At 69.1% G+C, this 114,752-nt stretch carries 106 protein-coding genes and 1 riboswitch (1 of these 107 only partly in view); of the genes, 43 read left to right on the top strand and 63 right to left on the bottom strand.

Going from position 1 to position 114,752, the window contains the following annotated elements; all coding sequences use genetic code 11:
- The 3 genes from AB0F43_RS24265 to AB0F43_RS24255 all read right to left on the bottom strand — a co-directional run.
- Window positions 1-109, bottom strand: the 5' end (the start) of a protein-coding gene (locus AB0F43_RS24265) for an SDR family oxidoreductase (RefSeq protein ID WP_360480948.1). It extends 635 nt beyond the left edge of the window; the window shows 109 of its 744 coding nt (coding positions 1-109); the start codon lies at window positions 107-109; the stop codon falls past the left edge of the window.
- Between the two features lie 29 nt (window positions 110-138).
- The gene (rsgA, locus tag AB0F43_RS24260; RefSeq protein WP_360480945.1) at window positions 139-1,206 is read right to left on the bottom strand and encodes a ribosome small subunit-dependent GTPase A; all 1,068 of its coding nucleotides are present in this window, start codon (window positions 1,204-1,206) and stop codon (window positions 139-141) included.
- A gap of 163 nt (window positions 1,207-1,369) precedes the next feature.
- The gene (locus tag AB0F43_RS24255) at window positions 1,370-2,611 is read right to left on the bottom strand and encodes a YhjD/YihY/BrkB family envelope integrity protein (RefSeq protein ID WP_360480943.1); all 1,242 of its coding nucleotides are present in this window, start codon (window positions 2,609-2,611) and stop codon (window positions 1,370-1,372) included.
- An 18-nt stretch (window positions 2,612-2,629) separates the two neighbouring features.
- On the opposite strand from AB0F43_RS24255, the gene AB0F43_RS24250 reads away from it, so the two are divergent.
- From AB0F43_RS24250 to AB0F43_RS24235, 4 genes are all read left to right on the top strand, one after another.
- Window positions 2,630-4,255: an acyl-CoA dehydrogenase family protein gene (locus AB0F43_RS24250; RefSeq protein WP_360480940.1), complete on the top strand. Its 1,626-nt coding sequence runs from the start codon at window positions 2,630-2,632 to the stop codon at window positions 4,253-4,255.
- A 16-nt stretch (window positions 4,256-4,271) separates the two neighbouring features.
- Window positions 4,272-4,353: riboswitch (ZMP/ZTP riboswitch) on the top strand.
- A 28-nt stretch (window positions 4,354-4,381) separates the two neighbouring features.
- Window positions 4,382-5,830: a glycine hydroxymethyltransferase gene (locus AB0F43_RS24245; RefSeq protein WP_360480937.1), complete on the top strand. Its 1,449-nt coding sequence runs from the start codon at window positions 4,382-4,384 to the stop codon at window positions 5,828-5,830.
- A 49-nt stretch (window positions 5,831-5,879) separates the two neighbouring features.
- A complete protein-coding gene (locus tag AB0F43_RS24240; protein WP_360480934.1) occupies window positions 5,880-6,350 on the top strand; it encodes a MarR family transcriptional regulator in 471 nt (156 codons plus the stop codon).
- Window positions 6,347-7,417 (top strand): hypothetical protein, encoded by a 1,071-nt coding sequence (locus tag AB0F43_RS24235; protein ID WP_360480931.1) that lies wholly within the window; start codon window positions 6,347-6,349, stop codon window positions 7,415-7,417. Before AB0F43_RS24240 ends, AB0F43_RS24235 begins: the two co-directional genes overlap by 4 nt.
- Window positions 7,418-7,419: 2 nt before the next feature.
- Here the strand turns inward: AB0F43_RS24235 and AB0F43_RS24230 are convergent, their stop codons facing one another.
- Window positions 7,420-8,013: a TetR family transcriptional regulator C-terminal domain-containing protein gene (locus AB0F43_RS24230; RefSeq protein WP_360480928.1), complete on the bottom strand. Its 594-nt coding sequence runs from the start codon at window positions 8,011-8,013 to the stop codon at window positions 7,420-7,422.
- Window positions 8,014-8,078: 65 nt separating this feature from the next.
- On the opposite strand from AB0F43_RS24230, the gene AB0F43_RS24225 reads away from it, so the two are divergent.
- The 7 genes from AB0F43_RS24225 (at window position 8,079) to AB0F43_RS24195 (ending at window position 15,606) form a co-directional block, all read left to right on the top strand.
- Window positions 8,079-9,104 carry a hypothetical protein gene (locus AB0F43_RS24225; RefSeq protein WP_360480925.1) on the top strand — a complete coding sequence of 342 codons (1,026 nt, stop codon included), beginning with the start codon at window positions 8,079-8,081 and terminating at the stop codon, window positions 9,102-9,104.
- The gene (locus AB0F43_RS24220) at window positions 9,101-9,493 is read left to right on the top strand and encodes a DUF1801 domain-containing protein (RefSeq protein ID WP_360480923.1); all 393 of its coding nucleotides are present in this window, start codon (window positions 9,101-9,103) and stop codon (window positions 9,491-9,493) included. The genes AB0F43_RS24225 and AB0F43_RS24220 overlap by 4 nt, the downstream gene beginning before the upstream one ends.
- A 497-nt stretch (window positions 9,494-9,990) precedes the next feature.
- Window positions 9,991-11,676 carry a nitrite/sulfite reductase gene (locus tag AB0F43_RS24215; RefSeq protein WP_360480920.1) on the top strand — a complete coding sequence of 562 codons (1,686 nt, stop codon included), beginning with the start codon at window positions 9,991-9,993 and terminating at the stop codon, window positions 11,674-11,676.
- A gap of 219 nt (window positions 11,677-11,895) precedes the next feature.
- Window positions 11,896-12,582, top strand: coding sequence for a phosphoadenylyl-sulfate reductase (locus AB0F43_RS24210; RefSeq protein ID WP_360480917.1), 687 nt, complete (start codon window positions 11,896-11,898; stop codon window positions 12,580-12,582).
- The gene (gene cysD / locus AB0F43_RS24205; RefSeq protein WP_360480914.1) at window positions 12,579-13,517 is read left to right on the top strand and encodes a sulfate adenylyltransferase subunit CysD; all 939 of its coding nucleotides are present in this window, start codon (window positions 12,579-12,581) and stop codon (window positions 13,515-13,517) included. Before AB0F43_RS24210 ends, cysD begins: the two co-directional genes overlap by 4 nt.
- Entirely contained in the window at window positions 13,517-14,815 is a 1,299-nt protein-coding gene (locus AB0F43_RS24200; protein WP_360480911.1) for a GTP-binding protein, read from the top strand. Before cysD ends, AB0F43_RS24200 begins: the two co-directional genes overlap by 1 nt.
- Complete coding sequence (locus tag AB0F43_RS24195; RefSeq protein ID WP_360480908.1) at window positions 14,812-15,606, top strand: sirohydrochlorin chelatase; 795 nt, start codon at window positions 14,812-14,814, stop codon at window positions 15,604-15,606. The genes AB0F43_RS24200 and AB0F43_RS24195 overlap by 4 nt, the downstream gene beginning before the upstream one ends.
- On the opposite strand, the gene solA is transcribed toward AB0F43_RS24195, so the two are convergent.
- Window positions 15,603-16,736: an N-methyl-L-tryptophan oxidase gene (gene solA / locus AB0F43_RS24190; protein ID WP_360480905.1), complete on the bottom strand. Its 1,134-nt coding sequence runs from the start codon at window positions 16,734-16,736 to the stop codon at window positions 15,603-15,605. The two genes, AB0F43_RS24195 and solA, sit on opposite strands and share 4 nt — an antisense overlap.
- Window positions 16,737-16,781: 45 nt before the next feature.
- Here solA and AB0F43_RS24185 point away from each other — a divergent pair, with 45 nt between their 5' ends.
- Both AB0F43_RS24185 and AB0F43_RS24180 read left to right on the top strand, forming a co-directional pair.
- Window positions 16,782-17,009, top strand: coding sequence for a ribbon-helix-helix protein, CopG family (locus AB0F43_RS24185; RefSeq protein ID WP_360480902.1), 228 nt, complete (start codon window positions 16,782-16,784; stop codon window positions 17,007-17,009).
- Window positions 17,009-18,100 carry a Clp protease N-terminal domain-containing protein gene (locus AB0F43_RS24180; RefSeq protein ID WP_360480899.1) on the top strand — a complete coding sequence of 364 codons (1,092 nt, stop codon included), beginning with the start codon at window positions 17,009-17,011 and terminating at the stop codon, window positions 18,098-18,100. The genes AB0F43_RS24185 and AB0F43_RS24180 overlap by 1 nt, the downstream gene beginning before the upstream one ends.
- 4 nt (window positions 18,101-18,104) lie before the next feature.
- Here the strand turns inward: AB0F43_RS24180 and AB0F43_RS24175 are convergent, their stop codons facing one another.
- Together AB0F43_RS24175 and zapE are read right to left on the bottom strand one after the other, a co-directional pair.
- Entirely contained in the window at window positions 18,105-18,959 is an 855-nt protein-coding gene (locus AB0F43_RS24175) for a polyphosphate kinase 2 family protein (protein ID WP_360480896.1), read from the bottom strand.
- Window positions 18,960-19,012: 53 nt separating this feature from the next.
- On the bottom strand, window positions 19,013-20,038 hold the full coding sequence (zapE, locus tag AB0F43_RS24170; RefSeq protein ID WP_360480893.1) for a cell division protein ZapE: 1,026 nt from the start codon (window positions 20,036-20,038) through the stop codon (window positions 19,013-19,015).
- 79 nt (window positions 20,039-20,117) lie between these two features.
- Between zapE and AB0F43_RS24165 the strand changes: the two genes are divergently transcribed.
- The 3 genes from AB0F43_RS24165 to AB0F43_RS24155 are packed head-to-tail and all read left to right on the top strand — an operon-like array spanning window position 20,118 to window position 23,429.
- A complete protein-coding gene (locus AB0F43_RS24165) occupies window positions 20,118-21,065 on the top strand; it encodes an aldo/keto reductase (protein WP_360480890.1) in 948 nt (315 codons plus the stop codon).
- The gene (locus tag AB0F43_RS24160; RefSeq protein WP_360480887.1) at window positions 21,062-22,414 is read left to right on the top strand and encodes a GH1 family beta-glucosidase; all 1,353 of its coding nucleotides are present in this window, start codon (window positions 21,062-21,064) and stop codon (window positions 22,412-22,414) included. Before AB0F43_RS24165 ends, AB0F43_RS24160 begins: the two co-directional genes overlap by 4 nt.
- A gap of 40 nt (window positions 22,415-22,454) precedes the next feature.
- Window positions 22,455-23,429 (top strand): zinc-binding dehydrogenase, encoded by a 975-nt coding sequence (locus AB0F43_RS24155; RefSeq protein WP_360480885.1) that lies wholly within the window; start codon window positions 22,455-22,457, stop codon window positions 23,427-23,429.
- 60 nt (window positions 23,430-23,489) lie between these two features.
- Here AB0F43_RS24155 and AB0F43_RS24150 read toward each other — a convergent pair whose 3' ends face one another.
- From AB0F43_RS24150 to AB0F43_RS24135, 4 genes are read right to left on the bottom strand one after another with little or no spacing between them, the layout of a single operon-like run.
- Window positions 23,490-23,822 (bottom strand): YnfA family protein, encoded by a 333-nt coding sequence (locus AB0F43_RS24150; protein ID WP_360480883.1) that lies wholly within the window; start codon window positions 23,820-23,822, stop codon window positions 23,490-23,492.
- Complete coding sequence (locus AB0F43_RS24145; protein WP_360480880.1) at window positions 23,819-24,244, bottom strand: MerR family transcriptional regulator; 426 nt, start codon at window positions 24,242-24,244, stop codon at window positions 23,819-23,821. Before AB0F43_RS24145 ends, AB0F43_RS24150 begins: the two co-directional genes overlap by 4 nt.
- Window positions 24,241-24,558, bottom strand: a complete 318-nt coding sequence (locus AB0F43_RS24140; RefSeq protein WP_360480877.1) for a hypothetical protein — start codon at window positions 24,556-24,558, stop codon at window positions 24,241-24,243. Before AB0F43_RS24140 ends, AB0F43_RS24145 begins: the two co-directional genes overlap by 4 nt.
- A gap of 38 nt (window positions 24,559-24,596) precedes the next feature.
- Window positions 24,597-25,133, bottom strand: coding sequence for a DUF1707 and FHA domain-containing protein (locus AB0F43_RS24135; RefSeq protein WP_360480874.1), 537 nt, complete (start codon window positions 25,131-25,133; stop codon window positions 24,597-24,599).
- A gap of 183 nt (window positions 25,134-25,316) precedes the next feature.
- Between AB0F43_RS24135 and AB0F43_RS24130 the strand changes: the two genes are divergently transcribed.
- From AB0F43_RS24130 to AB0F43_RS24120, 3 genes are all read left to right on the top strand, one after another.
- Complete coding sequence (locus AB0F43_RS24130; protein ID WP_360482042.1) at window positions 25,317-26,393, top strand: ATP-dependent DNA ligase; 1,077 nt, start codon at window positions 25,317-25,319, stop codon at window positions 26,391-26,393.
- Complete coding sequence (gene uppS, locus AB0F43_RS24125) at window positions 26,393-27,157, top strand: polyprenyl diphosphate synthase (RefSeq protein ID WP_360480872.1); 765 nt, start codon at window positions 26,393-26,395, stop codon at window positions 27,155-27,157. Before AB0F43_RS24130 ends, uppS begins: the two co-directional genes overlap by 1 nt.
- A gap of 93 nt (window positions 27,158-27,250) precedes the next feature.
- Window positions 27,251-27,754 carry a hypothetical protein gene (locus tag AB0F43_RS24120; protein WP_360480869.1) on the top strand — a complete coding sequence of 168 codons (504 nt, stop codon included), beginning with the start codon at window positions 27,251-27,253 and terminating at the stop codon, window positions 27,752-27,754.
- Here AB0F43_RS24120 and AB0F43_RS24115 read toward each other — a convergent pair.
- Together AB0F43_RS24115 and AB0F43_RS24110 are read right to left on the bottom strand one after the other, a co-directional pair.
- Entirely contained in the window at window positions 27,751-27,927 is a 177-nt protein-coding gene (locus tag AB0F43_RS24115) for a hypothetical protein (RefSeq protein WP_360480866.1), read from the bottom strand. The genes AB0F43_RS24120 and AB0F43_RS24115 overlap by 4 nt on opposite strands.
- Before the next feature lie 36 nt (window positions 27,928-27,963).
- Window positions 27,964-29,850, bottom strand: a complete 1,887-nt coding sequence (locus AB0F43_RS24110; protein WP_360480863.1) for an ABC transporter ATP-binding protein — start codon at window positions 29,848-29,850, stop codon at window positions 27,964-27,966.
- 151 nt (window positions 29,851-30,001) lie between these two features.
- On the opposite strand from AB0F43_RS24110, the gene AB0F43_RS24105 reads away from it, so the two are divergent.
- The 3 genes from AB0F43_RS24105 to AB0F43_RS24095 are packed head-to-tail and all read left to right on the top strand — an operon-like array spanning window position 30,002 to window position 31,238.
- Entirely contained in the window at window positions 30,002-30,439 is a 438-nt protein-coding gene (locus AB0F43_RS24105) for an SRPBCC domain-containing protein (protein ID WP_360480860.1), read from the top strand.
- Entirely contained in the window at window positions 30,436-30,780 is a 345-nt protein-coding gene (locus tag AB0F43_RS24100) for a metalloregulator ArsR/SmtB family transcription factor (RefSeq protein ID WP_360480857.1), read from the top strand. Before AB0F43_RS24105 ends, AB0F43_RS24100 begins: the two co-directional genes overlap by 4 nt.
- Window positions 30,781-30,791: 11 nt before the next feature.
- Window positions 30,792-31,238, top strand: coding sequence for an SRPBCC domain-containing protein (locus AB0F43_RS24095; RefSeq protein WP_360480854.1), 447 nt, complete (start codon window positions 30,792-30,794; stop codon window positions 31,236-31,238).
- 65 nt (window positions 31,239-31,303) lie between these two features.
- Here AB0F43_RS24095 and AB0F43_RS24090 read toward each other — a convergent pair whose 3' ends face one another.
- Window positions 31,304-32,074: an enoyl-CoA hydratase/isomerase family protein gene (locus AB0F43_RS24090; RefSeq protein ID WP_360480851.1), complete on the bottom strand. Its 771-nt coding sequence runs from the start codon at window positions 32,072-32,074 to the stop codon at window positions 31,304-31,306.
- Between the two features lie 114 nt (window positions 32,075-32,188).
- Window positions 32,189-33,787 (bottom strand): ABC-F family ATP-binding cassette domain-containing protein, encoded by a 1,599-nt coding sequence (locus AB0F43_RS24085; RefSeq protein ID WP_360480848.1) that lies wholly within the window; start codon window positions 33,785-33,787, stop codon window positions 32,189-32,191.
- A 106-nt stretch (window positions 33,788-33,893) separates the two neighbouring features.
- On the opposite strand from AB0F43_RS24085, the gene AB0F43_RS24080 reads away from it, so the two are divergent.
- On the top strand, window positions 33,894-34,787 hold the full coding sequence (locus AB0F43_RS24080; RefSeq protein ID WP_360480845.1) for a neutral zinc metallopeptidase: 894 nt from the start codon (window positions 33,894-33,896) through the stop codon (window positions 34,785-34,787).
- Window positions 34,788-34,966: 179 nt separating this feature from the next.
- On the opposite strand, the gene AB0F43_RS24075 is transcribed toward AB0F43_RS24080, so the two are convergent.
- The 13 genes from AB0F43_RS24075 to AB0F43_RS24015 form a co-directional block, all read right to left on the bottom strand.
- Entirely contained in the window at window positions 34,967-37,996 is a 3,030-nt protein-coding gene (locus AB0F43_RS24075) for a hypothetical protein (RefSeq protein WP_360480842.1), read from the bottom strand.
- A gap of 24 nt (window positions 37,997-38,020) precedes the next feature.
- Window positions 38,021-38,965 carry a hypothetical protein gene (locus tag AB0F43_RS24070; protein ID WP_360480839.1) on the bottom strand — a complete coding sequence of 315 codons (945 nt, stop codon included), beginning with the start codon at window positions 38,963-38,965 and terminating at the stop codon, window positions 38,021-38,023.
- A 108-nt stretch (window positions 38,966-39,073) separates the two neighbouring features.
- The gene (locus AB0F43_RS24065; protein ID WP_360480836.1) at window positions 39,074-39,733 is read right to left on the bottom strand and encodes a hypothetical protein; all 660 of its coding nucleotides are present in this window, start codon (window positions 39,731-39,733) and stop codon (window positions 39,074-39,076) included.
- Between the two features lie 12 nt (window positions 39,734-39,745).
- A complete protein-coding gene (locus tag AB0F43_RS24060; RefSeq protein WP_360480833.1) occupies window positions 39,746-40,540 on the bottom strand; it encodes a pilus assembly protein TadG-related protein in 795 nt (264 codons plus the stop codon).
- Window positions 40,530-40,925, bottom strand: coding sequence for a TadE/TadG family type IV pilus assembly protein (locus tag AB0F43_RS24055; protein WP_360480830.1), 396 nt, complete (start codon window positions 40,923-40,925; stop codon window positions 40,530-40,532). The genes AB0F43_RS24060 and AB0F43_RS24055 overlap by 11 nt, the downstream gene beginning before the upstream one ends.
- 146 nt (window positions 40,926-41,071) lie before the next feature.
- Window positions 41,072-41,566: a TadE/TadG family type IV pilus assembly protein gene (locus tag AB0F43_RS24050; RefSeq protein ID WP_360480827.1), complete on the bottom strand. Its 495-nt coding sequence runs from the start codon at window positions 41,564-41,566 to the stop codon at window positions 41,072-41,074.
- A gap of 6 nt (window positions 41,567-41,572) precedes the next feature.
- The gene (locus AB0F43_RS24045; protein WP_360480825.1) at window positions 41,573-41,791 is read right to left on the bottom strand and encodes a hypothetical protein; all 219 of its coding nucleotides are present in this window, start codon (window positions 41,789-41,791) and stop codon (window positions 41,573-41,575) included.
- Between the two features lie 84 nt (window positions 41,792-41,875).
- Window positions 41,876-42,796 carry a type II secretion system F family protein gene (locus tag AB0F43_RS24040; protein WP_360480822.1) on the bottom strand — a complete coding sequence of 307 codons (921 nt, stop codon included), beginning with the start codon at window positions 42,794-42,796 and terminating at the stop codon, window positions 41,876-41,878.
- Window positions 42,793-43,698, bottom strand: a complete 906-nt coding sequence (locus AB0F43_RS24035) for a type II secretion system F family protein (protein ID WP_360480819.1) — start codon at window positions 43,696-43,698, stop codon at window positions 42,793-42,795. Before AB0F43_RS24035 ends, AB0F43_RS24040 begins: the two co-directional genes overlap by 4 nt.
- Before the next feature lie 9 nt (window positions 43,699-43,707).
- On the bottom strand, window positions 43,708-45,018 hold the full coding sequence (locus AB0F43_RS24030; RefSeq protein ID WP_360480816.1) for an ATPase, T2SS/T4P/T4SS family: 1,311 nt from the start codon (window positions 45,016-45,018) through the stop codon (window positions 43,708-43,710).
- The gene (locus AB0F43_RS24025) at window positions 45,015-45,821 is read right to left on the bottom strand and encodes a hypothetical protein (RefSeq protein WP_360480813.1); all 807 of its coding nucleotides are present in this window, start codon (window positions 45,819-45,821) and stop codon (window positions 45,015-45,017) included. Before AB0F43_RS24025 ends, AB0F43_RS24030 begins: the two co-directional genes overlap by 4 nt.
- Entirely contained in the window at window positions 45,821-46,555 is a 735-nt protein-coding gene (locus AB0F43_RS24020; protein ID WP_360480810.1) for a hypothetical protein, read from the bottom strand. The genes AB0F43_RS24025 and AB0F43_RS24020 overlap by 1 nt, the downstream gene beginning before the upstream one ends.
- A gap of 53 nt (window positions 46,556-46,608) precedes the next feature.
- On the bottom strand, window positions 46,609-47,070 hold the full coding sequence (locus tag AB0F43_RS24015) for a hypothetical protein (protein ID WP_360480806.1): 462 nt from the start codon (window positions 47,068-47,070) through the stop codon (window positions 46,609-46,611).
- A gap of 146 nt (window positions 47,071-47,216) precedes the next feature.
- Here AB0F43_RS24015 and AB0F43_RS24010 point away from each other — a divergent pair, with 146 nt between their 5' ends.
- Genes AB0F43_RS24010 through AB0F43_RS24000 form a run of 3 tightly spaced genes read left to right on the top strand, consistent with a single transcriptional unit; the run spans window position 47,217 to window position 55,488 of the window.
- Window positions 47,217-54,377: a hypothetical protein gene (locus AB0F43_RS24010; protein WP_360480803.1), complete on the top strand. Its 7,161-nt coding sequence runs from the start codon at window positions 47,217-47,219 to the stop codon at window positions 54,375-54,377.
- 26 nt (window positions 54,378-54,403) lie between these two features.
- Window positions 54,404-54,928 (top strand): hypothetical protein, encoded by a 525-nt coding sequence (locus AB0F43_RS24005; RefSeq protein WP_360480800.1) that lies wholly within the window; start codon window positions 54,404-54,406, stop codon window positions 54,926-54,928.
- On the top strand, window positions 54,928-55,488 hold the full coding sequence (locus AB0F43_RS24000) for a hypothetical protein (RefSeq protein ID WP_360480798.1): 561 nt from the start codon (window positions 54,928-54,930) through the stop codon (window positions 55,486-55,488). Before AB0F43_RS24005 ends, AB0F43_RS24000 begins: the two co-directional genes overlap by 1 nt.
- On the opposite strand, the gene AB0F43_RS23995 is transcribed toward AB0F43_RS24000, so the two are convergent.
- From AB0F43_RS23995 to AB0F43_RS23955, 9 genes are read right to left on the bottom strand one after another with little or no spacing between them, the layout of a single operon-like run.
- Window positions 55,470-56,099, bottom strand: coding sequence for an acVLRF1 family peptidyl-tRNA hydrolase (locus tag AB0F43_RS23995; RefSeq protein WP_360480795.1), 630 nt, complete (start codon window positions 56,097-56,099; stop codon window positions 55,470-55,472). The two genes, AB0F43_RS24000 and AB0F43_RS23995, sit on opposite strands and share 19 nt — an antisense overlap.
- Window positions 56,096-56,449 (bottom strand): metal-sulfur cluster assembly factor, encoded by a 354-nt coding sequence (locus tag AB0F43_RS23990; RefSeq protein WP_360482039.1) that lies wholly within the window; start codon window positions 56,447-56,449, stop codon window positions 56,096-56,098. The genes AB0F43_RS23995 and AB0F43_RS23990 overlap by 4 nt, the downstream gene beginning before the upstream one ends.
- 22 nt (window positions 56,450-56,471) lie before the next feature.
- Window positions 56,472-56,930: a Fe-S cluster assembly sulfur transfer protein SufU gene (gene sufU, locus AB0F43_RS23985; protein WP_360480793.1), complete on the bottom strand. Its 459-nt coding sequence runs from the start codon at window positions 56,928-56,930 to the stop codon at window positions 56,472-56,474.
- A 6-nt stretch (window positions 56,931-56,936) separates the two neighbouring features.
- Complete coding sequence (locus AB0F43_RS23980; RefSeq protein WP_360480790.1) at window positions 56,937-58,193, bottom strand: cysteine desulfurase; 1,257 nt, start codon at window positions 58,191-58,193, stop codon at window positions 56,937-56,939.
- Window positions 58,190-58,951, bottom strand: a complete 762-nt coding sequence (sufC, locus tag AB0F43_RS23975; RefSeq protein WP_360480787.1) for a Fe-S cluster assembly ATPase SufC — start codon at window positions 58,949-58,951, stop codon at window positions 58,190-58,192. The genes AB0F43_RS23980 and sufC overlap by 4 nt, the downstream gene beginning before the upstream one ends.
- Window positions 58,952-58,975: 24 nt before the next feature.
- Window positions 58,976-59,314 (bottom strand): non-heme iron oxygenase ferredoxin subunit, encoded by a 339-nt coding sequence (locus AB0F43_RS23970; protein WP_360480784.1) that lies wholly within the window; start codon window positions 59,312-59,314, stop codon window positions 58,976-58,978.
- On the bottom strand, window positions 59,311-60,513 hold the full coding sequence (sufD, locus tag AB0F43_RS23965) for a Fe-S cluster assembly protein SufD (protein WP_360480781.1): 1,203 nt from the start codon (window positions 60,511-60,513) through the stop codon (window positions 59,311-59,313). The genes AB0F43_RS23970 and sufD overlap by 4 nt, the downstream gene beginning before the upstream one ends.
- Window positions 60,513-61,925, bottom strand: coding sequence for a Fe-S cluster assembly protein SufB (sufB, locus tag AB0F43_RS23960; protein WP_360480778.1), 1,413 nt, complete (start codon window positions 61,923-61,925; stop codon window positions 60,513-60,515). The genes sufD and sufB overlap by 1 nt, the downstream gene beginning before the upstream one ends.
- Entirely contained in the window at window positions 61,922-62,647 is a 726-nt protein-coding gene (locus AB0F43_RS23955; RefSeq protein ID WP_360482036.1) for a metalloregulator ArsR/SmtB family transcription factor, read from the bottom strand. The genes sufB and AB0F43_RS23955 overlap by 4 nt, the downstream gene beginning before the upstream one ends.
- A 164-nt stretch (window positions 62,648-62,811) precedes the next feature.
- On the opposite strand from AB0F43_RS23955, the gene AB0F43_RS23950 reads away from it, so the two are divergent.
- Genes AB0F43_RS23950 through AB0F43_RS23940 form a run of 3 tightly spaced genes read left to right on the top strand, consistent with a single transcriptional unit; the run spans window position 62,812 to window position 65,289 of the window.
- Entirely contained in the window at window positions 62,812-63,537 is a 726-nt protein-coding gene (locus AB0F43_RS23950; protein ID WP_360480775.1) for an ABC transporter ATP-binding protein, read from the top strand.
- On the top strand, window positions 63,534-64,334 hold the full coding sequence (locus AB0F43_RS23945; protein WP_360480772.1) for an ABC transporter permease: 801 nt from the start codon (window positions 63,534-63,536) through the stop codon (window positions 64,332-64,334). The genes AB0F43_RS23950 and AB0F43_RS23945 overlap by 4 nt, the downstream gene beginning before the upstream one ends.
- A gap of 28 nt (window positions 64,335-64,362) precedes the next feature.
- Window positions 64,363-65,289 (top strand): COX15/CtaA family protein, encoded by a 927-nt coding sequence (locus AB0F43_RS23940; RefSeq protein WP_360480770.1) that lies wholly within the window; start codon window positions 64,363-64,365, stop codon window positions 65,287-65,289.
- A gap of 55 nt (window positions 65,290-65,344) precedes the next feature.
- Here the strand turns inward: AB0F43_RS23940 and AB0F43_RS23935 are convergent, their stop codons facing one another.
- Both AB0F43_RS23935 and AB0F43_RS23930 read right to left on the bottom strand, forming a co-directional pair.
- The gene (locus AB0F43_RS23935) at window positions 65,345-66,454 is read right to left on the bottom strand and encodes a ScyD/ScyE family protein (RefSeq protein ID WP_360480767.1); all 1,110 of its coding nucleotides are present in this window, start codon (window positions 66,452-66,454) and stop codon (window positions 65,345-65,347) included.
- A gap of 245 nt (window positions 66,455-66,699) precedes the next feature.
- Entirely contained in the window at window positions 66,700-67,614 is a 915-nt protein-coding gene (locus AB0F43_RS23930; protein WP_360482033.1) for a heme o synthase, read from the bottom strand.
- Between the two features lie 346 nt (window positions 67,615-67,960).
- Between AB0F43_RS23930 and tkt the strand changes: the two genes are divergently transcribed.
- Genes tkt through AB0F43_RS23890 form a run of 8 tightly spaced genes read left to right on the top strand, consistent with a single transcriptional unit; the run spans window position 67,961 to window position 77,983 of the window.
- A complete protein-coding gene (gene tkt / locus AB0F43_RS23925; protein ID WP_360480764.1) occupies window positions 67,961-70,174 on the top strand; it encodes a transketolase in 2,214 nt (737 codons plus the stop codon).
- 34 nt (window positions 70,175-70,208) lie between these two features.
- Window positions 70,209-71,330, top strand: a complete 1,122-nt coding sequence (gene tal, locus AB0F43_RS23920; RefSeq protein WP_360480761.1) for a transaldolase — start codon at window positions 70,209-70,211, stop codon at window positions 71,328-71,330.
- Window positions 71,327-72,928 carry a glucose-6-phosphate isomerase gene (locus tag AB0F43_RS23915; protein ID WP_360480759.1) on the top strand — a complete coding sequence of 534 codons (1,602 nt, stop codon included), beginning with the start codon at window positions 71,327-71,329 and terminating at the stop codon, window positions 72,926-72,928. Before tal ends, AB0F43_RS23915 begins: the two co-directional genes overlap by 4 nt.
- A gap of 23 nt (window positions 72,929-72,951) precedes the next feature.
- Window positions 72,952-74,502, top strand: a complete 1,551-nt coding sequence (gene zwf, locus AB0F43_RS23910; RefSeq protein ID WP_360480756.1) for a glucose-6-phosphate dehydrogenase — start codon at window positions 72,952-72,954, stop codon at window positions 74,500-74,502.
- Window positions 74,503-74,546: 44 nt separating this feature from the next.
- Complete coding sequence (locus tag AB0F43_RS23905; RefSeq protein WP_360480753.1) at window positions 74,547-75,722, top strand: glucose-6-phosphate dehydrogenase assembly protein OpcA; 1,176 nt, start codon at window positions 74,547-74,549, stop codon at window positions 75,720-75,722.
- Entirely contained in the window at window positions 75,719-76,489 is a 771-nt protein-coding gene (pgl, locus tag AB0F43_RS23900) for a 6-phosphogluconolactonase (RefSeq protein WP_360480750.1), read from the top strand. The genes AB0F43_RS23905 and pgl overlap by 4 nt, the downstream gene beginning before the upstream one ends.
- A 42-nt stretch (window positions 76,490-76,531) precedes the next feature.
- Complete coding sequence (locus tag AB0F43_RS23895; protein WP_360480747.1) at window positions 76,532-77,332, top strand: isocitrate lyase/phosphoenolpyruvate mutase family protein; 801 nt, start codon at window positions 76,532-76,534, stop codon at window positions 77,330-77,332.
- Between the two features lie 54 nt (window positions 77,333-77,386).
- Window positions 77,387-77,983 (top strand): hypothetical protein, encoded by a 597-nt coding sequence (locus tag AB0F43_RS23890; RefSeq protein ID WP_360480744.1) that lies wholly within the window; start codon window positions 77,387-77,389, stop codon window positions 77,981-77,983.
- 9 nt (window positions 77,984-77,992) lie between these two features.
- Here the strand turns inward: AB0F43_RS23890 and AB0F43_RS23885 are convergent, their stop codons facing one another.
- The 6 genes from AB0F43_RS23885 to whiA form a co-directional block, all read right to left on the bottom strand.
- Window positions 77,993-78,352, bottom strand: coding sequence for an RNA polymerase-binding protein RbpA (locus AB0F43_RS23885; RefSeq protein ID WP_132210419.1), 360 nt, complete (start codon window positions 78,350-78,352; stop codon window positions 77,993-77,995).
- Between the two features lie 16 nt (window positions 78,353-78,368).
- Window positions 78,369-78,602, bottom strand: coding sequence for a preprotein translocase subunit SecG (secG, locus tag AB0F43_RS23880; RefSeq protein WP_132145086.1), 234 nt, complete (start codon window positions 78,600-78,602; stop codon window positions 78,369-78,371).
- On the bottom strand, window positions 78,599-79,423 hold the full coding sequence (gene tpiA / locus AB0F43_RS23875; RefSeq protein WP_360480740.1) for a triose-phosphate isomerase: 825 nt from the start codon (window positions 79,421-79,423) through the stop codon (window positions 78,599-78,601). The genes secG and tpiA overlap by 4 nt, the downstream gene beginning before the upstream one ends.
- A gap of 6 nt (window positions 79,424-79,429) precedes the next feature.
- Window positions 79,430-80,632: a phosphoglycerate kinase gene (locus AB0F43_RS23870; protein WP_360480737.1), complete on the bottom strand. Its 1,203-nt coding sequence runs from the start codon at window positions 80,630-80,632 to the stop codon at window positions 79,430-79,432.
- A 97-nt stretch (window positions 80,633-80,729) separates the two neighbouring features.
- Window positions 80,730-81,734, bottom strand: coding sequence for a type I glyceraldehyde-3-phosphate dehydrogenase (gap, locus tag AB0F43_RS23865; protein ID WP_132145092.1), 1,005 nt, complete (start codon window positions 81,732-81,734; stop codon window positions 80,730-80,732).
- 311 nt (window positions 81,735-82,045) lie between these two features.
- Complete coding sequence (gene whiA, locus AB0F43_RS23860) at window positions 82,046-83,029, bottom strand: DNA-binding protein WhiA (protein ID WP_328520667.1); 984 nt, start codon at window positions 83,027-83,029, stop codon at window positions 82,046-82,048.
- Between the two features lie 144 nt (window positions 83,030-83,173).
- On the opposite strand from whiA, the gene AB0F43_RS23855 reads away from it, so the two are divergent.
- Both AB0F43_RS23855 and AB0F43_RS23850 read left to right on the top strand, forming a co-directional pair.
- Window positions 83,174-83,680 carry a SigE family RNA polymerase sigma factor gene (locus AB0F43_RS23855; RefSeq protein WP_360480732.1) on the top strand — a complete coding sequence of 169 codons (507 nt, stop codon included), beginning with the start codon at window positions 83,174-83,176 and terminating at the stop codon, window positions 83,678-83,680.
- Window positions 83,677-84,456 carry a hypothetical protein gene (locus tag AB0F43_RS23850; protein ID WP_360480729.1) on the top strand — a complete coding sequence of 260 codons (780 nt, stop codon included), beginning with the start codon at window positions 83,677-83,679 and terminating at the stop codon, window positions 84,454-84,456. The genes AB0F43_RS23855 and AB0F43_RS23850 overlap by 4 nt, the downstream gene beginning before the upstream one ends.
- Here the strand turns inward: AB0F43_RS23850 and yvcK are convergent, their stop codons facing one another.
- Genes yvcK through uvrC form a run of 3 tightly spaced genes read right to left on the bottom strand, consistent with a single transcriptional unit; the run spans window position 84,457 to window position 88,393 of the window.
- Entirely contained in the window at window positions 84,457-85,425 is a 969-nt protein-coding gene (gene yvcK / locus AB0F43_RS23845) for a uridine diphosphate-N-acetylglucosamine-binding protein YvcK (protein WP_360480726.1), read from the bottom strand.
- Between the two features lie 56 nt (window positions 85,426-85,481).
- Window positions 85,482-86,345: an RNase adapter RapZ gene (gene rapZ, locus AB0F43_RS23840; protein ID WP_360480723.1), complete on the bottom strand. Its 864-nt coding sequence runs from the start codon at window positions 86,343-86,345 to the stop codon at window positions 85,482-85,484.
- Window positions 86,345-88,393, bottom strand: coding sequence for an excinuclease ABC subunit UvrC (uvrC, locus tag AB0F43_RS23835; RefSeq protein WP_360480720.1), 2,049 nt, complete (start codon window positions 88,391-88,393; stop codon window positions 86,345-86,347). Before uvrC ends, rapZ begins: the two co-directional genes overlap by 1 nt.
- Before the next feature lie 82 nt (window positions 88,394-88,475).
- Here uvrC and AB0F43_RS23830 point away from each other — a divergent pair, with 82 nt between their 5' ends.
- The gene (locus AB0F43_RS23830) at window positions 88,476-88,931 is read left to right on the top strand and encodes a DUF6194 family protein (RefSeq protein ID WP_360480717.1); all 456 of its coding nucleotides are present in this window, start codon (window positions 88,476-88,478) and stop codon (window positions 88,929-88,931) included.
- Between the two features lie 147 nt (window positions 88,932-89,078).
- A complete protein-coding gene (locus AB0F43_RS23825) occupies window positions 89,079-90,302 on the top strand; it encodes a S8 family peptidase (RefSeq protein WP_360480714.1) in 1,224 nt (407 codons plus the stop codon).
- Window positions 90,303-90,359: 57 nt separating this feature from the next.
- On the opposite strand, the gene AB0F43_RS23820 is transcribed toward AB0F43_RS23825, so the two are convergent.
- From AB0F43_RS23820 to eccCa, 6 genes are all read right to left on the bottom strand, one after another.
- Complete coding sequence (locus AB0F43_RS23820) at window positions 90,360-90,914, bottom strand: Rieske (2Fe-2S) protein (RefSeq protein ID WP_360480711.1); 555 nt, start codon at window positions 90,912-90,914, stop codon at window positions 90,360-90,362.
- A gap of 186 nt (window positions 90,915-91,100) precedes the next feature.
- Entirely contained in the window at window positions 91,101-92,684 is a 1,584-nt protein-coding gene (locus AB0F43_RS23815; RefSeq protein WP_360480708.1) for a hypothetical protein, read from the bottom strand.
- Between the two features lie 12 nt (window positions 92,685-92,696).
- Entirely contained in the window at window positions 92,697-94,019 is a 1,323-nt protein-coding gene (gene eccD, locus AB0F43_RS23810) for a type VII secretion integral membrane protein EccD (RefSeq protein WP_360480705.1), read from the bottom strand.
- 25 nt (window positions 94,020-94,044) lie between these two features.
- Entirely contained in the window at window positions 94,045-95,094 is a 1,050-nt protein-coding gene (locus AB0F43_RS23805; protein ID WP_360480703.1) for a DUF6177 family protein, read from the bottom strand.
- A gap of 1 nt (window position 95,095) precedes the next feature.
- Complete coding sequence (locus tag AB0F43_RS23800) at window positions 95,096-95,500, bottom strand: hypothetical protein (RefSeq protein WP_360480700.1); 405 nt, start codon at window positions 95,498-95,500, stop codon at window positions 95,096-95,098.
- Window positions 95,501-95,618: 118 nt separating this feature from the next.
- Window positions 95,619-99,638, bottom strand: coding sequence for a type VII secretion protein EccCa (gene eccCa, locus AB0F43_RS23795; RefSeq protein WP_360480697.1), 4,020 nt, complete (start codon window positions 99,636-99,638; stop codon window positions 95,619-95,621).
- A 101-nt stretch (window positions 99,639-99,739) separates the two neighbouring features.
- Here eccCa and AB0F43_RS23790 point away from each other — a divergent pair, with 101 nt between their 5' ends.
- Window positions 99,740-100,621 carry a hypothetical protein gene (locus tag AB0F43_RS23790; RefSeq protein ID WP_360480693.1) on the top strand — a complete coding sequence of 294 codons (882 nt, stop codon included), beginning with the start codon at window positions 99,740-99,742 and terminating at the stop codon, window positions 100,619-100,621.
- A gap of 99 nt (window positions 100,622-100,720) precedes the next feature.
- Here the strand turns inward: AB0F43_RS23790 and AB0F43_RS23785 are convergent, their stop codons facing one another.
- The 9 genes from AB0F43_RS23785 to AB0F43_RS23745 all read right to left on the bottom strand — a co-directional run bounded on the left by AB0F43_RS23785 (window position 100,721) and on the right by AB0F43_RS23745 (window position 114,378).
- Complete coding sequence (locus AB0F43_RS23785; RefSeq protein ID WP_360480690.1) at window positions 100,721-100,996, bottom strand: hypothetical protein; 276 nt, start codon at window positions 100,994-100,996, stop codon at window positions 100,721-100,723.
- A 6-nt stretch (window positions 100,997-101,002) separates the two neighbouring features.
- Complete coding sequence (locus tag AB0F43_RS23780) at window positions 101,003-101,530, bottom strand: hypothetical protein (protein ID WP_360480688.1); 528 nt, start codon at window positions 101,528-101,530, stop codon at window positions 101,003-101,005.
- Entirely contained in the window at window positions 101,524-108,108 is a 6,585-nt protein-coding gene (locus AB0F43_RS23775; protein WP_360480686.1) for a hypothetical protein, read from the bottom strand. Before AB0F43_RS23775 ends, AB0F43_RS23780 begins: the two co-directional genes overlap by 7 nt.
- A gap of 62 nt (window positions 108,109-108,170) precedes the next feature.
- Window positions 108,171-108,446, bottom strand: a complete 276-nt coding sequence (locus tag AB0F43_RS23770; RefSeq protein ID WP_360480683.1) for a hypothetical protein — start codon at window positions 108,444-108,446, stop codon at window positions 108,171-108,173.
- A complete protein-coding gene (locus tag AB0F43_RS23765; RefSeq protein WP_360480680.1) occupies window positions 108,443-108,817 on the bottom strand; it encodes a DUF6507 family protein in 375 nt (124 codons plus the stop codon). Before AB0F43_RS23765 ends, AB0F43_RS23770 begins: the two co-directional genes overlap by 4 nt.
- A gap of 94 nt (window positions 108,818-108,911) precedes the next feature.
- On the bottom strand, window positions 108,912-109,217 hold the full coding sequence (locus tag AB0F43_RS23760; protein WP_360480660.1) for a hypothetical protein: 306 nt from the start codon (window positions 109,215-109,217) through the stop codon (window positions 108,912-108,914).
- Between the two features lie 14 nt (window positions 109,218-109,231).
- Complete coding sequence (locus AB0F43_RS23755; RefSeq protein WP_360480677.1) at window positions 109,232-109,570, bottom strand: hypothetical protein; 339 nt, start codon at window positions 109,568-109,570, stop codon at window positions 109,232-109,234.
- Window positions 109,571-109,762: 192 nt separating this feature from the next.
- Window positions 109,763-110,290: a hypothetical protein gene (locus AB0F43_RS23750; RefSeq protein ID WP_360480674.1), complete on the bottom strand. Its 528-nt coding sequence runs from the start codon at window positions 110,288-110,290 to the stop codon at window positions 109,763-109,765.
- Complete coding sequence (locus tag AB0F43_RS23745) at window positions 110,284-114,378, bottom strand: toxin glutamine deamidase domain-containing protein (protein ID WP_360480671.1); 4,095 nt, start codon at window positions 114,376-114,378, stop codon at window positions 110,284-110,286. The genes AB0F43_RS23750 and AB0F43_RS23745 overlap by 7 nt, the downstream gene beginning before the upstream one ends.
- On the opposite strand from AB0F43_RS23745, the gene AB0F43_RS23740 reads away from it, so the two are divergent.
- A partial coding sequence (locus AB0F43_RS23740; RefSeq protein ID WP_360480668.1) for a hypothetical protein occupies window positions 114,377-114,752 on the top strand: 376 nt, incomplete at its 3' end. The two genes, AB0F43_RS23745 and AB0F43_RS23740, sit on opposite strands and share 2 nt — an antisense overlap.

Here is a 114,752-nt window from a genome sequence, read left to right as displayed (position 1 = left end):
CGGATGAGCTGTAGTGCACAGCCACCCGATCCCCCGCCGCCGCGAAAGCCCGCGCCGTCGCCGCTCCGATCCCCCGAGAAGCCCCTGTCACCAGCACAGCTCGATCCATGCCCCCGATCCTTTCACTACCGGCGGGAGCTACGGGCGGGGGTTGATGTCGCGCCTGTAGGACTTCGAGGCGCGGGCCCACTCCTTCTTGGCCTCGGCGCGGAGGCGGGCGTCGGAACGGCGGGCCATGAAGGCAGCTTCGCGCTGGAGCTTCGTCCAGCTTTCGTAGCGGCGGTGCGGCAGAGTGCCGTCCTCCAGCGCGGCCCGCACGGCGCAGCCGGGTTCAGTGAGGTGCGCACAGTCCTTGAACTTGCAGTGCTCGGCGAGGCCCGTGATGTCCGGGAAGGCGGCTGCCAGCCCCTCACCTGACTCCTGCAGCCCGATGCCCCGCAGCCCTGGGGTGTCGATGACGACCCCGCCGCCCGGTAGCACGATCAGCTCACGCCGGACCGACGTATGCCGCCCCTTGCCGTCGTCACGGATCGCCTGCACGTCCAGCAGTTCCACACCGGCCAGTGCGTTCACCAACGACGACTTGCCCGCACCACTCGACCCCATTAGCGCCACAGTCGCGTCACCCGCCAGCAGCGCCCGCACGGACGACATACCTTCACCGGTGGTCGCACTGCACACCAATACGTCCGCCCCGGGAGCAGCACGTGTTACGTCGTCCGCAACGGCCTCCGCATCACCGACAAGGTCCGACTTGGTCAGTACGACGACTGGCCGCGCACCGCTCTCCCACGCCAGTGCGAGGAAGCGCTCGATCCGCCCGATGTTCGGCTCGGGGTGCAACCCGACCACGATCGCGATCACGTCGACGTTGGCGGCCAGCACCTGGCCCTTCGACGTACCACTGGCTTCGGCCCGCACGATCGCCGTACGACGGGGGCCCAGCAGTTCGAGGGTGATCCGGTCGTCCGGCCAGTAGCGCATAACGGCCCAGTCCCCTGTACAGGGGCCGGCCTGCGGATCGGCGGCCATCGCGGCGAGGAGCGCACCGGACCACGTCGCGCGGACCGGACCGTCCTCGGTGAGAACCGTCGCAAGGCCTTTGTCGACGCGGGCGACGCGTCCCGGAAGCAGCCCGTCCGGGACGGACTGAAGGAAATCGGCCGTGGTGCTGTCGAGTCCCAGGGCCTGGAGTGTTGCTGACATGCGGCGAACCTTTCGGAGGGTCCGGCCGCGAGATCAGCTCAGCGGACGGACAGTACGGGAAGCGTCGGCCCGGCGGGCTCCCAGGGCAAACAACGCAGCGTGGCTCATGGTGGCCGCCTCCCCTCGAAGTCGCGTGGTCCTGATCAAGGACCGGCTGATGCCGTCAGCGTAGGTCGTCGGATTCACTTTGCGCACCGGATTTTCCGACCGGCTCCGGCTCGCGCTCGGCCACCTGTCCGTTCGCGTCGGCCCGCGGCGCCTCCTTCTGCGGGCTGTCGGCTTCGGCCCGCGGCGCTTCCTTCTGCGGGCTGTCGGCTTCGGCCCGCGGTGCCTCCTTGTCCGGGCCCTCCGGGGATACGACGGGAGCCGGCCGATCGACCGGGGTCAGCGGGTGGTCGTGGTGCGGCTCCGGCTCGGCCTTCATCACTGGCTCGATCTCATCCTCCGCGTCCTTGCGCGCGTGCACCTCGGTCGCCCCCGCTGAAGCGGGTTCCGTGCCCCACGACTTGTGCGGCCACAACCGGTCCACCACCGCGTTCAGCGCGGCACCGATGAGCACCGCGATCGCGGTCATGTAGAGCCACAGCAGGACCGCGATCGGCGCCGCCAGCGGGCCGTAGATCGACGTACCGCCGACCGTGCTCTGCAGGATCCAGCGCAGCAGGAAGCTGCCCAGGATCCAGATCGACAACGCCAGGAACGAGCCCGGCAGATCGGAGACCCACGGCGTCCGGACCGGCACCGACAAGTGGTAGAGGGTGTTCAGGAACCCCGCCGACAGGATCGTCACCACCGGCCAGTACAGCTGGTTCAGGAAGTCGAGCCGATGCGGAAGCAGCGCGGCCACCGCGTCGGGTCCGGCCAGCACCAGGGGGAGCACGATCACGCCGATCACGAGGGCGGCGCAGTACAGCGAGAAGGACAGCGCGCGGGTCCGGACGATGCCGCGCTTGCCGCCCATCCCGTACATGATCGTGATGGTGTCGACGAAGACGTTCAGCGCGCGGCTGCCGGACCACAGCGCGAGGACGAAACCGATCGAGATGACATCCGGCCGGCCGCCGCTGAGGACCTGGTCCAGCGTCGGCACGATCACGCTCTGGACCGAGTCGACGGTCAGCGCCTGGGCCGCGAGGGCGGCGATCTGCTGCTTGATGTCGTCGATCGTCTCGACCTCGAAGTACCGGCTCGCGATGTACCCGAGGCTGCCGGCCAGCCCGAAGATCAGCGGCGGCAGCGAGAGAATGGCGAAGAACGCCCCCTCCGCCGCCAGTCCGGTGACCCGGTAGCGCAGGCAGACCCCGACGGTCTGCGTCAGCAGCTTCCAGGTCGTCGCGGGGATCTTGCGGACCCATGCCAATGAGAGGGAGCTCCCACCCGTGGGTCCTGCCCCAGAACGTGCCATACCGCTTACCGTACTGACATGGCGGACCCTTTCGCGGTAACGAACCAGGCTCCCCCACTGCGGGGGGTGAACTTCTTCACTCGGGACACGGCCCTCGGTGACGCTCTGCGTCCGTACGCCGATCTCGCGGACGATCCCGGTCTGCACCGGATCGGCGAACTGGCCGGGTCCGAGGAGGCACTGTCCCAAGCACTCCCGGCGAACCAGAACCCGCCCGTTCTGCGCACCCATGACCGCTACGGGCACCGCATCGACGAGGTCGAGTTCCACTCGTCGTGGCACTGGCTGATGGAGCAGGCCGTCGGCTTCGGCCTCCAGGCGGCGCCGTGGACCAGCGACCGGCCGTCACCGCACCTGACCCGCGCGGCCGGCTTCTACCTCTGGTCCCAGGTCGAGTCCGGTCACGGCTGCCCGATCTCGATGACGTACGCCGCCGTACCCGCGCTCAAGGCCGACGAGCAGCTCGCCAAGGAGTGGATCCCGCACCTGGCTTCCACCCAGTACGACGTACGCCGGCTGCCCGCGGGTGAGAAGAACGGCGCTCTGGCCGGGATGGGGATGACCGAGAAGCAGGGCGGGTCCGACGTCCGGGCGAACCTCACCACCGCGACGCCTACCGGCAGCGACGGCGAGTACCAGCTGAACGGGCACAAGTGGTTCTGCTCGGCGCCGCAGGTCGACGTCTTCCTGGTGCTGGCTCAGGCGCCGGACGGGCTGAGCTGCTTCGTCGTACCGCGGGTGCTTGCCGATGGCAACCGGAACGCGTTCGCGCTGCAGCGGCTGAAGGACAAGCTCGGCAACCGGTCGAACGCGTCCAGCGAGGTCGAGTTCCACGGCACCGTCGGCTACCGGCTCGGCGACGAAGGCGCCGGTGTGCGCACGATCATCGAGATGGTCGCCGCGACCAGGCTCGACTGTGTTCTCGGGTCCGCTGCCCTGCAGCGTCGGGCGCTGGTGGAGGCCGTCTGGCATACCCGCCACCGGTCGGCCTTCGGCGGGCTGCTCGCCGACAAGCCGGCCATGCAGAACGTGCTGGCAGACCTCGCACTGGAGAGCGAGGCCGCCACGGCGCTGGCGATGCGCCTCGCGGCGGCGGTCGATGCCTCGGTCAGCGGTGACGAACAGGCCGCGGCATTCCGGCGGATCGCGCTTCCGCTCGCGAAGTTCTGGGTGTGCAAGCGGACGCCGTTCATGGTGGCGGAGGCGCTGGAATGTCTTGGCGGGAACGGGTTCGTCGAGGAGTCCGGGATGCCGTTGCTGTTCCGGGAGTCGCCGCTGAACTCGATCTGGGAAGGATCGGGCACCGTGAACGCGCTCGACGTGCTGCGGGCGCTCCGGCGGCCGGAGTCGTTGGAGGCTTGGCTGCTCGAGGTGGGCGCGACGCGGGGTGCGGACGGGCGGTTGGATGCCGCGGTCAACGACGTTCTGCAAGCGCTTGCTGATCTCGACGGCGCCGAGGCGGGGGCTCGCCGGCTGGCCGCCCGGATGGCCTTGTGCCTACAGGCGTCACTGCTGGTGCGGCACTCGACACCTGAGGTCGCCGATGCGTTTGTGGCGTCGCGTCTGGCGAACGACTGGGGCGGCGTCTTCGGCACCCTCCCACGTACGACGCCGTTCGCGTCGATCACCGATCGCAGCCTCTGACGCTGACGCGATAGGGTGAGCGCGTCGCGACTGGCGCGCTGAGGTGGAGAACCACCGGGGAGCGAAGACCGTCGGCACCGTGCGCCTGGGTGCCTTCGACCCACTGCAACCGCAGGAGAGACAACGATGACTCAACCCTTCGATGCCGCCGCCGCATCGGCCGCGTACCGCAACGCGCTCGAGGTGATCGGCGCGGTGGAACCCACCATCGCCGGCGCGATCAAGGCCGAGCTGGCCGACCAGCGCTCGTCGCTCAAGCTGATCGCGAGCGAGAACTACGCCTCCCCCGCCACCTTGCTGACGATGGGCAACTGGCTGTCCGACAAGTACGCCGAAGGCACCATCGGGCACCGCTTCTACGCCGGCTGCCAGAACGTCGACACGGTCGAGCAGGCGGCGGCCGACCACGCGAAGGCCCTGTTCAACGCGCCGCACGCCTACGTCCAGCCGCACTCCGGGATCGACGCGAACCTGGTCGCCTTCTGGGCGATCCTGGCCCAGCGGATCGAGTCCCCGGCGCTGGCCGAGGCCGGCGCCAAGCACGTCAACGACCTGACCGACGAGGACTGGACCAAGCTCCGCAAGGCGCTCGGCGACCAGAAGATGCTCGGCATGTCGCTGGACGCCGGCGGTCACCTGACCCACGGTTTCCGGCCGAACATCTCCGGCAAGATGTTCCACCAGAGCTCGTACGGCACCGACCCGGAGACCGGGCTGCTCGACTACGACAAGGTCGCCGCGACCGCTCGTGAGTTCAAGCCGCTGATCCTGATCGCGGGCTACTCGGCGTACCCGCGCAAGATCGACTTCGCCAAGATGCGGGAGATCGCCGACGAGGTCGGCGCGACCCTGATGGTGGACATGGCCCACTTCGCCGGCCTGGTCGCGGGCCGGGTCTTCACCGGCGACTTCGACCCGGTGCCGCACGCGCACGTGACCACGACCACCACGCACAAGTCGCTCCGCGGCCCGCGTGGCGGCATGGTGCTGTGCCAGCCGGAGTACGCCGACGCCGTCGACCGCGGTTGCCCGATGGTGCTCGGCGGCCCGCTCAGCCAGACCATGGCCGCGAAGGCGGTCGCGCTGGCCGAGGCCCGGCAGCCGTCGTTCCAGGAGTACGCGCAGGCGGTCGCGGACAACGCGGTCGCGCTGGCCGACGGCCTGATGAAGCGCGGCGTCAAGCTCGTCACCGACGGCACCGAGAACCACCTCGTGCTGCTGGACGTGTCGTCGTACGGGATCACCGGCCGGCAGGCCGAGTCGGCGCTGCTCGACTCGGGCATCGTGACCAACCGGAACGCCGTACCGCGGGACCCGAACGGCGCCTGGTACACCTCGGGTGTCCGGATCGGCACCCCGGCGCTGACCACGCGTGGTTTCGGGGCCGACGAGTTCGACCGGGTCGCCGAGCTGATCGTGGACGTGCTGTCCTCGACCACGCCGACCACGACGTCGGCGGGTGCGCCGTCGAAGGCGAAGTACGTGCTGGCCGACGGGGTCGCGGACAAGACCAAGGCCGCCTCGGCCGAGCTGCTCGACAAGCACCCGCTGTACCCGGGGCTCGAGCTCAGCTGACAACACGCGAACTATCAGAAAGTTGTGATAGTTCCGGTAGGGTGCGCTCATGCCGTCTGACCCGACCCCGGAAGAGACCAGTCAGTTCGTCGAGCGGTTCGCCGGGGTGCTGGCGAACAGCGGCGTACCGACCATGTCCGCCCGGGTGATCGGGCGGATGCTGGTCACTCCGACCGGCACCCTGACGTCCGCCGAGCTGGCTGAGTCACTGCGGATCAGCCAGCCGGCGGTGTCCGGCGCCGTCCGGCAACTGCTGCAGGTAGGCTTCATCTCGCGGGAGCGGATCCCGGGCTCGCGCAAGGACCACTACCGGATCCGGGACGACGTGTTCGCCGCGCTTCTCGAGCGCCGCAACAGCGCCCTCGCCGAGTGGGAGTCGACCAGCCGCTCCGGCGTCGAGCTGTTCGGCGCGGACACCCCGGTCGGCCGACGCCTGTCCGAGGCCGCCGACTTCTTCGCCTTCATCCACAACGACCTGGAACAACTGATCAAGTCCTGGCAGGTGAGCCACCCGCGATGAGGCGGCGCCACGCGAAGGCTCTGGTCGGATCGGACTGGCTGACCAGCGACGCGCGGATCGAGTGGGAGACCCGCATCATGCGGCGCCGGGTCCCGATCTACAAGGCCACGATCAAGGCTCTGCAACTGCTGAACAGGCTGTCCCGCGGGCCTCGGCCGTCGATGAGAGTCACGTACTGGGAGCGGGTGGGGCCCGGCGGCGGCACCTTCATGATGCCGAAGCTCGAAACAATGACCGGCCGGACCGACGACCCGGTCACCTCTGCCCGGGAGCTGCACGCCCGTACGTCGTTCGCGTCCCGGCTCGCGCGGACGATCTCGGCCGACGAGTGGCCGCAGATCATCGAGGAGTACGAGCGTCGCCGTCGCGGCGAGGCGCCCCGGTTCCACTACGTCGGCCACCGGCCGCTGAACCTGGCCTCGCACGCCTTGATGGACAAGGCCTGGGTCAACGGCGAACTCCCCACCGACGCCTACCGGATCTGGAACGGCGAGGTGAAATTCAAGGATCTCCCGGCCCTCTACAGCGAGTTCTACACGCACGGCGGATCGCGCTCCATTCCCGGTGGCGAGACCAACCCGGCCTACCGTCTCGCCCGCCTCCTGCACGACGTCAACTGGCGGGCCAAGGCGTCGATGGCGAACGAGCTCCGCGTTCTCCGCAAAGCCCGGGTCCTGCGTGCTCAGCAAGTCGTCAAGTTCGTCGCCGCAGAGGCGAAGTACGTCGTGACCGCAGGCAGGACCGGTCACCCGGCTGGCACGAAGGCGCCGGACGTCCACACTCCAGAGGTCGTTGCCGCCGTAGCCGACTTCGTCAAACCCCCGGAAGTCCGCGGCCCCACCGCCCGTGGTGAAACCGAACCGGACCGCATCCAGGCCAACGCCAATGACCTGGCGAATACCGTCGCCCGCAGCCTCCCGCCTCCGATCGTCAGACGTGGATCAGGGGCAGCTCGACCTGGCGACGCTTCGCGGCCGCGCCCGCAAGGTCATCAGCCCCAGGTGGGGAAACAACCTGGGCCCCGACCAGGCCATCCGCCGGCCCCACCGGGACGCTCACGAGTCTGACCTCAGCGGTGGCGCTTCTCGAGGGGGACGAGGGTGTCGAGATGCATCGCCAGTATTGCTTGAAGCCTGTCGGCGGTGGCGACCTCCGGCCGGGTCGCGGCGTGGATGGCGAGGCCGTCGAGCACGGCGTGGAGCCTGTCGGCCTCCCACTCGACGTCGACCTGGTCGCCGGCGATCTCGGTCACCCAGCGGCGGCAGCCGGCGCGCAGCGCGTCGTAGCTCCTCTCGGCGCACTCGCGCAGTTCCGGGTCGACCAGGGCGCGCGCGGTGAACGCCAGCCAGACGGCGTTCTCCTCCTGGCGTTCCTCGTCGATGGGCAGTAGCTCGACGAGGAACCGCTCCGCGGTCGTGCGGGGGTCGCCGGCCGGGTCGAGAGAGTCGAGACGGCGCTCGATGCGCTCGATCACCTGGTTCATCGCGAAGACCAGTAGTTCGGCCTGCGTCTTGAACATGTGGCGCAACGAGCCGTTGGACAACCCGGCTTCGCGTGCGACGTTGCGGACCGACGCGTGCTCGAGCCCGTCGCGAAGGATCACCCGCCAGGCCGCCTCCGCGAGGTGCTGACGTCGTTCAGCGGGATCGACGATCTTCGGCATGGCTTTTTATAGCACAGGTGTGCTACGTTATCGCCGCTAGTACAGCTGTACTAAAAAGGAGCGCCATGCCGACCACGACCGCCCCACCGCGCGCCTTGACCTCGCTTCGCCGTCTGGCACGCCAGCGAAGTGTCCGGATCACCGCCGCCGTCTGGCTTGCCGCCAACTTCGTTGTCCTGCTCGTCGCGGGTGAGGCGTTGCCGTTCGGCTGGCCGGGCGTGCCCGGTTCCACGGTCGACCACGTGGTGAACACCAATATCGGGATGCTGGGGATCTTCGGCTTGATGGCCGTCACCTGCCTGCTGACCAGGCACCGCGTCCGGCCCGACCTCGCCGCCAGAGCCCCGGACCTCGCGGCCACGCGTCGGGAAACCCTGCTGCTGCTCGCCTATGGCGCACTCGGCCTCGTTGTCGGGTTCTTCCTCGCCCGGCTGTTCGGCTGGCATCCCTTCGGGCTGCACCTGGCCGGCTCGATCTTCGGTACTCATGACCACGTCGCTCCGGTCGAGGCGATGACGTGGGCGGGCTACAACGTCGTGGTCTACGCAGTGATGCCGTTGGCGTACTTTCGCCGCAAGTACTCGGCGGAGCAGCTGAACCTCGTGTCCAGCGACCGGCGCGGTGACACCCGGGTGATTGTCGTCGTACTGCTCATCGAGTCGGCGATCCAGTTCGCCACACTGACGACGGCGTTCGGGCGACTCACCACCGGGCAGTACCTCGTCGGTCTGCCCCTCACGTTCGTGCTCTACCTTGCCGGGGCGGTACTGCCGGCGATGATCTTCGTCTACTGCATCCTGGTGCCTCGGTTCCTGAAGCTGACCGGTTCGACCGCGACGACGGTCATTCTCGGTGGCATCACCTACACGCTCCTGCACCTGTGGGACGCATGGACGGTTCTCACCTCGCCGGCCAATTGGCTCCTCTCGATCATCTTCCTGTTCTTCACCTATTTCGGCCCAGGAATGATGAAGACGGTGCTGACCGTGCGTACCGGCAACGCCTGGACGCACGTGTGGGCCTATCACGCCGTTGCACCGCACACCCTCATCGATGCGCCACATGTCGTGGAGATCTTCCGGGTCAGATGACGACACCTCACCGCATCAATCACCTTCAGAACCAGGAGAAGATCATGCACAACGACGTGACCAGCTACATCGACAAGGGACTTCCGTGGCAGGTGGAGGTCTGCAGAAAGCTCCGCGAGCTCGTGCACCAGACCATTCCCGACGTCGAGGAGAAGCTGGAGTACGGCAAGCCCCATTTCCTGAAGAACGATCAGCACGCTGCCGTTGTCCACGTGGCCAAGAACAAAGTCTCCTTCATGGTGTTCAACGCCGCACACGTCGAGCCCGTCAAAGGTGTGCTGAGATCCCTGGGCAACGGCGATCGCAAGTCCGTGGACATCAGTGAGAACCAAGCCGTCGACTACGGACTGATCGCCAGCATCCTCGCCAGGACCAGCAGCACTCTGTAGCTGTCGAAGCGTGCGTCGGCTGACTGGGCCGGCGGAACCCCGGCCCAACCGGCAGACATGACCCACCCGTCAATGTGAGCCATCTCTCGGTCGCGTACGCCGCTCGCCGCCAGGACGGGTCGCGAGAGTCCTTCTGAAACGTTCAAGTCGCCCGGAAACAATCAACACCAGCCTGCTAGAGATGACCACATCGTGAGACTTGGTCTCAAGATGCAGGATTGGGAGTTGATTTGTCAGGCGTTGGCGCTGACGCTTATCAGCATGCTCGCTGCCCGCTCCACTCATCTCGTAGGTCGGATTCATGTCGACCTCGGGCGGATGCGCAGCGCCATCTGTTGTCCTTCGATGTTCTGACAGCCACCCCGCCGGGCCAATGACGGCCCCCTGATCACCCCCGATCACCGCTGGGTGCGCACCGCGGAACGCATCGAACCGACGACGCTTCGATACCGCAGCCCGCGGACGCACCTGTCACGAGGACAAGGACACCCTCCCGGATGACTGGCGTCACGTCTGCTCCCCGCAAGCCCGCCCGCCCGCGCAAGGGCAAGGGCGAAGGTCAGTGGGCGCTCGGCTATCGCGAGCCGCTGAACAAGAACGAGGAGAACAAGAAGAACGACGACGGCCTCAACGTCCGGGCCCGGATCGAGAACATCTACGCGCACCGCGGCTTCGACTCGATCGACCCGGCCGACCTGCGCGGCCGGTTCCGCTGGTGGGGGCTCTACACCCAGCGCAAGCCGGGCATCGACGGCGGCAAGACCGCCACGCTGGAGCCGGAGGAGCTGGACGACAAGTACTTCATGCTCCGGGTCCGGATCGAGGGCGGCCAGCTCAGCACCGAGCAGCTGCGGGTGATCGCCGAGATCTCGAGCACGTACGCGCGCGACACCGCCGACATCACCGACCGGCAGAACATCCAGCTGCACTGGATCCGGGTCGAGGACGTGCCCGCGATCTGGCAGCGGCTCGAGGCCGTCGGGCTCTACACCACCGAGGCGTGCGGCGACGTACCCCGGGTTGTCATTTCCAGCCCGGTGGCCGGCATCGCCGCGGACGAGATCATCGACCCGACGCCGGCCATCAACGAGATCGTCGAGAAGTACATCGGCTCGACCGAGTTCTCCAACCTGCCGCGCAAGTTCAAGACCGCGCTGACCGGTCACCCGTCGCACGACGTCGTACCCGAGGTGAACGACATCGCCTTCGTCGGCGTGGTGCACCCAGAGCACGGCCCCGGGTTCGACCTGTGGGTCGGCGGCGGGCTGTCGACGAACCCGATGCTCGCCCAGCGGCTCGGCACCTGGATCCCGCTCGACGAGGTGCACGAGGCGTGGTGGGGCGTGACCAGCATCTTCCGCGACTACGGCTACCGGCGGCTGCGCACCCGCGCCCGGCTGAAGTTCCTGGTCGCCGACTGGGGTGTGGACAAGTTCCGCGAGGTGCTCGAGGACAAGTACCTGAAGCGCAAGCTGATCGACGGCCCCGCGCCGGAGGTGCCCGCCGTCCAGGGTGACCACGTCGGCGTGCACAAGCAGAAGGACGGCCGGTACTTCGTCGGCGTCGCGCCGGTCGTCGGCCGGGTCTCCGGTACGACGCTGGCCAAGGTCGCGGACGTGGTCGCGGCGCACGGGTCGGACCGGATCCGGACCACGGCCCAGCAGAAGCTGCTCGTGCTGGACGTCGAGGAGTCACAGGTCGACTCGCTGGTCGCCGAGCTGGACGCGCTCGGGTTCCAGGCCAAGCCGTCGGCCTGGCGGCGGAACACGATGGCCTGCACCGGGATCGAGTTCTGCAAGCTGGCGATCGTCGAGACCAAGGCCCGGGCCGCGCAGCTGATCGACGAGCTCGAGGAGCGGATCCCGGAGCTCGACGTACCGATCACCGTCAACGTGAACGGCTGCCCGAACTCCTGCGCCCGGATCCAAGTCGCCGACATCGGCCTGAAAGGTCAGCTGGTCCGCGATGAGGACGGCAACCAGGTCCCGGGGTACCAGGTCCACCTCGGCGGCGGCCTCGGCCTGGACGCCGGCTTCGGCCGCAAGCTGCGCGGCCACAAGGTCACCTCGGCCGGTCTGGCCGACTACGTCGAGCGCATCACGCAGAACTACCTGAAGGAGCGCAACGAGGGCGAGCGCTTCGCCCAGTGGGTCACCCGAGCAGACGAGGAGGCTTTGGCGTGAAGGAGCGCAGCGAGTTCACCATCAAGCAGAGCAGTGCATCACTCATCGTCGCCGCAGCGAAGCGAGGACGTCGATGAGTGAGCGAGCGGCACCGCTTTATTGCCCGTACTGCGGCGATGAGGACCTCCGGCCTTCGGAGGAAGGGCACGGCGCGTGGGAGTGCCGGCCGTGTGCACGGGTGTTCCAGCTGAAGATGATCGGACTGCGGGTGACGGTGGAATGAGTACGGACTTGAAGACGCTCGCCGAGGAGGCGAACGAACGACTAGCCGACGCCTCGGCGCAGGAAGTGCTGGCGTGGGCGCGGGAGACCTTCGGTGACGAACTGGTGGTGACCGCCTCGATGGCAGACGGGGCACTCCCCCGCCTCGCGGCCGAGGCGGCCCCAGGTGTCGACGTCCTGTTCATCGACACGGGCTACCACTTCGCCGAGACCATCGGCACCCGCGATGCGGTGGCGGCGACGCTGCCGATCAACCTGATCAACGCCACCCCGAAGCAGACGGTCGCGGAGCAGGACGCCGAGTACGGCGAGAAGCTCTACTCCCGCCGGCCCGACCAGTGCTGCGCGCTCCGCAAGGTCGAGCCGCTGAACCGCTACCTGTCCGGCTACAAAGCCTGGGTGACCGGCATCCGCCGCGAGGAGGCGCCGACCCGGGCGAACACCCCGGTGGTCGAGTACGACGCCAAGCGCGACATGGTCAAGCTCAACCCGATCGCCCCGTGGACGCAGGAAGACCTGGACGCCTACATCTCGGACAACGGCGTACTGGTGAACCTGCTCCAGTACGACGGCTATCCGTCCATCGGCTGCGAACCGTGCACCCAGCGCGTCGCACCCGGTGAAGACCCGCGCAGCGGCCGCTGGGCCGGCACCGGCAAGGTCGAATGCGGGCTCCACACATGACCACCACACTTGATGCCCCGGAGGCGATCCTGAGCACCACGCAGACGGTGACCGAACTGGACGCCCTCGAGAGTGAATCCATCTTCGTGTTCCGCGAGGTGGCGGCCGAGTTCGAGCGCCCGGTGATCCTGTTCTCCGGTGGCAAGGACTCGATCGTCATGCTGCACCTGGCCCGGAAGGCGTTCGCGCCGGCCGGGGTGCCGTTCGCGCTGCTGCACGTCGACACCGGGCACAACTTCCCGGAGGTCCTCGACTACCGCGACTCGGTCGTGAAGTCACTCGGTCTGCGGCTCGAGGTCGCGAGTGTCGAGGAGTACATCGCCGACGGCCGGCTGCGCGAGCGGTCGGACGGGACCCGCAACCCGCTGCAGACGATCCCGTTGCTCGACGCGATCAACGGGCACCGGTTCGACGCGGTGTTCGGCGGCGGCCGCCGCGACGAGGAGCGGGCCCGGGCGAAGGAGCGGATCTTCAGCCTGCGCGACGAGTTCGGCCAGTGGGACCCGCGCAACCAGCGGCCCGAGCTGTGGTCGCTCTACAACGGCAAGCACCGGCCGGGTGAGCACGTCCGGGTGTTCCCGCTGTCGAACTGGACCGAGCTGGACGTCTGGAACTACATCGAGCGCGAGCAGATCCCGCTGCCGGGCATCTACTACGCCCACGAGCGGGAGGTGTTCGAGCGCGACGGCATGTTGCTTGCCGTCGGCCCCTACTCGCAGCCGCGCGACGGCGAGAGCGTCTCGAAGCGGGTGGTGCGCTACCGCACCGTCGGCGACATGTCCTGCACCGGAGCCGTCGCCTCGACCGCGTCGTCCGCGGCCGAGGTGGTCGTGGAAGTCGCGGCCAGCGAACTCACCGAGCGCGGCGCCACCCGGGCCGACGACCGGGTCAGCGAGGCCGCGATGGAAGACCGCAAGCGAGAGGGGTACTTCTGATGGGCGCTGCTGAGCACACGCTTTTACGTCTCGCCACCGCCGGCTCCGTCGACGACGGGAAGTCCACCCTGGTCGGGCGCCTGCTGCACGACTGCAAGGCGATCCTGGCCGACCAGATCGCCCACGTGCAGACGGTCTCCGAAGCCCGTGGCGGTGACTTCGACTTCGCGCTGCTCACCGACGGTCTGCGGGCCGAGCGTGAGCAGGGCATCACGATCGACGTCGCCTACCGGTACTTCGCCACCGACAAGCGCTCGTTCATCCTGGCGGACTGCCCCGGGCACGTGCAGTACACCCGCAACACCGTGACCGGCGCGTCCACCGCGGATGTGGTGATCATCCTGGTCGACGCGCGGCACGGCGTCCTGGAGCAGACCCGCCGGCACCTGGCGGTCGCCGGTCTGCTCCGGGTGCCGCACGTCGTCCTCGCGGTGAACAAGATCGACCTCGTCGGGTACGACGAGGCCGTCTTCACCGGGATCGCCAAGGACGTCGCCCAGCTCGCCGACCAGCTCGGGATCGCCGACGTGCACGCCATTCCGGTGTCCGCACTGGTCGGCGACAACGTGGTCGAGCGGTCCGCCGAGACCGCCTGGTACGACGGCCCGACGCTGCTGGAGTACCTGGAGAACGCGACCGGCCGGATCGACAACTCGGACCAGCCGCTGCGGTTCCCGGTCCAGTACGTGATCCGCCCGCAGACCGACGACGAGTACCGCGACTACCGCGGCTACACCGGGACCGTTGCCTCCGGCACCGTTTCGGTCGGCGACGAGGTGATCGTGCTGCCGGCCGGGCGCCGTACGTCGGTCGCCGGGATCGACAAGCCCGTCGTCACCGCCACCACCACCGCGGTCGCGGAGCGGCCGTCCGCGGTGGCCGGCGAGGCCGTCACCGTTCGGCTGGCCGACGACATCGACGTGGCCCGCGGCTCGGTGATCGTCGCGGCGGAGGCCTCCCCCGGCACCCGCCGGGAACTGGCCGCCACGGTGTGCTGGCTGTCCGACCGCCCGCTGACCGTGGGCGCCCGGCTGCTGATCAAGCACACCACCACCACCGCCCAGGCCATCGTGACCAAGATCAACGGCGCGCTGGACCTGGACACGCTCGGAGTCATCGACGCCGCCGGGCTCGACCTGAACGACATCGGCAAGGTGCAGCTCAAGGTCGCCGCACCGCTGGCCGCCGACCCGTACTCCAGCAACGCCATCACCGGATCGTTCCTGCTGATCGACGCCCACGACGGGTGGACGCTCGCGGCCGGCATGATCGACGACGAAGAAGGGGAACTGCTGTGACTGCTCCAGCGCTCGTGATCCTCGCCCACGGCAGCCGTGACCCGCGCTCGGCCGCCACCGTCCACTCGCTCGTCAAGTGCCTGCGCGACCAGCGTGACGACCTGCGGATCGAAGCCTCCTTCCTCGACCACTGCCCGCCCACGCCGTACCAGGTGATCGGCAAGCTCGCCGCCGAGGGTGTGGAGGAAGTCGTCATCCTGCCGCTGCTGCTGTCGTCGGCGTACCACGCGCGGATCGACGTTCCGGCCGTCGTCGACGAGGCGCGCAGCCGGTTCCCGTCGCTGCGGATCATCGCTTCGGACGTGCTCGGGTACGACGAGTCGCTGCTCGACGTACTGGACCGCCGGATGCGGGCCGAGCTCAAGGACGGCCGGGTGCGGGAGCTGGACGCGCTGGTGCTGGCGTGCGCCGGTTCGAGCGACTCGCAGGCGAACGCGAGCGTCACACGGCTCGCACGGCTGTGGGGTCAGCGGCACAAGCTGCCGGTGACGGCCGCGTTCACCTGCGCCGCGTCGCCGTCTCCGGCCGAAGCCGTCCTGCAGTGGCGTCTCGAGGGCCGCCGTCACGTGGCTGTCGGTTCGCTCTTCCTCGCGCCGGGCGTGCTGCCGGACCGCGCGGAGTCGACGGCCCGTCGGGCTGGTGCTGTCGCGGTCTCGCGGCCCCTGGGTGTGAGCGCTGAGGTCGCCCGGCTCGTGCTGCTGCGGTACGGCGTCGCCGGCCTCGACCTCCTCACTCTGGCGCCGGCGCCGCGACCGACCGTCGTACGCGCGGAGCTTGTCCGCACGGCCTAGTAACGCATCGGGTCGACGAAGGAGGCGTCAGTGTATGGCGCCTCCTTCGTTGTGAGCTGTGCCAGCAGCTCACCGATGCCGGCACAGTGCTTGAAGCCGTGGCCGCTGTCGCCACCGGCGATCACGAGACGCTCGTCGCGTCGGCCGACCAGGAACTGACCGTCGGGTGAGTCGGTGACCATGCACGGGATCACCTTCACCGGCTCCGGATCGAGATCAGGAAACGAGCTCGCGATCGCGGCAGCCAGCTCGGCGATGTCCTCCCGCGGGTGGATGTAGCGGTCCAGCTCGTCGGGATCGAAGTCCCTGGACCGCTTGGCTCCGTCGAGGCCGACCTTGACCCCGAAGTCCTCGTCGGAACCGTGCCCCCACAGGCCGCGGCCGTCCGGGAACTCCCAGATGAACGACGGGAAGTTCTCCAACCGGAACGCGTCCGAGGCGAGGTCCTTGGGCTGGAACCAGAACAGCGGCGTACGACGCGGTGACAGCGGCAGACCGGGGACGAGCTTGCCCAGCCAGGCACCTGCGCACACGACGACCTGCTCGGCTTGGATGTCGATCGTCGGCGTCCGGACCGTCACGCTGCCGGAGCTGAGATCGATCGTGGTGACCATCGTGTGCGGGAAGACTGTGGCGCCTAGTCGCTGGGCCTCTGCGACGTGTGCGCGGACGGTCGGCTCGGCATAGCAGATGCCCGCTCCTGGGTCCCACACCGCAACGTCTTCGCCAGCCACGTGGTACTGCGGAAACCTGCTCGTCAGCTCATCGTGGCTCAGCTCCGCGGTCGAGGCGCCCGCCTCCGCCGCGGCTCGCCGTGCGCCGCTGACCGGGTGGCTGTCCGGCGCTCCGACGTTCAGCGAGCCGGTCTGCCGGACGTAGACCTCACCAGTCCGCTCCCCCAGCTCGGTCCACAACTGCAGCGACTTCTGGGCGATCGGCGTCAGCCCCGGATGCTCCATGCAGGCAACCCTGAACAACCGCGTACTGCCGTGTGACGACCCGAACGGATGCCCGATCCCCTGCCGCTCGATCCCCACCACGTCGACTCCGCGCGCCGCCAGCCGCCACAACGCAGCCGACCCGAACGCGCCCAACCCCACCACCACGACATCCGCTCGCAAGCTCTGCACTCAGTCACCTTATCGAGTAGTTGATAGCGTGATATCTTGTTAGCTATGGCGAAGGACGCGACCAAGAACATCCTGTTGCGGCTGGATCCGGAGCTGGCCGAGCGGTTGCAGACGGTGGCTTCGGTCGAGGGGCGGTCCGTGTCGGACGTGGCGCGGGAGGCGATCGCGGCGCTGGTGGACCAGCGGCGGCAGGACCGCCGGTTCAGCCGCCTGCTCGACGAGAACCTGGTCCGCCACGAGGAGTCCCTGCGCCGCCTCCGCGGAGATGACTGATGCAATTCCTCGACCAGTACGACGTGCTCGCGGTGGCGGCTCGGGTCCTGCGGTGCGACTCCGACGACGCGGTACGCCGTACCGACGTCGACGCGGTCGATCGGGTGCTGGCCGACGTACGACGTACCAGTGGGCTGCCCGGGGCGGCGGGGATGTTGCTGGCCGGGCTGATCCGGGCGCGAGCGTTCCACGGGGCGAACCGGGTGGTGACGCTCGCGGTCGTCCTGCAGTTCGTCGCCGTCAACCGGGCGGACCTGCGGCTGGAGCCGGTCGAGGAATGGGACGAGTTGCTGGACCGGATCACCGCAGACGAGGCCACTCCAGCCGAGGTCACCGAGTTCATCCAGGCTCGGCTGAAGCCGGAGCGGATCACCACCGAGGAACTGCAGGACCACCTCAGGATGGAACTGCGGCTCGAGGACGAGATCGCCTCCCTGAGCGACGCGATGTGGAGGGATGTTGGCATGTTCGAGAAGTTCAGCGACCGGGCGCGGCAGGTGATTGTGCTGGCGCAGGAGGAGGCACGCGGTCTGCAGCACAACTTCATCGGGACCGAGCATCTGCTCCTTGGCGCGATCGAAGAGCGGCACGGCCGCGGGGCGAAGATCTTGGCCGGGATGGGCATCTCGGCGCCGGCCGTTCGCGAGTTGGTGGTGGAGATCATCGGCCGCGGTGCCGGGCAGAGCAGTGCCGGCACGATCCCGTTCACCCCGCGCGCCAAGAGCACGCTGGAGCACGCGTACCAGGAAGCACGCCGGCTCGGCGTCGAGCACCTCGAGACCGAGCACCTGCTCCTCGGTCTGCTCCGCGACGGCGAAGGGGTCGCCGCCCAGATCCTGATGAAGCTCGGCGGTGACCTGGACGACATACGGCGCAAGGTCGAGCAGCGGATCGAGTACCGCCAGCGGGCCGAAGCAGCCGTCTCCGACTACCTCACCGACGAGGCTGCCGCCACGTGGCCGACCTTCGGCCGCCGTCACCACCTGATCGCCGAGCTCAACGCCGTACTCGAGGAGAACGAGCGCCTGCACGAGCAGGTGGCCGAACTGCGCGCCCTCCTGCGCCGCCACGACATCGACCCCGACAGCTGACACGTCAGGTGGCGGCGAGGCGACCCTTCTCCGTGGCCACGTCGAAGTCCGCGGTCGGCCACTGCGGGTCAAGGGTCTTCAGGGTCTCGAGGAGGATGGTGGTGACGGCCCAGTTGCGGTACCACTTGCGGTCGCTGGGGATCACCAGCCACGGGGCCTCGGGGCTGTTGCATCGCTCCAGCGCGGCCTCGTACGCCTCGGTGTAGGCCGGCCAGAGTTTGCGCTCATCGACGTCGCCCGGGTTGTACTTCCAGTGCTTGGTCGAGTCGTCCAGGCGCGCCTGCAACCGGAGCTTCTGCTCCTCCGGCGAGATGTGCAGGAAACACTTCAGCAGCATGACACCGTTCGCCGCGAGCTCGGACTCGAAGTCGTTGATCTGGCCGTAGCGCCGGTTCCACACCGGGGGCGCGACCAGGTCGCGCACCCGCGCGATCAGCACGTCCTCGTAGTGCGACCGGTCGAAGATCCCGATCATGCCGGGGCCTGGCAGCGCCTGCCGGATCCGCCACAGGAAGCCGCGTCGCTTCTCCGCCGGCGTCGGCGCCTTGAACGAGGTGATCTTCAGGCCCTGCGGATCCATCAGGCCCGCACCATGCCGGATCACACCGCCCTTGCCGGACGTGTCCATACCCTGCAGCACGAGCAGCACACTGCGATGCCCGTCCTTGAGGCCTTCGGCGTACAGACGCTCCTGCCAGTCGGACACCTCGGCGCCGAGGCTCTCCAGCGCGACCTTGCCCTCGTCCTTGGTACCGGTGAACCCGGGCGTCGCGCGCGTGTCGTACTTGCTCAGATCGACCGGCCCCGACGGCACCCGCAACTGCTCGAGCAGCCCCGGGCTCTTCTTCTCCTTCGCCATCCGCCCATCCTGCCTCATCCCTGCGGTTGGCGCTTTCGCCGTCGCGGCAACAACTATGTGGGTTGCATGCCGGTGTTCGCGAGTGCGATCAGGCGGGAGAGGGCTCTGAGGTACTTCTTGCGATAACCGCCCTTGAGCATGTCCGCGGAGAAGAGCTGGTCCAACGGAACGCCCCCGGCCAGCAAGGGCAGGTTGCGGTCGTACATCCGGTCGGCCAGCACGACCAGGCGGAGGGCTACGTTCTCGTCGGTCAGCGGGCGGATGTCGGTGATGGCGACAGTGTCGACGCCGTCGAGCAGGGCGCCGTATTTGCTGGGGTGCAACTCGGCGAGGTGGCGGTGCAGATCGACGAAGTGATCACACGAGGCGTTGGTGCGCTCGGCGGCCGTGGCGTCCACCTTGTCGTCCGGCCACGGGTCAGGCGCGACCGGCAGACCGCGGTGACGGTAGTCCGGCCCGTCGATACGGCGTACGTCGAAGTGCGCGGCCAGGGCCTGGATCTCGCGGAGGAAGTCGATCGCCTGGAAGCGGCCCTCCCCCAGTTTGTCGGGCAGCGTGTTCGACGTGGCCGCCAGATCGACCCCGGCCGCGACCAGCTGTGCCAGCAGCCGTGAGATCAGCATCGTGTCGCCCGGATCGTCCAGCTCGAACTCGTCGATGCAGATCAGCCGGTACGACGACAGGGCCTCGACGGCGGCGCGGAGACCGAGAGCACCGACGAGGTTGGTGAGCTCGACGAAGGTGCAGTACATCTTCGGCCCGGTCGCCTCGTGCCACAGTGACGCGAGCAGGTGCGTCTTGCCGACACCGAACCCGCCGTCGAGGTAGACGCCCGGCTTGCGGGTGGTCGGCGTACCGCGTCCGCGCAGGCGCGACCACAGACTGGGTTCCTGCCGCGGCTCGGCCAGCACTGTGGCTCGCTCCGTCAGCACCGCCAGCGCAGCCGCCTGTGAGGGCTCGTCCGGTGCCGGACGATAGGTGGAGAAACGCACGTCGGCGAAGCGCGGCGGTGGCACGCACTCGGACAGCAGCCGCTCCGAGCTAACGTCCGGCCACCGCTCACTCAACCGAATCACCATGCGCCCAACCCTAAGCGGCCCGTCCCAGCATTCACTCGGGCCCGGCGGGCCCACGGGCGTTCGCCGTAGGGTCTGAGGCATGAACAAGGACTGGCTACGGCCCCTCGGATCCACCGGCCTCACCGTCTCCGCCGTCTGCGCCGGCGGCAGCGGGATCGCAGGCATGCCCGCGATCTTCGGGTACGACGTGACACGGCGGGAAGCGGTCGACCTGGTGCTGCGCGTGTTCGACAGCCCACTGACGTGGATCGACACCTCCAACGGGTACGGCGACGGCGAGAGCGAGCTGCGGATCGGCCAGGCCATCAAGGAGTACGGCGGACTGCCCGACGGCTTCCTGGTCGCGACCAAGGTCGACGCCCGCGGCAAGGACTACTCCGGTGCGCGGGTCCGGGCGAGCGTCGCGGAGAGCAAGGAGCGACTCGGGCTGGACGACCTGCCGCTGGTGTATCTGCACGATCCGGAGTTCCACGACTTCGACATGATGCGTGATGCCGTCGACACCCTGATGCAACTGCGCGCGGACGGCGAGATCGGCCATGTCGGCCTGGCCGGCGGCAACACCCGCGAGCTCGCTCGCTACCTCGCCCTGGGTGGCTTCGAGGTGCTGCTGGTGCACAACCGCTGGAGCCTGGTCGACCACTCGGCGGGCGACCTGTTCCGCCGCGCGGTCGCCGACGGGCTCGGCGTGGTCAACGCCGCGATCTACGGCGGCGGGATCCTCGCGAACCCGCAGGGCTCCACGAAGTACGCGTACCGCGAGGCCCAGCCCGCCGTACTGGCCGCCGTGCAGGAGATGGACAAGGCCTGCCGCGAGTACGGCGTCGACCTCGCCACCGCCGCGCTCCGGCACTCCACCGACAACCCCGACATCGCCGGGACCATCGTCGGCATCAGCAAGCCGGCCCGGGTGGACGCACTGCTCACTGCCCTGGAAGTGGACCTGCCTGACGAGCTTCTTAACCGGTTAGGTAGCCTCCTGCCCGAACGGCGGTACTGGGTCGAGGGTCTGAAGGAGACATCGTGACGAACGGCTTCCCACCCGGATTCACCTGGGGTGCGGCGACAGCGTCGTACCAGGTGGAGGGAGCGGTCTCCGTGGACGGGCGCGGTCCGAGCATCTGGGACACCTTCGCGCACACTCCCGGCACGATCGCCGACGGCGCCACCGGGGACGTCGCCGACGACCACTACCACCGGTTCGCCGAGGACCTCCGGCTGCTCGCCGACCTCGGGCTGAAGGCATACCGGTTCTCGATCGCGTGGCCGCGGATCATCCCGTCGGGCTCGACTGTCACCAACCCGGCCGGCCTCGCGTTCTACCGGCGTCTCGCCGAGACCTGCCTGGAGTACGGCGTCACGCCGTACGCGACGCTCTACCACTGGGACCTGCCGCAACCGCTCGAGGACGCGGGCGGCTGGTTGGTGCGCGACACGGCCGAGCGGTTTCGCGACTACGCGGCCGTCACGCACGCGGCACTCTCCGACGTGGTCAAGAACTGGATGACGCTGAACGAGCCGTGGTGCTCGGCCTTCCTCGGCTACGGCAGCGGCGAGCACGCGCCGGGACGGACGGTCGGCGCCGACGCGCTGAAGGCAGCGCATCACCTGCTGCTCGGGCACGGGCTGGCGCTCGAAGCCATCCGCTGCCCCGAGGGCTCCTACGGCATCGCCCTCAACCCGGCGCCGATCCACGCCGCATCGGACTCGGCCGCGGACCGCGACGCCGCGCGGCGGGTCGATGGGTTGCGGAACAGGCTGTTCCTGGAGCCGTTGCTGGCCGGCAAGTATCCGGCCGACGTGCTCGAGGACACCGGGATGACCGACTGGTTCGCGCAGTTCGAGGCCGACCTGCCGGTGATCGGTGCGCCACTGGACTTCGTCGGCGTGAACTACTACTGCCCGACCACCGTCGCCGCGCCGGATGGGCCGATCTCGTCGCCGGGCGAGCCGACCACGCAGCCGGGCAGTGAGAACATCGTTGCCGTTGACACCGGTCTTCCGAAGACCCAGATGGGCTGGCCGGTCCAGGCGAGCGGCTTGCGCGACATCCTGGTCTCGATCAACAAACTCGCGCCCGACCTGCCGTTGTACGTGACGGAGAACGGTGCGGCGTACCCGGACGAACTGACCGCGGACGGGACCGTCGAGGACCACGATCGGCAGGCCTATCTGGAGCAGCACATCGCGGTGTGCCGCGAACTGGTGGCCGAAGGGCTACCGCTGAAGGGGTACTTCGCCTGGTCGCTGCTGGACAACTTCGAATGGGCGTTCGGATTCAGCCGCCGGTTCGGGATCGTGTACGTCGACTACGCGAGCCAGCAGCGGATCGTGAAGAAGAGCGGCCGCTGGCTGCAGGAGTTCCTCACCTCGTGACTTGACCTCAAGTGTCATTGAGGTTCTAGCGTTTCCGGCTGTGAAGACAATCAGACTGCACGAGTTCGGACCGGCCGAGAATCTGCGCTACGAGGAGGCTCCGGATCCGGTGCCCGGTGAGGAGCAGGTGCTGATCCGGGTGGAGGCGGCCGGAGTCCACCTGATCGACACGGCTCTGCGATCCGGCGCCGGCGGCGGCGGGCCGATCCCCGTGCCGGAGCTCCCGACCATCCCCGGCCGCGAGGTCGCCGGCCGGGTCGAAGCCGTAGGACCTCAGGTGGACGAGGCCTGGATCGGCAAGCGGGTGGTGGTGCACCTCGGCATGATGCCGGGCGGGTACGCCGAACTCGCGGTGGCCAAGGTGGAGTCGCTGTACGAACTTCCCGGCCATGTCGACGCGGCACAGGCGGTCGCCGCGATCGGGACCGGTCGCACGACCGCCGGGATCCTGTCGCAGGCGCAACTGTCGGCGGACGACGTCGTACTGATCACCGCGGCTGCCGGTGGGATCGGCAGCTACCTGGTCCAGGCGGCGCGCAACATCGGCGCGACGGTGATCGGTCTGGCCGGCGGCCCGGAGAAGGTTCGGCTGGTCCACGACCTTGGCGCGCAGTACGCCGTCGACTACCGGGACCCGGACTGGCCGACCCTGCTCAAGGCCGAGCTGGGCGATCGGGCCATCACGGTCCTGTTCGACGGTGTCGGCGGCGAGAACGGTCAGCGGGCCTTCGAACTGCTCGGCCTCGGTGGCCGGTTGCTGATGTTTGGCTGGTCCGGTGGCGGCCCGATCCAGCTGGCCACCGACGACCTGATGGCCCGCGGCCTGTCCGCGATCTGGGCGATCGGCCCGAAGATGATGCCGAGACTCCGCGCCCTGGAAGCGACCGCCTTGGAAGAGACTTTCTCCGGCCGCTGGAGGGCCCTGACCACCACCTTCCCACTGGCGGAGGCGGCTCAGGCGCACAGAGCCCTGGAGTCCCGGGCGACCACCGGCAAGGTCGTCCTGCTGCCCTGACCGAGACTGGCCCCGGATCGCCCATGTCGATCCGGGGCCCAGCCGGCCGTGGTCGATTGGTCAATCCCTCGGCGCGTACATGATCACGGCAACGCCGAACAAGCAGATGGCGGCGCCGAGGAGGTCCCAGCGGTCAGGGCGGAACCTGTCGACGAGCATGCCCCAGGCGAGCGATCCGGCCACGAAGACACCGCCGTACGCGGCCAGGATCCGGCCGAAGTGCGGGTCCGGCTGGAAGGTCGCCACGAAGCCGTAGGCGCCGAGCGCGATCACGCCGCCCGCGATCCACCAGATCCCGCGATGCTCCCGCCAGCCCTGCCAGACGAGCCAGGCACCGCCGATCTCCGCGAGTGCCGCCAGGACGAACAGCAGCACCGATCGCAGCACCGTCACGAGTGAGCGGCCAGGTCGGTGAACGGCAACGGGCAGTCCGGGTTGCCGGCGCAGGTTTCGAAGTCGTCGCAGCCGGCGGCGATGCCGGCGCGCAGGCTCTCGGCGATCACGGTCAGGTCGGCGATCTTGGCTTCCACGTCCGCCAGCTTCTCCCGAGCGTGCGCCTGAAGCCCGGCTCCCTCGCCGAGACGATGCCGATGCCTGGCGGCGTCCAGCAATCCCGCCACCTCGGTGAGGGTGAAGCCGAGTCGCTGAGCGGCCTTGATCACCCGCAAGGTGGTGACCGCTTCCTCCGGGTAGAGCCGATGCCCGCCGAGGCTGCGGACCGGCTCTTCGATCAGCCCGCGGCGTTCGTAGTACCGGAGTGTCTGCAGGTTCACGCCCGCCGCGGCCGCGACCTGCCCGGAGCGGAGGCTGGTCATCGCGGCAGCCGCGCGCTCAAAGCATCCAGTACGCCGACGTGCGCGGGCGGCACGCCGATGCGGAGGCGCAACCGGTCGTCGCCGAGCGGAGTGAGCTCGAAGCGGAAGAACGAGCAGCACTCGGTCTCACGGGCGGTCAGGTCGGCCGCGCTCGCGTGCGCCTCGGCCGCGAGAGACAGGTCGAGCGTGGTCGGATTGACGCGGGCGGCGCCTTTCAGGTGCTCGGCAAACAGCGCGTCGAACTCCGCGACGCGGAGCGGCTGATCGGCCGTCGGCAAGGTGCAGGCCTCCGTGGCCCAGTTCGTCGTACTCATGATTCGACGGTAAACCCGTACCTGGGTACAGGATGCAACTACTGATCGGCCCAGGTGAGCAGATAGGCGACGGCACCGAAGCGGACGTGGTCGCCGGCGCGGACGCGCACCGGGGTGGTGATGCGCAGGCCGTTCAGGAAGGTGCCATTCATGGAGCCCAGGTCGCGCAGCATCCAGCCGTCGCCGACGTGCCGGAGCTCGGCATGGAAGCGGGACACCGAGATGTCCGCCATTCGCAGCGTCGCGCCCGGACCGCGGCCGATCCGGACCGTCGCCGAGCCCGCGGGCGGGAGTGCGAGACCGGGAAGCCGCACCGGCGGGGGTACGACGGTGAGCCGCGGAACGCGAGCCAGCACGCCGCGGACCCACGCGACCACCCGTGGTTCGTCCCGGGGCAGGTCGCGGGTCGCGGCGGCAAGCTCACCGCGGCTCTGGGCTCGCAGAACGAAGGTCATCCGCCGGATGAAGGTGTCGTGCGACAGCCGCCCCGAACCGGCGCCGTCGCGCAGAATCGCCAGCGCCCGGTCGCGCTCCGCGTCCGACGGACGCGCCCCCTGCACCGGCACCGATGTCATCTCCGAATTGTCAGCGCCACCCAGGGCCACTGTCCACCACACTCTCCAGCCCTCTCCTTCGACCTTGAGAACCCACCAACCACCTGTCGGCCTCGAAAGTGGTCGGTGGGTTCTCAAGGTGCGGTCTTGGGCGCTCGGGTTGCGGTCCTGGAAGGAGGACTGCCGGTGGGTGAGAATGACGAGATGCGACTGCCGATCATGCCGCCGGTGAAACCGATGCTGGCGAAGCCCGTCAAGGAGATCCCCCGCGGCGACCTGAGCTACGAGCCGAAGTGGGACGGGTTCCGCTCGATCATCTTCCGGGACGGGGACGAGGTGGAGATCGGCAGCCGGAACGAGAAGCCGATGACCCGGTACTTCCCCGAACTGGTCGAGGCGGTGAAGGCGAACCTGCCCGAGCGGTGTGCGATCGACGGCGAGATCATCGTGATCGGCGAGTCCGGCGTCAGGCTCGACTTCGAGGCGCTGCAGCAGCGGATCCACCCGGCGGCGAGCCGGGTGAACATGCTGGCCGAGAAGACCCCGGCCCGGTTCGTCGCCTTCGACCTGCTGGCGCTCGGTGACGACGACTACACCGAGCGCCCGTTCAGCGAACGTCGTACCGCTCTCCTCGAAGCGCTCGCCGACGTCGAGGCGCCGATCCACCTCACCCCGGCGACGACCGACCACACCACCGCCGGGCAGTGGTTCGAGCAGTTCGAGGGGGCCGGCCTGGACGGGCTGATCGCGAAGCCGCTCGACGGCACCTACCAGCCGGACAAGCGGGTCATGTTCAAGGTGAAGCCGGAGCGCACCGCTGACTGCGTGGTCGCCGGATACCGCCTGCACAAGAGCGGGCCGGACCGGATCGGCTCGCTGCTGCTCGGCCTCTACAACGAGGACGGCACACTCGCCAGCGTCGGCGTGATCGGCGCCTTCCCGCTGGAACGGCGCAAGGAGCTCTTCGAGGAGATGCAGCCACTCGTCACCACGTTCGACGACCATCCGTGGGCGTGGGCCAAGCAGGAGGAAGGCGTCCGTACGCCGCGCAACGCGGAAGGCAGCCGGTGGCAGGCCGGCAAGGACCTGTCGTTCGTACCGCTGCGGCCGGAGTTGGTGGTCGAGGTTCGCTATGACCACATGGAAGGCATCCGCTTCCGGCACACCGCGCAGTTCGTTCGCTGGCGCCCGGACCGTACGCCGGAGTCCTGCACCTACGAGCAACTCGAGGAGCCGGTGAAGTTCGACCTGGCCGACGTACTGACCAGCGCAACGAGCTGATGGGGCCGCTCTACCGGCTCTACACCCGCGTGCTGCGGCGACAACTGGGCGGTCTGCCGATGCCGCGGCACGTCGCGATCGTGATGGACGGCAACCGGCGATGGGCACGACAGGCCGGGTACGACGACGTCCGGATGGGTCACCGGTTCGGCGCCGAGCACCTGGACCTGTTCCTGGGCTGGTGCGGCGAGGCCGGGATCCGCTGTGTCACCGCGTGGGTGGCGTCGGCGGACAACATCCGGCGGCGGGACTCGGCCGAGGTCGACTACCTCATGCGCCTCGTGGAGACGGTCATCGCCGACCAGGTACGCCGGGATCACCGGTGGCGACTGCATGTCGCGGGGCAGCTGGATCTATTGCCCTCGTCAACGGCCCTCGCCCTGAAGGAGGCGGTCGAGGCGACCCGGGATCGAGTCGATGCGGGCGATCTGACCATCGCGATCGGGTACAGCGGTCGTGGTGAGGTCGTCGACGCCGTACGCGGGATGCTGGACGAGGCCGCGGTGTCCGGGCAGTCGTTGACGGAGGTCGCGGCAGGACTGAGCGAGGACGACATCCGGCGGCATCTTTACCTTCCCGAGCTGGCCGATCCCGAGCTGGTGATCAGGACCAGCGGTGAGCTGCGGATGTCGGACTTCCTGCTCTGGCAGACGACCGGGTCGGAGATCGCGTTCTGCGATCTCTACTGGCCGGCGTTCCGCGAGATCGACCTGTTGCGAGCCCTCCGAACCTACGGACGACGGCGGCTGAATCGATACAGTTGAGGTCGCCGAAAGTGTTGGCCCCAGATGGCCGCCAAGAGGGTTCCGCGGGGGCATCATGGGGGTATACCGACTGGTACGAACCGGAGGTGCGCGATGTACGACGTCGTACTGCTCGTCGAACAGGAACTGACCGAGCCGGACGCGAAGCGCGTCGTCGAACTGCACCAGGACCTGCCCGAGCCGGTCAAATACCACGTGCTCGTGCCGTGTCACAACGCCGAGGCCGGGGTGGAGGCGTCCATCAGCGCTCTCGGCACCGCGGATCTCTACGGGCCCGGGCTGGCCACCCAGCGCCAGGATCTCGCCGAGGCGCAGAAGGCGATCGACACCGAGGCGAAGGGCTGCACCGGTCGCAGCGTGCAACGCCTGCGCGACCTGGACCAGCGCGCCGACGGCGGGATCTCGCACGATCGGCCGATCGACGCCCTGATCGCCACCGTGGACAAGGTGAACGCGCAGGAGGTCATCATCCTGACCCGGTCGCATGTGGTCGCCGAGTTCTTCCACCTGGACTGGACGAATTCGGCGCGGCGGCATCTCCGGGTACCGGTGCTGCACCTGCTGGAGCACGACCCGCAGAAGGCGTCGACGGCCTAGTTCGGCAGCAGGGCCGCGTACGTGACGCCGCCCGCGAGGGTGGCGATCAGCAGGGAGAGGCTGGTTCGCAGCCTGGTGTCGCCGACCTTGCCGTAGTGGCGGCCGTCTTCGGAGTGGTAGGCGAGTTTGAAGCCCGCGTAGCCGGCGGCGAGCACCAAGGCCAGCCTGATCATGGTTCCCTCCCCTGCCGCGTCGGCATCAAGGTACCCCTACACATTCGCCGCGGTACCCGATTCGGCGAACTGGGTGTGGTACAGGTCGGCGTACACGCCGTTCTGCGCCAGCAACTGCTCGTGCGTGCCGCGTTCCACGATGTTGCCGTGGTCAACGACCAGGATCAGGTCGGCGTTGCGCACCGTCGACAACCGGTGCGCGATCACCAGCGAGGTACGTCCCTCCAGCGCCGTGTCCAAGGCCCGCTGGACGGCGACCTCCGACTCGGAGTCGAGATGCGCGGTGGCTTCGTCCAGTACGACGATGCGCGGCGCCTTGAGCAGCAACCGGGCAATCGCCAGCCGCTGACGTTCACCGCCGGACAACCGGTGACCGCGATCCCCGACGACGGTGTCCAGGCCGTCGGGCAGGGACGACACCAGCTCCCAGATCTGCGCGGCCTTCAGCACCTCGATCATCTCGTCGTCGGTGGCGTCCGGCTTCGCGTACCCGAGGTTCGCCCGGATCGTGTCGTGGAACATGTGCGCGTCCTGCGTCACGTAGCCGATGGCGTCATGCAACGACCGCAACGTCACCTCGCGTACGTCGTGCCCACCGATCCGGACCGCGCCGCCCGAGACGTCGTACAACCGGGCGACCAGGTTGGTGATGGTGGTCTTGCCGGCGCCGGACGGCCCGACCAGCGCGACCATCTGACCCGGGCGGACGACGAAGCTGATGTCCTCGAGGACCTGTGCGGACACGCGTTTGTCCAGCACCGCCACCGACTCGAGGCTCGCAAGCGACACCTGCTCGGCGGTCGGGTAGGAGAACGCGACGTGATCGAACTCGACACTCGCGGCGTCGGCCGGCAACGGCTTGGCCTCGGGCGCGTCCTTGATCATCGGCTCCAGGTCGAGCACTTCGAAGACACGCTCGAAAGACACCAGCGCGGTCATCACATCGACGCGCACGTTCGACAGCGCGGTCAGCGGACCGTAGAGCCGGCCGAGCAGGGCGACCAGCGCCAGCAGCGTCCCCACGGTCAAGGTCTCGCGGACGGCCAGGTTGCCGCCGACGCCGTACACGAGAGCTGTCGCCAGCGCGGCGACCAGAGTCAGAGCGGTGAAGAACACCCGCCCGAGCATCGCGATCCGGATGCCCAGGTCGCGGACCCGGCCGGCCCGCTCGCCGAAGCCCCGGTTCTCCAGCTCGGGCTTGCCGAACAGCGTCACCAGCAGCGCTCCCCCGACGCTGAACCGCTCGGTCATCGCGGTCGACATGTCCGCGTTCAGCTGCATCTGCTCGCGCGTCATCGCGGCCAGCCGGCGGCCCAGGATCCGCGCCGGGACCAGGAACACCGGCAGCAGCAGGATCGCCACCAGGGTCAGCTGCCAGCTCAGCACCAGCATCGCGCCGACGACCAGGATCAGGCTGATGATGTTCGACACCACGCCGGACAGCGTCGAGGTGAACGCCTGCTGCGCGCCGATGACGTCGTTGTTCAGCCGGGACACCAGTGCGCCGGTCTGCGTCCGGGTGAAGAAGGCCACCGGCATCTGCTGGACGTGGGCGAACACCTTGGTCCGCAGGTCGAAGATCAGTCCTTCACCGATCCGGGCCGAGAACCACCGCTGAATCAGGCCGAGCACGGCCTCGACCACCGCAAGCAGAGCCACCACCAGGGCCAGCGCGGTCACCAGCCCGCCGTTCCCCTTGATGATCCCGTCGTCGACGATCTTCTTGAACAGCAGCGGCGAGGCGATCACCAGAAACGCCGACACGACCACCAGCAGCAGGAACACGGTGATGTGCCCCCGGTACGGCTTGGCGAACCCGGCGATCCGGCGCAACGTCCCCTTGGCCAGCTTCCGACCGGCCACCGACGCGTCCTGCCGCCGCCAGCCGTACGCGCCCATCCCCATCGGCCCCATGCCTGACATCGGCGTTCCTCCGCTACTCGTCCCGTCGACGGTGACAACACCGTACGTCGTTCCGAACTTCCCGGTGTCGAGCAACCAATGGTTGCATATGGCGGCGGAGTCGCCTACAGTCATGCGCAACCAAAGGTTGCGGGACGACAGGAGCAGTGGAATGGGACAGCGAGTGATCGAGCGAGAGATTCACATCGACGCCGGGCCCGAGGTGGTCTACGAAGTGATCAGTACGCCGAAGCACCTGCGTGAGTGGTGGCCGGACGACACAGACCTCGAGGCAGTGGCCGGCGCGACCGGCGTGGTCAAGTTCGGTGACACGAAGGTCGAGCCGGTCACGGTGGTCGAGGCTGACCCGCCGCGACGGTTCTGCTTCCGGTGGGGGTACGGCGACGGTGCGGTCGCGACCTCGGACAACTCGCTGCTGGTGACGTTCGACCTCGTGCCGTCGGGCGCCGGGACGCTGCTGCGGTTCTCTGAGACCGGGTACGAGGCGGTCGCCAATTCCGACGAGGTGTACCGCGACCACCTGACCGGCTGGGACTACTTCCTTCCCCGCCTGGCGCCGTACGTCGACCGGCTGGTGTCGACGCCATGAGTGTCGCCATCGACGATGACGTCTGGTCGGCGGTCGGGGACCCGACGCGACGGCGAATGCTCGACCTGTTGCTGACCGACGGCAGTGGTACGGCGACCACCTTGAGCGACAAGTTGCCGGTGACCCGACAGGCGGTGGCCAAGCATCTCGGCGTACTCGACCGGGTCGGTCTGGTCCGGGCCCGACCGTCCGGCCGTGAGCGCCTCTACACCGTGGACGAATCGCAACTCGCCCACGCGGTCGCCCAGCTGGCCGACGTCAGCGAGACCTGGGACCGGCGCCTGCAGCGCATCAAGCGGATCGCCGAGACCATCCAACGCACCCGCGAATCCAAGAATTGAGAGGAACCGACATGGTCGACATCCTGCACAGAATCGGCGTCACGGCATCCCCCGACGACGTCTTCACGGCCCTCACCACCATCCCCGGTCTGGCCGGGTGGTGGACCGAGGACACCACCGGCGACAGTGCCGTCGGCAGCGTGATCCAGTTTCGCTTCCCGGTCGCGGACGGCGGGTTCGACATGAAGGTGCTGGACGCGCAGCCCGGTGAAGTCGTGCGCTGGGAGGTCGTGGACGGCCCCGAGGAGTGGATCGGCACCCAGATCCGCTTCGACCTCAGCCAGGCCGGCGACTACACGATCGTCCTGTTCAAGCACGAGGGCTGGAAGGAACCCGGCGAGTTCATGCACCACTGCAGCACCAAGTGGGCCACCTTCCTGATGAGCCTCAAGAAGTACGTCGAAACCGGCACCGGCGACCCGGCCCCCCACGACGTACAGATCAGCAACTGGCACTAGTCCCTGCCTCTCATCCCCCGCGTGCTGCGCGGCGCCCGCGACCGCGGGGGACGAGGAGCACTGGCCTAGCCGACGGCGGCCAGGAGCTCCTGTAGGCGACGTTGCTGTGCCTCCCGCTCGGCTTTGAGCTGATCGTCGTACGAGCGATCCGCGGCACCGAGGAGAAGAGCCTTGGTCTCGCGGATCGCTCCGGGCAACGGACCGAGCAGCGCGTCGGTCAGGTCCTTCACGGTCGCGGCGAGCTCGTCGGCCGGTACGACGATGTTCGCCAGGCCGAGCTCCTTGGCTTCGTCGGCCTCGACCCAGCGAGACGTTGCGCAGATCTCGAGAGCCCGCGAGTAGCCGACCAGTTGGACGAGCGGTTGCGTGCCGCCCAGGTCCGGGACCAGGCCGAGGGCGGGTTCGCGCATGCTGAAGCGGGCGTCCGGCGTCACCACCCGCAGGTCGCACGCCAGGGCCAGCTGGAAACCGGCGCCCACCGCATGGCCCTGCACCGCGGCGATGCTCACGACCTCCGGCCGCCGCAACCACGAGAAACCCGCCTGGAAAGCAGCGATGGTCTCGTGCACCTCGGCAGCCGGTTTGGCGCCGAGCGCCAGCAACGGCGCCTCACCGTCGGCGTTCTCACCCATGATCAGCCGCCGGTCGAGCCCGGCCGAGAACGACGGCCCCTCCCCCGACACGACGACCACCCTGACCTCGGGTGGCAGCGTCGTACCGAAGTCGGCGAGGGCGCGCCACATCGCCGGGGTCTGTGCGTTGCGCACCTCCGGCCGGGCCAGCACGACCCGCGCCACCGGCCCGTCCACCGTCAACCGCAGTCCCAGTTCCTTCATGCCTAGGAACATACGCGATCCGACGAGCCGATCATGGGCACAGGAATCGGGCTTGCCTTCGCCGTGTCCGACCAGAACTCCCGACAAAGGCGGTACCGCGGTCGCTGAGCGGTCTCAGGCCAGCGAGACCAGGTCGGCGTACTCGTTCGTCCAGAGGTCCTCGACGCCGTCCGGGAGGAGCAGGACGCGCTCGGGCTCCAGCGCCTCGACGGCGCCCTCGTCGTGGGTGACCAGCACGATCGCACCGGCGTACGAGCGAATCGCGTTCAGCACCTCGGCCCGCGACGCCGGGTCCAGGTTGTTCGTCGGCTCGTCCAGCAGCAGGACGTTGGCCGCCGACACGACCAGCGTCGCGAGCGCGAGCCGGGTCTTCTCGCCACCGGACAGCACCCGGGCCGGCTTGTCCGCGTCGTCGCCGGTGAACAGGAACGAGCCGAGCACGCTCCGCGCCTGCGTCTCGTTCAGCTCCGGCGCCGCGCTCTTCATGTTCTCCAGCACGGTCCGGTTGACGTCGAGCGTCTCGTGCTCCTGCGCGTAGTACCCGAGCTTGAGCCCGTGCCCGTCGATCACCTCACCGGTGTCCGCCTTCTCGATCCCGCCCAGGATCCGCAGCAGCGTGGTCTTCCCGGCACCGTTCAGCCCGAGTACGACGACGCGCGAACCCCGGTCGATGGCGAGATCGACGTCGGTGAAGATCTCCAGCGAACCGTACGACTTGGACAGTTCGCGGGCCATCAGCGGCGTCTTGCCACACGGCGCCGGGGTCGGGAACGAGATCTTCGCGACCCGGTCGGCCTTCCGCTCGCCCTCGAGCTCGGACATCAGCCGCTCGGCCCGCCGCAGCATCTGCTGTGCCGCGGTCGCCTTGGTCGCCTTCGCGCGCATCTTGTTCGCCTGGTCGACCAGCTGGCTGGCCTTCTTCTCGGCGTTCGCGCGCTCCCGCTTCCGCCGCCGCTCGTCGGTCTCGCGCTGGGTCAGGTACGCCTTCCAGCCGACGTTGTACACGTCGATCTCGGCCCGGTTCGCGTCCAGGTGGAACACCCGGGTGACGGTCTCCTCGAGCAGGTTCACGTCGTGGCTGATCATGATCACGCCACCGGCGTACGACTTGAGGAAGTCGCGCAGCCAGATGATGGAGTCGGCGTCCAGGTGGTTGGTCGGCTCGTCCAGCAGCAGCGTCTCCGCCTGCGAGAACAGGATCCGGGCCAGCTCGACCCGGCGCCGCTGACCGCCGGACAGCGTGTTCAGTGGTTGCCCCAGCACCCGATCCGGCAGCCCGAGGTTCGCCGCGATCCGGGCCGCCTCCGCCTCGGCGGCGTACCCGCCGGCCGCATGCAGCTCCGCCTCGGCCCGCTCGTACCGCCGCATGCCCTTCGCACGGGTCTTGTCGTCCGCGCTGGCCATCGTCTTCTCGGCGCTGCGCATCCGGCGTACGACCTCGTCCAGACCGCGAGCGGACAGGATCCGGTCCCGCGCGAGGACCTCGAGATCGCCCGTCCGCGGGTCCTGCGGGAGGTAGCCGATCTCACCGGACGAGCTGACCGAGCCGCTGGCCGGCAGGCCCTCACCGGCCAGGATCTTGGTCAGCGTGGTCTTGCCGGCGCCGTTCCGGCCGACCAGACCCACCTTGTCGCCCGGGCCGACCCGGAACGAAGCGGGCGCGAGCAACTGACGGGCACCAACGCGGACCTCGAGATTGGAGACAGTGATCATCGCGGTGGCAGGTGTCCTCAGGGGTCGGGGATCGTTCTGTGGCGGGTCGAAAGCACTGCGTCACGACACGGCAAAATCCCCCGCACCGAGGTCTAGTCTATGTCCTGTGAAATTCAACCCGGACGCGGATCTCGACACCAGTGGTGTCGAGGACACCCGCGGTAGTGGCGGAGGCGGCGGGGTGCTGCCCGGCGGCGTGATCCCGGTCGGTGGCGGGATCGGCGGCATCATCCTGCTCGTGGTCGTCCTGCTGCTGAACGGCGGCCTGCCCGGCGGCAGCGACGAGCCGACCGCCCGCAACACCGCACCTGGGAACCTGGCGTCCTGCGAGACCGGCCGCGACATCCAGACGAACACCGACTGCCGGTTCGTCTTCTACCAGAACTCGGTCGAGCGGTTCTGGGCCGCTGAGCTGCCCCGGCGCGGCAAGAAGTACACCCGGGCGCCGATGCGCGTGTTCACCGGCTCGGTCAACACCGGCTGCGGGCCCGCGACGAGTGCGGTCGGACCGTTCTACTGCCCGCCCGACATGCGCGTCTACCTCGACCTCGGCTTCTTCGAGACGCTGCAGAGGGACCTGAACGCGCGCGGCGGTGAGTTCGCCGAGGCGTACGTCGTCGCGCACGAGTACGGCCACCACATCCAGAACCTCTACGGCATCCTCGGCCGGATCAAGTCCCGCAGCGGACCCACCTCGGACGCGGTCCGCTCCGAGCTCCAGGCCGACTGCCTGGCCGGGATCTGGACGAACCACGCCACCACCGTCGCGGGCCAGGACGGCAAACCGCTCATCACAGGGCTCACCGAGGACGACATCGCCCGCGGCCTCGACGCCGCCGCGGCCGTCGGCGACGACCGGATCCAGCGGCAGACCCAGGGCCGGGTCACCCCGGAGAACTTCAGCCACGGCACCGCCGAGCAACGCATGCGCTGGTTCAAGACCGGCATGGACTCCGGCGACATGACCGCCTGCGACACCTGGTCCACCGACTCCCTCTGACCACCCCCCACCCCCTGCCCTGAGGGGGTTGACCACCGAGATCGGGGGTTGCCCCCTCGGGTTTTCGGTGGGCAACCCCCAAAACGAGGGGTTGACCGGTGAGGTTGGGGGTTGCCCCCTCGGGTCTTCGGTGGGCAACCCCCGACACGAGGGGTTGCCCACTGAGGTTGGGGGTTGGGTCAGGCGACGGCGGCGGGGCGGTGGTAGCCGGGGAGGAGTTCGTCGACGAGGGCGTCGGTTTCGGCTTCGGGGCCGCGGGGGCCGCCGTGTTTGGTGAGGGTGGCGTACATCTGGGCGGCCACGTTGGTGACGTCGGCCGACGTGCCGAAGTGGGACGCCAGGCGGAGGGTGGCTCGCCAGAGTTCCTCCGAAGCAGGCGAGAAGCTGAGGCCGGTCTGCAGCGCGGTGCGGGCCAGGTTGCCGTCGTTGTGCTTGAGCGAGGCCTCAGCCAGCTTGAGCGCGGCGTCGACGACGGCCTCGGCCATCCGGCGCTCGATCCCGGACGCCGCCAGCCAGGAGTAGCGGCCTGCGGGCAGATCCGACCAGGCCGGGCCGTGGACCAGGCTGAGCGCGGTCGACAGCGGACCCCGTGGGTCGTCCATCATCGTCGCCTGCTTGGCCAGCGTGCGGAACACGTCCCAGTCGACCCGGACGACACTGCGGTTCAGCATCCAGCGGCCGGACTCGTCGGCGTACATGGCGTCCATGCCGACCCAGCGGCGGGTGTGCTCGAGCGCCGCGTCGCGCAGGTCCTCGCTGATACCGCGCGGCCAGATCGCGCCGGCCAGCACGTTCGGGTGGACGCCGTAGTCCTGGCTGGCCAGGAACGCGATGATCTCCGTCGACAGCTGGATCCGGCCCTCGTCGATCGCACCGCGGGCGTCCACCTCGACCGGTCCGAGCAGGTCCACCTCGACCGGCGCGGGCAGGCTGAGATCGGTGCTGGAGAACTCGTACGCCGGCATGTCCTGCTCGGCCCGGCGCTTGTCCAGCGAGTCGGACTCGGCCGCCTCGAACAACGCGACCAGATCGGCGAACTGGGCCGGATCGATGCTGTGGGCATCGACTTCGAGCCCGAGCAGCCGGCAGACGGCCTGGTTCTTCTCGTCCACCACGAACCGCCACGGCGAGCTGATCACGTCGCCGACCACGACCACCGCGATACTGCGCTTGTGGTCCGCTGCCAGCCGGTTCAGCTGATCCTGCTCCTCCGGTGACGGCGGCGCCGACACGAAGATGACCTCCGCACCCCACAACGCCGCGTCCGGGTAGGCCATCCGTGCCTCGGCCACCGAGCCCACGTCGCGTCGTGCACAGGCCTGCACCTGAGCCTCGGTACGACGGGTGACCTCGGCGATCGCGTCGTCGAGCCGGACCCAGTAGCTCAGCCGGCTCGGCGCCAGCGAGGACAGGTCGTCGCCGAACCCGACCATGCTGACGTGCGCACCCTCCGACCACAGGTTGGTCGCCAGCTCGGCCGCGAGCGAACCGACCACATCCCGGGACGGGTTGTTCAGCCCGCCGAAGCTGACGATCCCGTTCGCGGTGTCCAGGTCGACCAGCACGGTCGCGCCGTCCGCGTTCCGCCCGATGGTGACCAGGGTCGGGTACGGCGCCGGCGCGGTGATCTCACCGGTCGGCGCGTAGGCCCGGCGGAGCGTCCAACGGGCGCCGTCGGCAATGGCCTGCCAAGGCGCGGGCGGCGGGGTCTGGGCCTCGTACGGGTCGAGCACGAGCGTGAGCGCGCGATCTGTCACCAGCGCGGCGACGACCTTCGGCATCGGCCGGCTCGCCTTGGTCATGTCCGCACCCAGCTGGCGCAGGGCGTTGTCGACGAACCGGGCGCTCGGGATGTCGGCCGCAAGCCGCAGGCCGATCTCCGTCTGCCGATGCCCGGCCGCCTTCGGGCCGGGACCCAGCGCCCAGCCCCGGCGCCGCTTCAGCGCGAGCGCGAGACCGGCCGCGAGCAGGGTGGCGCCGAAACCGTAGATACCGGCCTCGGTCGCGTCGAAGCCGCCGTCCTCCACCGCGACCGGCGCCGGTTCGGGCACCTTCGTGCCACCGGCGGCCGGGTCGCCCGGCTGGGACTGCGTCGTGCCCGGCACGTGTGGGGCGACCGAGATGCCCGGCTCGCCTGGCTTGACGTTCTTCGCCCCCGGGTCGCGCGTCGCGCTGCCGATGGTGACCGACGAGCCCTTCTCAATGCCCTGCTCCTCGAACCAGCGGCTGCCCGGGCCCGCCTCGGTCTTCGTACCCTTGCCCGTGGTGGTCTTGGTCGCCGTCTTCGGGCCGGCCTCGGTCGTCGTCTTGGTGCTGGTCTTGGGACTGGTCTTCGTGCTTGGGCCGACCTTTGTGCCGACGCTGGTGGGGTCGATCTTCACCCGCACCGTGTGCACCCCCGCGCCCTTGGCGTCGGCGGGCAGGCGAACCTGCCAGCCCGGGAGGATCAGGTCCGGGTTGGTCAGCCGGCGGCCGTCGGGCTGCAGCTTGTTCTTGTTGAGCTCGTAGATCTCCTTGTAACGGCGCCCCTCCCCCAGGTACCGCTCGGCGATGTCCCACAGACAGTCGTAGTTCCGCCCCTGCGGCGGACGGACCTCGGTGTACTTGACCACCTGGCCCTTGTCGTCGCTGTTCGTCCGTACGCCGGTGTGCGTGGTGGTGGTCTTGTTGCCGCTGAGGACCGTGCTGCGGGCCTCGGTCTGGCGGAAGGTGTCGCGCGACTCCTGGTCGCCGCCCTGCGTCGCGGTCGCCACGTTGGGCGAGGCCGCGCTGGTGGTGGTCACCGCGTTCGCGACCGGCACGCTCACGCTGGCGGCGGCACCGATCAGTACGACGGTCGAGATCAGCCGGCGGGCCAGGCCTTGCGAGCCGCCGCCCAGTGGGATCCGGGGCGACAGGCCGTGGCCGCGAATCTCGGCCACCGCCTCCGCGATCAGGCAGACGACGAAGTGCAGCCAGGCGACCCAGATGAAGAACGCGATGATGCCGAGAACGGTCTCGATGCTCAGCTCGCTGAACAGCACGTCGCGGCTCGGCATCGTGTCCGGCCACGGCGTACCGAAGAACCGCAGCAGCACGTACGGGACACCGCCGACGATCGCCAGGATCGCGAGCAGCGCGACGAAACCCTTCAGCCGGTCCGCGCCCGGACTCGCCGACCGCCGCTGCGGCAACCGCGCCGCCCGCACCGGCTCATTCGTCTTCACCATCGTGGTCCCTCCAGATCCCCACCGCTACCCACCGATCGCCTGCACTTCCTGCACAGGCAACCGCTGCACCGCTTTGACGTTCGCCCGGCCGATCTCCTGCCAGCCGTCACCCTGTCCGACCCAGTACGAGACTGACCAGGTGATCGTCAGCTTCACCGTGTACATGCCGTCCGGCTGATTGGCACTGGACCGCTTGTAGATGTGCTTGCACGTGCTCATCTGGTTGTACGGGTCTTTGGTCTCGTCGTACCCGTCGGCGTCGTCGATCGGAGTCGCGCCCATCTTGCATTCGATGGGCTTCGACCCGTCGCCTGGATCGACCAGCATCTGCACGACCATCCCGCGCATCGTCAGGTTGTGCGTGGGGTCGTAGAAGCCGCTGTCCAGCTCCCCCTTCGCCGGGTCGTTCTGCAGCACGAGGGAACTCTCGGCAGTGAGCGAGAAGTAGGCGGGAACATTGACCCGCGGCGTGTACGTCGGCTTGACCTGCAGAGCCGGGTCCGGATACTGGCTCTCGAAGCGCCACCAGAACTGGTCCATGTAATCCGGGAACGGGCACTGGTTCCGCTCGGCCTCGTCCACCGGAATGTAGGCGCGCTCCAGATGCGCGGTTTCGCCGCCGTTGTAGGTGTCCAGGTTGTAGTCGGTGATCGTGATCCGCATGACCCAGGTCTTGCCCTCCGGCGCCTGGGGCAGGCGGATCCCCTTCGGGATGTCGAAGTCGCGGCACGGGATGAAAGGCCGGCCGTGGAGCTTCTGTCGCCAGGTCCTCGGCGGAGGGCCGTCTCCGGGGATGTAGTACTTGCCGGAACTGCAGTACGCGCCGAAGCCGATCGAGTTCACGTACATGCTGCAGACCCGGTTACCGCTGTGAATGGTGTCGGCGGCGGCCGTCGTGGCGGGGACAGCCATCAGCAGCGCGAGTACGGCACTCAGGACCACCAGTCCACGGCCCACTCGGTTGCGCATCCTCACTCCCCAGACTCGTCTGTCCGCAGATTATCTTCGACCAGGGGCATCATGCCCGTTGCTCTCTGCCTCGTCACCTTTTCGGAATGTGCGATTTCCTCTTCTGATCTAGGCCGGATAGTTCACTCGTGCGCAGTTGACACCCTTGGCGGGTGCCAGCCGGTACGGCAGCCAGCCCAGGCCGGTCTGGATCATGTCGATGACCTGCGGCGATCCCTTGGGCGCGACCACGGTCCACTGCTTCGCCTTCGGATCCCAGTACTGCGTGCTCTGCGAGCGGCAGGTCTTCACCCGGACCACGCCGTCCGGCTGGTTCTGCACTCCCAGCACAACCACGCTGCCGGGTGGGCGCATGATCCAGCCGTTGCGCTTGGCATCGACAATCGCCTGTGACGTGTCGGCGTAGAAGAACGAGGGGAACGACTTCCTCAGGATGCTGTCGTCGCGGGTGACCAGGGCCTGGAAGTACAGCGGGTAGCTCCGCACAAGGCCTTGGACGGCGGGGTTCGAGCTGTAGTTCCCGGGAACGACGTACACCTGGGTCTTGCGCCGGGGAACCGTGCTCGTTGCCACCGGCTGGGAAGGCGCCGCGGTCGGCGTGGTGGCAGTCGCGCTGGGCGTGCTCGAGGTGGCCGTGCTGGAGTCGCCGGGATCGCCTACAGGGACCGGGCGTCCGCCGTCGTTGGCATTGCTTCCACCGCAGCCGGTCAGCAGGAGAACGCCGGCCAGAACGGCTGCCGGGAGGGCGAGGCTTCGCACGGTTGACATTCCTTCGGGGATCTAACGGCTCGGCGGGAGGGAGTTCTCTGGCGGCTGGATACCGGCCGGTGCTCCCCCGCCGGGTGGCTCGGTGGCGGTGTTGGTCGGCCCGGGCGGGTTCGTCGAGTTGCTCGGATCGGGCGGGTCCGGCGGGCTCGGGGTGATGCTCGGCGTGCAGGTCGCCGGGAACGGGAATGGCGACAGCGTCCACGTCGGCGTCGGCGAGCCGATGGTCCACTCCGGGCACGGGAGGTCCAGCGTCGGCGGCACCGCGGTGCTGATCGGCGCCCCCGGGTCGTCAGGACTCCTCTCCACGAAGATCGGGGGGATGGTCGGGCTGTCGTCGGGTTTCTTGATGCCTTGTTCGGCGTGGGCGGTGCCGGTGCCGCTGGCTTTGAGGCTGGTCTTGCCGATCAGGCCGAGGAAGGTGGTCTTGTTGTTGAGGTTGACCTTGATGTCGACCTGGTCGTCGGTGAGTTTGGTGGGGGCGCAGGAGGTGACGGCCGGGTCGTTGGAGGAGACCTGGGCGCAGAAGGCGGCGATCGCGGTCGCTGCCTTGGCGGTGTCGATCTTGGCTTCGGCGCTGTTCAGCTGGATGCTGGCGGCGCCGACCCGGGCAGCCTCCTGGGCGTAGCCGACGGCGCGGGAGCGGGCGCCGAGCTGGCGGCCGCCGTCGATCACCAGGCCGGCCAGGGTGAAGATCATCACCGCCAGGATCGCCACCGCGGGGCTGAGCGCGCCGCGGCTCAGCAGCCGGTGATTGCCTGGGGCATCGATCCGCAAGAACTCGACGATCCGGCTGCGCTCACGAGCCATCGCGAACACCTCGGTAGGGGTCGACCGACGAGCTGAACCGCTTGGTGATCGTGGTGTCGCCGCCGATACCGAGCAGGCCGAGGTCGCGGTAGTCGATGGTGCAGGTGACCTCGACGGACAGCGGCGTGCCGGCGGCGAACTCGGTCGTGATGCTGCCGCTCGCGGTCTCCTTGCAGGACTTGAACGCCTGGCTCATCGTCCGGTTCACCGCATCGTCGACGTGGCCCTGGGCCTCGCCGAGCGATCGGGCCTGGCTGGCCGAGCGGGCGCCGTCGCGAGCAGCGCTCTCCAGCAGGGACGAGGTCTGGAAGTACCGCCCACAGGCGAGCAGGAACATGAACAGGATCAGCAGGATCGGCGCCAGCACCGCGAGCTCGAGCGCCATCGTCCCGCGCTCCCCCGGCCGCCGGTGCCGGGCGACCACCCGACCTCTTGTGGCCGCGACGGACCGCGTCTGCGCACGGTGTCTCGCCACCGGGCGGGCGTGCCTGGGTGGTCGGCGGGTCCCCAGCTTCCGCTCCATGACCTCACTCACTTGACGTCGGCCTCGAACTGCTCGATCGGCCCGGTCGCGGTGCGCTCGATGTGCAACGTCAGACCGGGAACGAGCGAGACGGTGTCACCGGTCACGGTGAACGAGACCATTCCCTCGGGATTGTTGTACGACGGCGGCAGGACGTCGGCGTTCTTCAGCGTGGTGCCGCCGAGTTGCTCGGCGTACGCCTTGATGTCCGCCCGGACCTGCTCGCCCACCCCGGTCGTGTAGACCGGCGGCTGGACCAGGCGCAGGCGCGAAACCCCTTCCTGGGCGGCGTTCAGCGCGACCGACCGCCCGTACAGCCACAGGGCGGTCTGGATCGACAGGAAGATCAGCGCCAGGATCATCGGCGCCAGGATCGCCAGCTCGAGTGAGGTCGCACCCCACTCGGACCGCCGCCGGTGTTTCCCACGCGGCGCCGGACTGAGTACGCCGTACCGGCGCGGGGAAACGCGCGACGGTACGGCGCGAGCGTGGCGGGGCGGCACCAGGGATCAGCCGTTCTCGATCTCGCCGGTGCGCTTGTCGATGACACGGCGGACCACCAGGCCGATCGCCAGGGCGGCGGCGACCAGGATGGCGGAGATGATGGCCCACTCCAGCGCGGAGGCGCCGAGCTGGGTCCGTTCCTGCCGAGCCCGGGCTCGTTGGGTGTGGGCCCGCGCCACCGCGTAGCCGGCCATCGCCCGCCAGAACTGCAGTTCCGAATTCATCCGCAATGCCTTCCCAGTCATGAGGCCGAGTGGGGCCTCAGTATGCCCTGTACGACGGACAGAATCGTCCGCTGGATCCCACCTTCAGTTCCCCAGGATCGCGATCCCGGCGGGGAAGCCGAGGAACAACATGAACGCGGCACACATGACGAGCTGGGCGACCAGCATCGACTGGGACCGCTCCCCCGCCTTGCCTTCCACGTCCGCCAGCTCCTTGCGCCGCAGCGACGCCGCCCGGGCCAGCAGTGAGGCCCGGATCTTCGCGCCCTCGTCACCGGCCAGTGCGAGCGCCGAGGCGAGGTCGCGCAGCTCCTCCACGCCGAGGTCCTCGCCCAGCCGGGCCATCGCGTCCCACGGCGTGATGCCGATCAGCCGCGCGTTCGCCAGTGCCTGCCGGATCCTGGCCATCGCCCAGTGGTCGCCGATGGTGGACGCGGTCATCAGCGCCTCCGGCAGGCCACGGCCGCCGGCCAGGTTCATCGCGACCAGGTCGAGGAAGCTGCCGACCACGTGCCGGAAGTCGCGCCGCCGCGCCTCCGCCTCCTGCCGCAGCGCCAGGTCGGGCAGGAAGAACGCGAACGCCATCGCGGCCAGTGTGACGATCGCGGGGGTCGCGCCGGGTGCGCCGAGCCCGAGCATCGCGAACAGGAACAGCACCACCGGGATGAAGATCATCGCCCCGAGCGCGAAGAACACCTTGGTCGCGAGCATCGCCGCGAACGGCTGGTTCATCACCGCCAGGTCGCGGCGCAGCCGGCCGAACGCCCAGCCGCGCGCGTTCGCCTCGAACTCGAGCCGCCGGCCGAGCGACTCACGGGCCCGGTCGAGACCGCCGAGCACCCGTTCGCCGGCCGCGCTCTGGGTCGCTGCGCCGCCGTACCCGGTCCGGCCGGCGTCGATCCGGGCGATGGTGGACAGCACGTTCGCGGACGGCTTGATGAACATCCGCACCAGCAGGTACGCGCCGAGGCCGACCAGGCCGCCGGTGATGAAGGCCCACATCATCCGCCCACCACCTCCATCCGATCGTCGCCGGCCCGCGCGGCCCGCTTGTCCTTGTTGCCGATCAGGAACCGGTCCGGAACCTCGATCTTGGCCAGCTTCCGCAGCCAGACCAGCCCGAGCGCGTACAGCGCGATCACGATGAACAGCACGAACTGCCCGATGAAGCTGGTGTACGGCGCGACGTACGTCGGGTTGAACAGGACCAGCGCGGCCGCCACCAGCAGCGTGATCGCGACAACCACCTGGACCGAGCGCCGGGTCGACCGCCGTTCGGCCGCGACCTTCCGGCGTACGTCGAGCTCCTCGCGGGCGGAGTCGGCGAGCGCGCTGAGCACCTCGCGCAGACCGGGACCGCGCAGCCGTGCGTTCAGCACCAGGGCGGCGACGATCAGGTCGGCGGACGGATCGTCCAGGTCGTCGGCGAACCGCATCAGTGCCGAGGGCAACGGTTCGCGGATGCGCAGCCGGTCGACCAGCAGGTTCAGGCCGGGCTTGATCGCCGGGGCCGCGTTCACCGCGGTGGCGGGGATCGCCTGCTCCAGGCCGACCGCGCCGGCGATGGTGTCGCGCAGCGCCTCGGTCCAGGTGGCCAGGGCCTCGAGCCGTTCGATCGCCCTGCGTTCCTCACCGGTGCCGCCGAAGAAGCGGTCGGCGAGCGCGGCGAGCAGGCCGAGGGCGGCGGCGAGCACCAGCCAGCGGGTGACGACCAGGACGAGCAGGCCGACGCCGAGGCCGGTGCCGAGGCGGATGAGGTTCTTGCGCCCCTCGATGCTTCCCCCGCGGCGGAACAGCGACGGCGTGTCGTCCTTCGGCTCGGTGCCGCGGATGGCGACGACGAGCAGCATGAGCGCGCCGCCGACCACCGCTCCGCAGAGCAGTGCGAGCAGGGTCCGGTCGTTCATCGCCTCACCTCAGGCCCAGGTTCCGTGCACGAGCGGCTGGTACCCGAAGTGCTCGAGCTCGTCCATACAGGCGATCGGCGCGTGTGCGGCGGCCCGGCCGTCGGCTCCCGGCGCGAACACCTCGCCGGACAGCACCCGGCCGTCCCAGCCGGTCACCTCGCGGATGCTCTCGACGTACCGGCTCAGGCCGCCGCCGCGCTGGTAGTCGTTCTGCTTGCGGACGAACACGACGAAGTCGAGCGCACCGGCGATCAGCATCTGGGTGGCTTCCATCGGCAGCCGCTCCATCGCCTGGATCGCGTAGGTGCTGATCCGGTTGAACACCTCCATCGAGCTGTTCGAGTGGATCGTCGACAGCGAGCCGTCGTTCCCCTGGCTCATCGCGTTCAGCATGGTGACGATCTCGTCGCCGAGCACCTCGCCGACGATCACCCGGCTGGGGTTCATCCGCAGCGAGCGGCGGACCAGGTCGGCCATGCTGACCTCGCCGACACCTTCGGAGTTCGGCAGCCGCTCCTCGAACGCGACCACGTTCGGGTGCAGGTCCTTGAACTCGCCGAGGCCCAGCTCGAGCGAGCGCTCGACCGTGATCAGCCGCTCATGCGGCGGGATCTCGTTGGCCAGCGCGCGCAGCAGTGTGGTCTTCCCGGAGTTCGTCGCGCCCGCGATCATGATGTTCTTGCGCGCCGCGACCGCGGCCCGCAGGAACGACCCGACATCCTCGGACATGGTGCCGTTGGCAACCAGGTCACCGAGGAACACCCGGCCCAGGCGGGCCCGCCGGATCGACACGGCCGGGCGCGCGGTGACGCCCATGACCGCGGACAACCGGGACCCGTCCGGCAGCCGCAGGTCGAGCTGCGGGTTGGCCGAGTCGAACGGGCGGCTGGTCAGACCGGCGTGGGCGGCCAGCACCTGGATCAGCTCGACCAGTTCCTCGTCGGACTCGGCGACCGGACCCGGGTTCTCCTCGCGGCCGTCGCCGTACTGGACGAAGACCTGGTCGCAGCCGTTGATGTCGATGTTCTCGACCTCGGGGTCGTCGATCAGCGGCTGCAGCCGGCCGACACCGAACAGCGCGGAGTGGATCGCTCCGGCGATCTGCGCGTCGTCGTCCGGCGTGGGCGGCGTCCGCCCCTCGGCCAGCTCGTAGCGGGCGTGGTCCTCGAGCACCTGGACGATGAGCGAACGGGCGTACTCACGCTCGTCCTCCGCGCTCATCGGCGGTACGCCGTTCACCTGGTCGCGCCGGCGCTGTTCGTTCAGCCGCTCCGCGACCTGCACCCGTAGCTTGCGGACCAGCTCCTGATCGGCGGTCACCTACCCCACTCCCCTTGCGGTGGGAATGCCGCCTGCGCCATGTCGAACTCGTACTGCGGCGGCGCAGCAACGATCGCAGCCATCTCCGCGGTGATGTCGGTCGCGGACCGGATCAGCTGCGTCTTGTCCAGCCGGCCGTGACCGCGCCCGTCGAAGAACGCCGCACCGGCCGGGTCGTAGGCCAGATGCCACCGATGCCGCACCGGCACGGACATCGCGTCCAACACGGCCCACACCTGCTTGACGCCGTCGCGCCGCTTCGGGTCCGCCACCACGACCACACCGAGCTGTGCGTCCACGTGGTGCACCAGAGTCGACAGTCGCTCACGCAAGTGCGCCACCGACGAGCCGGTCGCCGTACACACGAGGACGACGAGGCGAGCGGACTGTACGACGGGCAGCTGCGGGGACGTGGCGCCGATCCGACCACAGTCAGCCAGTACGTCGCCCTGCTGCATCTGGTTGAACGAGATGCCGAGCGGATGCCACAGACCGCCCATGCCGCCGACCTGCTCGGGCGAGCGGACGCCCAGCATGACGTCGAGACCACCGTCGAGCTGCTGGCTGTGCGCGAGGATCACCTCGTCACTGAGGCCCTTACGGCTGGCCGCCGCCAAGCTGACCAGACCGCGGTCCGAGTTCAAGGGGGCGCCGCCCGGCGCAGTCATCCGGATCGCCACGTCGCTGCCGGCCGGGTCGCACTCGGCCAGTAGCACCTGCCGCGGCCAGAGCGCACCGATGACGAGACTGGCAGTCGTCACCCCGGGCGAGCCCTTCGCGCTCGCCAGTGCCACGAGTGCCATCAACCAGCTCCGTCGGTGCGGGAGACCTCGGGCTTGGTGGCAGGGCTCAGCTTGACCAGCACCAGGGTTTTCGCCGCCGCGGCCGCCGCGACGGCGGTCGCCTTCTCGGTCGGGACCAGAACAGTCACGTTCAGGGTGGTGTTCGCATTGGTCTTCGCGTCGGTGATGGCCCCCGCGCTCGCGGTCACCTCGGCGGCCGTGACCAGGATCGTCGCCGCTGTGGTGTCCTGGTTCGCGGTGGGAACGCGGATCACCTGGACGACGTCGCCGACGTCGATCCCGTCCGACGGCGCCCGGCCGCCCTCCAGGCTGACACCGACCAGCGCACCACCCTTCGGGATCGGCTTCTGCGCGCTGAGGTTGGCCTTGGTCAGGAACTGGTCCTTGTAGAGCCAGGTCGTCGTGTACTGGCCGATGTACTTCTCGGCCTCCGACCACGGAATCAGGCCGCCGGTGGCACCGGCCAGGTCACCGCGGGCCAGATCCTTGCGGTCCAGCTTGTGACCGGGCTCGATCTTGTCCGCGGCGATCGCGACGAAGTCGGACCGGTTGCCGCTGTTCACCGCGATCAGCGCGGAGCCGGCGGCACCGAGCAGGATCAGGATGACGGCGAGGGCGGCCAAGGCGGGGCGGCGTTCCCGGCTGCTCGGCAGGCGGTGTGGACCACTGCCTGCCGTTCTGCCCGCTCCGCGGGTGCCTTGGGAGGAAGTACGCGTGGAGGACGAGAGACTCACGCGCCCTACCGTAATGGCAGCCAGGTGCCATCCGTGACGCGAGGCCGGGGCCGTTACCGGCTCGCGACCCGCTCCCGCTCGCCGGACGTCAGCAATTCGGTGAAAGCCCCCGGACCGCCGTACAACTGGTCTAGATAGCTGAACAGTCCTTGCAGCGCGAGTCCGAGCTCACGCCGGTATCCATCGGCTGTTTCGAGCCGCGCCGCGAGCGCCCTCCCCTCGGCGAGGGTGACGGAGGCGTTGACCGGCTGCACGAGTCGCTCACCGTCCTCGTCCGGTACGACCGACCGGCTTCGGACCTCCCGTACGACGAGGGCTAGCGCGGACCGTTCCGCGTCAGGCAGGATCCGGTCGAATCCGGGGGAACCGTGGAGCTGGTCGAGATAGTCACACAAAGCGAGGAACAACTCGACAGCGTCGTACTCCGGGCCGGTCGTGACCATGTGCCGCAACTGCGGCACCACGCTCCGCGCCTCGGCGACACTCCATTCTGACGAGCCCAACCGGTCGGTCATGTGACGATCGTAGAAGCACGGACGACGGTAAATCGTTAACGGTTTGGGTAAATTGAGTGGCTGGATAGTAACGGAGAGTTTGCTAAGTTCCGGACCAACTGGTCTCGGTGACAACTGGTGGTCACCGAGACACGAAACGGGAGGGGGTGGGTCGTCTGACGACGCCTGGTGTCACCCCGGATCCGGCGACGCGTGCCCGCGCGTCGATCGGGACCGCCTTGGGAATCGTCGCGCCGACGGCCGTACCGCTGCGTGACGGCCGGGTCTGGCTGACCGGCGGGAACGATGTCCTTCCCGCCCATATCGCGCGCCGGATGGAAGAGCAGCTCGCCCGCCGCGCGGCCGACCGGGTCAGCGACGACCGGATGCTCGCCGAGGCCGTCGGCGTACTGGGGGCCGAGATCGCCCGGGCCCGGGGCGAGTCCCCGGAGGCCGGCGCGACCGATGCGCTCGACCGCTTTCTGCACCTGCCCGGATTGGACCAATCGCGTCGCGCCGAGGGCGAGGCGATGCTCCGCCTCGCGCTGCGGCTGGCGGCGCGCGAGTCCGACGAAGCGGCCGAGAGGCTCGCCCGGATGCCCGGTGAGCCACGGGTGCCGGTCGCCTCCGAGATCGTGTCCGCCTCGCAGCAGATCAGCCGCGACGCCGGACTCCTCGCTACGGCGAACCAGCCCGACCCGGCTCCCCGACGTACCGGGCGCCACCGGGCACCGGTCGGAGTGCGGCAAGGGCGGACGGCCGTGCGGGTGGTCCGCGGAAGTGGTCTGGACACCCGGAACACTCCGGCCGCGGATCCCGGGCAGAGCGAGCTGGCCGCATTGGCGGCTCTCACCCAGTTGAGCGAAGTCGACCTGGGGTCGGCCGTCACCAGCCGGCCTGTCGTCACCAGCCGGCCTGCCGTCGACCCGCAGCGGAGGAATCGTCGCGGGGCAGAAGGGAAGCAGTCCCGGCTGGCCATGATCACTGTCGCCCAACGGGACGCTCCACAGCACATCCGGGTCGAGATCCTGCCGACCAGCCGTGGTCTCGCCGCTGAGGGCACGCGCCGGTCGGGCACCGCGCAGGACCCGCACGTACTGCGGATCTCACCCGGGCTGCCTGAGCATCAGTACCGTCAGGTCTGGGTCCGGCACCTCAGCCAGATGACGCAGCAGATGGAGGCGGAACAGGCCGGCCGGCCGCGCGGAGTCCTCGGCCGGCTGCGTTCGGCGATCGGATCCGAGCGGCGCGAGCAGCGGCTCAACGCTGACTACGCCGCCTTTCAGCAGCTGTCCAGGGACTGGCAGCAGGCTCGCGCCGAGACCGCCGCGTACGGCCGCCCGCTCGGGCCGCGCACTCTTGGTGAGCTCCAACGCGACCTCAACCTTCAGGCCGGGGCGATCTGGTGGCGGAGCGGCAGCATGCCGGCCCTGCCTTGGGCGCGGGACTCGATCTACTCGCCGAGTGCCGCTGCGGACGGTGTCGCCGCCGAGCGAGCCGTCGCCGAGGCCAGGCCGGAGCCGAACACGCCTGGTCACCTTCGTCAGCAGGTCGTCGAGCAGATCGCGTCCCTGGAGGCCGCCGTCGCGGACCTCGAGGCCAAGGCCGACTACAAGGCGACTACGGCGATGAACGCCGCCGACCAGGCGACGAGCAAGGAGGACCAGGCCGCAGGCGAGGATCAGCTCAACGACCGCGGCGCGCCGGAGCGGGCCCGCCGACTGCGAGATGACGCGGAGAAGGAGTTCAGCAAGGCTCGGCGGCACACCGAGATGTCGCATGCCTACCGGCAGGCGCAGAACGACGCCGGTCAGGCGCTGGCCGGCTACCAGGCTCTGCTCGCGCGGCTCGACGACCCGGACCACCGGCCGGACGAGATCGCCGAGCTGGCCCGGGAGGCCGCTGACAGGACCGGCACCTACCAGGCGAGCCTGCGCGACGCGCTCCCGATCGACCACCTCGAGTCGGGTGTGCCGACCGACCGGCCGCTGCACCTGCCGGTCGAAGAGATCAACGAAATGTTCCCCGACGGCGTCGAGATCGACGCCGAGGCTCCGGTCCCAGAGCCGGCCGCCTACTACCGCCGACTGTTCTCGGACGGCATGGTCTTCCCCGCCAAGGGCCGGCCCACCGACGACGTCAGCGAGGTCCACGAGTACCGGGTCCGGGTGGTGGCCAGCAACGTCACCGAGGAGACCGGTCTCACCTACGATCTCGCCGAGCAGATGTCCGGCACCCTCGGCGAGGGCGGCCACAACGAGTCGACCACCGCCACGCACGCGACCAACGTCAACTACGGTGTCAACCTGCAGCCGTTCCTGGCGGCCGCCCCACCGGGAAGTCCACTGCACGCCGCTTCCCAGGTGTTCGCGCCGGGACTCAACGTCGGCACCGGTGAATCGCGGTCCGAGACCGCCGGCGCGAGCATGCACGGCCAGCTCGGCTGGGTCGACGTACACAAGGGTGAGTCACTCCCCTACTCCTGGGACGCCACGTTCGAGATCCAGGTCAGAAGTTCGCCGACCGCCCCGTGGTCACCGGTCAAGACCGTTGACGCCGGAAAGCAACTGACCTGGGTGCCGAGCCCGTACACGGTGAAGGCGCCGACCGAGACCGTCACGCTGGAGCAACTCGGCCACGAAGGCGACCTGGACGACAAGTTCCCCCGGCTGACGGTGACCCGGATCAGCGGGTTGCAGAGCATCAGCGACCGGCTGGTCACCGAGGCCCGGGAGAAGCTCGGTCCGATCGACCGGATCGGGTACGCGGCCATCAACCAGCGCATCACCGATGCTCCGTACCGGCTGCTCGGAGAGTTCGCCAAGCCCGGGGGTCTCAGCAGGACCATCCCGGTCGGCGGTGAGTCGGCGTACGACCTCACCCTCATCATGGAGCCGGACTGGAGCTCTACCAAGCTCGTCGGCGAGCCCAGCCGGGAGACGGGACACGAGAAGGTCCAGGTCAACTTCGGTGGCGTCAACGCGAGCCGGAGCTCCGGCACCTCGCTGACCGGCGGGGCCTCGATCGGCTTCCCGGGCAATCCCGATCCTTCGCAGCCCGTGCCGGCGTACCTGCCCAGTCCGACGGCACTGAGCGACCTCGGCGACACCACCGCGGATCTGTCCCCGAACGTTTCGGCCGGGCGGAACGTCTCCCGGCAAGGTGGGCTCAACCTGAGTACGACGGCGATCACTCCGGTGGTCGACCGCGAGATGGAGGAAACCCAGGGCACCCTGACTACGCACAAGGTGACGGCGATCCTGACCAGCCGGAAGGATCCCGCCGCCGAGCCGGTTGTCGTCACCGGCACCTGCGAGGTGAAGGGGCGGCTGACGCAGAACCGGTTGCTGCGAGCCGGTGGACCGGCCGGCAAGGACGCCGTACTGCGCGACGAGGAAGGCGCCATCCGGCTCGATCAGGACGGACGGGCCCTGCTGGCCGGCGATCCCGAACCGCCGACCGGCCCGCAGACCCTGCCACCCTGGCACGGCACCGGCCCGAACCAGATGCGTGGAACGGGCAAGGCACTGCCGGATGAGCTCGAAGGTGTCGACGAGGCTCGCCAGCAGGCGCTGACCAGGCTGAGCGAGATGGGCCTGGTGCCACCGCTGGACGAAAACTTCAAGCCCGTCGAGCCCGTCGAGCCCGTCGGGGGCGTGCGGCCGTCGGATCGCCGACGGGCCGGTCAGAAGGCCAACTACGACCGAGTGATGGAGGATTTCTCCGACTTCAACATCGTGGGCGGCATGAACTCGGCGTGTCAGGCCGGCCTGCTGATCACTCTGGTCGACCACCGCCTCGGTCACGCACCCCAGCGCCGCAACTTCCGCCTGTCCGTCACGCAGGACTTCGACGACGTTCAGCCGGCCGGCACCTCGACGTCGAAGTTCATCGCCCGGCTCGCGATCAGCTCCCGGGCCCTGCAGCGGTTCGTCGGCCGGTCGAGTTCAGTGCCGGTCTCGGCCGGTGTCGGTCTCACGAACGGCCCGGAAGAGGGCCAGGCGGGCTGGGCCGCGCGGATCGGCGCGAAACTGAGCCGGAACGCCCTCATCCGCAACTTCAGCGAGACGGTGGGCGGCCGGGTCAGCCGGGTGTTGCTGCACGAGTCCACAAACTCGACCGACGACCTCCGCCAGGGCGTCCGGATCACCCTCACAGAGGTCACCCCCGACGGTGACTCCGAACCGCTGGCCGACGTCCGCGGCAGCATGAAGGTCACCTACGACAGCACGCTGACCCGAGCCGAGCAGCCGGTGTTCGAGGCCGACCCGACCCCACCGCATCCGGAGGCGGTCAGGGCGTCGAAAGCGGTGGCCATGGACGCCGGCAACCCGGCCGACCGGCTGTACCGCGCCGTACCGGCCTTCCGCGCGGACTCCACCGCGTACATGATGCTGCACACTGACCTGTCGCCGGAGGTCATGCTCTCCAACACCGAATGGCTCACCGAGCGCCGGTACGAGGTGCCGCTGACCGTCACCCCGGCGCCGGCGAACCCGGCGCAGGCTCTCGAAGAGCGGACCCTGCTGCCGCAGCAGTTCAAGGTCGTCATCCGTAGCGAACCGGTCAGCCAGACGTTCCTCGAGATGAACGACCAGAACAGCGCCGACATCAACTTCACCATGGTGGACACCGGCTTCACCTCCGGGACCGCGACCTCGGGTGGCGTCTCGGGCGAGGCCGGCGGCGGTCCGGTCGAGGCTTCCACCGGGCCGGTCGATGCCGACGAGTCTCAGTTGAGCGGCAAGGTCGGCGTCGGAAGAGTCGGTGGGCGGTCGCAGTCCACCGGCACGAGCCAAACGTCCGGGGACGAACGGCTGCTGGTCTACACCGGCGTCCACTACGACTTGCTGGAACGGCACCGGCTCGTGGCCGACGTCGTACAGGACGGCAAAGTCATCCAGACCGTGCCGCTGCAGGACGCGCTGGTGCAGAAGATCATCCCCGAGTACACCGCGCTGGAGCTCTACGGTCGCGGGGAGTTCAATCTGCCGGTGCCGATCGCGGCAGACGTCGCCGAGCGGTTCCTGACCAACAAGGTCGAACCGCCGCCGCGGACCGCGGCCGCTTTCGTCCGCCGGTACAAGCGCGAAACGAACGGCATCACCGCCGGACTGCCGGCCGAGCACACCGCCGAGCGCCTGAGCCAGAAGGTCTTGGCGGGCTCCGAGGTCGAGCAGTCCACCGCTCCGACCCCGGACGAGCGCCTCGCAGACACCCTGGACAGGACCGAGGAACTGGCCAACACTCCGCGCCCCGTCGGCATGCCGGTCCACTACAAGAAGACCCTGGCGTCGAGTCAGCCCCACAAGATCAAGGTGGAGGGTCAGCCCGAGCAGGACGCCGACCTGCTTCCCCAGATCCACGAGCAAATCGAGGAGATCGCCCCCGGATGGCTGGCGGCCGACCCGCTGCTGACGCCGGCGCTGGAATCCGCCCTCGCCAAGGACAGTTACCACGTCCTCGTGAAGAACATGCTGGGTCCCCGCGGCCACACCCTGCCCCCGATGGAAATCCCGGTTCCGGGCCAGGCACAGCCGGATCTACTGCTGGTCACGACCAAGGCCGCCTTCGAGGGCGCCGCTACGGTTGACGGGACCCCCGGCCTGCCCAAGGTACCTGCGATCCGAATCGGCCAGCACTACGGCTACGACGGACTCGAGCTGTCGGTCGGTCACAGTACGACCCACTCCGGCAACGTCGGGCTCAATGCCGAGAACGCCGACGGCGCATCGGGGTCCGGCAGCGTCGCCAGCGACCGGACCCGCCAGGTCGCGGCCGGCAGTCGGGTGGACAACACCTCGCTGTACGGGACCCTGGACCCTGAGCTGACCCCGGTGTCCCGCGGGATCGTCTTCACCACCGAGGTCGTGCGCATCCACGCCGGGGGCGCCGGGGCGATGTCGAGTACGCGTTGGCGCCTCAGCCGGAAGACACCGGCCGCGCAGACGACAGCCGCACAGCCACGGCAACTGAGAGCTGTGTTCACGCCCTTGGTGCCGAGCGGGGTGGTCGGCGATGCTCCGGATCCGGACGTCCAGCAAACCCCCGCGGCGCTCCACCCCGAGCATCGCGCGCTGCAACTGCCCGAGGGCGCCGTCGTCGAGGCGATGCTCCCGTACCGCGAGGGTGCTGCCGAGACCGACGAGCTGTTCAACGCCGTGACCGGCTACCTCGGCCGGCCCGACGTCCTCGGACCTGGGGGCCTTGCCGAGCACGAGACGGCGATCGGCACGCAACTGTCGCCGATCGCGATGGAAGCCAGGTTGGAGCACCTGGTCTCGCCGGACGGTCTCAAGCTGGAACCGATCGCGGGCCGCGGCAACGGGCGGACCACCTTCGCCGTGCGGATCAACGCCCGGCCGGTCGGTTGCGAGCTGGTCACCGAGCCGCTTCCGGGTCAGACCCGACTGGTCCGGCGTGGTCAGCACCAGGCCAAGACCTCCACTACCGGCAACCGGCTCCTCCCGGTCACCGCCACCGGTGGCCTCAACAGCGGCGTCTACTCGGTGAGTGCCTCGGTCGGCGAGCAGGTCAAGGAACAATCCTCCGACGCGACCGGCACCCGGTTCGAGACCAGCATGTTCCGCGACGGTGACGTGGTCACCGTCCGGTTCCCGATGGTGTACGGCGTCACCATCGATGAGCGGATCGACAAGGGCCGCGGCGATCCCGCGATCAAGAAGTCCACGTATCTGGAGGACGCCGCGCGGGGTGAGTACTTCGTGCGGATGCAGTACCACGAGTACCTCGAGATCCTCCGCACGCGGGAGGCCAGCGGTGACGTCTCGCTGGAAGGCGGACGGCTGCAGGCGATGCCGGACAAGTTCGGCAAGCCGGACCTGCGCGCGACCCACAACGAGCACCAGCCGTACCAGCCGTTGCTGGCCGCGATCGACAAGGCCAGGGCCGACAAGACCGCCGTGGTGCTGGCGGTTCAGGAGGCCGACGGCACGGAGCGGCTCTACAAGGCGATCCCGGTCCTCGACAAGAACGGCAACGTCGAGCGGGTCGGGCTGGCCGGTGACGCCGATGGCGGCTATGCGACCGCGTTTGGAAAGCTCGACCGGCGGCTGGTGCAGATGGCCGAACAACGGGTCGATCTGCGGGAGTTGTTCAACACGATGCCACCGGACGGCAACTTCAACAGCCGGGTCGCGAGCGCGCTCGAGCAGAGCGGCGTACCGAGCTCGGTGCTGAAGGGGCTCGACTACGCCACGACGGCGCGCCAGACGACTCCCCCGGCAACCGGCCAGGGTGAGAAGCCGTCGATCGGTGGACGGGCCATCACCCCGGCTCCGAGCGGCCCCTCGCTCGCGGGTCCGTGAGCACGCAACAGGACCGGAGGGACGGTATGGCGTTCGCGGTGGCGCGCACCAGGGACGAGGCGCACCTCTATCTGGAGCTGCATCCCTGCCCCAACTGCGGTTCGATCGACACGCCGTGGGAGTACGGCCTGGCCGACGTGGAGGGCGAGCTGGCGATCAGCTACGCCGGGACCTGTCCCGGTTGCGGCGTGGAACGGCAGTATCTGTTCGGCCTGCCGGCGCGCGAGACCAAGGCGGCCGGCTGGCCGACGTTCGGCGGTCCGGAACCGTCGGAGCTGCTGGATCCTGGCCAGTGGATGGACGTGGCCGACCAGGCCGTCGCCGAGGTCCCCACCGACGCCGGTGAGGCCGGTAAAGTGCTCGCCGTCGCCCGGGCCGCGGTCGACGAGGTGATCAAGTTCGTGCCGGCCGGGCAGGACGCCGTACCGGAGGAGGAGTTCTGGACACCGCAGGGCCGGGCGGTTCGGGACGCCGAGCCCGGCAGGTTCCGGCTGGACCGGTTGCTGGCGGTCCGCGACACCTACGTCGGAGAACAGGAGCGAGCTGACTGATGCTGACCGCAAGGACGCTGGCCGAGGCGCAGGTCTACGTGAGCCTGGCGATGGCCGCCGACACGGCCGCACCGGCCACCGAGCCCGCGCCGATCGTGCCGGGCGAGAACCTGACCGAGGGCGAGGAGGCCTGGACGCTCGCGTCGCCGGCCGGCGACATCGCGATCCCGTACGCCTCGGAGGACGCGTCCCGCATGATCGGGGCACGTTACGGCCTGGGCGTGTCCCAGCTGGTCGACGCTGCGCAGTGGGCCGTCGTGGCGGCGACGTACGCGCGCCGGGCTCTCGAGGCGGACATGGCCTACACCGGTGGCCCGGATCAGGACCGGGACACCGTCGAGCTCAACTGGGAGCTCGCCGCGGATGCGGTCACCGAGGCGCTGAAGTTCCTGCCCGAAGGTGCCGAGGTGGTTCCGGACGAGGGCGTCTGGACCGAGTTCGGCCGGCAGTCCCGGGCCCGGAACCCGGAGCTGGTCACGCGCGGCAAGCTGACCGACGACCTGGAGTACTACCGGGGCACCCTCGACGACTTCCGCGCCCTCTACGGCGAGTCGTCCTGAGGATCGGTCAGCTCGATCCGGATCGCTCGGGCGTCCACACCGGCCTGCTCAAGGACCTTCTGCTTGGGATCCGGTACGCCGAGGAACGGCGGCCGGACCAATCCCACCAAGCCCTCCAACCGTGGATCCTCGAGCACGGTGTCCACGGCCCGCCGGTCTCCCCCGCACACCAACGCATCCAGCCGCGCCGGAGCCAGGATCCGTACGGCGACCTCGGTGGCGGCGGCGAACGCCTCGCGGGCTTGGTTGTCACGGCGGCGCGCGTACCGCTGTTGCGACCAGCCGCCGGCCTTGGTCGTCCCCTGCACGTGACGTGATCCGACCTTCGAGTCGATGAGCTTGCCACCGGCAAACACGCCGGCGCCATAGCCTCCACGCCGTACCAACAGCACCCCCAGCCGATGATCGGCCAGCACATGCGCAACGAGGCCCTCACGAGTGAGGGCCTCGAGCGGCGCGAAAGGTACGTCGACGACGGCGATCGATCCGTCCTCGGCGGACACGGTCACCGTCGTCTGCGTCACGTCGTACGACGTCGCGCCGTGGCGCTCACCGAAGCCGGTCAGCCACCTGTCCAACCGCTCCGGGGCAACCGAAACGACGCGGGTCACACGTTGAAGCCGAGCGCCCGCAGTTGGTCGCGGCCGTCGTCGGTGATCTTCTCCGGACCCCACGGCGGCATCCAGACCCAGTTGATCCGGAAGTCGTTGACCAGGCCGTCGAGCGCCATCCGGGTCTGGTCCTCGATCACGTCGGTCAGCGGGCAGGCCGCCGAGGTCAGCGTCATGTCGATGATCGCGGTGCTGGTGTCGTCCACGGTGATGCCGTAGATCAGGCCCAGGTCGACCACGTTGATCCCGAGCTCCGGGTCGACGACGTCCTTGAGCGCCTCGGTGACATCCTCGACCTTGGCCGGCGTTGTGCCGGACTGAGCCGCCGCTGCCAGGTCGACCTCGGGCAGCTCGATCTTCTCGTCGGTCTGGTCAGCCATTGCTCACTCCTTCGTTGCGGGCCAGGGCCTGGGCGGTCGCGTCCCGCCAGGCCGACCAGCCCAGCAGTGCACACTTCACCCGGGCCGGGAACTGCGCGACGCCGGCAAACGCGACGCCGTCCTCCAGAACCTCTTCGTCGGGTTCGACATTCCCCCGGCCCTGCATCAGCTCGAGGAACTTCTCGTACGTCGCCATCCCCTCGGCGACCGGTTTGCCGATGACCAGGTCGGTCATCACCGAGGTCGCGGCCTGGCTGATCGAGCAGCCGACGCTCTGGTGCGTCACGCCGGTCACCGTGTCGCCGTCCAGCTCGACCCGGAGCGTGACCTCGTCCCCGCAGGACGGGTTCACGTGGTGCACCTCGACGTCGTACGGCTCCGCCAGGCCCGCGTGGTGCGGGCTGCGGTAGTGGTCCAGGATGATCTCCTGGTACAGCGAGTCCAGCTGCATAAGCGGTCAGGCCACCTTGAAGAATGAACGGACGAAGCCGAGACCGTCGACGAGGGCCTCGACCTCCTCCGGCGTCGTGTAGAGGTAGAAGGATGCCCGCGTCGAGGACTGCACGCCGAAGCGCTCGTGCACCGGCCGCGCACAGTGGTGCCCGGCCCGTACCGCGATACCGCGGGTGTCCAGCACGGTCGCCACGTCGTGCGGGTGTACGCCGTCCAGCTCGAAGCTGATCGCGCCACCGTGATCGATCGCCTCGGTCGGGCCAAGGATCGTCAGCCCCGGAACGGTCTTCAGACCTTCCAGCGCGTACTCGACGATCGCGTGCTCGTGGGCGGCGATCTTGTCCATTCCGATCCCGGACAGGTAGTCCACGGCCGCACCCAGACCGACCGCCTGCGCGATCGGCGGCGTACCGGCCTCGAACCGGGCCGGTGGTGCGGCGTACGTCGAACCGGTCATCCGCACGACCTCGATCATCTCGCCGCCACCCAGGAACGGCGGCAACGACGCGAGCAGGTCGTACCGGCCCCAGAGCACGCCGATACCGGTCGGGCCGACCACCTTGTGGCCGGTGAAGACCAGCAGGTCCGCACCGAGCGTCGAGACGTCGACCGGGAACTGCGGCACCGCCTGCGACGCGTCCACGACCATGGTCGCGCCGACCGCGTGCGCCTTGGCGGCGATCTCGGTGATCGGGTTGATCGTGCCGAGCGCGTTCGAGACCCAGGCCAGCGCGACGACCTTGGTGTTGCCGGTGATCAGCTCGTCGATGGTGCTCAGGTCGAGCCGGCCCTCGTCGGTGACGCCGAACCACTTCAGCGTCGCGCCGGTCCGCTCACAGGCCAGCTGCCACGGCACGATGTTGCTGTGGTGCTCCATCTCGGAGATCACTACCTCATCGCCGGGCTTCAAAGACGCGCCGAGCGTGTGCGCGGCCAGGTTGAGCGCCTCGGAGGCGTTCTTGGTGAAGACGATCTCGTCCCGCGACGGCGCGCCGATGAAGGCCGCCACCTTGTCCCGGCCGCCCTCGTACGCCGCGGTCGCCTCGGCACCGAGCTGGTGCATGGCCCGGGCGACGTTCGCGTTGTGCTGGAGGTAGTGCTCCTCGAGCGCCTGGACCACCTGGCGCGGCTTCTGCGACGAGTTGGCTGAGTCCAGGTAGACCAGCGGGTACCCGTTCGCCAGCTCACGGGAGAGGATGGGGAAGTCCGCCCGGACCGACTGCAGGTCCAGGGGACTGCTGAACGTCCGGGCGTCGGTCACTTCGCGCCTGCCTTCAGGAACCGCTCGTAGCCGTTGGCCTCGAGCTCGTCGGCCAGCTCCGGCCCGCCCTCCTCGGCGACCCGGCCGTCGACGAACACGTGCACGAAGTCGGGCTTGATGTAGCGCAGGATCCGCGTGTAGTGGGTGATCAGCAGGACACCCTTGTCGCCCTGCTGGGCGAACCGGTTGACCCCGGTGGAGACGACCTTCAGCGCGTCGATGTCGAGGCCGGAGTCGGTCTCGTCGAGGATCGCGATCTTCGGGTTCAGCAGCTCCAGCTGGACGATCTCGTGCCGCTTCTTCTCACCACCGGAGAAGCCCTCGTTCACGTTGCGCTGGGCGAACTCGGGGTCCATCTCCAGGTCGGCCAGCGCGGTGTTCACGTCCTTGACCCAGGTCCGCAGCTTCGGCGCCTCGCCGTCGATCGCGGTCTTCGCGGTCCGGAGGAAGTTCGCCACCGACACGCCGGGCACCTCGACCGGGTACTGCATGGCCAGGAAGAGTCCCGCGCGAGCGCGCTCGTCGACGGACATGTCGAGCACGTCCTCGCCGTCGAGCGTCACCGTGCCGCTGGTGATGTTGTACTTCGGGTGGCCGGCGATCGAGTACGCCAGCGTGGACTTGCCGGAACCGTTCGGGCCCATGATCGCGTGCGTCTGACCACCGGCGATGGTCAGGTCGACGCCGCGCAGGATCTGCTTCGGGCCGTTCTCGGTGTCGACCGACACGTGCAGGTCGCGGATCTCGAGTGTCGCCATGAGGGTTCTTCTATCTCCGTCGCTTTACAGGGATGCCTGATTCAGGGGATTCTTCACGTCGACGAGTACGTCGTCGCCGTCCAGCCGGACCGGGTACACCGGCACCGGGTCGTACGCGGGCAAGCTGGTCGGCTCGCCGGTGCGCAGGTCGAAGCGGGACCCGTGCAGCCAGCACTCGATCTCACAGTCGCCGACGTCACCCTCGGACAGCTGGATCTGCGCGTGCGAGCACTCGTCCCGCACCGCGAAGAACTGTCCCTCGCTCTTCACGACCGCCACCTCGACACCACCGACCTCCACCGGGACGACTCCTTCGTCCGGTACGTCGGTGACGGCGCAGGCGCGCTCGAACGTGTCGCTCACTGCCCGATGACCGCCTTGGCCGAAGCGCTCAGCTCCGCGGTCCGGGCCAGCTTCTCCTCGATCACGTCGTGCAGGTGCTCGGCCACCTCGGGCACGCCGATCTTGCCGATGATGTCGTTGAAGAAGCCGGACACCACCAGCCGCCGGGCCGCGTCCTCGGGGATACCGCGGGCCTGCAGGTAGAACAGCTGCTCGTCGTCGAACCGGCCGGTCGCGGACGCGTGCCCGGCGCCCTCGATCTCACCGGTCTCGATCTCCAGGTTCGGCACCGAGTCGGCCCGGGCGCCGTCAGTGAGCACCAGGTTCCGGTTCAGCTCGAACGTGTCGGTGCCCTCGGCCGCGGCCCGGATCAGCACGTCGCCGATCCACACCGAGCGGGCGTTGTCACCGGCCAGCGCGCCCTTGTAGAGCACGTTGCTCTTGCAGTGGGTCGCCTCGTGGTCGACGAACAGCCGGTTCTCGTGGTGCTGGCCCGCTTCGGCGAAGTACACGCCGAGCAGTTCCGCGTCGCCGCCAGGCCCGGCGTACCGGACGTTCGTGGCGATCCGGACGACCTTGCCGCCGAGTGTGACGACCACGTGGTGGAGCTTGGCGTCGCGGCCGACCAGTGCGTCGTGCTGGGCGACGTGGAGCGACTCGTGGTCGCCCTGCTGGATGCTGACCACCCGCAGCTCGGCGCCGTCGCCGACGACGATCTCGACGTTGCTGCCCAGCTCGCCTGCTCCGGTGTGATCGATGATCACGATGGCGCGGCTGTGCCGGCCGGCGTCCACGATCAGGTGGCTGAAGCCGCGGGCGCCGAGGCTGGCGACGTTCACGTGCACCGGCTCGGTCAGCTCGGCCTCGACCGGGATCCGGACCGCGAGTGCCTCGGCCGCGTGGTTCCAGGCGACGGCCGCCGGCCGATCCTGCGGCTTGCCGATCTTGACCGCATCAGCGGCGACCGTCTCGAACACGACACCGTCCGGGCCGGACGCGTCGATCTTCGGGGTCTCGGTGCCCGCCTCGTCGGCGAACAGGGCCTTCAGCGCCTTGACCGGGGTGAAGCGCCACTCCTCCTCGCGCCCGTTCGGCACCGGGAAGTCGGCGACGTCGTACGACGTCGGCCGCTCGCTCCGGGCCTGGAGCGGGACCGGCGACCCCGGCCCGTGGGAGTGCGCCCGATTGCCGGTGGCAACCAGGGTTTCGCTCGCGGTCATCAGCCGACGGCCCCTTCCATCTGCAGCTCGATCAGTCGGTTCAGTTCCAGCGCGTACTCCATCGGGAGCTCGCGGGCGATCGGCTCGATGAAGCCGCGGACGATCATCGCCATCGCCTCGTCCTCGGCCATGCCCCGGCTCATCAGGTAGAAGAGCTGGTCGTCGCTGACCTTGGACACAGTCGCCTCGTGTCCCATCGCCACGTCGTCCTCGCGGACGTCGACGTACGGGTAGGTGTCCGAGCGGCTGATGGTGTCGACCAGCAGCGCGTCACAGCGCACCGTGGACTTGCTGTGGTGCGACCCCGGCGCCACCTCGACCAGGCCCCGGTACGACGTCCGGCCGCCACCGCGGGCCACCGACTTCGACACGATCGAGCTGGAGGTGTACGGCGCGTTGTGCACCATCTTCGAGCCGGCGTCCTGGTGCTGGCCCTCGCCGGCGAACGCGACCGACAGGGTCTCGCCCTTGGCGTGCTCGCCCATCAGGTAGACGGCCGGGTACTTCATCGTCACCTTGGAACCGATGTTGCCGTCGATCCACTCCATCGTCGCGCCGGCCTCGCAGGTGGCGCGCTTGGTGACCAGGTTGTAGACGTTGTTCGACCAGTTCTGGATCGTCGTGTAGCGGCAGCGGGCGCCCTTCTTCACGATGATCTCGACCACCGCGGAGTGCAGCGAGTCCGACTTGTAGATCGGCGCCGTACAGCCCTCGACGTAGTGCACGTAGGCGTCCTCGTCGACGATGATCAGGGTCCGCTCGAACTGGCCCATGTTCTCGGTGTTGATCCGGAAGTAGGCCTGCAGCGGGATGTCCACCTTGACGCCCTTGGGGACGTAGATGAACGAGCCGCCGGACCAGACCGCGGTGTTCAGCGAGGCGAACTTGTTGTCGCCGACCGGGATGACCGAGCCGAAGTACTCCTTGAACAGCTCCGGGTGCTCCTTCAGGCCGGTGTCGGTGTCCAGGAAGATGACGCCCTGGGCCTCCAGGTCCTCGCGGATCTGGTGGTAGACGACCTCGGACTCGTACTGCGCGGCGACACCGGCGACCAGGCGCTGCTTCTCCGCCTCCGGGATGCCGAGCTTGTCGTAGGTGTTCTTGATGTCCGCGGGCAGCTCGTCCCAGCTGGTGGCCTGCTTCTCGGTCGACCGGACGAAGTACTTGATGTTGTCGAAGTCGATCCCGGACAGGTCCGCACCCCACGACGGCATCGGCTTGCGGTCGAAGAGCTTCAGGCCCTTCAGCCGCAGGTCGAGCATCCACTCCGGCTCGTTCTTGAGGGTGGAGATACCGCGCACGACGTCGGCGTCGAGGCCGCGCTTGGCGACCGCGCCGGCGGCGTCGGAGTCGGCCCAGCCGTACTGGTAGTTGCCGAGGCCTTCCAGTTCGGGGTGAGCGGTTTGCGTCATCGTGCAGTCCTCGCAGATTCGCCGTTGGATACAGGGGCATTGGCAGCAGCACTAGCCGGCTGGGGGCCGGGGATGTGCGCTGGAATATGTGTCGTACAGACACCGTCGCCGTGGGCGATGGTGGCCAGCCGCTGGACGTGCTTGCCGAGGAGTCGCGCGAACACCTCGGTCTCCGCCTCGCACAGCTGGGGGAACTGCTCGGCCACGTGCGCGACCGGGCAGTGGTGCTGGCAGAGCTGCTCTCCGTGCGCGGCCTTCGCCGTGGAGGCGGCATAGCCGTCCGCGGTGAGCGCCTGGGCGAGCACCTCCGCCTTCTTGTTCTCGGGAGCCGTTTCGACCAGCTCCCGGTACCGCTGCTCCACCTCGGCGACCCGGCGCCGGGCGAACTCCGCGACCGCCTCGTCACCGCCGGCTTCGGCGATGAACCGCAGTGCGGTGGCCGCCAGGTCGTCGTACGCCTGGTGGAACGCGTGCCGGCCGCTGTCGGTCAGCACGAAGACCTTGGCCGGGCGGCCCCGGCCGCGCGGGCCGTAGACCCGCTCCTCGCGGGACTCGACCAGGCCCTCCTCGAGCAGGTGGTCGAGGTGCCGGCGGACCGCCGCCGGGGTCAGCTCCAAGCGCTCCGCCAGCACCGCGGCGCTGGACGGACCGTTGGTCAGGATCGAGCGGGCAACCCGGTCCCGGGTGGACTCGTCCCGCGTCACGGCGGCGCCCGCGGGCACCGGTCCGTTCGTCGCAGGAGTTTTCACAACATCAGTGTCGCGTAATTCCCGGGGCCCTTCAAATAAGGGTGCCCTAACCGGTTCCCGCTCAACCCCGCGCTCACGCGGGCCTTCGACCCGGACCGTGAGCGAGGTCACTCCGGTCCGTTCTCTATGCTGCCGTTGTGCCAGTCGCGGTGGAGATCGACAACCTCGTCGTGCGGTACGGCGACAAGGCCGCGGTCGACGGCCTCAGTCTCACCGTAACCGGCGGGACGGTGACGTCCGTGCTCGGCCCCAACGGCGCGGGCAAGACCACCACCGTCGAGAGCTGTGAGGGCTTCCGGCGTCCGGATTCCGGTCGCGTCCGGGTGCTCGGGCTGGATCCGATCGCCGACCACGACGAGTTGATGCCGCGAATCGGGGTGATGCTGCAGGAAGGCGGCGCCTGGTCCGGGGTCCGCGCGATCGAGATGCTCCGGTACGTCGCCACGCTGCACACCCACCCCCTCGACATCCCGGCCCTGGTCGACCGTCTCGACCTCGGTACCTGCGGCCGGACGCCGTACCGGCGGCTGTCCGGTGGGCAGAAGCAGCGGCTGTCGTTCGCGCTGGCGATCGTCGGCCGGCCGGAGATCGCCTTCCTCGACGAGCCGACGACCGGGCTGGACCCGCACGGGCGGCGTGAGATCTGGCAACTCATCCGCGACCTGCGCGACGACGGCGTGACCGTCGTCCTCACCACCCACGCGATGGACGAGGCCGAGCAGTTGTCCGACCAGGTTCACGTGGTGTCCGCCGGCAAGGTGATCGCCTCCGGCACGCCGGACTCACTGACCGAGCACGGCACGAAGTCGCTGGAGGACGTCTACCTGGCGCTCACCGCGCGGCCGAAGCGGGAGCCATCATGAGCAGTGCGGAGACCAACGCCGCCGCAACCTACGCCCCGCGGCCTGGTAGCGCTCCCTGGCCACGCAAGGTGCTGGCGCATGCACGGATGGAGTTCCGGCTGCTGCTCCGCAATGGCGAGCAGCTGCTGCTGGCCCTGGTGATCCCGCTGGGCCTCCTTCTACTGCTAGGTGGGACCGGTCTCGGCAACCGCCTGCCGTTGGGCGACGGTGCGGCCGTGGACGAGGCGGTGCCGAGGGTGCTGGCGCTGGCGGTGCTGTCGTCGTCGTTCACCTCACTGGCGATCGCGACCGGCTTCGAGCGGCGGTACGGCGTGATCAAGCGGCTCGGTGCCTCTCCCCTGTCTCGCACCGGCTTGCTGGCCGGGAAGATCGGCGCCGTGGTGGTCGTCCAGCTGATCCAGCTCGCCATACTGATCGCCACTGGTTTCGGGCTCGGCTGGAACCCGGTCGGCGGCGTCAACGCAATCTTCGGTGTGGTGCTGATGGTGCTGTGCGGGACCGCTGCCTTCGCGTCCCTCGGTCTGCTGATGGCCGGCGTCCTGCGAGCGGAGGCGACGCTCGCGGCGGCCAACCTGTTGTACCTGCTGCTGTTGGTCGGCGGTGCGGTGCTCACGCCGGTCGACGAATACCCCGCCGGCATGCAGGGCGTCGTACGCCTGCTGCCCAGTGCCGCGCTGGCCAACGGGCTGGCGAACTCCACCATCGAGGGCGTGATCCCCTGGGCCGCTGCGCTGTCGCTGGCCTTGTGGGCAGGAGTCCTCGGATACCTCGTCTCCCGGACCTTCCGATGGGACTGAGCAAGCGCTTCTTTAGAGTGTGCCGGTGATGAGCACGGAGACCCCGCCCCGAGAGACCGCACCAGTCAATGGATTCTGGCGACTGGTGCCAGAGCCGAGCCTGGACGTGGTCCGGCGCTGGGGCTGGGCCTCAGTGGTGGCGAACATCGGCATCGTGGTGACCGGTGGGCTGGTCCGGCTGACCGGCTCGGGCCTCGGCTGCCCGACCTGGCCGCAGTGCACCGATGAGTCGTACATCCCGCACAGCGCACTCGGCATCCACGGAGCGATCGAGTTCGGCAACCGCATGCTCGGCTTCGTGGTCGCGGTGATCGCGATCGGCACGTGGCTGGCGGTCATGCGATACCGACCGGTGCGCAAGGACCTGCGCCGGCTGGCGACGGCGGCCGCGCTCGGCGTCCCGCTGCAGGCGGTGATCGGCGGTATCAGCGTGCTGACCGGGCTGAACCCGTGGATCGTGTCCGCGCACTTCCTGGTCTCTCCGGTGATCATCACGCTGACGGTGTCTCTGATGCGGCGGTCCCGGACCAGTCCCTACCCACACACTCCCCCGGTTGTCCGCGCACTCGCCACCGCCTGTGTGGTGGCGGTCTGGCTGGCTGTTGCCCTCGGCACCTTGGTGACCGGAGCCGGGCCGCACTCCGGCGATCCGGAGACCGGGCGCAACGGGTTCGACGAGACGCTGATCAGCCAACTGCACGCCGACGTGGTGTTCGCCCTGCTGGGAATCTCGGTGGCGCTGGTGATCGCAACCCGGGTGACGGCGACCTCACGGACACTGCGGAAGCTGGCCGCATGGTTGCTGGCGATGGAGCTGTTGCAGGGCGTTGTCGGCTTCACGCAGTACTTCACCGGGCTCCCCTGGGTCCTGGTGCTGATCCACATGTTCTTCGCCGCGGTGCTCATCGCCCTGGTGACCGCGGTGTACGGCGAACGCGGCACACCGGCCACGTAACTGGCACCCGGGGCGCCTGGTCCGGTGAACAGACCTGACGCCCCGGGCTGTCAGGTTACTTCTTCACGACTTGGTACACGGCCCCTGGCGGACCGAACAGCGGTGACGTCACGTAGACCTTGCCCGACCGGCTGATCGCCGTTCCGGCCGGCAGGATCAGCTCGCCTGGGGCAAGCTCCTTCTTGAACCCGGCCTTGTGCCACCTGCCCGGGAACTGCAGGTAGAGGGAGCCCACGGGCGAGCCGCCCATCTCCCACTGCAGCCAGCTGACCTTGGCCAACTCGACCACGGCGAGCGTGCCCCTCGGGCCGCCGGCCAGATCCACGATCGATGTGTAGCCGTCGGCGTACCGCGTGCACTTGCCCTGGTACGGATTGGCCGGGTCACAGACCGCGTTGTACGAGCCTGGCTTGATCCGCCAGATCTGCGACGTACCCGGTGTCGCCGGGAAGCCGCGCAGCTCACCGACGTACCAGTAGCCGTCCGAGCCGACCGTCACGGACGTGGCGACCGCCTCGGCCGGGATCTTGGTGCCGGCCGGCGGCGCGTCCGGTCCGAGGCCCGCGGGCGTCGTGACCACGCGCGGCTTCAGCCGGGCGACGGTCTTGATGTGGCCGTTCGGCCAGACCCGGAGCAGATCGTTGCCGGCCGCATCGGCAACCAGGACCGTGCCGTCCCCCAGCGCGGCGACACCGAACGGGTTGGTCTCCTCGGCCGGCCCGTTCGTGTTGTACGGGTCCGGGTCCTTGACCTGGTACTTGGCGATGTCCGCGATCTTCAGCGGCGCCTTGCCCGGGCGCAGCTTGTACAGCGTCGCGCCGCCCGGTACCGGTGGAGCTTCCGGCTCACCGCCCGCGCCGGTCAAGGCGTACGTGACGCCCCACTTGTTGGTGTCGATGGCCGGCGGGAACCCGCCCAGGACTTGGCCGAGCTTGCGGATCTGCTTGCCGTTGTGCGCCCACGCCTCGTAGACCGAGCCGTCGCCGACGCTGTAGATGATCTTCCCGCCGAAAGTCGCCACGCCGCGCGGGCTGACCAGACCGGAAACGACCGGCTTGATCGTGGTGCCGTACTTCGTGCCGCCCGCTTCGGCCGGTGCGGCCACCAGCACGGACCCGGCGAGTGCCAGCGCTGCGACGGTGGCAATGCGTGTTCGTACCCCCACTGCGAACCCCCTGACATCTGCGTCTCCCCAGGCGTGGATCCCCTCCACAGACCGGGCTATCGCACCATTTGGTAACGATAAGGTCAACGGCGGGACCCTCCGCGACTGGCTATGCACAGGCCGCAAACCCTGCGCAACGGACAGTGTCCGCGACCATACCCTCAGTGCACCACCGATCGATGCCAAAGGCAACAACAAAGACGCGCCTCGGGCAACGGCAAGCGCTGTCCGTTTTCGGCCCGGGCTCAGCGCAGCAGAGGGTCGACAGCCGCGGCGATGAAGAGGAGGGCCAGGTAGATGTTGGAGAAGTGGAACAGCCGCATCGGGCGGAGTGCCGCGCCTTCGGCGCCGGTGTGGGCGCGCAGGAGCAGGGCGCGGGCTTCGCGGAGGAACACGATGCCCAGCCCGATCGCGGCCAGCGGGTAGACGAAACCGGTGTCGGCGATCGGCCACAACGCGATCGAGGTGAGCACCATGACGACCGAGTACGCCATGATCTGCCGCGCGGTGGCGACCGGGGTGGCGACCACGGGCAGCATCGGTACGTCGACCGACGCGTAGTCGTCGCGGTAGCGCATCGCCAGCGCCCAGGTGTGCGGCGGAGTCCAGAAGAAGACGACCAGGAACAGCACGAACGGCGTCCAGGCCAGCTCGTTGGTCACCGCGGTCCAGCCGATCAGCGTCGGGAAACAGCCCGCGATCCCGCCCCAGACGATGTTCTGCACGGTCCGGCGCTTCAGCACCATCGTGTAGCCGAACACGTAGAACGCGTTCGCCGCGAGCGCCAGGATCGACGACAGCCAGTTCACGAAGAAGCCGAGCTCGAGGGTGGCCAGGATGCCCAGCACGACACCGAAGATGGTCGCCGACCGCGGGCTGACCGCGTGCCGGGGCAGCGGGCGGCGGCGGGTCCGGCGCATCTGCTCGTCGATGTCGCGGTCGAGCACGCAGTTGATGGTGTTCGCGCTGCCGGCTGCGAGGATGCCGCCGACCAGCGTGGCGGCGACGACGCCCAGGCCGGGCACTCCCCCGGCGGCCAGGAACATCACCGGCACCGTGGTGATCAGCAGCAGCTCGATGATGCGTGGCTTGGTCAGACCGACGTACGCCTTCACCACGTCGCGCACCGACGGACTCAGAACAGCTGTGCCGTCCGGCAGCGGCGTCGGGTACGACGTCGTCGCGGCTGGACGCGGGTCGACGGCCGTCACGAACACCTCGAACTCAGTGGGTTGACGCCGGAGGCCCCCGGCGCTGACGGTTCGACAGTCTACGACGCCCCGTAGGAGGGATCGGCCACCCCCCTCGGTGTGATGTGCGAGACGTCGGGAACAACCACGATCCGGTCCGGGTTCCGAGTCAGTGGAAGGTGCCGAAGGCCCAGGCGAGTAGGCTCGCTCACGGTGATGCGCGGGGCGTGATCGTGACCGGTCGGTAGGCCTGAAGCGACCCCCTCGACGCTGACCAGACCGAGTTTTCGCAGCCATCGAGAGGAGCGCCGCCGGCGTGACGGAGAAGACCAGCCCCAAGCTTGAATGGACCGAGCTCGACCAGCGCGCGGTCGACACCGTGCGGGTCCTCGCGATGGACGCGGTCGAGAAGGTCGGCAACGGCCACCCCGGTACGGCGATGAGCCTGGCGCCGGCGGCGTACCTGCTGTTCCAGAAGGTGATGCGGCACAACCCGGCCGACCCGGAATGGGCGGGCAGGGACCGGTTCGTGCTCTCGGCCGGTCACTCCAGCCTGACCCTCTACATCCAGCTGTACCTGGCCGGTTTCGGCCTGGAGCTGGACGATCTGAAGGCGCTGCGGACCTGGGGCAGCCTGACCCCCGGCCACCCGGAGCACGGCCACACCAAGGGTGTCGAGACCACCACCGGCCCGCTCGGCCAGGGGGTCGGCAACGCGGTCGGCATGGCGATGGCGGCCCGGCGTGAGCACGGCCTGTTCGACCCCGACACGGCCAAGGGCGAGAGCCTGTTCGACCACCAGATCTACGTGATCGCCTCGGACGGCGACCTGGAGGAAGGCGTCTCGGCCGAGGCGTCCTCGCTGGCCGGTCACCAGAAGCTCGGCAACCTCACGCTGATCTACGACGCCAACAAGATCTCGATCGAGGACGACACCGACATCGCGTTCTCCGAGGACGTGGCGGCCCGCTACGAGGCGTACGGCTGGCACGTCCAGACCGTCGACTGGACAGGAGGCGGCACCGGCTACGAGGAGGACGTCCAGGCCCTGTACGACGCCCTCGAAGAGGCGAAGGCGGTCACCGACAAGCCGAGCTTCATCCGGCTGCACACGATCATCGGCTGGCCGGCCCCGAACAAGCAGAACACCGGCAAGATCCACGGCTCCGCGCTCGGCGCCGAGGAGGTGGCCGCGACCAAGAAGGTGCTCGGCTGGGACCCGGAGCAGACGTTCCAGGTGGCCGACGACGTGATCGCGCACACTCGCCAGGCGGTCCAGCGCGGCCAGGCGCTCCAGGACGAGTGGAACAGCAAGTTCGAGGGCTGGAAGGCCGCCTCGCCCGAGCGGGCCGAGCTGTTCGCCCGGCTGGCCAACCGTGACCTGCCGGCCGGCTGGAAGGACACGCTGCCGAGCTGGGACGCCGACGCGAAGGGCGTCGCGACCCGCGCGGCCTCCGGTGAGGTGCTGACCAAGCTGGCACCCGGGCTGCCCGAGCTCTGGGGCGGCTCGGCCGACCTGGCCGGTTCGAACAACACCACCCCGAAGGGCCAGCCGTCCTTCATCCCGGCCGAGTTCTCCACCAAGGAGTTCCAGGGCGACGAGTACGGCCGGGTCCTGCACTTCGGCATCCGCGAGCACGGCATGGGCTCAGTCCTGAACGGGATCGCCCTGCACGGCGGCACCCGCCCGTACGGCGGCACGTTCCTGGTCTTCAGCGACTACATGCGCCCGGCTGTCCGGCTGGCCGCGCTGATGAAGCTGCCGGTCACCTACGTGTGGACGCACGACTCGATCGGCCTCGGCGAGGACGGCCCGACCCACCAGCCGATCGAGCACCTCGCGGCCCTGCGGGCCATCCCGGGCCTGGACGTCGTCCGGCCCGGTGACGCGAACGAGACGGCGGCCGCGTGGGCCGCGATCCTCGAGCGCACCGACCGCCCGGCCGGCCTCGCGCTGACCCGGCAGAACGTGCCGGTGTTCCCGCGCGGGACCGACGGCTTCGCCACCACCGAGAACGTGAAGAAGGGCGGCTACACGCTGCTCGACACCGACGGTACGCCGGACGTCGTACTGATCGGCACCGGCTCCGAGGTGCAGCTGGCGGTCGAGGCCCGGAACAAGCTGGCCGACGAGGGCATCAAGGCCCGGGTCGTGTCGATGGTCTCGCGGGAGTGGTTCGACGAGCAGGACGACGCCTACCGCGACTCGGTCATCCCGCCGCAGGTCAGGGCCCGCGTCTCGGTCGAGGCCGGGATCGCGCTGGGCTGGCGCGAGATCGTCGGTGACGCCGGCCGCAGCGTGAGCCTGGAGCACTTCGGCGCCTCCGCCGACTACAAGGTCCTGTACGACGAGTTCGGCATCACCGCCGACGCCGTCGTCCAGGCCGCCAAGGACAGCATCGCCGCCGCCGCGGATCTCGGCGGTTCCGGGGTACCGGCAGGGCGTCGCCCGGCCGGCGGGATCGGCCCCGGCGACGACCCGGCGGTGGCCGCCGACCCGAACGCCGACGCCACCAACGAGCGCAACTGACACCACCACAACAGAACATCCGGAGGCTTCGGACATGAACGATCGATTGAAAGCACTCGTTGACGCGGGTGTCTCCATCTGGCTCGACGACCTCTCCCGGCAACGGCTGACCAGCGGCACCCTGGCGACGCTGATCCACGACTCCCACGTCAGCGGGGTGACGACCAACCCGACGATCTTCGCCAAGGCGATCGCCGACGCGGACGCCTACGCCGAGCAGGTGTCCCGGCTGGCGGCCGAGGGGGTCTCCACCGACGAGGCGATCCGGGTCATCACCACCGATGACGTCCGGGACGCGGCGGACCTGTTCAAGCCCGTGTACGACGACACCGACACCGTCGACGGCCGGGTCTCGATCGAGGTCGAGCCCGGTCTGGCCCGGGACACCGAGAAGACGATCGCCCAGGCCAAGGAGCTGTGGGAGACCGTCGGCCGGGACAACGTGTTCGTGAAGATCCCGGCCACCAAGGAGGGCCTGCCGGCGATCACCGAGACGCTGGCCGCGGGCATCAGCGTGAACGTGACGCTGATCTTCTCGCTCGACCGCTACAAAGCCGTCGTCGACGCGTTCCTCAGCGGTGTGGAGAAGGCGATCGAGAACGGCCACGACGTCACCAAGCTGGGCAGCGTCGCGTCGTTCTTCGTCAGCCGGGTGGACACCGAGGTGGACAAGCGATTGGACGCTTTCATCGGCACCGCCTCCGAAGACGCAGCCAAGGCGCTGAAGGGCAAGGCGGCGATCGCCAACGCCCGGCTCGCGTTCGAGGCGTACGAGGAGATTTTCTCCTCCGACCGCTGGCGCGAGCTCGAGACCGCCGGCGCCAGGCCGCAGCGTCCGCTGTGGGCGTCCACCGGCGTGAAGGACCCGGCGTACCCGCCGACCCTGTACGTCGACAACCTGGTCACCCGCGGCGTGGTCAACACGATGCCTGAGGCAACCATCAAGGCGGCCGCCGAGCAGAGCGAGATCACCGGCGACACGGTCCGCGGCGACTACGAGGCCGACCGCAAGGTGATCGCCGACCTGGAGCGGCTGGGCATCTCGTACGACGAGGTCGTCCAGGTGCTCGAGGACGAGGGCGTGGCCAAGTTCGACGCGTCCTGGTCGGAGCTGCAGGACACCGTCACCGCCGCCCTGAAGGGTGCCGCCAAGTGACCGAGAAGCTCACTGTCAACGCGTACGGCGAGGGCTGGCGCGAGGTCGTCGACCGGCTCGTCGACGAGAAGGTCGCCTCCCGGATCGCGGCCAAGGACGCCACGACGTGGGGTCCGGAGGCCGAGTCGGAGTCGGCCATCCGGCTGAGCTGGGTCGACCTGTACGAGTCGTCGCGGCCGCTGCTGGCCGAGATCGAGGCACTGCAGGCCGACCTCCGGTCCGAGGGTCTGGACCGGATCGTGCTGTCCGGCATGGGCGGTTCGTCGCTGGCCCCCGAGGTCATCACCCGGACCGCGGGCGTGGAGCTCGTCGTACTGGACTCGACCGACCCGAGCGTCGTCGGCCGGGCGCTGGCCGGGGACCTGCAGAAGACCGTCGTGGTGGTGTCCAGCAAGTCCGGCGGCACGGTCGAGACCGACAGTCACCGGCGGGCGTTCGTCAAGGCGTTCACCGACGCGGGTATCGATCCGGCCGGCCGGATCGTGGTGGTGACTGACCCGGGTTCGCCGTTCGAGAAGCTGGCGGGCGACGAGGGTTACCGCAAGACCTTCCTGGCCGACCCGCACGTGGGTGGCCGCTACAGCGCGCTGACCGCGTTCGGCCTGGTTCCGTCGGCGCTGGCCGGTGCGGACGTCGCTGAGCTGCTCGACCAAGCCGCTGAGGTGGCTCCGTCGCTGCAGGCCGACGACGCGTCGAACCCGGCGCTGATCCTCGGCGCGGTGCTCGCCGCGAGCCCGGGCCGGGACAAGGTGGTCATCGCGTCCGGTGGCTCGTCGATCGTCGGGTTCCCGGACTGGGCCGAGCAGCTCATTGCCGAGAGCACCGGCAAGAACGGCACCGGCGTACTGCCGATCGCTGTGGAGAGCCTCGAGGCTCCGGAGCTCCACAGCGGTGCGGGTGACCTCGTGCACGCGCTGCTCGCGGCCGACACCAGCGCGGCGAGCGTCGCCTCCGGTACGCCGACGGTCGTGACGACCGGCTCGCTCGGTGGCCAGTTCCTGTTGTGGGAGACCGCGACCGCGGTTGCGGGGTATCTGCTCGGGATCAATCCGTTCGACCAGCCCGATGTGGAGAGCGCGAAGCAGGCGGCTCGAGGGTTGCTCGATGCGCAGCCTGAGCCGCAGCCGGCGGCGTTCACCGACGGCGCGGTCGAGGTGCGCGGCTCCGAGGGCCTGCTGGACGGTGTCGACTCGCTGAAGGGCGCTGTCGACGTACTGCTGGGCAAGCTCGACGAGAAGGGGTACCTGGCCGTCATGGCGTACCTCGACTCCGAGCGTGACGCCTCGCTGGCCGAGGTTCGGCCGGTGCTGGCGACTCGCACGGGCCGGCCGGTCACGTTCGGCTGGGGTCCGCGTTTCCTGCACTCCACCGGTCAGTACCACAAGGGCGGCCACCCGGAGGGTGTGTTCCTGCAGATCACCGCGGCGCACCCGACCGATGTGGAGATCCCCGGCCGTCCGTTCACGTTCGGCACGCTGATCTCGGCCCAGGCGGCCGGTGACGCGAACGTCCTCGCCGAGCGCGGCCGACCCGTCCTGCGCCTCCACCTGACCGACCCGGCGACCGGCGTACAGCAGCTCTTGTCCCTTTTCAACTAGAGAACCTCGGAGGGAAGCGGCTGATGACCGCTGAGCTCGACGAAGAGCTGACCGGCCCGGTCAACCCGTTGCGGGACCCGCAGGACCGGCGGCTGCCGCGGATCGCCGGGCCGTGCAGCCTGGTGATCTTCGGGGTCACCGGGGACCTGGCCCGTAAGAAGCTGATGCCGGCCGTCTACGACCTGGCGAACCGGGGGCTGCTGCCACCCGGTTTCGCCCTGGTCGGGTTCGCCCGGCGCGACTACACCAACCAGGACTTCGCCCAGATCGTGCACGACTCGGTCAAGGAGCACGCCCGGACCCCCTTCCGCGAGGAGGTCTGGCAGCAGCTGGCCGAGGGCTTCCGGTTCGTGCCGGGTGACCTGACCGACGACGAGGCGTTCAAGCGGCTGCGGGAGACCGTGGACGAGCTGGACCTCACCCGCGGCACCGGTGGCAACCACGCGTTCTACCTGTCCATCCCGCCCGGCCTGTTCCCGCAGGTCGTGCAGCAGCTGTCCGAGCACGGGCTGACCGACGAGGTCCCCGGCTCGTGGCGGCGGGTGGTGATCGAGAAGCCGTTCGGGCACGACCTGAAGAGCGCCCGTGAGCTGAACCACGTGGTCGAGTCGGTGTTCCCGCCCGAGGCGGTGTTCCGGATCGACCACTACCTCGGCAAGGAAACCGTGCAGAACATGCTGGCGCTGCGGTTCGCCAACGCCATGTTCGAGCCGGTCTGGAACAGCCACTACGTCGACCACGTCCAGATCACCATGGCCGAGGACATCGGCATCGGCGGCCGGGCCGGGTACTACGACGGCATCGGCGCGGCCCGGGACGTGATCCAGAACCACCTGCTCCAGCTGCTCGCGCTGGTCGCGATGGAGGAGCCGGTCAGCTTCGACGCCTGGTCCCTGCGGCAGGAGAAGAAGAAGGTGCTGGCAGCGGTGAAGCTGCCGGACCGCCTCGACCTGCACACGGCCCGCGGTCAGTACGCCCCCGGCTGGGCCGGTGGTGTGAAGGTGAAGGGCTACCTGCAGGAGGAAGCCATCCCGGCGGACTCCGCGACGGAGACCTTCGCCGCGCTGCGGGTGGACGTGGACACGCGCCGCTGGGCCGGGGTGCCGTTCTACCTGCGCACCGGCAAGAGGCTCGGCCGCCGGGTCACCGAGGTCGCGGTGATGTTCAAGCGCGCACCGCACCTGCCGTTCACCAAGACCGAGACCGAAGAGCTCGGCCAGAACGCGCTGGTGCTGCGGATCCAGCCGGACGAGGGCATCACCATGCGGTTCGGCGCCAAGGTGCCGGGCACCTCGATGGAGATCCGGGACGTGAACATGGACTTCGCGTACGGCGGCTCCTTCACCGAGTCCTCGCCCGAGGCGTACGAGCGGCTGATCCTGGACGTCCTGCTCGGCGACCCGCCGCTGTTCCCGCAGCACACCGAGGTCGAGCTCGGTTGGAAGATCCTCGACCCGGTGATCGACTACTGGGCCAAGCACGGCAAGCCGGAGCAGTACGAGTCCGGCGGCTGGGGTCCGGACTCCGCGCACGAGATGCTCGCCCGCGACGGACGCGCCTGGAGGCGGCCGTGACATTCAGCTGGGGGACGACCCCCAGACCCCCGAAAGGACACTAGGTGATCATCGACCTGACCGGTACGACGTCGAGCGAGATCGCCTCGGCGCTGCTCCGGGCCCGCCGGAACGCGGGCTCGCCGGCGATGGGCATGGTCGGCACGATCGTGGTGGTCGTCGACGAGGCGTCTCACCACGACGCGATGAAGGCCGCGAACGAGGCCGGCCGCGAGCACCCGTCCCGGGTCCTGGTGGCGATCCTGCGGCCGGGCCGGGGAGCGTCCGGTCTGGATGCCGAGGTCCGGGTGGGCGAAGGCATTCCTGGTGAGGCGGTGCTGCTGCGGTTGCACGGCGAGCTGGCCAAGGTGCCGGAGTCCGTGATCACTCCCCTGCTGTTGCCCGACTCCCCCGTCATCGTCTGGTGGCCGGGTGGCGGACCGAAGGCCCCCGCGGAAGACCCGCTGGGGTTGCTGGGCCGTCGACGGGTCACCGACGCGGCCGCGACACGTCGTGCCTCGGTCGACTTCTCCGCCCGGGCCGAGGGCTACGAGCCGGGTGACACGGACTTCGCCTGGACCAGACTGACGCCGTGGCGGGCGCTGCTGGCGGCTGCCCTCGATCAGTACCCGACGAAGGTGACCGGCGCCGAGGTGACCTCGGCGAAGGGCAACCCGAGCGCCGATCTGCTGGCGGCCTGGCTGCAGCACCGGCTCGGAGTCCCGGTCGAGCAGAAGACGTCGCGCGGCCCCGGTATCACCGCCGCGCGGCTGTTCACCCCGACCGGCCCAATCTCGCTGACCCGCCCGGACGGTGCGGTCGCGACGTTCAGCGTTCCTGGCCAGCCGGACCGCCCGGTGGCGTTGAAGCGCCGTACGACGTCCGAGCTGCTGAGTGAGGAACTGCGGCGGCTCGACCCGGACGACGTGTACGCGCAGACGCTCGCCTGCATGGTCGAGCGGGAGCAGATGCCGGCCGACGCGAAGAAGGTCAGCGCTGAGGACCGCCGGTCGACCCAGACCGCGGTGACGAAAGCTGCTGCCCGGACGGCGACCGCGGACGCGCCGAAGGCCAGCGCCGAGAAGACGACTGCCAAGAAGGCCACGGCGCGGAAGTCCGCGGCGAAGAAGAAGGCTGTGTCGAAGAAGGCGGTGGCCAAGAAGTCCGTAGCCAAGAAGACGGCGAGCAAGCGGACGGCGGCGAAGAAGAGCACGGGTAAGAGGGTGGCGGGACGGTCATGAGCGCCCCGTCGATCCTCGTCAACCGCGACGCCGAGGGCCTCGCCCACGCCGTCGCGGCCCGGCTCATCACCCGGCTCGTCGACGTCCAGAGCAGCGGCAAGATCGCACAGGTCGTGCTGACCGGCGGCCGGGTCGCCTCGGTTGTGTACCGGGCCGTCGCCGAGTCGCCGGCCCGCAGCGCGATCGACTGGCGACGGGTCGAGTTCTGGTGGGGTGACGAACGGTTCTTGCCGGCTGGCGACCCCGACCGCAACGAGACACAGGCCCGCGAGGCCCTGCTCGACCACGTGGACGTGGACCCCGCTCGGGTCCACCCGATGCCCGCCGACACCGGCCAGGGTGCTGAGGCCGCTGCGGCGGCTTACGCGTCCGAGTTGGCCAAGGCCGTCGGTCCTGGCGACCGGGACGGCGTACCGACGTTCGACGTACTGCTGCTGGGTGTCGGTCCCGACGGGCACGTCGCCTCGCTCTTCCCGGAGCATGCCGGGCTGTACTCCGAGGACGTCGCGGCGATCGCCGTCCACGGCTCCCCCAAGCCGCCGCCGACCCGCGTCTCGTTGACGTTCCCGGCCTTGAACCGGGCGCACGAGGTCTGGTTCGTGGTGTCGGGTGAGGACAAGGCGAAGGCGGTCCGGCTGGCACTGTCCGGCACCGGTCGCCTGCAGATCCCGGCCGCGGGCGTGAAGGGCCTGAACCGCACCCTGTGGCTGCTCGACGAGGCATCCGCCCAGGAGATCCCGAGCACCATCCGCGCACCACGCACCTGAGTTCGGCGGCCGCCGAAGTGTCCAGCTGCAAGGATCGTCGGTATGACGTTTCGCGAGTTGCACAACGGGTTCTTCGTCATGCCGAACGCCTGGGACGCCGGTAGCGCGGTGGTGCTCGCCGATGCCGGCTTCCCGGCGATCGCGACCACCAGTGCCGGGATCGCGTTCTCGCTCGGCAAGGGTGACCACACCCTGCCGGACGGTGCGCCGGCGGTGTCACGGGAGGACATGTTCGCGCGGGTCCGGGAGATCACCGCGGCCAGCGCCATACCGGTGAACGGCGACCTCGAGGACGGCTACGGATCCGAGCCCGAGAAGGTTGCCGAGACGATCACGCTGGCGCGGGAAGCCGGGCTGGCCGGCGGGAACATCGAGGACTACGACGGGCGGGAGCTGTACGACGTCGAGCTGTCGGTCGAGCGGATCGTCGCGGCCCGCGAGGCCGCCGGCCCTGACTTCGTCCTCACCGCCCGCACCGACGGTCAACTCCTGCGGACGCCGACGTCGTTGCAGGACTCGATCGACCGCGCGAACCGCTTCCACGAAGCCGGTGCCGACTGCCTCTACGTCCCCGGCGTGAACGACCTCAAAGACCTTGCAACACTGGTCAACGAGATCGCCGGCCCACTCAACGTCGTACTGGGATTGGGCTCGTCCACCCTTACCGTCGCCGACCTGCAGGCTGCCGGTGTCACCCGCATCAGCCTCGGCGGCAGCATCGCCCGCGCCGCTCTGGGACTGGTACGACGTGCCGCGCAGGAACTCCTCACCACCGGCACGATCGACTTCGCCGCCGACCAGATCCCCCAGTCCGAGCTCAACCAGCTGTTCGCTCGCCACTAGCCTTGCCAAACCGTGCGCTCACGAGGGACAGTCGGCCGCAAGAGGGGTGGGGCCATGGACATCGACGCGCGGGCCCGCGGGGTGGCAAGGGTTCTCGGGTGGGTCGGATTCGGCACCGCGGTGTGCCTAGCGGTGTTCTTCGCCATCGGCGGTGTGTTCGGCCCCGTCAACGACGTCGGGAACGCACTGCTGGGCGTGCTCAGTGCCGTGCTGGCCTGGTCGATCCGGCAGGCCGGAGCTGCTGCTGTCGCCCTTGCCGGTGTCGGCAGCGCGATCACCGTGGTCGGTTCCGTGCTGATCCTGTCCGATACGACGGGCTACTACCTGGCCGGCCTGGTGTCGAGCGCGGGCTTCGCCCTGATCGGCGGCTGGCTCATCGCCGTCAACCGCCGGCTCGCCGGCACAGATCGCTCCGCGAGCCGCCTGCCGCTCCTTGGCACGATCGCCGGCGCGGTGATGCTGATCGGCCTGATCGGCGTACCCGGCATCCCCGCCGGAGTGGACGACATGGACACCGCTCCCGCGTACACGTACATCGCGGGTTTCAATTGGCTCGGCACCTACGTCCTGTTTCCCACGTGGGCGCTGCTCGTCAGCCGCATGCGGGAACGCCAACAGCCCGGACCGATCCACGACCGGTCCGGGCTGTGAGCGTCGTACCTAGAAGATGACCTCGCCGCGGGCGCGCCGGGCGCGCAGCTTCTCCAGGGCCTCCTCGAGGATCTCGGCCGCCTCCTGCTCGCTGCGCCGCTCCTTCACGTAGGCCAAGTGGGTCTTGTAGGGCTCGATCTTCGGGGGCGGGGGCGGGTTGTTCACATCGGTGCTGGTCGGCAGACCACACCGCGGACAGTCCCACGCCTCCGGGATCGAGGCCTCGACCGCGAACACCGTCGCGGTCTCGTGCCCGTTCGCACAGAAGAACACGATGCGCTGCCGGGGCGCGGTGTCGCCGCGCTCCGCCTCGCCCATCGGGCCCGCTCCGACCCGGCTGCCACGAATCGCACTGCCACCACCAGCCACCGGAACCTACTCCCCTTCAGCCGAGCTTGTAGAGCAGGCCGAGCGCGACGATGGCGGCGAACCAGATCAGACCGACACCGATCGTGATCCGGTCCAGGTTCCGCTCGGCGACCGACGAGCCGCCCAGGCTGGACGAGACACCGCCACCGAACAGGTCCGACAGACCGCCACCGCGGCCTTTGTGCAGCAGCACGAGCAGCGTGAGGATGAGGCTGCAGACGATCACGACGATCGAGAAAGCGAGAATCACGAGGAGTAGCCTAACTGAAGGTCCAGGTAACGGCAGATACCGGCGAACTCGTCCACCTGAAGGCTCGCACCTCCGACCAGGCAGCCGTCGACATCCGGTTGAGCCATGATGCCACCTGCGCTGGCCATCTTCACCGACCCACCGTAAAGAATCCGTACCGAGTCGGCCACCGACGGTGAGATGGTCTCCTCCAGCCGGCCCCGGATCGCGGCGCAGACCTCCTGCGCGTCCTCGGGAGTCGCCACCTCGCCGGTGCCGATCGCCCAGACCGGCTCGTACGCGATCACGACCTTGCGGACGTCGTCCTGCTTCAGCCCGGCCAGCGCGCCGTCGAGCTGGGCCAGCGTGTACTCCACGTGCTCGCCGGCCTTGCGGATGTCCAGACCCTCGCCGACACAGACGATCGGAACCAGGCCGTTCTCCAGCGCCTTGGCCGCCTTCGCGTTCACCAGCGCGTCGTCCTCGGCGTGGTACTGCCGGCGCTCGGAGTGCCCGGCCAGCACGTAGCTGCAGCCGAGCTTGGCCAGCATCGACGCCGAGATCTCGCCTGTGTACGCGCCCGCGTCGTACTTCGACACGTCCTGGGCGCCGTACTTGATCTTCATCCGGTCACCGTCGACCAGCGTCTGCACGCTGCGGAGGTCGGTGAACGGCGGCAGCACCGCCACCTCGACCCGCTCGAAGTCGTGCTTCTTGTCCTGCAGCGTCCACGACAGCTTCTGCACCAGGTGCACGGCCTCGACGTGGTTGATGTTCATCTTCCAGTTGCCCGCCATCAACGGCGTACGGGCAGCTGTCGAAACGTTGGCAGCGTCGGCCATCCGAGTTCAGTCCTCTTCCAGTACGGCGAGACCCGGGAGCTCCTTGCCCTCCAGGTATTCGAGCGACGCGCCACCGCCGGTGGAGATGTGCCCGAACCGGTCGTCGGCGAAGCCTAGCTGGCGAACCGCCGCGGCCGAGTCACCGCCACCGACCACACTCAGGCCGTCCACCTCGGTCAACGCCTGCGCGACGGCCTTGGTTCCGCCGGCGAACGCGGCCATCTCGAACACACCCATCGGGCCGTTCCAGAACACCGTCTTGGCACCGGCGATCTCAGCGGCGAACGCCTTGCCGGACTCCGGGCCGATGTCCAGGCCGAGCTGGTCGGCCGGGATCGCGTCCGCGGCCACCACCGTGGCCGGGGATTCGGCCTTGAACTCGGGCGCGACCACGATGTCGGTCGGCAGCACGATCTCGACGCCCTTGGCCTTCGCGGTCTCGAGGTAGCCCTTGACCGTGTCCAGCTGGTCTTCCTCGAGCAGGCTCTTGCCCACCTCGTGACCCTGCGCCTTCAGGAAGGTGAACACCATCCCACCGCCGATCAGCAGCTTGTCGGCCTTGGCCAGCAGGTTGTCGATCACCGCCAGCTTGTCCGACACCTTCGCGCCGCCGAGCACGACGACGTACGGGCGCTCCGGCTGCTCGGTCAGCTTCTTCAGTACGTCGACCTCGGCGAGCACCAGGCCACCGGCCGCGTGCGGGAGCTTGCGTGCCACGTCGTACACACTGGCCTGCTTGCGGTGCACGACGCCGAAGCCGTCGCTGACGAAGACGTCGGCCAGCGCGGCCAGCTCCTCGGCCAGCGCACCCCGCTCGGCCTCGTCCTTGCTCTCCTCGCGGGCGTCGTACCGCACGTTCTCGAGCAGCAGCACCTCGCCCTCGTCCAGGTCCTGTACGGCGGACTGGGCGCTGTCACCGGTGACGTCGGAGGCGAAGTGCACGGTGATGCCCTCGGGCTCGAGCAGCTCGCCGAGCCGCTTGGCCACCGGTGCCAGGGTGAACTCGGGGTTCGGCTTGCCCTTGGGGCGGCCGAGGTGCGCGGTGACGATGACCTTGGCGCCGGCCTTGGCCAGCTTCACCAGCGTCGGCAGGCTGGCCCGGATCCGGCCGTCGTCACCGATCGTCTCGTCCTTGATCGGCACGTTCAGGTCGGAGCGCACCAGCACCCGCAGGCCGGCCACGTCCCCGAGGTCTTCGATGGTCTTCACAGTTCAGCAATCCTTGCGGCTCAGGGATGAGCCTGCGTCCGGACCGGGCACAGTGATGTCGCCGGCCGTCCGGACGCAGGCTGTCGCGTGTGAAGTGTCAGAGCGAGGCGCCGACGTGGTTGACCAGGTCGACGAGGCGGTTGGAGTAGCCCCACTCGTTGTCGTACCAGCCGACGACCTTGACCTGGTTGCCGAGCACCTTGGTCAGGCCGGCGTCGAAGATGCAGGAGGCCGGGTCGGTGACGATGTCGGTGGAGACGATCTCGTCCTCGGTGTACTTCAGGTAGCCCTTCAGCGCACCCTCGGCGGCGGCCTTGACGGCGGCGTTGACCTCCTCGACCGAGGTCTCCCGGCCGACGTTCACGGTCAGGTCGGTGGCCGAGCCGGTCGGGGTCGGGACGCGCAGCGCGTAACCGTCCAGCTTGCCCTTCAGCTCCGGCAGCACCAGGCCGATCGCCTTCGCGGCGCCGGTGGAGGTCGGCACGATGTTCAGCGCGGCGGCGCGGGCGCGGCGCAGGTCCTTGTGCGGGCCGTCCTGCAGGTTCTGGTCCTGGGTGTAGGCGTGGATCGTGGTCATCAGACCCTGCTCGATCGTGAACGCGTCGTGGATCGCCTTTGCCATCGGGGCCAGGCAGTTGGTGGTGCAGGACGCGTTCGAGATCACGGTGTGCTTCTCGGCGTCGTACAGCTCGTGGTTCACGCCCATCACGATGGTCAGGTCCTCGTTCTTCGCCGGGGCGGAGATGATGACCTTCTTGGCGCCGTTGTCGGCGTGCGTCTTGGCCTTGGTGGCGTCGGTGAAGAAACCGGTCGACTCGATCACGACGTCGGCGCCGACGTCGGCCCACTTCAGGTTCGCGGGGTCGCGCTCGGCGAACGCCTTGATGCTGTGACCGGCGACGGTGATGTCGTCCTCGGTCGCGGAGACCTCACCGGGGAAGCGGCCCAGGATCGAGTCGTACTTCAGCAGGTGAGCGAGAGTCTGGTTGTCGGTCAAGTCGTTGACGGCGACGACCTCGATGTCGGCACCGGACGCCTGCACGGCGCGGAAGAAGTTACGGCCGATCCGGCCGAAGCCGTTGATACCTACGCGTACGGTCACGGGACTGCGTCTCCTCAGAACTAGCTTTCGAGCACTGCCGCTACAGCCCGAACACTAGCCCAAGAGCCCACTCGATCAACTGGTACCGTCCACATCAGACCACCGGTGTCTCGAGCACTGTTTCAGACCAGACCACCGGCTGGTACACGCCGCCCCCGCGTACACTCCCCCACCCGTCCGCGTTCCGGACCCCCGAGACAGCAGTACGACGGCCTCCGAACACTCCCCGGAGACCGCCGCACTGTGAGACAGACCGAGCTATCCAAGCCCGAGCGCAGGCAAGGCGTGGGTGGCCGTTGACAACGATCCGGTCAGGCCGGGTCGAGCATTTCCGGGGTGAGGTTGGCTTCGGTGTTGGGGATGCCGAGGTCGGCGGCGCGCTTGTCGGCCATCGCGAGCAGGCGGCGGATCCGGCCCGCGACCGCGTCCTTGGTCAGCGCCGGCTCGTGCAGCTGGCCGAGCTCCTCCAGGCTGGCCTGCTTGTGCTCCAGCCGCAGCTTGCCCGCCACCTGCAGGTGGTCCGGCACGTCGTCGCCGAGGATCTCCAGCGCCCGCTCGACCCGCGCGCCCGCGGCCACCGCGGCCCGCGCCGAGCGACGCAGGTTCGCGTCGTCGAAGTTGGCCAGCCGGTTCGCGGTCGCGCGCACCTCGCGGCGCATCCGCCGCTCCTCCCAGGCCAGCACCGACTCGTGCGCACCCAGCCGGGTCAGCAGCGCGCCGATCGCGTCACCGTCGCGGATGACCACGCGGTCCACGTTGCGGACCTCGCGGGCCTTCGACCCGATACCGAGTCGGCGAGCCGCGCCGACCAGCGCCAGCGCCGCCTCCGGACCGGGGCAGGTCACCTCGAGCGAGGACGACCGGCCCGGCTCGGTCAGCGAGCCATGGGCCAGGAACGCGCCCCGCCAGGCCGCCACCGCGTCGCACGAAGCGCCCGACACCACCGCCGGCGGCAGACCCCGGACCGGGCGGCCGCGGTTGTCGACCAGGCCGGTCTGCCGCGCCAGCGCGTCACCGTCGCGGACGACGCGGACGACGTACTTGGTCTGCTTACGGATTCCGGACGGGGAGATGACCACCACGTCCGACGGGTGGCCGAAGATCTCGGCGATGTCCTTGCGCAGCCGCCGGGCCGCGGCCCCGCTGTCCAGCTCGGCTTCGACGACGATCCGCCCGGAGACCAGGTGCAACCCACCCGCGAACCGCAGTACGGACGACACCTCGGCCTTGCGGCAACAGGGTTTCGTGACCTGAATGCTGGTCAACTCGGACTTCACCTGTGCTGTCATCGCCATGAAGGCATCCTCCCACCGTTGTCAAAGACCCTCGTTCAACGGACTCGTCCCGACAGTGGTTACGGCCGGCGGCCACGCGGTCTGCAACCTCGCGAGCGGTTGGCTGCGTTCCTTCGCCGACAGATCGTGAGAGGAGGGGGCCGGATGCGAAGACGCGACGAGGACGAGTTCACCGAGTTCGCGGCGGTGACGGTCCGGCGGTTGCGGCGTACGGCGTACCTGATGTGCGGCGACTGGCACCGTGCCGAGGACGCCGCCCAGGACGCGCTGGTGAAGGTGTACCGCCGCTGGCACCGGATCGACCGCGGCGACGCACTCGTCGGGTACGCCCATCGAGCCGTCGTGACCGCTGTCCTGGACCAGTCCCGGCGGCCCTGGCGACGCGAACACCTGGACGACCCCGGCGACCACGCCGGCCCCGCTCCCGACGCGCTCACCGCCGTCGACGACCGCGCGGTCGTCATCCAAGCGCTTGCCGCACTGGCGCCCGGTCAGCGCGCCTGCGTCGTACTGCGGCACTACGCCGACTTCAGCGTCGACCAGACCGCCGACATCCTCGGCATCGGCGCAGGCGCCGTGAAGAGCCAGACCTCCAGAGGCCTCGCGCAGCTCCGCGACCTCCTCGGCATCAACGAAAGGAGTGCCTCGTGAGCACCGACATCGAACGCCTCCTGGCCGCAGCCGCCGACGACACGAACCAGCCGCTGCGCACCGACCTCGACCACCTCCTCACCCGCGGCCGCCGCTCCGTCCGCAACCGCCACATCGCCGCTGTCACCACCACCGCGCTGACCACCGCGGTCATCATCGGCGGTATCACTGCCTGGCCCGATCTCCAGGCGGCTCCGGAACCCGCGGGGCCGACGCCGACCAAGACGATCACGATCGACACCAAGTCGGGCAAGATCATTCAACCTCGACCGCCGGTGAGCCCACTGGCCGCCGCGACGATCATTCAGCGTTGCACCCCACTGGACGGCGAGTGGCTCCAGTCGATGCCCGACCGTGGTGCCAGTCCATTGGACAAGGCCGGACCGATCGACGGCACCTGGAAGGTCGCGTTGAAGACGGGAACCGGCGACAAGTTCTTCGCGGTGCTGCTCTCCCCCGATCGGACCGTCGCCGCGACCTGCACCCTGTTCGGATCCAGCATGTACTCGTCGGAGTCGTCGTACGCACGCACTCCGCTGGCCGAGACCTTCAAGGACCGGTGGCCGGCGGATCAGTTCCATGGACCGGCGACGCTGCACCGGGTGTTCGCCGATGGTCCAGGCAACACGCTGCGCGAGGGACTGGTCGGCTCCGACGGGTTCTTCAGCTTCGGCCTGACCGCGAGTGGTCCCGGCCTGAGCCGATTCCAGGCCAGAGGGTACGACGCCGACGGCAAGCTGGTGATGGAGCGCGACATCACGGTCGGACCGCGCTGATCAGGCGAAGATCTCGCGGAAGACCTTGGCGAGTTTGTCGGGGGCGTGGTGGAGGTGGCGGTCGTCGTCGGCGATGTCGGCGATGACCAGCTCCGCGCCGAGGGATTCCGCCGTACGGCGCAGGGACGCCGGGTCCGGGACATGGCCCTCGTCGGCGAGGACCACGTCGATGCGCAGGTCGGGGGCGTGCGCGGCCAGCACCTCGAGGTGGGTCTCGGGCGAGAAGCCGTCGGTCTCGCCCTTCTGCTCCCCCAGGTTGAGGATCAGGATCCGGCGGGCGCTGGTCTGCTCGAGCCCGCGGCACAACGCCGGGACGAGCAGATTCGGGATCACCGAAGTGAACCACGACCCCGGACCGACAACCACCCAGTCGGCTTCCGCGACGGCCACCAGAGCCTCCGGGCACGCCGGCGGGTCGGCCGGATCGAGCGCGACGTCGACCACGTGCCCTTCGGTCGACGCCACCTCGGCCTGGCCGCGGATCTCGGTGATCACCTCCGGGTGGTCCGGATCCAGGCCGAGCACCCGGGCCGTGATGTCCAGCGGTACGGCGGACATCGGCAAGACCCGGCCTTGTGCACCGAGCAACCGCGCGACCCAGTCGAGCCCGTCGACGGCCTCGCCGAGCAACTCCCACAACGCGACGATCAGCAGATTGCCGACCGCGTGGTCGTGCAACGCGCCGTCGCTGCGGAAGCGGTGCTGCAGGACCTCGGCCCACGTCCGGCCCCACTCGTCGTCGCGGCAGAGCGCGGCCAGCGCCATCCGCAGGTCACCCGGTGGCAGCACGCCGAGCTCGCTGCGCAGGCGGCCGGACGAGCCGCCGTTGTCCGCGACGGTGACGACGGCGGTGAGCTGGTCGGTGACGTGACGAAGCGCGGACAGGGAGGCCGCCAGCCCATGCCCCCCGCCCAGTGCGACGACCCTGGGCGCCGAGCGGGGGCCTGGGGGTCGCCCTCCAACCGACACGCCGGAGTCCCCCGGTCCGCGCTCTCCGGGGGCACGGGTGTCCCGGTGGCCCTGGCTCACTCCCGCCCCAGATCCCGGTGTACGACCAAGGTCGGTGACCCCTTCTCGCGCAGCTTCCGGGCGATCTCCTCGGCCATCGCGACGCTGCGGTGCTTACCCCCGGTGCAGCCGATCGCGACGGTGACGAAGCGCTTGCCCTCGTTCAGGTAGCCGGTCCGCAGGGTGTCCAGCACGTCCACGTAGTTCTGCAGGAACTGCTGGGCCAGCGGATGGCCGAGGACGAAGTCTGACACAGGACGGTCCTGCCCGGTCATCGGACGCAGATCGGGCTGCCAGTACGGGTTCGGGATGAATCGCATGTCGGCGACCACGTCGGCGTCGACCGGGATGCCGTACTTGAAGCCGAACGACACCACGGTGGCCCGCAGCTCGGCGTTCTCCTCGTCGCCGAAGGCGTTCACGATCTTCGCGGCGAGCTGGTGGATGTTCATGTTCGAGGTGTCGATGACCAGGTCGGCACCGGCCCGGATGTCGCCGAGCAGCTCGCGCTCGCGCTGGATACCGGTCAGCAGCCGGCCCTCGCCCTGCAGCGGGTGCGGCCGGCGGACACTCTCCTGCCGCCGCACGATGACGTCGTCGGAGGCCTCCAGGTACAGCGTCAGCGGCCGGTATCCCTTCAACCGGAGGTCGTGCACCGCCTGCGGCAGCTCGTCGAAGAACATCCCGGTGCGTACGTCGACGACGACCGCGAGCCGTGGTGCCGCCCCGGTGCCGACCACCTGCTCGACGATCGTGGTGAGGAACGTCGGCGGCAGGTTGTCCACCACGAACCAGCCGAGGTCCTCCAGTACGTCCGCGACCGAGCTCCGTCCCGCGCCGGACATACCGGACACGATGACGAGATTGCCTGCGTCGTCCATCAGTTACCTGTTCTCCCTGGATCCCCGTCGGGCGCTTCAATCGACCGCAGTCCGGCCGGCGCCGGGACGTCGTCGTCCAGTATCTCGCCCGTGGCCATGTTCACCGCAGGCGCCCGGCCGGTGTCGGCCTTCGTTGCGGCGGCGTTCACCGCCAGGACGACGGCCTCCGCCGTACGACGGCCGAAGCCGGGAAGCGCCGCCACCTCGTCGATGGTTGCCTGGCGCAACTTCTTCAGCGAGCCGAAATGCCTGAGCAGCGTCTTGCGCCGGACCTCGCCCAGCCCGGCGACCTCGTCCAGGACGCTCTCGACCATCGATTTCGACCGCCGGCTGCGGTGGTGCGTGATCGCGAACCGGTGGGCCTCGTCGCGCAGCCGCTGCAGCAGGTAGAGACCCTCCGACGTCCGGGAGAAGATGACCGGGTCCTCCTCGTCCGGCAGCCACACCTCCTCGAGCCGCTTGGCCAGGCCGCAGACCGGAATGTCGCCGAGGCCGAGCTCGTCCATCGCCTGACGCGCGGCCGCGACCTGTGGCGGCCCGCCGTCGACCACGACCAGGCCCGGCGCGTAGGAGAACTTGCGGGCCCGGCCGGTCTCCGGGTCGATCAGGTTCGCCGCCGGGTCCTCGCCGTCCTCGACGACCGCGCTGCGTTCGTCGAGAAGCCGCTTGAACCGCCGGGTCAGCACCTCGGCGATCGAGGCCACGTCGTTCTGCCCGTCGACCCCCTTGATCACGAACCGCCGGTACTCGCTCTTGCGCGGCAGGCCGTCCTCGAACACGACCATCGACGCGACCACCTCGGTGCCCTGCAGGTTGGAGACGTCGTAGCACTCCAGCCGCAACGGCGCCTCGGGCAGGTCGAGCCCGGCCTGGATCTCCTCCAGCGCCTGGTTGCGGGTGGTCAGATCGCTGGCCCGCTTGGTCTTGTGCATCGTCAGCGTCTGCAGCGCGTTCCGCTCGACGGTCTCCATCAGCGCCTTCTTGTCGCCGCGCTGCGGGACCCGGATGAACACCTTCGAGCCGCGCAGCTCGGACAGCCACTCGGTCAGCGCGGCGATGTCCTCAGGCTCGGTCGGGACCAGGATCTCGCGGGGTATCGTGTCACCCGAGTCACCGGCGTACGTCTGCTGGATGAAGCGCGAGACCAGGTCGCCGGTGGTGGCCGTCCCGTCCGCCTTGTCCGCGATCCAGCCGCGCTCACCGCGGATCCGGCCACCGCGGACGTAGAAGATCTGCACCGCGACCTCGAGCGGGTCCTCGCTCAGCGCGATCACGTCGGTGTCGGTGCCGTCGCCGAGGACGACCGCGTTCTTGGCCAGCGCCTTCTCCAGCGCGGCCAGGTCGTCCCGGATCTTCGCGGCCCGCTCGTACTCGAGCTCGGCCGCGGCCGCCTTCATCTCCTTCTCCAGCCTGCGGACGTACGTCGCGGTCTGACCAGAGAGAAATGCGGCGAAATCGTCGACGATCTTGCGGTGCTCCTCCTGGCTGACCTGGCCGGTGCAGGGGGCGGCGCACTTGCCGATGTAGCCGAGCAGGCAGGGCCGGCCGATCTGGCGGTGCCGGTTGAACACGCCCTTACTGCACGAGCGCATCGGGAAGACGCGCAGCAGCAGGTCGACGGTCTCGCGGATCGCCCAGGCGTGGCTGTACGGGCCGAAGTACCGGATGCCCTTCTTCTTCTGGCCGCGGCCGACCATCACCCGCGGGTAGTCCTCGTTGAGGGTGATCGCGAGCCACGGGTACGACTTGTCGTCGCGGTACTTCACGTTGAAGCGCGGGTCGTACTCCTTGATCCAGGAGTACTCCAGCTGCAGCGACTCGACCTCGCTGCCGACCACGGTCCACTCGACCTTCGCCGCGGTCGTCACCATCGCCTGGGTGCGCGGGTGCAGGTTGACCAGGTCCTGGAAGTACGACGAGAGCCGGGCCCGGAGGTTCTTCGCCTTGCCGACGTAGATCACCCGCCCGGCGGAGTCGCTGAAGCGATACACACCAGGCGAGTCGGGGATCGACCCGGGAGCGGGACGGTAGGAGGACGGATCAGCCACTCATCCACCCTAGTTCGCCGCACGGACAAACTCGGAATTCCGCCGAAGTCTCAACTGCAAGTTCAATGACACACTTGAAGGCATGACTGTTGAGGAGATGGACCTCCTGATCAGGGGGTACGACGGGGTGCGACTGCTCGAGGCACAGGGCGATTTGTTCTACCTGTACGACCCGGAGTCCGACCTGCCGCCGGAGCGGCAGCAGCCGTGGGCCACGATCGTGACCGGTGACCACTACGAGAAGGTCTCGCGACTCGACGAGCCGGGGGCCTGGCGACTCAACCTCGGCTTGACCAAGGCGACGTACACCTCGTTGTTCGGCGCGGTGCCGACCGAGCGGGACGCTGACTGGGTGCTGGACTCCGGGCATGACTACGCCGAGCGCGACAAGCTGATGCCGCACCCGTTCTACGCCTCACAGCACTGGGTGTGCATCGTCTGCCCGACCGACGCCGGCCCGCTCGAGCCGCTGCTGGCCGATGCGTACGACTTCGCCGTACGGAAGTACGTCAAGCATCGGGCGCGTCAAACCGGCTGAACCTTGCAGTCGTGTTGCGGCTTGGCCCATAAGCCTGGTCTGACCCCCGGTTGGGATGAGCGCGGAATCTAGCCTGTCACGCAGGGTAGACCGGCAGGACCTTTGCGTGAGGCAACCGGGCCTTGCGCTGACTCGAGGGAGCCGCCCATGTCCCCATCCGTACGCAGACCGCGGGCCGTGCTGGGAGCGTTCGCAGCGTCCGCGCTGGCCGTCACCGGGATCGTCGCCACCGCGGGCGGGAGCACCGCCGCGCCGGAGGCCGGTGTCACGATCCGCGGTGCCGGCAGCGCGACCGCGATCCCCGGCAGCTACATCGTCGTCCTGGCCGGCCAGCGAACACGGGCCGAGATCCGGGCCACCAACCAGAACCTGGCCAGCACGTACGACGTGAAGGTACGCAAGCAGTACGACGCCTCGATCAAAGGCTTCTCGGCGAGTATGAGTGAGGAGCAGGCGAAGAAGTTGGCCGGTGACAAGCGGGTCGCGTTCGTCCAGCAGAACCAGAAGATCACCGTGAGCCAGGACGACCCGCCGTGGGGACTCGACCGCAGCGACCAGCGTGACCTGCCGCTGGACAAGAAGTTCACCGCCGCCGGCACAGCCGAGAACGTGAACGTCTACGTGATCGACACCGGGATCTACGCCGCGCACAAGGACTTCGGCGGCCGCGCGTCCGTCGGCACCGACACCGTCGGCGACGGCCAGAACGGCGTCGACTGCATGGGGCACGGCAGCCACGTGGCCGGCACCATCGCCGGTACGACGTACGGCTTGGCCAAGGGCGCCAAGGTCTTCGGCGTCCGGGTGCTCGACTGCAAAGGCTCCGGCTCGACCGAGTCCGTCATCGGCGGGATCGACTGGGTGACCAAGAACGCGAAGAAGCCCGCGGTGGCGAACATGAGCCTCGGCGGTGTCGCCGACGACGCGCTGGACGCGGCCGTGAAGGCGTCGGTCGACGCCGGCATCACCTTCGCCGTTGCCGCCGGCAACGAGAGCTCGGACGCCTGCGCCAGCTCGCCGGCCCGGGAGCCGTCCGCGATCACGGTCGGCGCGATCGACGACCAGGACCACAAGGCCTCGTTCTCGAACTGGGGCCAGTGCGTCGACCTGTTCGCCCCCGGTGTCGACGTCATGTCGGTCGGCATCACCGACCCGGAGTCGGCCGCCAAGATGAGCGGTACGTCGATGGCCTCGCCGCACGTGGCCGGTGGGATCGCGCTCTACCTGGCCGACCACCCGGACGCCAAGCCGGCCGACGTGACGACCGCTCTGGTCGGTACGTCCACACCGGACAAGGTCGGCGACCCGGGCACCGGCTCGCCGAACAAGCTGCTGTACGTCGGGAAGGCCGACCCGGCCGCCCAGCGCTGATCAGCTGAACCTGAAGAGCCCGGCCCCCGAAGACCGGGCTCTTCCCTGGTTCCGGCGTCAGGCCGTCTGGACGATGTTCGTGCCCTGGACGGCGACGTTGACGGCCGGGAGCGCGGTCTTGGCCGGACCGCTGACCGGGCTGCCGTCGGTGATGCTGAAGTGGCTGTTGTGGAACGGGCAGATGATCTGACCGCCCTCCACCGAGCCGATCGGGTTGCCCTGGTGGGTGCAGACCGCCGAGAAACCCTTGTACTGACCCGCGGCCGGCTGAGTCACCACGACCTTGGCCTCGGTGAACACCTTCCCGCCACCCACCGGCACGTCCGAGGTCGGGCCGAGCACGGTGCCGCCTGCCGGCGCGCTCGACGACGGAGCCGAGCTGGTGGCCGAGGTCGGCGCGCTGGATGCCGGGGCCGGGCTGGTCCCTGTGGTCCCTGCCGAGCCCGCCTCGTCTCCCCCGCCACAGGCGGCGAGGATCGGCGCGCCGGCGCCCGCAAGGGCGACCATCGCGGCACAGCGGAGCACCGACCTTCGATCGCGCAGCTCGTGGGCCGCGGGGGCTGCCTCCGGTGCCGCTGGTGCGGTGGGCGGGGCCATCGTGTCATCGCTCATGAATCTGGACCTCCAGGAGCTTCCGGTCAAAGTAGTTGAACGCTTTGCTTCTTTGCTTTCTACCCGACCCGGTCAAACGGGGGCGGATACCAGATCAAACGACCAGATCGCCGGAACGGTTCAGCGTTTGACCAACTTTGCCGGATTCAACCCCGATTTGAGGCTTTTCTGTGAACCGGGTGTGCGTCAGGTGGCAGTGCGGGTGACCTTCTCGACCACTCGAGCCGCCAGCTCGAGGACGGTCCTTCGAGTGTCGGACTGCAACTGCTCGCTGTGCAGCGGCCACGACTGGGCGATGTGCAGGTCGAACGGCAGCACAACTGGCTCCATGCCGCGCTGCCGGAAGGCCTCGACCAGCCAGTTCACCGAGGCCGGATCGACGTTCTCGACCATGGTGATGACGAGGATGCCACGGGTCAGCAGCACGTCCTGGCCGTCCGGGGTCAGCTGGTCGAGCTGCGACAGGCAGTAGTTCGCCACGTGCTGCACCGACGGCACCACCACGACCGCACAGTGCCCGGTCCCTGCCATCTCTGCCGGGATCTCGTCGAACAGGCCGCCCGGGCAGTCGACCACGGCAAGCCCGACATCGCGGGCTCCCTGGCCCTGCGCTTCGGCGAGCGTCGTACGGACTGCCTCTGCGTTGCCTTCGCTGCGGAGCAGGCTGACCCGCTCGATAGGGCCCGCACCAACGGACAACTCGAGGCGCCGCGACAGCTCTGCGCCGCCCGGGTCGCAGTCGACCGCGACAACCCGGTCAGAGCGCTGTGCGGCGAGCATGGTGGACAGCAGTGCGGTGACTGTCGACGTACCGCCGTTGTCGACCGGGCTCAGAACGCCGACGCGGCGCATGATCGCGATCGGCCGGCGGATGGTCGCGATGTTGTCGACGTCGCGCTGCATCCGGCCCGAGGCACCAACCAGGTACGCCGCCTCGGACGCGATCCGGCGGAAGCGGCGGAACACCGAGTCGCCGTCCTGCGCGGGCGCCGGCTGACCCCAGCCGCCGGCGGCCACCGCCGGCGGAGCCTCTTGGCGCGGCGGCTGCTCGTAGAGATCCTCATGCGGCATCTGCCCGGGATGCTGCTGGTTCGGAGGCAGATACTGCTCCTCGAACTGCGGCTCCGGGTAGTACGGGGGCGGCTGCTCGTACGGCGGGGGTTGCTGGCGCGCCGGCTGCGGTGGGTACTGCTCATACGGCGCAGGCTGGTACGGCGGAGGTGGCGGCGGTGGGTAGCCCTGCTGCGGCGGGTACTGCTGCTCATACGGCGGTGGCGGCGGAGCGTACTGCTGCTGGTCGTACGGCCCCGGCTGGTACGGCGGCGGCTGCTGGTACCCCTGCTGCGGAGGATAAGGCTCCTGCTGCGGATACGGCTGCTGCTCCTGCGGAGGGTACAGCGGCTGGGGCGCGTACTGCTCCGGCGGATACGGCTGCTGGGGCGGGTACTGCTGTGGGTACTGCTCCTGCGAGTACTGCGGCTGCTGATAAGGCTGCTGCTGGTACTGCGCAGGAGGCGGTGGCGGCTGCTGCCCGTACTGCTGCTGATACGGCCCTTGCTGCGGCGGAGCACCTTGCTGCCCCGGAGCACCCTGCTGCGGCGGAACACCCTGCTGTGGTGGGCCTTGCTGCTGTGGTGCAGGAGGCGTGGCAGGATCGCCCGCCCCGGCGGGAGCCGGTGCGGGCGGGGTGTCCGGGCGGTCCGGGTCTTTGGCCGGTGACTGCTCCGCCATCCGGCGCAGCATGTCACCCTGCCAGTTCGATTCAGTCATTCCATCCGGTCGTCAGAACGCGTTCAGCAGGTTGGAGTAGACGCCGAACACTCCCAGCGCCAGCGGGACCGTCGTGATGATCGCCCCGACCTCAAGATAGTCGAGCAGCTGCGTGAGCCGCGCACGGACATGCTCCGCCGGTGCGAAACTGAGACCGAAGGCGCAGAACATCGCCACCAGCACCAGCAGCCCGAGCGCGATGAACGCGCCGCCCTGACCGTTGGCCGCCGCGATCAGCACACACCCCGACACGATCGTGAACGCGGCCGCGAACAGTACGGCGACCTCGCTCACCAACGGGTACAGCCGCGACCGCGAGGCCAGCAGGAACGCCAGGACCAGTGCCAGCGCCACCGACCACGCCCCGCCCTGGCGCAGCAGCATGATCCCGGCCACCGCGGACGACAGAGCGATCGGCACCACGGCCAAGGCCAGGCCGAGGTGCGCGGCGTTCAGCGCGCTCTGCACGTCGCCGCGCATGATCTCCTGACCGGCGGCACGACGGTCGTCCAGACCGGACAGGCCGGACAACGCCAGCGCCAGCCGCGGCAGCAGACCGAGCAACAGCACGGCCAGCAAAGCGGCGAGCGCACCGTTGCGATCCGCGCCGAGACCGGTGCCGGCGCCGATCATCCACACCGCCACGAACAGGATCGCCGTCGCACCCGCGACCACGCCACCACCGGCAACGCCGGCAGCGGCGTAGAACATCGGGCCGAACGCCAGGCACAGCGCGCCGACGGTGATCACCAGCCCGAGCTCCCAGCCCGCGTCCAGTGCCCAGAAGGCAGTCGTCAACGCCAGGACGACGGTCGCCACCGTGACCAGTGGGATCGCGACCACCTTGTTGCCGGACCGGCCGAGGGCGATCCCGATGAACGCACAGATCGCTGCCAGCACCAGCAGGATCGCGCCGGTCAGCACGTTCGGTGCGGCGACCAGCAGCGAGATCGCGCCGGCAATGACCGAGAACACCAGCCCGGCGCCGGCCAGGATCCGCCGGTGCGCGGGCTTGAAGGTCGACCCGCGGCGCTTGAGGTCCTCGACCGCTTCCTCGGTCACGTCGTACACGGTCGGGGGTGGCGGCAACTCGCCCTCGGAGGCCAGCCGCAGCACGGCGCCGTCGATGATCTGCGCCGACGCGAGCGTCCCCTCCGGCGGCACCAGAACGCCGGTCGCGGTGGTGAGGAAGTGGCGCTGCGGGGTCTGCTGCAGCGGCTCCTCCAGCATCCGGAGCAGGTCCGGCAGCAGCACGCCGAGCGGTTCGTCGGCGGGCAGCACAGCATCCATCCGCTTCCGCTGCCCGATCACCGTGACCCGGCTGTAGATGCTCATCCACGTCCTCGCTTCAGTTCGTTCGTCACCGCTTGCCCGCCGGCGCGTCGGCCGGGATGAGTTTCTTCATCAGAGTCGCGTACTTCTGCCAGTCCCGCGGGCTGCGCCCGTCCCCGATCGGGTACCAGATCGCGGGTGCGTGCGCCGGGCCGATCGCCATCGCCCGGCTGATCCCGTCGACCTTCACCATCTCCGCGACACTGGACGCCCGGACCGCCTCGTTTCCGGCGGCGACCCCGATCGGCGAGGCCATCCCGGCGAACCGCGGCTGGTACGTGCCGTCGGCTGCGCCGTACGACCCCATCACCATTGCGGAGATCAGCTCGAAGTTGTCGGCGATCTCGTCGATCCACTGGCCGACCTTGTTCGCGTCCGGGAAGTCCAGCCCGGGCTGGGCGACGGCGAGCGTCAGGGTCTCGTCCAGCCCCGACTGGACCCGGCGTGCCTCGAGGGTGCCGAGCGCCGGCTTGAACTCCGCCCCCGGTTGCCCCGCGAGGATCAGCCAGGTCCGCTGCGGCGCCCGGCCCCGGCAGTACTCGGTCAGCGCTTCCGGGCTCCAGGGCTGGGTGACCGGCTCCGACGTCGCCCAGCCGGCCGGTCCGCTCCCGGTGGTCGCGGTGAACAGCCGCTCGGCGACCCGGCCGAGCACGAGGCTCGCGACCGGCTTGTGCCGGACCCGCACGGTCAACTGCAGCTGGGCAAACGGCTGCTCCTGGACGACGTAGTCCGGGTGCAGGTCCGAATTCTCTTCGCCCGGCTTGACCGGCGACCGCGCGATGAACAGGTCGCCGTTCCATTTCAGCTGGACGCCGTTCAACCCGTCGAAGTACTCGCCGTCCGAGCCCGTGACCACCCACTTCGAGTACGGGCCGGTGAACAACGTCGAGCGGACCGGCCAGGTCAGCGTGGAGCTCTTCGGCGTGACCAGTTGCACGTCGCGCCCGGCCGCCTTCGCCGACGTCAGTGCGTCGCTGAGCCAGGCCGACATGCCGATCACCGGGCGGTCCTGCATGACGACGGCGACCTTGTCGGTGATCAGGTCGACGCCCGGACTGAAGACCAGTTCGTTCGGCATCTCAGTCGGTTCCCTCGTTCGCGCCCTGCGGTGTCTCGATCCGGGGTGTCTCGACCCCTTCCGACGTCCAGACCTTGCCACCGAGCCGGCTGATCAAAGTGTTCGCGTACTGCTGCGCGATTTCACGAGCGCCGTCGCGAGCCGTGGCCCGGATCTCCACCCACCAGGCAGGTGTCTCCACAGAGCCGACCGCGGCCCCGAGCATCCGCTCCACCTCACCCGGCACCTGGATCAGCAGCGGGAGCTCGACCGACACCAATGGCAGGTTCTCGTTGTCGCACAGCTGGATCACGGCACCGCCGCTCACCGCGCGGACGCCCAGGTCCTCCCCCGCGGCCGCCAGGCCCGCCAGGACGTCGTCGCTCGATGGGCGCCCGTCCACGAGTGCCACAAGGTCGTAGGTCATGGGGCCTCCCGGCCTGGACTGAGGAGTGGAAGGAGCGAAGCGACTGGAGCGACGAGGGAAGGTCGGGAGTCAAAGCCCCATGACCCGGGCGGTGCCGGAGGCCCGGCCATGTGCACTGTCATGTCGTTCCTCCGCTGCTCTGGCTGGCGGCCTGGGCCTGGTCGGCCAGCGCTGTCTGGACCAGCTGTGGTCCGTCGCCCCGTCGTACGAACAATCCACGGCCGGGCGGGTAGTCGCCCGGGCGCGCACCGGTGAAAAGCTGTCCCTCACTGCGGTCACCGGACAGCACCAGCCCGGCCGCTCCGGATTCGAGCACCGCGGACATGAACGGCTCGTACATCTGCCGCGACGCACCCGAGGCGCGCCGGGTCACGATGAAGTGCAGCTTGATGTCCCGGCCGGAGGCGACGTACGGGAGGAACGGGTCCATCGGTGACTGCCCGCCCGACGTCAGCAGGTCGTAGTCATCCGCCAGTACGACGATCCGCGGCCCACCCTGGCCGGCCTCGGGAATCGCGCCGGTGTCGTCCGGCATCCGCTTCGCCAGCTCCTGCGACACCCCGGCGGCCAGACCGGCAGCGACCCGGCCGGTCGGCGCGTAGCCACCGACGTACTCCTCCGGCACGTACTCGCGCAGACCGCGCCGGGGATCCATCACCGCGAACACGAGCTGGTCCGACTTGTGCCGCTCGATCAGCTGCTGGACGATCAGCCGGACGAGGTTGGTCTTGCCGGAGCCGCTGTCGCCGAACACCACCAGGTTGCTGTCCCGGCCGGCCAGGTCCAGATACACCGGCGCCAGCGCCCGCTCGTCCACCCCGATCGGGACGACGGCCGACTGTCGAACCTCGTCGGCCACCTGGTCGCGCGGCAGCTTCAGCGGCAGGATCCGGATCTGCGGCGCCCGCGGCCCCTGCCAGGTCGACCGGACCGACATAGCCTGCGCCTCGAGCACCTCGGCCAGGTCCTCGTCGGCGGCGACGCCGTCCACTCGCGGCAGCGCGAACTGGGCGAACAGCTTGCTGCCCGGCACCAGCATCCGGCCCGGACCGGCCTTGCGCAGAACCTCCTGCAGCCGCCGGTCGATGTTGGAGTCCGTCGGGTCGTTCAGCCGCAACTCGAGCATCGTGCCGAACATCGCCTGGTTCTGCATCCGGACGTCGTTCCAGCGCATCATCGACGTCACCACGTGTACGCCGTAACTGCTGCCGCGCTGGAGCACGTCGGTGATCGGCTCGTCCAGCTCGTCGAACGTGGTCCGGATCGCACCGAAGTTGTCGATCACCAGGACGACGTCCGCCGTCGGCAGCTCCGGGATCCGGCCCTCGGCGTGGTCCTTGCGGAGCGCCTCCATCGTGTCGATCGTGTGGTTGCGGAACACCCGCTCACGGTGATCGATCATCGCGCGGATCTCCTCGACCGTCCGGCGGATCCGCTCCCGGTCGGTGCGCAGCGCGACGCCGCCGACGTGCGGCAGTTCCGCCAGCGCCTGCATGCCGCCGCCCGCCAGGTCGAGCGCGTAGATCGCGACCTCCTGCGGGGTGTGCGTGTGAGCCAACGAGGTGACCAGCGTCCGCAGCGCGGTCGTCTTGCCGGACTGTGGACCGCCGACAATCGCCGCGTGACCACCGGCCCGGGTCAGGTCCAGCCGGAAGACCTCCTGGCGCTGGTTACTCGGGTCGTCGATCACACCGACCGGCGGCTTCATCTGCGGGGCGCGCACCGACAACTGCAGTCCGCGCCCGTCGACGAAGTCGGCGCGGCCGGCCAGACCGTCCAGGGTGCAGGCCGTCGGAAGCGGCGGCAGCCAGATCTTCAACACCGGCTGGGCCGTACGGCGCACCTGGTCGACGAACACCTCCAGCTCGGTCGGCCCCGTCGTACGCTCGGTCGCCTTCGCCTCGACCGGCTGCTGCGCCTGCAGCTCCGCCTCGGACTGCTGGTACGGCGCCAACGCGAGCGGCCGGACATCCGCGCCCTCGTCCTCGACGACCTCTCCGGACGGAGCGACGTACGGCCCGGAAACGTAGGCTGCCTTGAACCGCTGGTACACGCTCGTGTCGACCTTGAGGAAGCCGAACCCGGGCAGCGGCGGCAAGTGGAACGCATCGGGCGTGTCCAGCACCGTCCGGCTCTCCTCCTCGGAGAAGGTTCGCAGACCCAGCCGGTAGGACAGGTAGGTCTCCAGACCGCGCAACTTGCCGGCCTCGATCCGCTGGCTGGACAGCAGCAGGTGGACACCGATGGACCGGCCGATCCGGCCGATCGACAGGAACAGGTCGATGAAGTCCGGCCGCTCGGTGAGCAGCTCGCCGAACTCGTCGATGATCACGAACAGGTGCGGCAGCGGCGGCAGGTCCGGCTGCTGCTCGCGCTGCAGCCGGTAGTCGGTGATGTTCGCCTTGTTGCCGGCATCCTTCAGCACCTGCTGGCGACGCTCCACCTCACCTTCCAGGCTCTTGTACGCGCGCTCGATCAGGCTCGCGTCGTCCCGCAGGTTGGTGATGATGCCGGCCACATGCGGGACCCCCTCGAACGGCGCGAACGACGCACCACCCTTGAAGTCCACCAGCACGAAGGCGAGGTCGTCAGGGGTGTGCGTGGCCAGCAGCGCCAGCACCATTGTCCGCAGTACTTCGGACTTACCGGAACCGGTCGCACCGACGATCAGACCGTGCGGCCCCATACCGAGCTGGGCCGACTCCTTCAGGTCGACCAGCACGATGCCGCCGTTGTCGTCGACCCCGAGCGGGACCCGCAGGAAAGCCCGATCAGGACGCGGCTGCCACAGGTGGTTGAAGTCCAGTTGGGCGACGTCGGTGATGCCGATCAGGCCCATGAAGTCGACGTTGTCGCGCTGCGCGTCCTCCTCCAGCGACTCCGCGGACAACCGCAGCGGCGCCAGCTCACGGGCGATGCCTTCGGCGATCGGGGCTTCCATCCGGTCCACCTGGCCGCTGGCGACCATCGGGTACTGGCCGCGCAGATCCTCGACCCGGATCTCGTCGCCGAACACCGTGATCCGCATGGTCACCGAGCTCGGTTCCTGGAGACGGTCGGCGACCAGGTGCAGGACGGTGACGCCGAGCTCCCCGGGGACGAGCGAGTCGTCGGCCTGCGGGCGGACCTCGGCGGCCACGTCGCCGTACGTGTCATGCAGCACGAGCAGCCGCTGGGTGAGCCGGCGACGGTCCTCGAAGTTCACCGAGCCACGCCGGGACTCGGTCGCCCACTGGACCCGCTCGCCCAGATCGTCCGCGAGCAGTTGCGACAGCTCCTCAGGAGTCTCCGCGATCCGCCGGAACGGAATCGGGCCCTGCTTGCGCTCGGGGTCCTGGACGTGTGGCAGCCAGCTCATCCAGTGCCAGTCCGGCAGCGCGGCCCGCGGGAAGGCGGCCGCCAGCTTGACGTCCTCCGGCGCCTGGAACACCGCGGTCTGCACGAGCAGCGAACGAGCCACCCGGACGACGCCCTCGCGGTCCCCGACGATGCTGACGTTGCCGACGTGGTCCAACGGCACGGTCAGCGGCATGTCCGGCATCAGCGTGAACCGCCGTACCAGCGCGTTCGCCTCGGCCATCATGAACTGGTCCGGCGGCTCCATCGCGGAACCTCCCGCGCCCACGACCGCAGGCACCACCGGCACCCGGCCGCTGCCGCAGCGCGGCTGCAGGAAGTCACTGTCGGTACGACGCCGCTCCCACAGCCGGGAGACGTCCGTCACACAGTCGAGCAGAGCGTCCGGCGGCGGGTTCAGTTCGAGCGCCTGAGCCCGGGACGTGCGCTCCTCTTTCGAGAAGTCGTCCCGCATCCGCTCGAGGTAGTCCAGGTAGCGAGTGCGCTGGTGCTTGCGGTCCTTGCCGCCCTTGCTGCGGGAACTCAGCATGCCGCCGATCGAGCCGATCAGGGTGAGCCCGAGCAGCCCGATCCCGACCATCACCATCGGGCCGGACCGGCCCATGGTCATCATCGCGACCGAGCCGACGCTGCCGACCATCGGCAACAGCATCTGCATCGCATTGCCGCCCCCACCGCCTCCACCTCCGCCGAGGGACGGCGCGGGCTCGATCACGCGCTGCTGCTGCACCCCGGGGGCAGGTGTGCGTCGCGCCGGGCGGTGCACGATCCGGCTTGCCACTAAGGTTTTCCTCCGCTGGACCAGCCCGCGGTTGTGCGGGGGACTTCGTACTTCTTACCGACGGACGTGCGAGACACTGTAATGGTGGGTGAGGTCATCGGATGACAAGCACAGACGATTCCACCGTGGTCGAAATGATCGCGGAGATGGCGCCGATCTGGCTGCCGGGCTGCGTGGTGGACACCGCGGAACGGACGGTCGAGGTCGGCTGGGGCCGGGGCGGGCTGCAGATGTCCGCGGTGGTGGGCGTCGGCGAGATCGTCGATCGTTGCCTGCAGCTACCACAGCAGCGGTGGCCGGAGCAGATCGAGGCCTGGCTGCGCGCCGTCGTCGCCGAGGGTGAGCTCGCCACCGAGGAACACCGGTACGGCGACGTCGCGGAACGGCAGCGTGCGTTACTCGTCCAGCGCGGCTGGTCGGCGCGCACCGCCGGCCCGGTCGCCGACGCCCTGCTGCCGTTCGGGGATCACTTCGAGGTCGTGGTGTTCATCCGGACCGGCGACGAGCTCCGGCGGCTGACCGTCGTACGGCGGTCGATGCTCGGGCTCGGGGACCCCGGCGTACCGTCACCGGTCCGGCTCAGCCTGGCCGAGATCGCGGACCTGGAGCCACAGGAGCACGACGGGTTCTCGGTGCTCACCCGCGACGGCGACCCGCTGGTGTCGATGGCGATCGTCGACCGGGAGAATTTGTTGCCCCAGGCATCGATAGGTGCAGGAGTGCTGCTCGGCGTACCGCGGTTGAGCACCGTCGCCTACTGCCCCGCCGACGCCGGCCAGGCCCGCGCCGACGCCCTCGCCCAATGGATCGCCGAGAGCTACCGCGGCGCGCCGGACCAGTGCTCGCCGGACCTCTACTGGCTCCAGGGCGACCAGATGGTCCAGGTCCCGGTCACGTTGGCCACACCGCCCACCGCCGTACTCCCGGCTGCGTTGAAACCCCAGCCGCGCAGGACCTGGCTGCGTCACCTCTTCGGCCGCTAGCTTCTCTCCCGATCCAGCGCGTCCAGCGTCGCCTCGTCGATCGGCTTCGGTTCAGCCCACCGCGCTCCGACACCGACCGTTCCGCCGCAGCGGTGTCGCTCACTTCGACGGCGATGGGCTGACCGGCCCGGACGTGGTCGCGGTCGGCATGGGCTGCTGGTTCTGCTTCTCCTTGGCCTGCGCCGACTTGAAGTACGACACACCCGCGCACCCCGCACACGCAACCGCACCGATCATCACACTCGCGAGCACCTTGCCAGTCTGCTCGTTCAACGTGTTCTTGGCCCGCTCGGCCCCGAACAGCCAGGCCTCCCGCAACCGCCGCCGCCGAACAGCAACCGACTCGATGACCTGCGTCCCGTAGCTCCCCGACACTCGCGCTCAGCTCCCCTGGTCCGCCTGGTCAAGCGTGGCCTCGTCGATCGGCACCGGTTCCAGCGCAGCCCGCTCGGCCACCGAACCGATCGGGAACGAGCCATAACCGAGCTCGATGAACCCTTTCGCCACCGAATAGCCGCCACCCCGGCCGACCATCGTGACCAGCGGCTCGTACGGATCGTCCAACTCCGGGAACCGCTGCCGCGGCAGATCCCCGAGTGCCGCCCACCGCACGATCACGGCAGCGTGCGCCGGCCGGATCGGAAACCCGCCCACGGTCGCCCCGTCGATCTCGAGCTTGGCCAGCAGCGCCGGATCGACGGCAACCTCCCGATCCAGAGCCCCCGCGAGATCACTGAACGGCCAGCCCTCCTCCGCGCCCACGGCCAACGCCCACTGCGCCGTACGCCGGAGAAACTCACGCGTCAGCCGGCCACGAGAACGCCGATGTGCACGCGCCGCACTCTCGTCCCATCGCACGGCCAGGAGGCGGTCGACCATGCGCTCGGCCGCGGCTGTGTCGGTCACCATCCCATCCCTTCCATTGCTCTTCGGACGATGTCATCCAGGTTGGACAGATCGGGCGCGAGACCCCCAGGAGGCGGGGTCAGGCCGAGATCTTCCCAGTGCCCCAACAGAAACTCGAGGTTGGGGGTGGCCTGCAGCGACCGTGGTGCCACCGTATGCGCACCTGCGTGCTCGCGGGTGTCACCGTAGCCGTCCACCGGGTCCCACAAATGCGGCTCGGCGTAGGTGTACGGCACGCCGGCGGCCATCAGCTTGGCCTCCACGTACTCGTGAGCGATCAGAGACCGCACCTCGTTGACCTCGCTCGGGGCCTTCAACGTTCCGTTCATCGCCGCCTTCCACAGGTCAGCGGTGTACTCGTCAGCCGTGAAGTTGCCGCGCACGATCTCCCCCGGACCGACCGGAACATCGTGCTTGTTCACGAAGAGGTTCCGCTTCGCCACGTCGACCACGGTGGGATCGAGCTCGAGCTCCTCGGCGATCCTCGGAACGTCGTCGGTCATGTCCCGGATGCGCCGGTACGCCGCTTCCGCCTTGGGCGTGTCCCTGGAGACGAACTCGCTGCCCTCCGGCTCCCGCACCTCGTACCCGGCATTCCGCTCGCTCGCGGTCGACCTGCCCTCGGGCACCGAACCGGCCGCCTGACCTTGCGGCTGGCCGCCGTGCTGCTGAGGCTGCCCACCCTGCGGCGGCTGTCCACCTTGCTGCAGCGGCTGACCACCCTGGTAGGGCTGCGACGGCTGTCCACCTTGTCGCGGCGGCTGCGCGTGCTCCGGCTGGTCCGGCGTGTGCCGAGCGTACGGCCCGGGCTGCTGCCTCGGCCCGAACGACCCCGGCTGATGCGGCTGCCCATACGGCTGCTGGCCCGGGTACTGGTGCGGCGGTCCGTACGGCGGTTGCCCCGGCTGCTGATGCGGCTGCGGGTACGGCGACTCCGGCTGACGCGGCGGGTAGGGCTGCCCCGGCTGCTGGTGCGGTGCCTGCGGCTGCTGGTACGGCGAACCATACGGCTGGTGCCCCGGTTCGTAGCCCGGCTGCTGCGGCTGCTGGTGCGGCGGACCGTACTGCTGGTTCGGCTGCTGCCCCGGGTGGTTTCCCGGCTGCTGCGGCTGCTGGTGCGGCGGACCGTACTGCTGGTTCGGCTGCTGCCCCGGGTGGTAACCCGGCTGCTGCGGGTGCTGATGCCCGGGGCCGAGGCCCGGCTGCTGCTCCGGCTGCCGGTACGGATGAGGCGACTCGTACGGCGAGTGAGGCTGCCCAGGTTGGTGGCGCGGCTGCCCCGGTTGCGGATGCGGACCGTGAGGCGGCTGCCCGGGTTGCTGGTACGGCGACTCCGGCTGCCGCAACGGGTGCGTTTCCGGGTAGTGCGGTGCCGCCGGCTGCTGACCCGGGTGATGCCCCGGCTGGGGGTGCGGTTGGCCGTACGGCGGCTGCCCAGGCTGATGCGGCTGCTGACCGGGGTACCCCGGCTGCCGCTGCCCCGGCCCGTACGGCTGCCCCGGCTGGTATCCCGGCTGCTGATGCGGCGGCTGCCCCGGCTGCTGGTACGGCGCGTCCGGCTGACGCGGTGGGTACGGCGGCTGCGGCTGCTGCCCCGGGTACTGCGGCTGCTGATGCGGCGGCTGACCTGGCTGCCGGTACGGCTCAGGCACCTCGTACGGCGGCTGCCCGGCCGGACGTGACTGCTGCCCCGGGTGATACCCCGGCTGCTGCGGCGCGTACGGCGCCCCAGGCTGCCCCGGACCAAAGGACCGCTCCGGCTGCCCCGGGCTGTAGTTCTGCTGGGGCTGTCCCGGACCGAAGGGCTGCTCCGGCTGCCCCGCAGCGAACTGCTGTTGTGGCTGACCGGAGTTGTACGGGTTCACCGGCTGCTGTGAAGCAGGTGGCTGCTGACCCGGGTGGTAGGCCGGCTGCTGCGGGTGCGCTGGCTGCTGATTCTGCTGGTACCAGTCCGATGGTGGCCCGTAGTCCGGCTGACCAGACGGCGCCGCCGGCTGCCAGGGAGTCTGAGACGTCCCCGGCGAGTGGCTGTTCGCAGCGTGTTGCGCCCAGTACGAGCGCCCGGCGTCCGGCTCTACGACGACCGGCTCCGGCCGCTCGCCAGGCGGAATCTCCACCGGCCCGCCGTAGTCACGCATCTCGACATGCCACTTGCCGTCCTCGTCCTGCCACCGCCGAGTCGGATAGAACGTCGTGTGCGGCGGATGAATGACTTCCTTGGCGCCGTTGTGCGGATCGCGCAGGAACGTCATGTCCTTACCGTGGCGGGCATCGATGTGCAGAATCACATCCCGCCCGAAGATCTTCGCGCCGTCCAGATCCTTGTCCGAGTGGGTGAATGCCGCCTCGTTCACGGCACCACCGGGCTCGTACCGGTTCAGGAACGCCGCCAGCTCCTCCGGTGTGTCGAAGCTGAGGCCACGGTGGATCTCCCCCACCGCATCCGGCATCTTGTTCATCGCCGATGCCGCCACGCGGACGATCGGCCGCTGTTCGACGGTCGGGTCACCCGCCCGGTAGTCGTTGTTGATGTCCTGGTGGTCCATCTTCAACAACTTCTCCATCGCACGGATGTCGACGTCCGTCAGCTCGTCGATCCCGTCGCCGAGCTGCTCCCGGCCACGTTCCCGGTGCAGCCGCATCTCGTCCGGGTTGTACGACCCCGCCGTACGCAGGAACTCATCCTCATCCCGACGCGAAGCCCGGAAGTCGCCGTCCGCCAACTCCGACCCCGCATACCGCGCCCCCGGCACCCGCCTCAAGGGACCCTCCGGCACCCGGCTCTCCGGCACCCGGCTCTCCGGCACCCGGCTCTCCGGCGCTTCCGGCGGACGCCCATCCGGTGCCCGCACCTCCGGCGACTCCGGCACGCGACTCTCAGGCGCCCGACTCTCCGGCGTCCCCGGCATGCGCCTGTCCGGCGTGTGCCCATCCGCAGCCTCCGGCACCCGGCTCTCCGGCGCCCCCGGCGTACGAGAAGACGGCGGATGAAGCTCCGTCAGGTCGTCCAGCGTTCGGCCGATCCCACCGGCCTCGGGCGCACCGGTCTCCGGCGTACGAGAGGACGGTGGATCGAGCTCCGTCAGGTCGTCCCAGTCACTGCGGGTGGGCCTGTCGCCCTCAGGGTTCAGCCGCTCCGCGATCGACGGCTGCTGCGAATCTCCCGGCGTACCGGAGCTCTGTGGCGTGCGCGGACTCTCCGGCGCATCTGGCGTGCGAGGGACCTCCGGAACATTTGGTGTGCGCGAGCTGTCCGGCAGGTCGGGGGTTTGCGAGCCGTGGATGGGGCGAGGCGCGCCGAAGCGAGTTTGCGACGCCGGCGGGTCGGCCGGAGTCCGCGAGACGCCTTCCCACCGACCGCCCGGCTCACGGACGGCGAAGTCGAGCTGCTGGATATGGGTCGCCAACGGCACATCGCCGCTGTTCTTGACCATGTCGCGCTGGATCTGGGCCAACTGCTCGCGGCTGCCCTCGGGCCACTTGCGCGCCGCCTCCGACGGCTGACCGTCCAGCCACTTCATCGACCCATCCGTGTCGACGTACGCGGTGAAGCGGTGCCCACCCCCGCCGACGTAATACACGCCGATGTTGGCGTGAGTACCCACCGGCCGGCCCTGCAGTGCGTCACGCACCTTCTGGTACGCCGCTTGATCCACAGACCAATCGTCGTCGAGGCCCTGCGGACGCTGGAACTTGTTGGCCGCCGGGACATCCCGCAAGCCCATCCACTCCAGCGTCGTGTCCGGGTTCTCACCCCGCGCGAACCTGTTACCGGCCGCAAGCCGCGGAGGTTCGCCATTGAGGATCTCGCACAGCGCGCGCGACACGTCCGGACAGTTCATCCCATAGTGCGGCGACAACCCATTGTCCGGGTTCACCTTGTGCACCCACTTCAGCACGTTGCCAACCGGATCGTCGGCCACGGCGTCCCGCAGCTCGAACATGCGCGGATCCATCGGGTGCGGCGGAATGTGGTCGTACATATCGACCAAAGACCTGGGCTTGTTCGGCGCCGGCTGCACATAGTCCGGCTTCAACCGGTCGATCTCGACCTGCCGCGCAAGCGGGTCGTCATACCTGGGGTCGTTCCCGCCGTCGGGCGGCGTCCTCGGGGTGTTGGGCTGCCCCGGCGTGTTGGGCGCGCTGGGGGTGCCGTGCGGGGTGCCAGGAACGTTGGGCGTGCTGCCGGCATGACTGGGTACGCCGGGATGCATCGGCATGACCGGCGGGACCGCGGGGTCGGCGTTCCTGGGAGCCGCCGGTTCCGGCGTATGCGGCGTGCCCTCGGGCGCCCGCGTGCTCGGAGTCGTCGGAGTGCCCTCCGGCGTGCGCGGCGCGTTGGTCTCCGGCGTGCGCGACGTCTCCGGTGTGTGCGGCGCGTTCGTCTCCGGAGTGCGCGACGTCTCCGGCGTGCGCGGCGCGTTCGTCTCCGGCGTGCGCGACGTCTCCGGCGTGCGCGGCGCGTTCGTCTCCGGCGTGCGCGACGTCTCCGGCGTGCGCGGCGCGTTCGTCTCCGGAGTGCGCGACGTCTCCGGCGTGCGCGGCGCGTTCGTCTCCGGAGTGCGCGACGTCTCCGGCGTGCGCGGCGTGTTCGTCTCGGGCGTGCGCGACGTCTCCGGCGTGCGCGAGGTTTCTGGAGTGTGCGGTGCGTTCGTCTCTGGCGTGCGCGCGGTCTCCGGCGTGCGCGGTGCGTTGGTCTCCGGCGTGCGCGACGTCTCCGGCGTGCGCGAGGTTTCTGGAGTGTGCGGTGCGTTCGTCTCCGGCGTGCGCGCGGTCTCCGGCGTGCGCGGTGCGTTGGTCTCCGGAGTGCGCGACGTCTCCGGCGTGCGCGGCGCGTTCGTCTCGGGGATTCGCGTGCCCGGCGTGGTCGTCGAGTCAGGCGTGCGAGTGCCCGGGGTGGTCTGCGACTCCGGGGTACGCGTACCCGGCGACGTGGTCGAATCCGGCGTACGCGTGTCCGGCGTCGTGGTCGAATCCGGCGTACGCGTACCCGGCGACGTCGTGCCGGGATCCGTGTGCGAAACGGGAGTCGTCGGGCCGGGAGCGGTGCCTGGATCGGCGTGCGAGACCGGAGTCGTACCGGGTGTCGTCCCGGAATCGGCGTGTGACAGCGGTGTCGTCGTACCTGGACCTGTGTGGGACGGCGCGTCGGCACTCGGGGTGCTGTCGACGTCGGGCGCGTCCACCGACGGACTGTCCAGGGTCGGACTGTCCACCGAAGGACTGTCCACGGATGGGCTGTCCACGGACGGGCTGTCCACCGAGGGGTGCGAGGTGCCGGAGAGGTCCGGAGTGTCCACGTCCACCGTCACGTCGACCTTTGGGAGGCCCTGGACCTTGAAGGTATCGCCGACGACCGGGATCTTCGACATTCCCGAGATCACATCGCTGACCTTCGGGATCTTCATCGCCGCACCGAGGGCGGCGTTGTGAACGGTGATCCGCGTCGTTTGCGCGAACTCGGCCACCTTCGCGACCCTCGCCACCGCCGCACTCGCGGCTCCGAACTTGCCGGCCAGCGCCGCGGTCTTGACCGCGCCGGCCGAGCCGCCGGAGGCGACGGTGGCGACGATGTTGGTGAGCGCCATCCCGAACGCCTTGCCCGGGTTCTTCGACCATTCGTCCCAGGCGACGAAACCCTTGAGCATCCCCTCGCCCATGGCCAGGCCCGTCTCGCTCCACTCCTTGAGCCATTCGGGCCGCTCGATGCCGAAGAGGGCTTCGGCGCCCCACGCCACCAGCTGGCTCGGAGCCGTCAGGATCTGCCCGGCGAAGATGCCCAGGCCCTTCCAGGAGTTACCGAAGTCCTTCCAGGTCGGGACGTCCCAGTTGAACCAGTCCTTCATCGTCTCCGAGAAGCCGGGGATCATGTCCAGCAGCGGCAGCACCGGCACCAGCGTCAGGATGCTCTCGACCGTCTCACCGAGAACGGTGACGACACCGAGGAGGACGTTGCCCGGGAACTCGATGATGTCCTGCCAGAGCGGCTTGTCGCGTTCCTCTTCCGTCCCCCACGCGGGCGGCGGCGGCTCCTCCTGGTTCTCCGGCGGCTCGGGCGGCTTCTCACCTTCGCGCAGGCCCGTCTCGGGGTCCCAGGTCTTACCTCCGTGCAGCTTGACGATCTCGTTGGCAGCGGTGAAGCAGAGATCCGGCAACTCCTCCGTCATGATCCGGGTGACGTCCTGGACCATCCGGTTGTTGTCGTCGATCATGTCCTGATCGTTCTGCCACTCGGGGTTGCCGTCCTTGCGGCGATGCCACTGGTAGGCCTCTTCCCGGATGTCGTCCAGCGTGCCCACTTTGGTGCGCACCGCGTCGGCGAGGGTGGTCAGGTGCCCCGCCATCGCCGGCAGACTCGGGCCGAACTTGGTCAGGTTGTCCTGGATCTTCTTCGTCGATCCGACCAGCAGCTCCCGCTCGGGCGCCTGGTAGACCTCGTTCAGCCCCTGAAAGGTGTTGTGGATGCCGTCACCCATGTCGCTGAACTGCTGACCGAGGCCGCTCAGCTCCGACACGTTCTCGTCAAGGGCCTTGACCACGTTGTTCAGCTCCGTGATCGGAATGCCTTCCGGTTTGATCATGTCAGTTCAGTCCTCGGTCACACGCTGGGTCAACGAATACGTCTGGTACGGCGCGGCCACTGTCACGACTGTGGACGGGCCGCCACCATCGCCTGCTCGAGCGTCTGCGAACTCGGCGCGAACGAACTGATGCCGTGATCAGCCACCAGGAACAACTGATTCGCATAACCAGGCGGAACCAGGACGACATACTCCTCCGCCTGGTACGCCGTCCAGTCCGCCAACTCCTCCGGCGTTGCACCCAACTCAGGCCGCGGCGCCTGAGCAGTCAGCCACTCAGCGAGCCGCACCCGCGCCGCCTGGGCAACCTCTTCCGGCACCGGCTGTTGATCGGTCATACCGCGATGTTCTCCCCGGTCGGCTTCGTCTCTCGTGTGCCCGGCGGGTCCGGGACCTCCCCGTTCGCCGCGGCCTGTTGCGCGTTCATGGCCATCTCTTCCTGACCTCCCATGTAGGCCTTGACGGCGTTCTGCGCACCTTCCATCGAGGCAGTGACCTGCGTCGCCGCGGCTTCCAACGTCGGCGCCCAGTGCTGGGAGTACTCACCGACGGCCGCCGCGACGACCATGAAGGCGTCGTAGTTCAGGCCTTCCATGATGGCCTTCAGGTTCTCGCCGTACGTCGTCGCCAACCCGTTGAACGGCTCCGCTTCGGTCGCCGTGTCGGTGAGCACCTTGGTCACGCCCTGGACGTCGATGTCCCAGTCCACTGTCCCTCCTCAGATCTGTCGCACGTATCAGAACCGCCCTGGACGCACCCCCATGTTCGGGAGACGTCCAGGGCCGTGAAGATCCGGGGTCGGGTCAGCCGCCGATGCCATCGACGGCATCGGATGCCTTCTTCAAGGTCGCGGCGGCCGTTGCATCGTTAGCCTCGAGTGTCGACTTCAGCGAATCGATGATCGCCAGTGTCGATTCGGCCGCGGCGTCGAAGCGGTCCTCGACGGCGCGGTAGTTCTCGGTCACGCCGCTGGCAGACGCGTCCGACAGCGCCGCCGTCACGTTCTGCTTGTGCGTCGCGATCAGGCTCGAGATCTGCCCCGAGAGGCTGTTGATGGTCGACTGCACCTCGCCCGAGGCAGCAGTGTCATAGCTGTTGCGGTTAGCCATCGTCGACTCCTCTCTCAGCGCTTGCCGAACTTGGCGGCATTGAAGTCAGCCGCGGCCGTGTTCTTCTTCGCGGTGTCGGCCATCTCGGTGTCACCGGTGCGGAAGGCAGCGTCCATACCGGACTGGCCCTCATTGATGGCCGCGAGCCCGGCGTTCAGGTCAGCGGCAATGCCGTCGACGTTGGCCTTGAAAGAGTCGAACATCTGCTTGCCGGCACCACTCATCTTGCCTTCGAGCGGCTCCGCCGCCGCGACCAGTTGCTTGACCAGGCCGCCGAGGTCCTGGGTCCCGGTCGAGGTCTTCTTGCTCAACTGGCTCAGGGTGTCCTGGCCCATGTCCCAGCGTCCGGTCACTGTCTCTCCTTCGAGGTCTGGTTGCGCCACGATCACGATAGTCGGAGCTACGGGTCATTCCCCCAGCGGCACGACACGCCTGTGATCCTTTCGACCAGGATCGAAAGGATCACGTACCAACCACCTCGAATTTAGTTGCCCCAGTCAACCACCAATCAGTGTGAGCTATCCAACAGCGCGCCGACCGTCGCCTCAGCCCTCGTGGTCCAGCTTGGCCAGCGTTGCGTCGTCGATCGGCACCGGGGCGAGCACAGCGCGTTCGGCCAGCGACCGGATCGGGAACGTGCCTGAGCCCAATTCGATGAATCCGTGGGACAGCGAATAGGCGCCGCCCCGATCGAACAGCGCAAGCATCGGCTCGTACGGATCGTCCAACTCCGGGAACCGCTGCCGAGGCAGGTCCCCGAGCGCCGCCCACCGCACGATCGCCGCGGCGATCTCCGGCCGGATCGGGAACGGCGCGTCGGCTTCCGGGTCGATCTCGAGCCTCGCCAGCAGCGCCGGATCGACGGCAACCTCCGGATCCAGCGCGCCGGCCAGATCGCTGAACGGCCATCCCTCTGTCGCTCCGACCGCCTGCGCCCACTGTGCCGTACGCCGGAGGAACTCACGCGTCAACCGTGAGCGGGACCGCTGGTGCGCGTCGACCGCGTCATCGTCCCACTTCACCGCGAGGAGGCGCTCGACCATGCGCTCCGCGGCGTCCGTGTCGGTCACCATTCCAAACCTTCCTTCGCGATCCGGACGACCTCGTCCAAGTTCGACAGATCAGGCGCAAGACCACCTTCAGGCGGAGTCAGCCCGAGCTTTCGTTGCCAGTGTCGCAGCAGGTCGATCTTGTTGCCCTGAAGTGACAAAGGTGCGGCGGCATGTGCACCCGCGTTCTCGAGATTGTCGGGATAACCGCCGTCGTCGTCGTACAGATTCGGGTCGGCGTAGTTGTACGGCACTCCGGCCTCGAGCAGTTTCGCCTCCACATACTCGTGCGCGATCAGGGACCGCAGTTCGTTGATCTTCTTCGGCTCGCCTTCGAGCGCCCCCTCCATCGCCCCCTTCCACAGATCGGCGATCTGCTCAAGGGGAGTGAAGTAGCCGTGCCGCAGGTCACCCGGACCGATTGCGACGTCATGCGTGTTCACGAAGACGTTCCGCTTCGCCACCTCCACCAGGGCGGGGTCGAGCCCAGCCGCTTCGGCGACCTTCGGAACGTCGTCCGTCCTGGTGCGCATGTTCATGTAGAAATCTTCCACCCACTTCGGTGTCCCCGGATCGGCGACGAAATCGCGGTACGTCGGCTCTCCGACCGGGAAGTCCGAGTTCGGACATCGTGAAATCGAACCGTCCGGCTGCTCCACCGATCCGTTGGGACCCACTGACGAATCGGGATCCACTGACCCTTGGGGATCCGGTGACCCATAGGGTTCCGCTGATCTGTACGGCTCCGGCTGTGACCCGTACGACTGCGGCTGGCCGCCGTACTGCTGAGGAGGCCCACCTTGCTCCGGGTGCTGGCCTTGGTACTGGTCCGGCTGACCGTACGGCGACTCCGGCGGGTGCGGAGCTCCGTACGGGCCGCGCCCCTGCGGCCCGAACCCCTGGTACGGCGGCTGCTGGTGCTGCTCGGGGTGGTAGCCCGGCTCCTGCTGTTGGCCTGGGTGTGGCGGCTGCCCACCCTGCTCCGGCACCCCTTGCCACGGCTGACCGCCAAACTGCTGCGGCGGCTCCGGCTGCGTCGGGTCAAACCCCGGGTGCTGATGCGGCGGGAACTGACCCTCCGGCTGGCGCGGCGGTTGTCCCGCCTCATGCCAGGGCGGCTGATAGTCCGGCGGCTGCTGCCCCGGGTTGTACTCCGGCGGACGCTCCCCGGGATCGTGAACGTGCTGCTGGTACGGCGGTTGCCCCGCCTGCTGGTGTGACGGGTAGGAACCCTCCGGCTGATGCTGCGGGTACGGCTGCTGCCCGTCGTACTGACTGGGCTGCTGGTACGGCCCGGGCGGCTCGCTCGGCGACCCTGGCTGCCCAGGGTGCTGATGCGGCGGCCCGTACGGCTGACCCGGATGGTGCTGTGGGAACGACTGCTGCCCCGGATGCTGCGACGGCGGACCGTAAGGGTCCGGCTGACGCGGCGGCGCATACGGATCCGGCTGCCCCGGGTGTTGGTACGGCGACCCCGGCGGACCGTACGGCGATCCCGGCTGGTGCTGGGGTGGGAACGGTTGCTGCCCCGGCTGCGGTGAGTGCTGTGGCGGGAAGGGCGGCTGCTGGGGTGGGCCATCGGGCGAGTCTGGTTGCCCGTGGCCCGGTCCGAAGGACTGCTCCGGCGACGCGTGCTGGTACGGCGCCTGACCTTTTCCTGGCCCGAACAACTGCCCTGGCTGGTTACCCGGCTGAGGAGGCCTGTACTGCACCTCCGGCTGAGCGAACGGGTCCACCGGCCGCTGCGAATCCGCGGAACCAGACGGATCCGCCGGTCGCTGCGAAGGGCCGGAACCATACGGAACCGACGGCTGCCCAGGAGGAGGCGGCTGCTGCCCGTCGTACTGACGGGGCTGCTGATACGCCCGCGTGTCCGGCGCCTCCGGCTGGCCCGGATGAGTGTCCGGCTGGGGGTGCGACGGCCCATCGCCGACTGGCACGTCTGCCGGGTCACGGTAGTCACGGACCTTCAGGTGCCATCTTCCCTCCGAGTCCTGCCACTTCTCGGTCGGATAGAAGGTGGTGTGCGGCGGGTGCATGACTTCGTCGATACCCGCGGTCGGCTCGCGCAGGAAAGACATGTCCTTGGCGTGCTGCGCCTCGATGTGGAGTACCACCCTGCCTGCGAACATGTTATTGGAGCCGCTCCAAGCCACCCCGTCCTCAACTGTCTTGCCCGAGTGTGTGAACGCCGGCTCCGAGACAGCATTGCCGGGTATGTACCGGTCCAGGAACGCATTCAGTTCCGCCTCCGTGCGGAAGGGTATGCCGCGGTAGATCGTCCCCTTGAAGTCGGGCAGTTTGTTCATCGCCGACGTCGCCATGCGAACCAACGGGTCCCGCTCGACACTTGGGTCGCCCGCCCGGAACTTCGCGTTGATCGCCTCGTGCTTGGGCCCCGTCATCTCGTCCAGGGCGGTGATCTCCAAGTCGTCCATGCGAGCGCCGGGCTGCTGCGCGCCGCGTATCCGCTGATCTTGCAACTTCTCCCTGTTGAACGAGACAGAGCCAAGCGTGGCGCGGTACGCCGCGGCGTCCTCTGGGGACGCCTCGAACCTCCGGTCGGCCAACTCCGACCCCGCAAACGGCCGACGGTCCGGCTCACCTGGCCTACCCGGCACCTCGACAGCCCCGGGATCGCCCGCAGCACGCGGCACCGGAGCAAACGCCTCCGACGTGTGCGTCGCCGGCGCGATCCCGTCGCGCTCAGGTGCATCCGGCTCACGCACGCCCTCCGGGGTTTCCGGCTGATGTGCACTCTCCGGCGTCTGCGGCTCCGGCGTGTGCGGCTCCGGCGTGTGCGGCTCCGGCGTGTGCGGCTCCGGCGTGTGCGGCTCCGGCGTGTGCGGCTCCGGCGTGTGCGGCTCCGGCGGGCGGGCAGACGGCGGGACGAGCTCCGTCAGATCCCACTCATCACGGCTGATCCCGTCGCCCTCAGGGTTCAGCCGCTCCGCGATCGACGGCTGGTGCGAATCTCCCGGCGTACCGGAGCTCTGTGGCGTGCGCGGACTCTCCGGCGCATCTGGCGTGCGCGGGACCTCCGGAACATCCGGTGTGTGCGAGCTGTCCGGCAGGTCGGGGGTTTGCGAGCCGTGGATGGGGCGGGGCGCGCCCAAGCGGGTTTGCGGGGCCGGCGGGTCGGTCAGACCGCGCGGGACACCTTCCCACGCCTTACCTCGCTCACGGATGGCGAAGTCGAGCCTCGAGATGTGGCTGGCCAGCGGCGCCCGGCTGCTGTCCTTGACCATGTCTTTCAGGATCGCGTCCAGTTGCTTCTGGCTACCTTCGGGCAACTTCCGGGCCTCCGCCGACGGCTGACCGTCGACCCACTTCATCGACCCATCCGTGTCGACGACGGCGGCGAAGCGGTGCCCGGTGCCGTCGGTGAAGTACACGCCGATGTTGGCGTGAGTACCCGGCGGCCGACCCTGCAGCGCGTCACGGACCTTCTGGTACGCCGCTTGATCCACAGACCAATCGTCGTCGAGGCCCTGCGGACGGTCGAACGTGTTGGCCGCCGGTACATCCCTCAAGCCCATCCACTCGAGCGTCGTGTCCGGGCTCTCGCCCGCCGCGAACCTGTTCCCGGCGGCCAGCCGCGGCGGCTCGTCGTTGAGGATCTCGCACAGCGCGCGCGACACGTCCGGACAATTCATCCTGAAATGATCCGACAAGCCGTTGTCCGGGTTCACCTTGTGCACCCACTTGACCAGATTGCCGAGCGGATCGTCGCCGACGGCGTCCCGCAGCTCGAACTTGCGCGGGTCGTACGGATCCGGCGCGATGTGGTCGTTCATGTCGACCAAGGTCCTGGGCTTGTTCGGGGACGGATACACGTAGTCCGGCTTCATCTGGTCGATCTCGACCTGCCGCGCAAGCGGGTCGTCGTACCTGGGGTCGTTCCCGGCGTCGTACGGCGTGTTCGGATCACGCTGCGGCGTATGACGCGCGGGCGACGACGGGAACAGGTTCCGCGGCACCCGGCCGAACGGCTCCGCCTGCGGCCCGTTCAGCCAGGGCCCGGTCGGTGCGTTCCGAGTGTTCGGGGTGTGCGGCGTGTTCGGGGTGTTGGGCGTGCCGACATGAGTGGGTACGCCGGGATGCATCGGCATGACCGGTTGTACTGCGGGGTCGACGTTCCTGGGCGCTGCCGGTTCCGGAGTGTGCGGCGTGCCCTGGGGCGCCCGCGTGCTCGGAGTCGTCGGAGTGCTCTCCGGCGTGCGCGTCGTGCCCGGTGGATTCGACGTGTTCGTCTCCGGCGTGCGCGTCGTACCCGGTGGATTCGACGTGTTCGTCTCCGGCGTGCGCGTCTCGGGTGTGCTCGTGGTTTCAGGTGTGCGGGACGTCTCCGGACTGTTCGGCGCGTTCGTCTCCCGCGTGCGCGTCGTCTCCGGACTGTTCGGCGCGTTCGTCTCCCGCGTGCGCGTCGTCTCCGGACTGTTCGGCGCGTCCGTCTCCCGCGTGCGCGTCGTCTCCGGACTGTTCG

Origin of the sequence: Kribbella sp. NPDC023972 (genome assembly GCF_040639075.1) — a bacterium.
Lineage (GTDB): Bacteria > Actinomycetota > Actinomycetes > Propionibacteriales > Kribbellaceae > Kribbella.
Note: the sequence above shows the minus strand (reverse complement) of the source record. Positions and strands in the feature narration are given on the sequence as shown.

Coding starts and splice junctions, on each gene's coding strand:
- rsgA (WP_360480945.1), bottom strand. CDS start 1,206: ATGTCAGCAACACTCCAGGCCCTGGGACTCGACAGCACCACGGCCGAT.
- AB0F43_RS24255 (WP_360480943.1), bottom strand. CDS start 2,611: ATGGCACGTTCTGGGGCAGGACCCACGGGTGGGAGCTCCCTCTCATTG.
- AB0F43_RS24250 (WP_360480940.1), top strand. CDS start 2,630: ATGGCGGACCCTTTCGCGGTAACGAACCAGGCTCCCCCACTGCGGGGG.
- AB0F43_RS24245 (WP_360480937.1), top strand. CDS start 4,382: ATGACTCAACCCTTCGATGCCGCCGCCGCATCGGCCGCGTACCGCAAC.
- AB0F43_RS24240 (WP_360480934.1), top strand. CDS start 5,880: ATGCCGTCTGACCCGACCCCGGAAGAGACCAGTCAGTTCGTCGAGCGG.
- AB0F43_RS24235 (WP_360480931.1), top strand. CDS start 6,347: ATGAGGCGGCGCCACGCGAAGGCTCTGGTCGGATCGGACTGGCTGACC.
- AB0F43_RS24230 (WP_360480928.1), bottom strand. CDS start 8,013: ATGCCGAAGATCGTCGATCCCGCTGAACGACGTCAGCACCTCGCGGAG.
- AB0F43_RS24225 (WP_360480925.1), top strand. CDS start 8,079: ATGCCGACCACGACCGCCCCACCGCGCGCCTTGACCTCGCTTCGCCGT.
- AB0F43_RS24220 (WP_360480923.1), top strand. CDS start 9,101: ATGACGACACCTCACCGCATCAATCACCTTCAGAACCAGGAGAAGATC.
- AB0F43_RS24215 (WP_360480920.1), top strand. CDS start 9,991: ATGACTGGCGTCACGTCTGCTCCCCGCAAGCCCGCCCGCCCGCGCAAG.
- AB0F43_RS24210 (WP_360480917.1), top strand. CDS start 11,896: ATGAGTACGGACTTGAAGACGCTCGCCGAGGAGGCGAACGAACGACTA.
- cysD (WP_360480914.1), top strand. CDS start 12,579: ATGACCACCACACTTGATGCCCCGGAGGCGATCCTGAGCACCACGCAG.
- AB0F43_RS24200 (WP_360480911.1), top strand. CDS start 13,517: ATGGGCGCTGCTGAGCACACGCTTTTACGTCTCGCCACCGCCGGCTCC.
- AB0F43_RS24185 (WP_360480902.1), top strand. CDS start 16,782: ATGGCGAAGGACGCGACCAAGAACATCCTGTTGCGGCTGGATCCGGAG.
- AB0F43_RS24180 (WP_360480899.1), top strand. CDS start 17,009: ATGCAATTCCTCGACCAGTACGACGTGCTCGCGGTGGCGGCTCGGGTC.
- AB0F43_RS24175 (WP_360480896.1), bottom strand. CDS start 18,959: ATGGCGAAGGAGAAGAAGAGCCCGGGGCTGCTCGAGCAGTTGCGGGTG.
- zapE (WP_360480893.1), bottom strand. CDS start 20,038: ATGGTGATTCGGTTGAGTGAGCGGTGGCCGGACGTTAGCTCGGAGCGG.
- AB0F43_RS24165 (WP_360480890.1), top strand. CDS start 20,118: ATGAACAAGGACTGGCTACGGCCCCTCGGATCCACCGGCCTCACCGTC.
- AB0F43_RS24145 (WP_360480880.1), bottom strand. CDS start 24,244: ATGACCAGCCTCCGCTCCGGGCAGGTCGCGGCCGCGGCGGGCGTGAAC.
- AB0F43_RS24140 (WP_360480877.1), bottom strand. CDS start 24,558: ATGAGTACGACGAACTGGGCCACGGAGGCCTGCACCTTGCCGACGGCC.
- AB0F43_RS24135 (WP_360480874.1), bottom strand. CDS start 25,133: ATGACATCGGTGCCGGTGCAGGGGGCGCGTCCGTCGGACGCGGAGCGC.
- AB0F43_RS24130 (WP_360482042.1), top strand. CDS start 25,317: ATGCGACTGCCGATCATGCCGCCGGTGAAACCGATGCTGGCGAAGCCC.
- uppS (WP_360480872.1), top strand. CDS start 26,393: ATGGGGCCGCTCTACCGGCTCTACACCCGCGTGCTGCGGCGACAACTG.
- AB0F43_RS24120 (WP_360480869.1), top strand. CDS start 27,251: ATGTACGACGTCGTACTGCTCGTCGAACAGGAACTGACCGAGCCGGAC.
- AB0F43_RS24115 (WP_360480866.1), bottom strand. CDS start 27,927: ATGATCAGGCTGGCCTTGGTGCTCGCCGCCGGCTACGCGGGCTTCAAA.
- AB0F43_RS24110 (WP_360480863.1), bottom strand. CDS start 29,850: ATGTCAGGCATGGGGCCGATGGGGATGGGCGCGTACGGCTGGCGGCGG.
- AB0F43_RS24105 (WP_360480860.1), top strand. CDS start 30,002: ATGGGACAGCGAGTGATCGAGCGAGAGATTCACATCGACGCCGGGCCC.
- AB0F43_RS24100 (WP_360480857.1), top strand. CDS start 30,436: ATGAGTGTCGCCATCGACGATGACGTCTGGTCGGCGGTCGGGGACCCG.
- AB0F43_RS24095 (WP_360480854.1), top strand. CDS start 30,792: ATGGTCGACATCCTGCACAGAATCGGCGTCACGGCATCCCCCGACGAC.
- AB0F43_RS24090 (WP_360480851.1), bottom strand. CDS start 32,074: ATGAAGGAACTGGGACTGCGGTTGACGGTGGACGGGCCGGTGGCGCGG.
- AB0F43_RS24085 (WP_360480848.1), bottom strand. CDS start 33,787: ATGATCACTGTCTCCAATCTCGAGGTCCGCGTTGGTGCCCGTCAGTTG.
- AB0F43_RS24075 (WP_360480842.1), bottom strand. CDS start 37,996: ATGGTGAAGACGAATGAGCCGGTGCGGGCGGCGCGGTTGCCGCAGCGG.
- AB0F43_RS24070 (WP_360480839.1), bottom strand. CDS start 38,965: ATGCGCAACCGAGTGGGCCGTGGACTGGTGGTCCTGAGTGCCGTACTC.
- AB0F43_RS24065 (WP_360480836.1), bottom strand. CDS start 39,733: ATGTCAACCGTGCGAAGCCTCGCCCTCCCGGCAGCCGTTCTGGCCGGC.
- AB0F43_RS24060 (WP_360480833.1), bottom strand. CDS start 40,540: ATGGCTCGTGAGCGCAGCCGGATCGTCGAGTTCTTGCGGATCGATGCC.
- AB0F43_RS24055 (WP_360480830.1), bottom strand. CDS start 40,925: ATGGCGCTCGAGCTCGCGGTGCTGGCGCCGATCCTGCTGATCCTGTTC.
- AB0F43_RS24045 (WP_360480825.1), bottom strand. CDS start 41,791: ATGAATTCGGAACTGCAGTTCTGGCGGGCGATGGCCGGCTACGCGGTG.
- AB0F43_RS24040 (WP_360480822.1), bottom strand. CDS start 42,796: ATGATGTGGGCCTTCATCACCGGCGGCCTGGTCGGCCTCGGCGCGTAC.
- AB0F43_RS24035 (WP_360480819.1), bottom strand. CDS start 43,698: ATGAACGACCGGACCCTGCTCGCACTGCTCTGCGGAGCGGTGGTCGGC.
- AB0F43_RS24025 (WP_360480813.1), bottom strand. CDS start 45,821: ATGGCACTCGTGGCACTGGCGAGCGCGAAGGGCTCGCCCGGGGTGACG.
- AB0F43_RS24015 (WP_360480806.1), bottom strand. CDS start 47,070: ATGACCGACCGGTTGGGCTCGTCAGAATGGAGTGTCGCCGAGGCGCGG.
- AB0F43_RS24005 (WP_360480800.1), top strand. CDS start 54,404: ATGGCGTTCGCGGTGGCGCGCACCAGGGACGAGGCGCACCTCTATCTG.
- AB0F43_RS24000 (WP_360480798.1), top strand. CDS start 54,928: ATGCTGACCGCAAGGACGCTGGCCGAGGCGCAGGTCTACGTGAGCCTG.
- sufU (WP_360480793.1), bottom strand. CDS start 56,930: ATGCAGCTGGACTCGCTGTACCAGGAGATCATCCTGGACCACTACCGC.
- sufC (WP_360480787.1), bottom strand. CDS start 58,951: ATGGCGACACTCGAGATCCGCGACCTGCACGTGTCGGTCGACACCGAG.
- sufD (WP_360480781.1), bottom strand. CDS start 60,513: ATGACCGCGAGCGAAACCCTGGTTGCCACCGGCAATCGGGCGCACTCC.
- sufB (WP_360480778.1), bottom strand. CDS start 61,925: ATGACGCAAACCGCTCACCCCGAACTGGAAGGCCTCGGCAACTACCAG.
- AB0F43_RS23945 (WP_360480772.1), top strand. CDS start 63,534: ATGAGCAGTGCGGAGACCAACGCCGCCGCAACCTACGCCCCGCGGCCT.
- AB0F43_RS23940 (WP_360480770.1), top strand. CDS start 64,363: ATGAGCACGGAGACCCCGCCCCGAGAGACCGCACCAGTCAATGGATTC.
- tal (WP_360480761.1), top strand. CDS start 70,209: ATGAACGATCGATTGAAAGCACTCGTTGACGCGGGTGTCTCCATCTGG.
- zwf (WP_360480756.1), top strand. CDS start 72,952: ATGACCGCTGAGCTCGACGAAGAGCTGACCGGCCCGGTCAACCCGTTG.
- pgl (WP_360480750.1), top strand. CDS start 75,719: ATGAGCGCCCCGTCGATCCTCGTCAACCGCGACGCCGAGGGCCTCGCC.
- AB0F43_RS23895 (WP_360480747.1), top strand. CDS start 76,532: ATGACGTTTCGCGAGTTGCACAACGGGTTCTTCGTCATGCCGAACGCC.
- AB0F43_RS23890 (WP_360480744.1), top strand. CDS start 77,387: ATGGACATCGACGCGCGGGCCCGCGGGGTGGCAAGGGTTCTCGGGTGG.
- tpiA (WP_360480740.1), bottom strand. CDS start 79,423: ATGGCCGACGCTGCCAACGTTTCGACAGCTGCCCGTACGCCGTTGATG.
- whiA (WP_328520667.1), bottom strand. CDS start 83,029: ATGGCGATGACAGCACAGGTGAAGTCCGAGTTGACCAGCATTCAGGTC.
- AB0F43_RS23855 (WP_360480732.1), top strand. CDS start 83,174: ATGCGAAGACGCGACGAGGACGAGTTCACCGAGTTCGCGGCGGTGACG.
- rapZ (WP_360480723.1), bottom strand. CDS start 86,345: ATGGACGACGCAGGCAATCTCGTCATCGTGTCCGGTATGTCCGGCGCG.
- AB0F43_RS23830 (WP_360480717.1), top strand. CDS start 88,476: ATGACTGTTGAGGAGATGGACCTCCTGATCAGGGGGTACGACGGGGTG.
- AB0F43_RS23825 (WP_360480714.1), top strand. CDS start 89,079: ATGTCCCCATCCGTACGCAGACCGCGGGCCGTGCTGGGAGCGTTCGCA.
- AB0F43_RS23820 (WP_360480711.1), bottom strand. CDS start 90,914: ATGAGCGATGACACGATGGCCCCGCCCACCGCACCAGCGGCACCGGAG.
- AB0F43_RS23815 (WP_360480708.1), bottom strand. CDS start 92,684: ATGACTGAATCGAACTGGCAGGGTGACATGCTGCGCCGGATGGCGGAG.
- eccD (WP_360480705.1), bottom strand. CDS start 94,019: ATGAGCATCTACAGCCGGGTCACGGTGATCGGGCAGCGGAAGCGGATG.
- AB0F43_RS23805 (WP_360480703.1), bottom strand. CDS start 95,094: ATGCCGAACGAACTGGTCTTCAGTCCGGGCGTCGACCTGATCACCGAC.
- AB0F43_RS23800 (WP_360480700.1), bottom strand. CDS start 95,500: ATGACCTACGACCTTGTGGCACTCGTGGACGGGCGCCCATCGAGCGAC.
- AB0F43_RS23790 (WP_360480693.1), top strand. CDS start 99,740: ATGACAAGCACAGACGATTCCACCGTGGTCGAAATGATCGCGGAGATG.
- AB0F43_RS23780 (WP_360480688.1), bottom strand. CDS start 101,530: ATGGTGACCGACACAGCCGCGGCCGAGCGCATGGTCGACCGCCTCCTG.
- AB0F43_RS23775 (WP_360480686.1), bottom strand. CDS start 108,108: ATGATCAAACCGGAAGGCATTCCGATCACGGAGCTGAACAACGTGGTC.
- AB0F43_RS23770 (WP_360480683.1), bottom strand. CDS start 108,446: ATGACCGATCAACAGCCGGTGCCGGAAGAGGTTGCCCAGGCGGCGCGG.
- AB0F43_RS23760 (WP_360480660.1), bottom strand. CDS start 109,217: ATGGCTAACCGCAACAGCTATGACACTGCTGCCTCGGGCGAGGTGCAG.
- AB0F43_RS23750 (WP_360480674.1), bottom strand. CDS start 110,290: ATGGTGACCGACACGGACGCCGCGGAGCGCATGGTCGAGCGCCTCCTC.
- AB0F43_RS23745 (WP_360480671.1), bottom strand. CDS start 114,378: ATGCCGATGCATCCCGGCGTACCCACTCATGTCGGCACGCCCAACACC.